This window comes from Mesorhizobium sp. M0184 (genome assembly GCF_040322215.1).
In the GTDB taxonomy this organism is placed as follows: domain Bacteria; phylum Pseudomonadota; class Alphaproteobacteria; order Rhizobiales; family Rhizobiaceae; genus Mesorhizobium.
Genome location: NZ_JAMYSZ010000002.1, coordinates 113,230 through 225,780, shown reverse-complemented (window position 1 = coordinate 225,780; position 112,551 = coordinate 113,230). Strand labels below are relative to the sequence as shown.

Below are 112,551 nucleotides of genomic sequence, written 5' to 3'. Positions count from 1 at the left end.
TTGAAGTAACTGTATTAATTAAAAAATATGACGACGGAGCGGCTTTTCTACGGCAGCGCAGTCGAAGCAAAAGCGCCGCTCGAACGCGGCCTTCGCTGGTTTTATTCGATCCCCAGACCGGGCCGGTGCAAACGGTCTGAGAAAGCTACCAATATGGCGATGGTGGTCATTCGTCACCTCAAGCCGATCCGCTCGGTTTGCAACTCCGCGGATGTCGTGACAAAGCTCCCTTCCCCCGGCTTGCAAGTGCTTAGCTGTCGTCCTTATAAGACTTGGCGGCATTATCGATCTTACGCCAGTCGTTTCCGTCGCGCCGCACAAGCTCCCGCGCCTGGGCTGGCGATACACTTTGCGTTTCGACGAAGTGGTTCACTTCCGTCTCCTCGCTTTCAGGGGACGCGAACGAGGGCTCGTTGGCCGTCTGGCAATTGGGTTTTTGCATCTAGTCTGGGCATGAATGGACCTCTCCTGGAGCAAAATAAACGGTCCGGCGCGGCGAAGCTTTCCCACGCTAGCATTCAGCAGTTTCACCGATCGCCTCATTGGCTGCCCCTAGCGGCTCTGACCATACGTTCTGGTGCTCTTGGACCCAAATGAACTGCACCGCGTTGTTTGCGAGCAGTGCTGTGCTTCGCAATCTGATGGAAAAATCCGACGCCCCTGCTGCACCGCAGCCAGCTCCTGGAGCCGAAGCGCGCTTTCCGTACGATCGCGCGGCGGTTGAGCGGTTTCGACAGGCATTTCCGCGCGCCAGGTGGAGTTACGAGCGCAAAAGCTGGTTCGTGCCGGGAAAGACTGCCGCGCGGCGCATCCTGCGCTGGCAGGCGCAAGAGGCGGATCTACGAGTAGCACATGATGACAGCAAGGGACGGGATGCCTTCGCCTTCGATCCCCTGTCGAGCCGGTATCTGGAAGTCGCGGACGACCTACGAATCCGCACGCCATATTCGCGGACGGTTCTTGAGGAATTGCGAGCCGTTCCATGGGCGAGCTGGGACGACGAACTGCGGGCCTGGAGGGTGCCTTTCCGCTCATACGAGGAGTTGAGGCGCCATTGGCCAAGCATCGAAAGGGCCGCAGGCCGCGCAGAACCGGAGGAGCGGAAACGGCGACGGGAAGCATCCAAAGACTCCGAGGAATATAAAGCCGCTAGATTGCGGTATGCCGAACGCAGGCGACGTCGCTATCCACTGCCCCCTGACGATTTACCCCGGCTTGGCCGTGCCGTGGCGACGGAGCAATACGGCATCGTGGTCTTCACCGAGATTTCGGGTGAACTCGTCGACGCCTCGGAGTTAGCAGCGTTCTATCCGCATTTGATCGAGGCGAACGTCGACCATGTCTGGGGCAGATGGCGTCCGGCGACGTTGGCTGAATTGATTAGAACATGGCCCGCTCGGCGTGCTGCCGAGTTAGCGGAACGGCAACGAGGCTGGTGGCAACCACCGCTGCCCGAACTCAGGATAGCTCGCCAAAAAGCTCGAAGCCTGGCCCGAAGAAGGGCAAGGCTTGGGCCGCTTCCAGCGTCTGTCCGGTTGCTCTAGTGTTGAAATGTCAACCGATCGGAACCTTCCATGTGCAGCAATTGCGAACAACATATGAGCTGGCTGAACATTGCCGGATGATGGCGTCGCTGGCCTTGAAGATCGGGACGCATGAAACCGAACTTGACCTGCCGTAGGCGCGCGACACCCGCATCAATGATCTGGCTCCAATAACCCGCGTGGCAGCTGAAGCCAGCGTCGGCGTTCTTCGAATTTACCGGACGAAGTACCCGAAGGCGAAGGATCCATTTTCGCTCCACGCTCCGCGTTCATGGCCATCGCCGACCGAGAGGAAGTTCGCCGCTCCGCTAAACGGGCCTGGGCGCGCCAAGGTCATCGCTGAATGTAAAGCCATTTCTGCAGAATTTGACGCACACAAGGCCGATCCGAGGCCAACTGGGAGTGCATACCAGCTTGGAATTGTGCGGAACCGTACGAAGTCGATTGCAAGCAACCAACCTGGTTGGCCGGGCATTAATTTAGCAAAGCGTCAATTAGGGAAAGCATCGGGAGGAAGACCATGCTGCACGTTAACATGCCTCGCGAATTTGAAGTTGGCGATGAGGTCTCACTAGCAGGTACTGTCATCACGATTCTCCCCAGCGGCCGCGCCAGGGTGAGCATTCCCTCGTATGACCATCCTTATACGATTGATCCGCCACCCAAAGTCCGGGCCGGAGACCGAGTGGTTCTTGTTGGGGACGTCACCCGCATCGATCGCGGGGCGAACAAACTCACTGTGCGGATTGACTGCGGCGGGGTGATCACGGTCGACAAGTCGGCGATCACTCGGCTGAGAAAGCACCGCCGGACTTCAGCGGGTTGACGCTCCGGCGATACAACGGCCGGTGTCGGCGTAGGGAAGGTGCCAACGCCTTTGAACAGCCCAAGGGTGCGGCGCGGTCCAGCCGGATATGGAGCGGACGAACGGATAAATGGGAGCTCGACAGCTAGGGCACGCGTCCAGCGTAGTGCGTCCCTGGCGTCTTCGGATTACTGGTGAAGCAAGTCGCAACCGCGCCTCACCTGCCGTCCAGCGTTCGGATTCGCGATCGTCGCTCTCGGCAACAGGCGGCGCGCCCGTCCAGGACGTGTCGCACGTGTGCGCTGTGGAAGGAGACGCCCAGCACATTCGGGTGAAGGCAGCGCGGGCATCGCGATCGATCGTAACCTTTCTCTGCAACGAGCGCCTGATCGCCGGTCAGCAGTTTCAATCGCGATGGGCTCCGGCTCGTACCCATTATGGAGATCACATGTTCGTCCCGGGCCCCGATGCCGGCAATAGGTCTGCTTCGGAGCGTCGCGACGGAACTGGGCGACATGGTTGCGGTGGAGTAAGCGCCCTCCCCTGGGTTAACAACCCGGTCGGTGACGGCCGCGACCGCATCGACAACAACCGCAACGGCAATCAAGTCGTCGCTGAAAGGCCGCAAGGTATCTGTCACGATATAGCGTGCCGGCGAAGCTCCGCCCTTGCGACGGGGATTCGTTGTAAGCCGATCAGACGGCAACGCCGGGCCAGATGAGCGAGAACTTACCCTCGGTGTGGGTCTCGACCAGGCTCGACGTTCGTCGAGGGTCGTCGGTAACTGCCGACTATGAGTCAAGGTCGCAGGGCTCGTGGCCCAGCTCGTTGTGATGAAGCGCCTCTGCCATACACCTGATGTCGAACGCCTGACCGCACGCCGGGCAGACGACGAAATACTCCTCCTCCCGAAGTGGCGATGCATCGTGGTCTTGGGGGATGACGATGTCATTGTATTCGTCGGGCATTGGGTCCTCCGGCAACGCCGCCCGCCATGCTGGAACGCCTGCCGACAGGATTTGTTTCAAAGTTACTGCGCCTAAGAAGAAGCCCTGGGCATCGATTGTGGCCCGATGTCCGGTTTCGCTGGCAATAACCCTTGCCGAGGCCCGACGCTCCGATGAACGGTGATCTGATGGGCATCAGCTGCGCAAAATAGCTCCGAAATCGGGCACTGGGGTTGGGCTGTTGAAGCGCCTGTCTTGCCGGCAGCTCATCCAGTCGCTGGCGGCGCTGGCGGGACATCGTCGGCTATTTCTTGCCTCAGCCTTGGTCCTTTGCTGAGCCGGCGACCGAGCGCATCGACGAAATTGTCATAACGCTGCAAACCCTTCGCGCGGGCTTCGGCCTGAGCGGATTCCGGCAAGGCTGGGGTCGAGTTGAGCCAAAACCGGACGAACAATGCTAGCGTCTCAATAGCAATTCCGACGTCACGCTCGACACGCTGCACGCGTCGATCGATCTGGTCGAGGCGGCGAGTTATCGCCGCTTGCTTCCGCTCTTCGGCATCCGGCGACAGAAACGATGCGAGCGCAGCCTCGGCGACCAGTGACAGCGAGACCTCGCGCCGCCCAGCGTAATCGGCCAGTCCGTTCATCACGTCAGGATCAAGATAGGCAGACAGACGTTTTTTCTTCGCGTTCTTCATGGGCTCAAAGCTCCATGCCATCACTGGGGTCAAGAGCGGCCTGACGTGCTGCGCGCCTCATAGCCTGATCGACACCACGACGGCGCATGGCGTCATCGTCGGGCTCGTCCCGGTCAAGATCGAACTCATCGTCGCGCTGTGTTGTTCGCTCCGGTGCGATGTCCTCGTGTTCGGGAAGCTCGGGCTGGCGGCGGATGCCGCCATTGGCCGGATCGTCGTCCTGCTGATCCGTGACGGACCTCGCTTCTTGAGAATTGCCCTCCTGCTTCATGAGAACCGTCGTTCCGGTCCAGTCGTCAGAGCGTTCGGCTTTCAAGCTCTCTCCGGCTTTCGGTGGCGGCAGGACACGCTCGGCAAGCCGCTGATCGGCGAAGTAGCGTGCCTTCTTCGCTCGGATTGGGAACTGGCCCGAGATCATGACGATTGCGTCGGTGGGCGGCAGCTGCATGATCTCGCCCGGCGTCATCAGAGCGCGCGCCGTTTCCTGCCGCGACACCATCAGATGCCCGAGCCAGGGCGACAATCTGTGGCCGGCATAGTTTTTCATGGCGCGCAACTCGGTCGCGGTCCCCAAAGAGTCTGAGACGCGCTTGGCTGTCCGCTCGTCATTGGTGGCGAAGCTTACCCGTACGTGACAATTGTCAAGGATGGAATTGTTCGGTCCGTAGGCCTTCTCGATCTGATTGAGTGATTGTGCGATCAGGAACGACTTGATGCCATAGCCGGCCATGAAGGCCAGCGCGCTTTCGAAGAAATCAAGCCGGCCGAGCGCCGGGAACTCGTCGAGCATCATCAACAGACGCTGTCGATGATCCTTCGCATGGAGATCTTCCGTCAGTCGGCGGCCGATCTGGTTAAGCACGAGGCGGATTAGCGGCTTTGTGCGGCTGATATCCGATGGCGGCACGACCAAATAGAGGGTCGTCGGCCGTTTCTCCTCGACAAGGTCGGCGATCCGCCAGTGGCAACATGACGTCACCTTGGCCACAACCGGATCGCGGTAGAGGCCCAGAAAACTCATGGCCGTCGAGAGCACGCCGGAGCGCTCGTTTTCGGATTTGTTGAGCAGTTCTCGGGCAGCCGACGCGACGACCGGGTGCGGGCCGGCATCGCCCAAATGCCGGGTCAGCATCATGGCGCGCAACGTCGTCTCGATTGGCATCTGTGGATCGGAGAGGAAGTTCGCCACGCCGGCAAGGGTCTTGTCTTTCTCCGCATAGAGCACATGCAGTATGGCGCCGACCAGCAGCGCATGGCTGGTCTTCTCCCAGTGGTTGCGGCGTTCCAATGTGCCTTCCGGGTCGACCAGGACATCTGCCACGTTCTGCACATCTCGAACTTCCCGCTCGCCTCGTCGCACCTCCAGCAGAGGGTTATAGGCCGCGGATGCGGCATTGGTCGGATCGAACAGAAGCACCCGGCCGAAATGTGTGCGCCATCCGGCCGTCAGTTCCCAGTTTTCGCCTTTGATGTCGTGGACAATTGCCGAACCCGGCCAGGTCATCAGCGACGGCACGACCAGGCCAACACCCTTGCCGCTTCGGGTCGGCGCAAAACACAGCACGTGTTCGGGACCGTCATGGCGTAGATAGTCGTGGTCGAGCTTGCCGAGCACCACGCCATCATGACCGATTATGCCTGCGGCTCTGATTTCGTCTCGCGTCGCCCAGCGTGCCGAGCCATAGGTCGCGGAGTCCTTTGCCTCGCGCGCGCGCCATACCGACATCCCGATCGCGGTGGCGATCGCCATCAGGCTGCCGCTTGCCGCAATCGCCGCGCCCTCAACAAAGACCTTCGGCGCGTAGGCGTCATAGAAAAACCACCACCAGAAGAATGCCGGCGGGGGATAAATGGGCTGTCCCGCCAGTTCGAACCAGGACGGACCGAGTTGGCTCTGAAAGCCGAGCCGCCATGCCGTCCATTGTGTCGCTGCCCATGTTGTCACGAGGACGAACCCAAGGGTGGTGAGGACCTGTCCCCACAAAATCTTGGATGCCGGCACTTGTCGTTTCTCCGATCTGAATAACCCGAACAACGAAGAAAGACCGAGTGTCGAGATATGCAAGGGGAAGGAGTTGTCAAAAGCGGCAGGACGTACTGTGAGATAGAAAGACTTACAGAATTCGGTCGGGGACCTTCTTTGGAAAGTATTTCACTTGGGCAGAGAGATCAGAGTCGGGTCGTTGCCATTGCGCCACCATGGAACAATCGTGACTGTTCTCATTCTGGTGGTCGTGAAGGAGACCAACTAAATCGCAGATCTGCACAACTATCCCACTTGCGCCTCGAATGGGAAAGGGGTCCGACACCTGGCACATGGAACGTCCGGCCCAGAGCCGCTCGATCTCTTGTGCCCGATCGCACTGTCTGCCGACGACCTGATCACGTGCAGCCGCGCATAAGATCCGCAAATTGCAAGATGATCGCGGCTGCGGTGGCTATTTGTCGACGAAAGCCGGCTGCAGGACCGTCGCTGGTTCTCAATGGAGACTGCCGCAACCGCGCCAAAGCGCGACGTTATCGGGAACGAATCCGTGCGTTGGGTTTAGCTCCGCTTCGCAGCGCGCGCTGGAGGAGCGCCTACGTCGATTCGGATCCGACGCTCGCAAGCCGGCAATGCTGGAAGACCTAGCTGCCAGCCGCCGGCGCTGGGCCGCCCTGCCCGTGCTCGATGCTCGCAGCGCCGACGAGATCATGGGGGCGCGGCCAGCAAGGACGCTTAGTGCGCAATCGATAGGACCTCCTCGCAACCCCGTTTGGACATGGACTTGGAATAGTTGAAAAACGCTCTCGACAGCCGTTATTTGGACTGGCGCGCGGCAGCGATGGCCTGCAAGAGATTAATGCTGCTCATGTCAGGTTGACTGGATGCGGCAACAGCCAGTGCTGCGGCATCGGCCATTTTCGCGACGTCGTCGCTGCTGATGGTTCCGCGCTTTTCCAGCAGGTTTAAAAGTTCGACAACGAGAATGAAGGCGTTCACGCCATACCGTTCGGCTCTGAGCTCGAATTCGCCCCGCGCCAGTTCCTCCGAGTCTCCCTCGACCCTTTTGTCCATGATTTGATCGCCTCCCGCGGCAAAGCTATCATAAATTAACAACGTGTTCTAACCCGCCTTCATCTGGAAAAACCCGCCGTGCCCATCAGCACGGCGGGTTGATCAAGCGTTGCCCAAGGCCTGGTGCTGGCAGATCTATAGATCGATTGCCGCCCGACAGCCTATCAAACACGCTTCGTCCCCGCGCCGCCTAACTTGGTAACGGCGGGCTTCTCCTCCCCAAATCGTTCAGGTCACTGGATGACTTTGACGATCTTGCGTGTGCCTGGATCAACGACAACGGTCCGATTGTCGACGACGACGTAGCGGTATTTGACGTTCGGGACCTCATGAAGCTCGACTGTGTCGGGCAGGGTTGAGCCGATATTGAGCTCCACTCCAGGAATTTTCACCGAAGCGAGTGGCTGCTTTTTCACATATTCCTTAATCACCGTCTCCTGTTCCGGGTCGATCACCACGTCCTGAGCGGCGGCAGCACCGACACCAGCCAGCAGCAGAAATCCCGCGGCTGCGGTGGAAAGACGCATTCTCATAGCTATCTCCTTGTGAGCTCTCTTGCACTGGACGCGAAACTTTGCGCCAAAGCTCCCCCAAACATGAAGCTTGTGCAGACGTTCCTCACTGAGCCTTCGGTCTAGCCGTGCGTAGGACCAAAGTCTTCGCTGCAGTGCGCAATAGCCCCGCACATGCAGCCACCCGGAACTGTGTCTGTTCGTACTCGGCGTCGCTCAACGGAGGAGCCTATGGAGAACAGTGTCCACCAAGCTCGCTGGCTGCTTGCACCGGTTTTCGCCGTCTCCATCACCTTCTTGGTGATAGGAATGGTTGCCAGCTGATGCTCGCTAGCCAGAAATGACGCTCCAACAGCCCCGAATTTGTATCTGCGCAGAAAAGTCCCTTCCTGCGCTGATAGGATCCGCCCGCCATTCCTCGATAGGCGGACGGATCCTCATTTCCCAGCTGCGTCGGATGTCGAGTGAGGGGGAACGGAAATGGACGAGAACAAAAGCAATCGAGACTTGTTCACTTGTTCGACCGAGGCCGCCTGTCGGTCGATGCGCGTTATGAGGTGGAACATTTCGCGCGGGAAAATGGCGTGTGGCCGAGCCAGGTCAGCAAGCTGATCAAAAAGAACGGCAACGACCGTCTGACCCTCACCAAGGCAGTGAAGAGCTGCGCGATCGGCATTGAAAAACCCGCCGCACTCTACAGCACGACGGGTCGATCGAGCGTTGCGCCGAGCACGGGCGTGGGCGCTGGGGTGGGCTGTGCCCGGTGCGGCCCGATCGTAACAAACGATACGTGCGCGGCTGCTTGGCGTCTACCAACCGCCAGTTGGGGACAATTTTCGTAGCCGGTTGGGGCGGACAATCATTGCAAATGTCCTCCTTTTACATACCGTTCACTCGTTCATCCCGACGGGCGCTAATTTTGATCACCAGTGACGGCCTTTCTGAAGCATGGGGGTTCCAAAAATCCCTTTCAACAGGCCGGTTTATACCCGTCCGATCCAGAGCTTCGCCAACGCGTTTTCGACCAGGTTTGGAGTGACGAGGTCGGCAGACGAACGCCGTGCGTCGCCAGGAAAGGAGCCGCGCTATTGTCGCCGATCTCGAACCTTGGCTGCGCGAGAAGCTCGACCTGATCAGCCACAAGACAAAGCTCGCCGAGACGATCCGCTACACTCTCACGCGCTGGGAAGGCCTCTCGCGCTTCCTCGACGACGGTCGCATCGAGATTGACAGTAACACCGTCGAGCGGGACCGAACAATCGACGCCCGCCTGCAGCAGCTCCATGGCAGCGCTGTGCCTCAAAACATGGGGCGCCGAAGCGTTCGAAACGCAACCGGAAGGTGCCCATTGGTCCAAGCATGGTGTCGTCAGCAGCGTGAGAGTGGCGATATCCGTGTATGACAGCAGAGTTGAAGGCACGGTCAAACACTAAAAGCCGACGCGGTGTGGGCAAATTGGACGTCCATTGCCGCAGCAATTTCGGTCATGATGGGAGCAATTATGGCCGGGGCTATCTTTGCCTCTCCCCCTTCCCCTGGCCTCCAGAACCTGCGAAACTTCGCCATGCGGGCAACATATCACCATGGCGACAAATAAAAACCCCGACCGGAGCCAGACGGCTGTTCTGAGGCCTACCGCTTAACGCACATCCGCGGTTCCGCTGTGCCGCAGATTTCACCTATGCCGCAATCGAGATCGCGACTGCAGGGCGGCGGCATCTGCGGCGGCTCCAGCACGATGAAGGGCGTCATCACCTTTTCGCCGGGCGCAACCAGCTGCGGTGCTGCCGCTCCGGCGGGGCCAAGCGACCGGATATAGCGGTAGAGCGAGCGCACGTCGGTTTCGTCCATCTTGCGGAGATTGTACCAGGGCATTGGCGGCGCTGCGTCGAAAAAGCGGGCAATGCGCACGAACTCATCTTCGCCGTCGTCTGCCACCATGAGCCGCAGGTTGGCCGGATAGCTCGTCCCCCATGGACCCTGGAAACCGATGTTGCTGCCCTTGAGCGCCTTCTCCGGGTCGATCTTCCCGCCGCTTTCCCGATAACCCATGGTGTGACAGTCGTGGCAGCCGCCGGTAATCGAGACGTAGAGGCCGCGTTCGACCGAAGGTTCCTCGGCGCGGGCCGGGATGTGGGCGAGCGAGAAAAGCACGGCACTGCACAGCAAAACGATCGTGCGCATGGCATCCCCCGAAGCAAATGCGGAAGAGAGACTATCAAGCCTAGCATCACCCGGGCAAATGAAAAACCCCGGCCGGGGCCGGGGTTCTGAGTGAAACGTGCCGGCTCGTTATCTCACGCCAGCCGCACTGGATGGCTGGCTGAAGCGGATGGAGGTGGACAGCGGCCAACGTGCAGGGGTTCCCCACCGAGATGACGGCGCGGATGAAGGCTCTGGAGCGGGAGAACCGGGAGCTTCGGCACGCCAATGAGATCCTGCGGAAAGCAGCCGCTTATTTTGCCAAGGGGGAGCTCGACCGCCCGTTCAAAATGATCGCCTTCATTGATGATCATCGTGGCGACTACGGGATCGAGCCAATCTGCAGGGTTCTGCCGATTGCCCCGTCCACCTATCACGCGCGTGCGGCACAAACCACGATCCTTCCCGCCTGTCATTGCGGGCGAAACGGGATTTAGCTCTGAAGCCGGAGATCACAAGAGTGTTTGCAGAGAACTTCGCCGTCTATGGCGTGCGCAAGGTGTGGCGGCAATTGAAGCGCGAAGGCTTCGATGTGGCCCGCTGTACCATTGAACGATTGCGGGAGACCGGGCTGAACGGCGCCATCCGCGGCAGGCCGTTCAGAACCACGATCAGCGACAAGGCCGCGCCGGTGACGTCGTGATCGGGCCGACTGGTGCGGTCAAGGTCATGGTGGCGACGAGCCAGTCGACTTCCGGAATGCCGTCGCGCAGCAGCGACGATCAAATCCTATTGTGACGACATCGGCTATTCCGGAACGCCAGCCAATGACACCGGCTCTGACGACGTCGTCTTCGATCTGGAATCGATTGGGAGCATTGTCGAGATTTTTCCGGCCCTGAAGAGCGGAGATCGGCCAATGTCCGCTCTTACCCATTCCTGCCCGACAGTTTGCGCCCAAGCCATCGCGCTCATTGGCTAATCGCGGCACCGTTCACCGCCCGCACAGAACTCTTACTACTACCAAAAAGAATACGCCGTTAACCAGATTTTCTAACCCGCCAATGCTTAATCGCGAGACTGAATGGGTGAGGTGATCGGTGTCAAACATAAGGGCGTTTCCGCTGTATCGGCGGCGGAAGTTGGTCGAGGGAGTTGCCCGCGTGCTGGAATCCAAGAACGGGGAGGAGGCGAATGCGTTCTGGCGCAGCACCGCCAAGACAATTCTCGTTCAGTTGTCCGAATCAGGAATTGCACCCGGGCGCGCCGAACAGGAAATTGGAACGCTTCTTCATGCGGTCTTACGCGAGATAGCCAGCCGGAGTGCTGCGAAACGCACACACTAGCGTCGACTCACGACGAATGATTGCCGCTTGCAGACTCGACTAGGCTTCGCACATGTTACTGCACTGCTCCCGTCGAATGCCAGGTTTCTCACCCCTCATTGCAATATGCGCAGCCGAACTGGCTCGGCCAAGCCGGTTTCGGCAAAAGGCAGGCAGCTAGCGCGGCTCCCGCCCAAAAAGCCGGTTTCGAATATTTCATTGTTTACTCCAGCTGGCACGTGCCCGGTGGCAGCCAGCTGGAAACCTGGCGGAGCCAACCAATTGAGATCGTGAAACACTCCACTTACGCCAATGGTTACGCTCGCTGCCTATCGCCGCGCTGGCCCTAATCACCGTCCGTCGCGGTCTATAATGGGTCGGCTGGCTGCTCCGCGTCGCAATGCTGAATGCCGGAGGACTGGCGCGGCCATGGACGGGCAAGCGCAGGTTCCCGATGCGATGTTTGGTGAATCCGGTTTGCTGGGCTTGCATTCCATGGTGGCTCTATCGGCTGGAATAAGCTTCTGGCGGGCAGTGTCCGTTCGAATGATGCTTTTGCGTTGCCTTGAGCGCAAGTTTTTGGCCAGCCAGCCAGCGCCTCCTCTTAAGCATGCTGCTGGTCAAGGCCCAGCGGCCTCTAGCTGCTAGTCCCCCCTCAACCAAGCCGCTGGGCCATACCCGCTAGAGCGAAGCGTGCTGTCTCGCACATTAGCAATCCCTTGCTTAAGGCCGTGCACGCTCCAGACTCGTTTCATGAAGCGGGGAATTGGAATTGGTGACGTGGTCGCAATCACCGCGACTGATCAGCGATCCGCCAAATTGGCGGCAAATCCATTGGAAAGCGCGCCAGACCGAAGCTATACCGCGCGGTTAGCCGGTCCCCATCGTCCTGCCACTCGACAGCGCTGGCAATAGAGCACCAGATCCCGGTCACTACAGCCGCCCTACCCTTCGCAAGACGGTCGATGAGGGCCTGGATATCTATCCCTATTCGGCCGCACCTAAGTTCCAGATGTCCCGATGCAGGCGCCATGTCCCGTCGTCGCCCTTTTTCCAGACGACGAGATACTTGCCCGCGACGGTGGAGAGGGCGCCGCCTTTGCTCGGCACACCGAGCGTAAATGCGCCAACTTCGTAGGCGAGATTCCCGCTCCCTTCCACTTCCAGCGCCTTCAGGGTGAGATTCTTCACCCCGGCCTTGATTGCGCCCTGCCAGAATTCTTCCACGCCCTTGCGGTCATCGACGCGTTTGCCGTCGGGTAGCAGCAGGGCGGCATCGTCGGTATACATTTGACCTACCGCTGCTGCGTTTCCGCTGTTGAAGGCGTCCATGAATTTTACCAACGCCGCTTCGATGTCCTCACGAGCCGAGTGGGAGCAATCCGGCTCGACGTAAGGCGGGCCATCCGTGCCGGCCTCGTGACTAAGAGACGGACGAATGGCGGTTCCTGGACTCACCTTTTTGTCTGAAGTCGCTTCCTTGAGCCGGTGGCGGAGTTCTTGCTTGATCGACTTCAGCACCGTTTTAGAATCGATTTTCGGAAAATTTGTCTTGTGGCATCAATTTTCATGGAATAGGATCATTTTTCATAGGATTTGGCCGATTAAACCAAAATTCGATGGAAGGATTCGCTTTTCATGCCTGCGGTGCAACAGCACCAATTTTCAGGTCCTGTTACCGTTTTTCAGGAAATCCGCCTTCCTGAAACGGCGACCCCGGCCGGGTACAGCGCCCTGATCGGAGCCTACAGGCTCGCCGTGCCCTTGCCCCGTAGGTTGTTCGCCACTGGCGAGCATCATCGCATTACCGAACGGGATGGCTGGCGGATCATGACCCCCCGCCATGCCCCAAATCCTACCCTCGAAGGCCACCTGACCTTTGCGCTCAAGTACGAGGGACTGGACCTTGCCGTCCTCAAGCGGCTGTTCCAAGTGACCGGTCCCGCGCCGATCGAGGCGCTGGTCCGTGAAAGCCCGACCGGCAGTTATGCCCGCCGCATCTGGTTTTTATATGAATGGCTGAGGGGCGCGCGTATCGATCTGCCGGCCGCGGAGGCCGGACGATACATTCCGGTTGTCGATCCCGAGCTGCAGTGGCCCGGACCCGACAAGACCGCTTCGCGCTACCGCGTAAGGGACAATCTCCCCGGCACGCGTGAGTTCTGCCCTCTGGTGTTCCGCACCAAGATTCTCGAAAAATTCATCGGCCTTGAACTACCGCGGCGCGCGGAGGCAATCGTAGCGGACGTGCCGCGCGACCTCCTTGCTCGGACCGCCGCCTTTCTTTTGCTCAAAGACTCGCGATCAAGCTATGCGATCGAGGGCGAGCACCCGCCGCAAGATCGCATCCAGCGCTGGGGCCGCGCCATCGGCGAAGCCGGCCGCTGGCCGATCGATCGCGATGAGCTGCTGCGTCTGCAAAGAATTGTACTTGGCGACGCCCGTTTCGTAAGACTTGGCTTCCGAAAAGAAGGAGGTTTCGTCGGCGAGCATGACCGAGACAACGGCACGCCCTTGCCCGATCACATCGGCGCTCGGCCCGAGGACCTGCCGCGGCTAATCGATGGAATGGCAGCGTTCGATCAGGGCCCCGCGCAAAAGCTTGATGCAGTCGTAGCCGCCGCAATCCTCGCCTTCGGCTTTGTCTACATTCACCCGTTCGAGGACGGAAACGGCCGCATTCACCGCTACCTAATCCACCACGTTCTTGCCATGCGCGGCTTCAATCCGCCGGGAGTGGTCTTTCCCGTCTCGGCCGCGATCCTGGACCAGATCAACGAGTACAGGGGCGTGCTCGAGAGCTATTCGCAGCGCCTGCTGCCGTTGGTGGAATGGGAACCGACGCCGCAATTCAACGTCCGGGTGCTGAATGACACCGGTGATTTCTACCGGTTCTTCGATGCAACCCCGCACGCCGAATTCCTCTATGCTTGCGTTCAGCGGACGATCGAACGGGACCTTCCCGAGGAAACCGCATTTCTGCAGCGCTACGATCAGTTCCGGCAGCAGGTGGACGCCTTTATCGACATGCCCGAGCGGTTGACCGATCTGCTCTTCCGTTTTCTTCACCAGAATGATGGACATCTATCGAACCGCGCGCGCGAAAAGGAATTCGCCGCGCTGACCAGTGACGAGGCAGGAAGAATCGAGGCGATCTACGCGCAAACCTTGGGTGCCCATTGAAGGTGTGATCATCAGGATTGATTTTTAGTCCGACGGTTTGCGATTCCCTTGTCCCTGCCTTCATCTCCGACGCTTGACTTGTCGCCGAGACATGCACGATTTTTTCCGCACGGTCTGACCGGCCGCCGATCAGCCGCGGCCAGAACGCGCTTGACAAACCGGAGCCGTCCCGTCCAACCTCACGCATTCACCAGGGGAGTCCCGGCAAGGGGCTGAGATACTGCTGGCATTGGCGGCGCAGTGACCCGTTGAACCTGATCCAGTTCATACTGGCGTAGGGACGGTGCAAGCGCTTTGCGGGAGTTTACGCCCGAGGTCCTGTTTCAGCAGGTCGCTAGAAGCGTCTTTTCATCCTTCCGGCACAGAACTGGGTCTCCAATGCAACGAGCAAAGGAGCCTCAAGATGAATGCCCTCACCCCCGCCGTCTCGACGGGACCGCTGCCTGCCTCACGCAAAATCCACAAATCCGGTACCATCCACCCGCAGCTCAGGGTGCCGATGCGCGAAATCTCCGTCCATCCGACGGCAGGCGAGCCGCCGGTGACCGCTTACGATCCGTCCGGCCCCTATACCGACCCGACTGTCGAAACCAGCATCGAAAACGGCCTTGCACGGCTTCGCCATGAATGGGTCACCGCGCGCGGCGATGTCGAAGCCTATGACGGCCGCCACGTCCGGCCAGAAGACAATGGGTTTGCGGCGGGCGAGCGCCTAACACCGGAATTTCCAGTCCGCAACCGGCCACTCCGGGCCCAGACCGGCAAGGCGGTGACACAGCTTGCCTATGCGCGCGCTGGCATCATCACGCCCGAAATGGAGTTCGTCGCCATCCGCGAGAACCTTGGTCGCGAGATCCTGCACGGCAAGCTTGAGCGCGACGGCGAGGCCTTCGGCGCGGCGATCCCCGACTTCGTCACGCCTGAATTCGTCCGCCACGAGGTGGCGCGCGGACGCGCGATCATTCCCGCCAACATTAATCATCCCGAGAGCGAACCGATGATTATCGGTCGCAATTTCCTGGTCAAGATCAACGCCAATATCGGTAACTCCGCCGTCACATCGTCGATGGCTGAAGAGGTCGAAAAGATGGTGTGGGCGATCCGCTGGGGCGCCGACACGGTGATGGATCTGTCGACCGGCCGCAACATCCACAACATCCGCGAATGGATCGTCCGCAACTCGCCGGTGCCGATCGGCACGGTGCCGCTTTACCAGGCGCTCGAGAAAGTCGGCGGCATTGCCGAGGATCTTACCTGGGAGGTTTACCGCGACACGCTGATCGAACAGGCCGAACAGGGCGTCGACTATTTCACCATCCATGCCGGCGTGCGGCTGCACTACATCCCGCTGACCGTTGACCGGGTCACGGGTATCGTCTCGCGCGGCGGCTCCATCATGGCCAAATGGTGCCTGCACCATCACCGGGAGAGCTTCCTCTACGAGCATTTCGCTGAAATCTGCGACATCTGCCGCGCCTATGATGTGTCCTTTTCGCTCGGCGACGGCCTTCGTCCCGGCTCGATTGCCGATGCCAACGACGCGGCGCAATTCGCCGAGCTGGAAACGCTCGGCGAGCTGACGCAGATCGCCTGGGCGAAAGATTGCCAGGTGATGATCGAGGGGCCCGGCCACGTGCCGATGCACAAGATCAAGGCGAACATGGACAAGCAGCTCGCCGTCTGTGGCGAGGCGCCGTTCTATACGCTTGGACCGCTGACGACCGACATCGCGCCGGGCTACGACCACATCACTTCCGGCATCGGCGCGGCGATGATCGGCTGGTTCGGAACGGCCATGCTCTGCTACGTCACGCCCAAGGAGCATCTCGGCCTTCCCGACCGCGATGACGTCAAGACCGGCGTGATCACCTACAAGATCGCAGCGCACGCGGCCGACCTGGCGAAGGGCCACCCGGCGGCGAAAGTCAGGGATGACGCCCTTTCCCGCGCGCGCTTCGAGTTCCGCTGGGAGGACCAGTTCAACCTGTCGCTCGACCCCGAAACCGCACGGTCCTTCCACGACCAGACCTTGCCCAAGGAGGCGCACAAGCTGGCGCATTTCTGCTCGATGTGCGGACCGAAATTCTGCTCGATGCGCATCTCTCACGACATCCGCGCCGAGGCACAGAAAGAGGGCATGGCGGCGATGGCGGCGAAATACCGCGAGGGCGGCGATCTCTACGTGCCAGCGGACGAGACCGGCGCACCGCTCACGCCTCAGCCAGGTAAGCCATCATGAAGGTGCTGATAAAGGGGGCCGGCGTCGCCGGCCTCACCGCCGCCTTCGAACTCGCCGCCCGCGGCGCGACGGTCACTGTCGCCGAGATCCGGCATGGCCTTGGAGGCAATGCGTCGTGGTTCGCCGGCGGCATGCTGGCGCCATGGTGCGAGCGTGAAAGCGCCGAGCAGCCGGTGCTGGACCTTGGACGTGACGCTGCCGACTGGTGGGATGCGGTGCTGCCGGGTCAGGTGACACGGGGCGGAACACTTGTCGTGGCCCCCCCGCGTGATGCCGGCGAGCTCGACCGCTTCGCCAGCCGCACGTCGGGCCATCGGCGTGTCGATGAAGACGAAATTGCGCTCCTGGAACCCGACCTCGCCGGCCGCTTCCGGCGCGGACTGCTCTTCCCAGATGAGGCTCATCTCGACCCGCGCCAGGCGATGGCAGCACTTCATGACAAGCTCGCAGCCATGGGTGTCAAATTCCACTTCGGCACCGACGCCCGGCATGTTTCCGGTTTCGATCGTCAGATCGACTGCCCGGGGATGGCCGCCGTCGATGACAGGCTTCGCGGCGTTCGCGGCGAAATGCTGATCCTAAACACGCCAGACTTCTCGCTGTCGCGCCCCGTCAGGATGCTGCATCCGCGCTTTCCACTCTATGCAGTGCCGCGCACCGACCACCGTTTCATGATCGGCGCGACGATGATTGAAAGCCAGTCCGCCCGACCAGTCACGGCGCGTTCGATGATGGAGCTTCTGGGTGCCGCCTATGCCCTTCATCCGGCCTTTGGCGAGGCCGAGATCGTTGAAGCCGGTGTCGGCGTCCGTCCAGCCTTTCCCGACAATTTGCCGCGCGTCGAAACGAACGGTGAGATCATCGCGATCAATGGGCTCTATCGTCACGGTTTTCTTCTCGCCCCCGCCATGGCGCGCCAGGCTGCCGACCTGGTTTTCAATCAAGACAGAACCAAGGAGCTTGCTCATGAAACTGATGGTCAACGGCAAAGTGCATGAGGTTGCCGCCACCACGCTGGCCGAGCTGCTTGCCGCGCTTGACTATGAGGGCGATTGGCTCGCGACCGCCGTCAACAACGACCTCGTGCACAAAGCCAGCCGGGCGGAATTCCAATTGAACGACGGCGACCGGATCGAAATCCTCTCGCCCATGCAGGGAGGCTAGCATGTTCGATCTTCTCGGGACGACGCTTCCCTCCCGCCTGCTTCTCGGCACGGCTCAATATCCTTCGCCGGCCATCCTTGCCGATGCAGTCAGGGCATCGGGCACCTCGGTGGTGACCGTCTCGTTGCGCCGTGAAATGGCAGGCGGCAGGGCTGGCGAAAAATTCTGGTCGTTGATCCGCTCGCTTGGTGTCAGAATCCTGCCCAACACTGCTGGCTGCCACTCCGTCAAGGAAGCGGTCACGACCGCACAAATGGCGCGCGAAGTCTTCGGCACGCCCTGGATCAAGCTCGAAGTGATCGGCAATCACGACACGCTGCAGCCGGACGTGTTCGGTCTGCTCGAAGCCGCCCGCATCCTGTGCGAGGACGGTTTTGCGGTGTTCCCGTATACTACCGACGACCTTGTCGTCGCCGAGCGGCTGCTTGCGGCGGGCTGCAAGGTCTTGATGCCCTGGTGCGCACCGATCGGTTCCGCCCTCGGGCCGGTCAACATCATGGCGCTGCGCTCGATGCGCGGACATTTCCCTGATGTCCCGCTGATCGTGGATGCTGGTCTCGGACGGCCATCGCACGCGGCAACAGTCATGGAGTTCGGCTTTGATGCCGTGCTCCTGAACACAGCGGTCGCCAAGGCGGCCGATCCGGTCGGCATGGCGTGTGCGTTCGGCAAGGCGGTCGAGGCCGGTCGAGAAGCTTTCAGCTCAGGGATGCTCGAACCCCGCGACGTCGCGGTGCCATCGACACCAACATTCGGCAGGGCGGTTTTCTCATGAAGCTCGATCCCTTCTACCTGATCGTCGACAGCGCCGCCTGGATCGAACGGCTGGTGCCACTTGGCGTCAAGCTGGTTCAGTTGCGCATCAAGGATAGGGACGAGACCACGCTGCGGACGGAAATCCGCCGCGCGAACGACGTCTGCGCGGTCCATGGTTGCCAACTGATCGTCAACGACTATTGGCGGCTCGCCATTGAGGAAGGCTGCGACTTCGTCCATCTCGGCCAAGAGGATTTGGCCGCGGCCGACCTGCTGGCGATTAAGTACGCCGGATTGAAGCTCGGGCTCAGCACGCACGATCATCTCGAACTGGAAACGGCGATCGCTGCCGAGCCCGACTATATCGCGCTCGGCCCCATCTATCCCACCATCCTGAAGCAGATGAAATGGGCGCCGCAAGGGCTCGAGCGGATGAGCGAGTGGAAGTATCGGGTGGCGCCGATCCCATTGGTCTCCATCGGCGGCCTCAACCCCGACCGGCTCGACGGTGTCTTCGAGGCTGGTGCGGACAGCGCGGCGGTGGTCACCGACATCACGTTGAATGCCGATCCCGAAGCGCGCACGCGAGAATGGATCGAAAAGACAAAGCCATGGCGCTGAGGCGAGAACCGCATGTGCTCGTGGTCGGCGGATCAGACTCCAGCGGTGGGGCTGGAATTGCACGTGATATCGAGACGATCTCTTCCATTGGCGTGCGCACCTGCCTGGCTGTCACAGCGCTGACGGTGCAGACGCACGAAGCCGTGATGGAAATCCATCCTTCGCAGCCCGATCTTGTGGCCGATCAGATGTGCGCCGCGCTGCAGGCCAACAAGGTGGCGGCAATTAAGATCGGCATGCTCGCAACGGCTGAGATCGTCGTTGCCATTGCCGGCGTGCTGCGCGAAAATCCGCAGGTGCCGGCAGTGCTCGATCCGGTGCTGGCCTCGAGCTCCGGCCGGGGGCTTCTGGAAGCAGGTGCCATCGCTGCCATGAGGCGCGATCTGATGCCGCTTTGCTGCCTTGTGACCCCCAATCTCCTCGAGCTGGCGCTCCTTGTTGGTGCGGAACCGCCAGCCGACGAGAGCGACGCGGTGAGACTGGGACGGAAATTGCTGGCAGCCGGCGTGCCGGGCCTGCTGATCAAAGGGGGCCACGCATCAGGACCTCGATCAACCGATATTCTGTTGCGTTCGGATCAAGAACCAATCCGCTTCGACGCACCTCGTCTTGTCGCATCAATGCGCGGGACGGGTTGCATGCTGGCTAGCGCGATTGCGGCGCATCTGGCGAAGGCGAAGCCGCTCGAAGACAGTGTGCGCGAAGGCAAGCGGCTTGTCTTGGCCATGTTTAAGAAGAATGCAGCAGACCGACGAAACTTGTAAGATTTTCCAACTCTCGAAAGACACGCCTGCCTCTCGCGGGTCCGGGCTGGTAATTTCCCTTCGTAATTCACCTCACTCGACAGGAGTAGTTTGACGGCCTCGCCAGGCGGCGACCGCGAGATCAACGATGGCGAGGCGGCCGTCGTGCGCCGTATCTAGTGCGTTGTGTGGCATCCTTTCCCCACATCCGACTGCGATCCTGGAATTCACCTTGGTCGCGAGCTCCTGCTAAACGACGCCCCTCGACGGGAGCGGTCGATCCCGCGTCTCGGCTGCGGCGGCGCTAGGCTGACGCTCCTTATGCCGTCCTGTTGAACCGGACTCGGGATCACGAACTGCTCCATGCGGCACTCGTTGACAAGCCTGCCGTGATATGAACAGGATTATACAGGCTCACTGAACAGGTACCCATATGAAGCGGCGCTCGGTTCAACTGTCTCCCGGCACGGGCAAGCCCGAACAGATCGCCACCGTTCTCGAACATGAAATCCGCTCCGGTGTTCTCGGCTTCGGCGACCGGCTGCAAAGCGAGAACAAGCTCGTCCAGCGTTTCTCCGTCAGCCGCAACACCGTCCGCAAAGGCCTCGAGGAACTGTCCAACCGCGGGCTGATCACGACCAAAGTCGGCATCGGCTCTTTCGTCACCTTCGATGGCAAGCCCGTTGATGACTCCATCGGTTGGTCGCGGGCGCTCGCCAACGCCGGCGCCAACGCCGAGACGCGGACGCTGCGGCTCGAGGTGATCGAGGACCCCGGTCTTGCCGCACTGCTTGGTATAGAAAACCCGTTTTTCATCGCTGTCGACCGGGTGCGCACCAATGCCAGCGACGGCCACGCCATCTCCATCGAGCGCAGCCGCCTGCCATTGTCGCCGGAACTGGAGGACGTGCCGTTGCGCGGCCTGCGCGAAGGCTCGCTGCACCAGACGCTGCGCGGCGCGGGCCTCATTCCCGACCATGGCGAGGAATGGGTCGGCATCGAAATGCTCAACGCCGAGGACTCTGCAATCCTCGGTTGCCCGCAAGGCACGCCGTTCCTTCGCGGTCGCCGGTTGACCCGCGCCGCCGATGACCGGCCGATCGAATATGTGACCAGCCTGCTCAACCCGGCGCATTTTGCGCTGCATATGAGGTTCTGAGTGATGCCGGACGACAACACCGGGAATATGACTGATCGGGCCATGGGGGCGCTTGTCGGCGGGGCACTGGGGGATGCGCTGGGCATGCCGACGCAGCTTTTGTCGCCGGCCCGGATTGCCGAACTCTACGCCCATGTAGAGGGCTTCATTGCTCCTTTGGCCGACCATCCGGTGTCGAAGGGGCTTCCCGCTGGAACGATCACCGACGACACCGAACAGGCGCTTCTGCTTGGCCGTATCCTGGTCGAATCCGGTAACCGCTTCGATCATACGCGGTGGGTCAACGCGCTGCTCGACTGGGAGCGCGACGTCAAAGCGCGCGGCAGCTACGATCTGCTGGGACCATCGACCAAACGCGCCATCGACGCCATCAACAATGGCGTGCCGGCCGAGGAAGCGGGGCGCAGCGGCGACACAAATGGTGCGGCCATGCGCATTGCGCCGGTCGGCATCATGATGCCGCCAGAGCCGCTGGACGCGCTGGTCGCCAAAGTTGCCGAGACCTGCCGGGCCACGCACAACACCTCGATTGCCATTGCGGCCGCAGCCGCCGTTGCGGCGGCCGTCAGCCGCGGCGTCGCCGGCGGCGACTGGCGCGCCGCTTCCGACAGCGCCATCGCCGCGGCGAGGGGCGGAGCAACGCTCGGCCATTGGGTGACCGGCGGTGACATTGCCGCGCGCATTGGGTGGGCGCAGGAGCTTGTGCGCGGCAAGGCGACGAAGGACGCGATCCGGCTGATCACCGATCTGGTCGGCACCGGCGTCGCCAGTCAGGAGTCCATTCCGGCTGCATTCGCGGTGCTGGAAATCGCCGGCGGTGATCCCTGGCAAGCGGCGGTGATTAGTGCCAATCTCGGTGGCGACACCGATACGATCGGCGCCATCGCGACCGGCATGGCCGGCGCCTGCACCGGCTTTTCCCGACTGCCTCAGAACCGCATTGCAGACCTCAAGGGCATCGACATAGCGGCGGTTGGCGCGCTCACCGCCGACCTTGTTGCGGCCCGTATATCCAAGCGCCGTGCCGACAGGACGGGTCCCGGCAAGGATGCGGCGATATGAGTGGGCGTCTCGTCCATGTCGGCAGCGCGGTGGTCGACTATGTCTACCGCATCGACGCCTTGCCGGCGCCGGGTACGGAGAAGACGGCGTCGAGCTACACGCAAGTCGCCGGCGGCGGCTTCAACATGATGGTCGCGGCCAGCCGCACCGGCATGAAGGTGGTGTTCGGCGGCCAGCTCGGCAGCGGACCCAATGGCGACTTCCTGCGCACGGCCTTAGCCAGTGAGGGGATCGAGACACTGACGACGCCATCGCCCGTCATGGACAGCGGCAATTGCGTCGCCATGATCAGCAGCGATGCCGAGCGCACCTTCGTCTCGTGGCCTGGTGCGGAGAGCTTGCTCAGCCTTGACATGATGGCGCCCGTCTCGGTCGCGCCGGGGGATTGGGTGTTCACCTCCGGCTATACGCTTAGCTATCCGGGAAGCCGAGACTCGCTTGTCGACTGGATCGAGGCACTTCCGGCCGACACACCGCTTGTCCTCGACCCGACACCTGTCGTCGTCGACATTCCCCGCCCTATCCTGCCTCGGATACTCGCCCGCACCACCTGGTTGAGCTGCAACAGGATGGAAGCGGCCGCGATTGCCGGTCCGGGCGACGTCGAGACACTCGCGTCACGGCTTCTTAGCGACCACTCCCCGAAGGCCGTCGGCGTCGTTATTCGCGCCGGAGCGAAAGGCTGCCACATACGGCTGGCCGATGGCTCGGCGCAAACGAGTGCCGGCTTCAAGGTCGACGCCATCGACACCAATGGCGCCGGCGACACCCATATCGGCGCTTTCGTCAGTGCGCTGGCGCGCGGCGCGCCGCCTTTTGAAGCAGCGCGCTACGCCAATGCGGCGGCGGCCATTTCCGTCACCCGCCACGGTGGTTCATCAGCGCCGACCGACCACGAGATCCAGACATTCCTAAGCCATGCCGGCGGTCCGCCGATCGGCCTCCATGGCCGGAAGCAAGAGGCCAAACGCCCGACAGCCTGACAAAGCCCGGGAAGCGGGCAAACACAGAGAGGAACGAACATGCGCATGCCCGACTTGACTGCCCTGCTGACGGCGACCGCCGTCTTCACCTCCGCACTCGCATTTGCCGCCAAGGCCGACGAGGTGCACGTACTCAACTGGAAGGGCTACGGCGCCGACGAGCCGTGGGCCATCGAAGCCTTCGAGAAGGCGACCGGCAACAAGGTCGTCAACGATTTTTTCAATTCCGAACAGGAGATGCTGACCAAGCTCAGGACCAATCCCGGCCTTTACGATGTCGTCATGATCAACGCCGCCTTCAACGACCAGGCGATGGCGGAAAAGCTGATCCAGCCGATCGACACGTCCAAGCTGCCGAACTTTCCCGACATCAGCAAGGACAAGGCCGGATCGCCGATGCTCGTCCATGACGGCAAGGTCTATGGCGTGCCGTGGGTCTGGGGGCTGACGGCGCTCGCCATCAATGAAAAATCCTTCGATAAGCCGCCGACGAGCATCGCCGAAATGTGGGATCCCGCTCACAAGGGCCGCGTCACCATCCGTGATGATGCCGTCGAGGCGGTTCAGTTCGGCGCCATTGCCACCGGCCAGAACATCAACGACATCAAGGATATCGAGGCGGTCAAGGCGAAGCTCACCTCGCTGATGCCGCAGATCAAGACGTTCTGGAGCTCGGAGAACGACTGGAACCAGATGGCTGCCTCTAACCAGATCGACATCGGCACCTATTGGAGCGGCTCGGCCGACCGCGCCAAGACTCATTTCAAGCTGCCGGTCTCGCTCGTGATCCCGCAGGAGGGCGCTGTCGCCTGGCTCGACGCCTTCTCCATTCCGGTCGGTTCCAAGAATGTCGCCGGCGCCGAGGCCTTCATCAACTACATGATCGACCCGAAGTTCTATGTCGAATGGGTCACCAAGGTCGGAGCCCCGGTATCCGCCAACACCAAGGCTGTAGAAGCACTTCCCGGGGATGCGTTCAACCGCAAGGTGATGGGTGACCCGGCAGTCGCCAAGCGCATTCAGTTCCAGGCGCCGATCACAGACGCCCAGCGCGAAACCTATCTGTCGCTCTGGCAGCAGCTCAAGGTCGACGTGAAGTAACAGCAGAAGCCGGGATCAGCCGACCATCCATGTCGGCTGATGCTTCCCCATCCTGGGAGGTGGATGTCATGGCAGCACAGGTTGCGGCCGCGTCGCGCAGCGGATTGAGATCGGCCTTGCCACTGCTGGCGCCTGCCTATCTCTGGCTGACGGTTGCGATCTTCCTGCCGCTCTCAGCCATGGTCTTCTTCTCCTTCATGACCGACCTGCCGCTGTCGGGAAAGCCGTGGGCGTTCACGCTCGAAAACTATGCCGCCTTCTTTTCACAAAGCCTTTATCTGACATTGCTTTTGGCCTCGCTGCGCCTCGGCCTCGAGGTGACGCTGTGGTGCATCGTCATCGGTTATCCCGCCGCTTATGTGCTGGCCAAGGTGCTGAAAGGCCGCAGCCGAGAGGCGATTTTCCTTCTCGTCATCCTGCCGTTCTGGTCGAATGGGCTGGTGCGCATCTTCTCCTGGGCGATGGTGCTGCGTGAAGGAGGCATTCTCGACACCACGCTCAACGCCGTGCTGCCGTTCAAGATCAACATCGACCTGATGTATTCTTATCCGGCGGTCATCATCGGGCTGGTGCACTCCTACGTGCCTTACATGGTGCTGACCTGCTACTTGACCCTGCAGGCCATCGATGACTCGCTGATAGAGGCCGGGCGCTCGCTCGGTGCCTCGCGGGTGCAGGTGCTGAATCGGGTCATCATTCCGCTGTCGTTGCCGGGGCTGGTGGCGGGCGCAGCGCTCATCTTCGTCCCGGTTGTTGGTTCGTTCATGGAACCGCGCATCCTCGGCGGCCGTACCGGCACCTTTTACGGCACTGTCATCGAAGACCAGTTCGTCGCCGTGTTCAACTGGCCGCTGGGTGCTGCGCTCTCCTTTATCCTGTTGGCCGTCGTGCTGGTCATCCTGGCGGTTGCCTCGCCGGTGCTGCGGAGGGCTACGTGATGGCGACGACACGTGCTCTCGAATGGCTCGGCCGCCTCTACATCTGGCTATTGCTCGCCTTCCTCTATGTGCCCATCGTCATCATGGCGCTGATGTCTTTCAACGTTTCGCCCTTCTACCAGCTGCCGTTCGAGTGGACGACGGAATGGTATGTCTCGCTGTGGCAGAACGCCCAGCTTATCTCAGCCACCTGGAACAGCGTCGAAATCGCAGTCATCAGCACCATCATCTGCGTCGTGCTTGGCTCGGCCGCGTCACTTGCGCTCTACCGCTATGAGTTTCGTGGCAAGAAATTCCTGCAGGCGCTGCTGTTTCCGCCAATCGCCATTCCGTGGCTGATAACCGGCACGGCGATGTTGATCTTCTTCTTCGGCGTCGGCATTGGGCGCGGCCTGTTCGCCATCCTGCTCGGGCACGTCGCGCTTGCGCTGCCCTACGTCATTGTCGTCGTGTCGGCCCGACTGCAGACCTTCGCGCCCGAGTTGGAAGAGGCGGCGCGCTCGCTCGGCGCCAATCAATGGCAGGTGACGAACCGCGTCACGCTGCCCTGGATCATGCCGGGCGTCATTGCCGGCGGGCTGTTCGCCTTCGCCGTGTCCTTCGACCAGTTCGTCGTATCCTACTTCCTGTCGACGCCCGGCCAGACGACGCTGCCGGTCGAAATCTACGCCGCGATCCGCAAGGGATTCACACCCGAGATCAATGCGGTCTCGACGATCATCATTGTCGTGTCGATGGCACTGATGCTGCTGACGGCGCGCTTCTTCAAATTCGGCGGAGAGAAATAATGGCTGGCGTCCAAGTAGCGAACGTGTCGCGCGCTTTCGGTGCCCATAAGGCGCTGGACGATGTCTCCATCGATTTCGCCGATGGCGGCTTCTATGCCCTGCTCGGGCCGTCAGGCAGCGGCAAGACCACGCTGCTGCGACAAATCGCGGGCTTCGACTTTCCCGATTCCGGCCGCATCACCATAGGTGGTGAGAGCGTCGAGCGGGTGCCGGTCGAAAAACGGCGCATCGGCATGGTGTTCCAGAACTACGCCCTGTTTCCCAACATGAGTGTTGCCGGCAATGTCGCCTTCGGCCTGTCGGTACGCGGCGAGCCCAAGGCAGTGATTGCCAGCGAGGTACAGCGCGCACTCGACCTCGTGCAACTCGGCAGGCTCGGCGGCCGCCGGCCGCACCAGCTGTCCGGCGGCCAGCGCCAACGGGTTGCGCTCGCTCGCGCGGTCGTCATCCGGCCGCGCGTGCTGTTGCTTGACGAGCCACTCGGCGCGCTGGACAAGGCGCTGCGCGTCAACATGCAGATCGAGCTCAAGCGCATCCAGCGCGAGATCGGCATCACCACCATCTTCGTCACCCACGACCAGGAAGAAGCGCTGACGATGAGCGACCGCATCGGCATTCTGCGCGATGGCAAGCTGGTGCAGGAAGGCTCGCCCGAGGAGATCTACGATCGGCCGAAGAGCGAGTTTGCCGCCACTTTCCTGGGCGACGCCAACATCCTTCGCGGCGACAGCACGGGCAACGGCATCCGACTGCCGGACGGCACAGCGATTGCCGCTGGCGCGGGTGCCAAGCTTGCCGCTGGCGCCAAGGCAAGCTGCGCCGTGCGGCCCGAACGCCTCCGCATCTTCATTGATGCCGAGGCTCCGGATGCGGCCAACGCGAATGTCCTGCGAGGGCAAGTGTCCAAACGCATCTTCGCCGGAAATAGCAGCACTTACTTTGTCGAGCGTGCCGGCCAGACGCTCAAGGTGATTGTGCAGAACACCGGCGCTGGCAGGCTGGCGGAAGGTCAGGACGTCGTGCTGAGCTGGTCGCCAGAAAGCACGGTCTTGATCGCGGCGGGTTAGATTGACAATCAGCGTCGATTTTGTCGTCGGCGTGGCCGCGGTGGCCTATCCGGGCAAGGGTGGCGGATTTACCAAGACGCTGCTTCGCGGCCGCACCTCTCGCGTCGTGGTGACCATGGGCATGCCTTCCTTCTTTACCGGCTCTGGTTCCTCGGCCACGGCATTGCCGGCAAGGGGCGCAGCATCTTCGGCGCATTCATGCACGGCTCGACCTCAGCGCGGCAGATCGACGGCGAGGCCGATGGGCCGTCCGAGCCCTCTATGGCGTTACAGGTCTTGGCACCGTCGGCCCCCTTAGCGGAGCATGACGGAAAAGGCTGAAACGCCCCCCTTTTCGCCGCAGCTCAGCCGCTTTCCATCGAAGGGCTTTCAAGGTGGTAGGCGCGTGAGCCCGTTCCTAGTCCGAAATGATTACTTGCGCTGTAGCTAATGTAATTACAATCTTATCAAGCCGGAAGCCGCATCGACCGGCCAAGCGCGAGTACCGTCTCCGCCACTGTCTCAAGACAGCCGACGACATTTTTTGCGGTGCGCTCTAAGGGGGAAATGCAATGAGATTGACGATTATTTGTGCGGCAATTGTGATTGCCGGATCCACCGCCACCGTTGCGCACGAGAAGAAGATGGTGGTCAGAACAGAAGTCACGTCAGCCTGACCCGACTTGTCAGGCACGGTCAAGAAAGGAGGGGAACAGATTTGGATTGCCGTTCAACCGGAACTGTCTCCAGCGCGGTCCCGAAAGACAAATCGGAGCCGCGCCTAGGCTATGAAACGGTTAGTCCCGGGATCATATCAATCTTTTTGCTCACAACCGGCTACGAAGGCGAGCGCCGGCATGATGCGCTGCCCCTCCCCGTGCGATTGTTCCTTCGATCGGCGACAGCAACGAACGAGCTGTGAAGCGGTACTGCCCCAAGCGGATGTTGTATCACCGTCTTGGTCTGTCGGATGACGAGATGAGGCCGGCGCTAGCTAGGAACCTGCGAACTGCGATGCGAACATCCTGCTGCTGTCCAACCAGAAGATGTCCGCCAGTGTCGTAGACGACCAGTTTGGGCCTTGAACGGCCCTCCACTCCGGTAACAACAGGCAACTGCAATATGGAACAGTCGCCTGGCCCTCTGCATAGCCCTTCAGATGCGTCTTTGATTATTGCTTGAGGAACGCGCCCGTGTAGGTCTGGCCGGCAAGCGTAACGGTTCCGGCCAGGGCCCCGTCGGGCCGCATGACAAAACTGACGTCCGCGCCATTCGGTAAGCGCTCAAGCTTCAACGTGCTCCCTACAATTCTTCCAGCGCCGGCGGCCTCTCCCGGATAGTTGTCGCCCAGATTTCCCCACGCATAGGTGACCGTCACCTTTCCATTGGAAGAAATCGTCTGAACAGCAAGTTTGGCGTCATAGATCCCGTCCAATTGTCCGGCCCATAGACCCGAAAAAGCAGCATACTTTGTTGGAACGCCCTTGCCAGGGGGAGTGACCGCCACGGATTGATCTAAGATCGCTGAGCCGGAAGGAACAGCGCCAGGATCCAAGGCAGGTTGTGAAGGAATACTATCAGGTTCTAACGCAGGTTCGAGAGTGGCGGGTTGCGGCGTTTCAGGAGCCGATTGGCACGCGGCTAAAGCAAGCGCCGCGAAGCCAAGCATTGCGTTGCACATGCGGTGTGCCATCTTCTGGTGCCCCGGGCCATCTTTGAGTCTAGCGCGGGCCGACCTTATCACGCGTTTTCACAACCTGTGTCTAGGCAAGGTATGTCGTACGACGGCGGCTCGTCGAAAAGGAGCCTTTGGTGCCGTTCAGATCACAAAGTTGATGGCTGACGTTGACCGCTAGCTGACGATGCTTTGCCAACGTTGGCGATCTGACAGTTGCTGGGCCCATCATTCTTTACCGCGACCTCGGCGGCGAAGCATTGCGGTCGACCGCTTGACGGATCGATACGGTCGGGGTCGGGATGCGCATTTGCGCGTTCACTGCTGGAAGCGCGAATTGGCAGTCTGAAGCTTGCACCGGTTGAGCTATCCCGAGGGATCTCCTGATTCATCCGCCGAGATATTTGTCTCAAATATTCTCCGGCGTGACTATTTCGAAAGGTATGGACCGCTGAAGCGTAGCGAACGGTGCTTGTGGTCCCATGACATCAATCATTGTCTGCACAAGAAGTGCAGAGGTCGCCTCCAGCGGATGACAAAGGGCTGCGGTGATCAACCCTTCAGACAATCCCTTTCGGGTCTCGGGGCCAATGTCACGGCAAACCAACTTGATCCCCGACCGCCTTTCGGAAGGAACCTCCCTCAGTGCGCGAAGTACACCGGTTATTCCGCCGCCGACGATCAGAATTCCCACAAGATCGTCAGTCGCCTTCAGCAACTCGGCCACCATTCGGTAAGCCTCGCTCGATTCCTCGTGGGTGGGGCGACTTTCCTCCACCGTGAGCCTTGGAGCGTGCTGGGGCTCAAAGTCGGCCGGCTGCGGCAACTGGAAAGCCTGGGCCTCGCGAACGAGATCCGTCCCGGCCAGTGGATGGTGGTCGAAGAGGCCGAGGCCACTTTGCGCGCCCTCGGTGAACGCGGCGACATCATCAAGCGCATGCACCGCAGCCTCACTGTGCATGGGCTAGAAAAAGGGACGGCCGACTATGTGCTGGCCGCCGAAAAGATTGATGCGCCCGTGATCGGCCGACTGCTCGAACGCGGCCTTGATGACGAACGGCGCGGCGCGGCCTATGCCATCGTCGATGGCATTGATGGACGCACGCACCACATTCGCTTCCATGACCCTGATGCGGCCGGAGACTCCGACCCGGGCTCGGTCGTGGAGTTGTGCCGCGATGCGAGTGCAAATGGCGGTGGCCGGGTCACGCTCGCGGTCCGCTCCGACCTCTCAATCGAACAGCAGGTCCATGCTTCCGGCGCGACTTGGCTCGATCGCCAACTCGTTGCACGCGAGCCTGCCGAATTCGGTGACGGCGGCTTTGGCAGGGACGTAAGACAGGCACTGCAAGATCGGGTCGACCACCTTGTCAGCCGCGATCTGGCCAGGCGCGAGGGACAGCGCGTCATTCTTGTGCGCAATCTGATCGATACTCTACACGATCATGAGGTGGAATCGCTCGGTGCCCGCCTCGCCGCCGAGACGGGCCTCTCATTCACGAAGGCTGCCAACGGCGATCATGTGGCTGGGATTTACCGGCGGCGTTTCTCACTGGCTTCAGGCCGGCTCGCGATGATCGACAATGGGCTCGAATTCAAGCTCGTGCCCTGGTCGCCGTCGCTCCAAAAGCGATTGGGTAATCAAGTCATCGGGGTCGTGTGCTCGGATACGGGGGGCGTGGATTGGAACCTGGGAAAGAAGCGCGGCATCGGGCTATGAAGGTTACAGGCGTATGCTCTATCCTGATGCTGGGAAGCCAGCACGGTCGCACATTCTATTTGTACCCGCACAGTGAAGCGCCGATTGCCTCGCAAAATAGGGACTTTGCGCATCCTCGATTCAGTCTGGCGCCCGCGATCGCGGCACTGGCGCTGTTTGCCTTCGTCTATCATTGGAACAGCTATCTGTGCCCGCTGACAGTTTTGCAAGGCAATGCAGAGGATTATCCGATCGTCATTAGCCTCAGCCGCCTGCTCAGCTACAACAGAGGCGCCCTCAATACAGGACTGGTCATGGCCGGCGCCACGCTCGCCGTGCTGCCGCCATTGATGCTCTTCGCCTTCCTGCAGCGCTTCTTCGTGGATTCGATCGTCGGCTCGGCGGTCAAGGGATAATGGACCAGCGCGGCGCTCTGTGCTAAGGTGTACACAGATCAACACAGGACACCGCTATGGCCGCTAGCACCACTATGACAATTCGCGTCAGTCCCGATGTAAAGGAAAAGCTCGACCGGATCGCAACCGACACCCGGCGTAGCAAGTCGTTCCTCGCAGGTGAAGCCGTCGCAGCGTATGTCGATCGCGAGCTTGAAATCATTGAAGGTATCAAGCGCGGCCTTGCTGATGTCGAAGCTGGGCGCATCGTGTCTCATGATAAGGCCATGGCAGAAATTTATGCCGCGATTGATGCCGGCATGGGCCGCAAGGTGTGACGCGAGCCGTTCAGTGGTCTCGCGGTGCGCTGGACGACATCAAGGAACAGATCGCCTATATCTCGCAGGATAATCCGCGCGCTGCGCGCCTGGTCGCAGACCGGATTCTGGACGCAGGGGCCGCGCTTGGGGAAATGGCAACCGGGCGACCCGGCCGTGTATCCGGCACCTATGAAAAGCCTGTGAGTCGCCTGCCCTACATCATCGCTTATGCCGTGACCGCCAAGGGCGGCCGGGAAAGCATTTCAATTTTGCGGGTGATCCACGCAGCGCGCGGTTGGCAGGACGAGGAATGGCCGAACTAAGCAAAATCTCGCGACGAAGGGGCTTTAATCGCGAGCGGATTTGCTGCCAACAATTTTGACAGCAAGCTGCCGGTATTGCTCCCGAGTTTAACCGGAGACCTGGGTGGGAGCATATACGTCGAGCACGTTCTGAGTTTCGTCCGTTCGCAACTAGTTATGGCTACTAACGATCTGGCAAAACCACGATTCAGTCCGCAGTGAGCACGACCTTGACACTCTGTGAACGGTCGGCGGCAAGACGGAACGCGTCTGGGGCGGAGGAAAGCGTGCGCTCGGCGGTCACCAGTTTCAGGACGTCCACCTCTCCCGACACGATGAAATCGACTGCGCGACCGAACTCGCTGCCGAAGCGGAAGGCGCCTTTGAGGTCGATCTCCTTGGCCATCACCGCATTGGCCGGCAGCGGAATCTGGCCACCGGGAAGGTTGCCGATCTGGACCACCGTGCCGCCGCGCCGGACACTGGCGATCGCAGCGGCAAGGCCGGCCGTGGTGCCCGAAATCTCGAACGCCACATCAAGCGAACCGCCGGCAGCAAGCCCCTGGAGCTCGGCGTCGCCGCTGGAAAGGTCGATCGTCCTGTCGGCGCCAAGCCGGCGGGCGAAGGCGAGCGGCGCGGCGGCGATATCGACGACGGTCAGTTCACCGCAGCCGGCAAGCCTGGCCGCAAGCATGGTCAAGAGACCGATGGGACCGGCACCGAACAGGATGACGTTGCGGCCCCTGATGTCGTCGCCCGCCCGCGCGACGGCGTGCAGGCTGACCCCTAGCGGCTCGGCAAGTGCGGCCGCCTGGTAGGCCACGTCAGATGGAACCTTGAAACATTGCGCGGGCGTGGCGTCGAACAGACTGGCGAAGCCGCCCTGCATATGCGGCGTCTTCGACGCCGAGCCCATGAAATAGATATTCTCGCAGAGATTGGCGCGGCCTTCCAGGCATCGCGCGCAACGCCCGCACCAGCGCGATGGATTGACCGCGATATGGTCGCCGACGCCAAGGCCGGGCGCGGCGCCGTTGATCTCGATGATTTCGCCTGAGATTTCGTGGCCGAGGACAAGCGGCGAAGTGACGACGAAGTCACCGGTACGGGCATGGCGGAAATAATGCAGGTCGGAGCCGCAGATGCCCCCGGCCCCAAAGCGCACCCGCACCATACATGGTGCCAGCGGTTCAAGCGGACGCTCCACGACGCGCAGGTCCTGCGGGCCGAACAGCGTTGCGGCAATCACCTGGCCGCTCACCGGATCAAGCCCATCTCGGTCGGCAGCCAAAGCGTGATGGCGGGTATGAAGGTGATCAGAAGCAGCGCCACGATAAGCGGCACCAGCCACGGCAGGATCGCCATGGTGGTGCGCTCGACCGAAAGCTTGGCGACGCGCGACAGCACGAACAGCACCATGCCGAGCGGCGGGTGCAAAAGCCCGATCATCAGATTGAGCGTCATGATCAGCCCGAAATGCACCGGGTTGATGCCGTAGACGGCAGCGACCGGCAGCAGGATCGGCACCAGAATCGTGATCGCGGCGATCGTATCGAGGAAGCAGCCGACCACCAGCATCAGGATGTTGACCAGGATCAGGAAGACCCACTTGTTTTCGGTGAGCGCGAAAATGAAGTTCGAAAACAGCTGTGCCGCCTGGCTGACGGTGAGCAGCCAGGCGAAGATCGATGCGGCGGTAACGATGAATAGCACCGACGCGGTCGTTTCGATCGTGTCGAAGCTGGCCTTGGCAAGCAAACGCAGCGTCATCGTGCGGTAGCGCACCAGCCCGAGGAAAAGCGACCAGATCACGGCCGCCATCGCCGCCTCGGTCGGCGTGAACCAGCCCATCGTCATGCCGCCGATCAGGATGACCGGCGTCATCAGCGCCATGACCGCGGAGAAATCGAAATACCAGTCCGCGGCGATCAGCAGCAGCAGCGCGATGCCGACCGCGATGTTGATCGACAGGCCAAGCTGCACAAGCACGTAACAGCCAATCGGAAAGGCAGCCACCACCAGCACCTCGCCCGCCGCTTCGGCGAGCCGCCGAAGCTCGAAAGGCGTGTCGGAACCCCAGCCGCGATTGTAGGCAAAGATGGCAACCGTAATCATCATCAGCACGGTCATGACCACGCCGGGCAGGATGCCGGCCATGAACAGCGCACCGATCGAGACATTGGCCATCATGCCGTAGATGACGAAGGGCAGCGAGGGCGGAAAGATCGGCCCGAGCGTGGCGGAAGCGGCGGTAACCCCGACCGCGGCGTCGATAGGATAGCCGTGGTCCTTCATCGCCTTGATTTCGATGGTGCCGATGCCGGCGGCGTCGGCGAGCGCGGTGCCCGACATGCCGGAAAAGATCACCGATCCGATGATGTTGACCTGCGCCAGGCCGCCCTTCATCCAGCCGACCAGGGCAAGGGCGAAGGAATAGATGCGCCCGGTGACGCCGGCGATGTTCATGAGGTTGCCGGCCAGGATGAAGAAGGGCACGGCGAGCAGCGGAAAGCTCTCCACCCCGGCGATCATGCGCTGGGCTGCGATGATATCGGGCGCCACGCCGTAGATGACAAGGTAAAGGATCGAGGCGGCCGCCATCGAAACAGCGACCGGCACGCCGATGAGCATCAGGACAAGAAAGCCCCCTACCAGAAGCAGCATCGCTCAGACCCCCGCCGTCCCGAACGCACCGGGACGCTCGAGCACCGAATAGCCGCGCCGGTAATTGCCGATAAAGACCTGGATCGAGCGCAGAAGCATCAGCACGAAGCCCGCCAGTACGGCGTAGAAGAACCAGCGCCGCGGCAGGTTGACGGTGACCATGCGCTCATGCGCCACGATCGTGACGTAGCGCCACATCAGCCAGGATCCGTAGGCGAAGAATGCGATGCGGATAATATCGACGGCGAGCGCCAGCCAGCGGCCGACACGCTCCGGCAGATAGTGGTAAAGCACGTCGACGTGGATATGGCGCGAAAGGCGCACGCACATGGCGGCGCCGAGAAAGACAACGACGACGAGCGCGTTGATGGCGATCTCCTCGGTCCACGCAAAGCTGTTGTTCAGCGCATAACGGGTGAAGAACTGCAGGAAGACACAGGCGACCATGCCCCAGAACACCGCAAGCGTGATCCAGTCCTCGATGCCGTGGTCCGACAGGTCGACGTCGACCGGCACCTCCTCGAAGGCGTGCGCGATCTCTTCGACGGTGATCTCGGTGTGGTGTTCCTCGGCCATTGGCGCGGGCTCCCGAAGCTGGTGGGTCGTCAAGGATTGAAAAGGCCGTCCGGCGCAATTTGGAGCCGGGCGGAAGGCCAGGTTAAAGCAGCAAATCCGATTTCCGCTCTGTCTTCTTGATTAAGCACCCGATTTCCGGATGGCCTACTTGATGGCGCGGATCGCTTCCCAATCGGACTTGTTGTAGCCGAACTCCTCGAAGGTGACCTTCTCCAGGACATTCTTCTCGAAATCGGCGCGATCGACATCGGTCACGCTGATGCCGCGGTCCTTAAATACCTGCACCAATTCCTTTTCGCGGGCGACGATCTTTGCCGTGGCGCGGGCGGCAGCCTCCTGCATCACCTCGGTGAAGATCTTCTTGTCCTCGTCGGACAGCGAGGCCCAGCGCGACGCCGATATGATGGTGTTGAGATGATCGACGATGTGGCCAGTGAGCACGATGTTCTTCTGCACCTCGTAGAATTTCTTCGCCTCGATGGTGGTCAGCGGGTTCTCCTGGGCCTCCACCGTGCCGTTCTGCAGGGCGAGATAGACCTCGGCGAAGGCAATCGGCGCCGTGTTGGCGCCGCAAGCACGCGGCATGGCCAGATAGGCCGGCACGTCGGGAACGCGCATCTTCAGGCCCTGCATGTCGGAGCACTTGGCGATCGGCCGGTTCGAGGTGGTCTGCCGCGTCCCGTAATAGGTGGTGGCGGCGATATGATTGCCGGTCTTGTCCTCATAGCCCTTGGTCAGGGCCTTGTAGACGTCGCTTTTGGTGTATTTCAGCAGATGGTCGGCATCGCGGAAAGTGTATGGGAAATAGGTGACGCCGATCGGTGGATATTCGCGCGCCGCGAAGCTCGATCCGGAAATGATGATATCGACGGTGCCGAGCATCAGGCCCTGGTTGATGTCTGCTTCCTTGCCAAGCTGCGAGGCCGGATAGACGTCGATGGCGTAGCGGCCCTGGGTGCGCTTCTTGATCTCGTCGGCAGCCCACACGGATTCGGTGTGGAAGGGCTCCGTCGTCTCGTAGACATGTGCCCATTTCAGGACCGTTTCCGCCGAGGCCGACGCCATGGGTATGGCAATTGCGGCGATCGCACCGAGCAGAACTGCGTATTTTCTCAGCATCTAATTCCTCCCTGGTTGAACTTGACGGCCGGATCTCCCCCCGGCCAACTGCTATCCCGCAACCTCCTTGGCTGCGGCTCTCTCATCGAAATTGCGTGAGAATCTGATTTGCGACTGGCGCAGATGCTGCTGCATGGCGGCCTTGGCCCGCTCGGGGTCGCGCGCGGCAATTGCATCGCGCACGGCACGATGTTCCTTTGCCGCGACCTGCCAGGAATCGCTGGTCTCGAAATAGATCGACAGGCGTTCGAAGTACGGGTTCATGCGCTGGTCGAAAAGCTCGCCGATGAAGCGCACCAGCACCGCGTTCTCGAGAATGCCGGCGACAGCGGTGTGGAATTCCCGGTCGAGCGCAATGGTCATCTTGTTGGGGTGACGCATGGCCTCCATCCGGCGCAGCACGTCATCGAGCCGTTCGATATCTGCAGGCCGGACATGGAGGGCCGCTTCGGCGGCGATCGCGCCTTCGACGAATTCGCGCGCGCGCAACAGCTCGAACGGGCCTTCCTCGACTTCGGGTTCGGAGGCGGCGGCGCTCGGCGGATCGGTGACGTAGATACCCGAGCCGACGCGGATGCGTATGCGGCCTTCGACCTCCAGCGCTATCAGCGCTTCACGGACTGTCGGGCGGGAAATTCCGAGCTGGTCGGCCAGATCCCGCTCGGTCGGCAGGCGGTCGCCGACGGAAAACTCGCCGGCATCGATCAGCTGCCTGAGCTGATCGGCGACCTGTCGGTAAAGCCGGCGTGGTTCAACGGCCTGGATCGGCATGCGCGTTTAGTTCCCTCCCGGGCCAACCCTGGTACATTGGTCTGACCCATTGACCGCAGCCTAAACTGACGACCAAGAGAGTCAAGCTGGATAAAAAAAGACAGAAGAAGAAGAAGGCGCCCTGCCCCATCTATCCGGTGCACCTATGTGGCGGGGCCCGCGCAGCAGAAGGCGGCGCATTGCGAAGCATTGCATGCGTCAGCGCCGTCCTCCGCGAATGACCAGGACGTTTCCGGCGGCGACGAGGACGAGCCCGATGATCGCGTACGCAGTCCAGGCATAGCCTTCCAGCGCCGTGGAGATCAAAAGCGCAAAAACGGGAAATATGACGGTCGCATAGCCGGCGCGGGCGCCGCCAATGCGTCCGAGCAGCGTCAGGTAGGCGGCGAAAGCCATGACCGTCGATATGACGGCGAGGAAGACCAGCGAGCCGATATAAGGGGCGGTCGTCGCGAACACGAACGGCTCACCAAGCAGGAAGGCCAGGAACGCCGACCACAGAGTGCCATAAAGCATGCCCCAGGCGCTCGTTGAAACGAGCGGCAGGTCGCGGCGCTGGTTTGCGACGGAGACGAGATTGCCGGCGCAGAAGCTCAGCGTGCCGCAGAGGCACAGGAGAAGGCCCACCAACGTGCCGCCGGAAAGCCCGTTGGCAGCGATTTCGGGAAAGAACATCAGCGCTATTCCGGCGAAGCCGATGATGCCGCCGGCGAGAATGCGCGGCGCCGGGCGCTCGCCGATGACCAAGGCACCGAGCAGCATGTTGATGACCGAGGCGAGCGAAAAGACGACCGAGAGCAAGCCGCTGACGAGATAGCCGGCGCCATAATAGAAAAACAGGAAGTTCGACGAGAAGATAAGGATGCCAAGCACAGCAAAGCGCAAATGATCGGCGATCGGAAAGCGGAGCCGCCGACCGGAAAAACCCGCCCAGGCAAACATCAGCAGCGTGGCGATGGCGAAGCGCCAGACCAGATTGACCTCGTTCGACACGCCGCTGCCGACCTGAAGTTCGATCGCGAACCACGATGCGCTCCAGGCAATGACCGTCAGCGCGTAAAGCCCGTAGTCGACGGGTTCGAAGGGGCGGTCGCGCGTCGTCATGCGCATTTCCGCGTTAGCCGGCTCCAGGGCGTCGTTTGGTTCTTTGGTTACCGACATGCTGGCCAAGACGCTTCCGCTCACAAGACGTTTACAGACCAACCGCCCGCCTTCGCCGCTTCTGGCCCCAGACGACGAGACCGAGCAACAGCAGAGCCGGAATGGCGAACCAATAGCGCGACGTCCGTTCCGCAGGGACTAGCACCTGGTTGATTTCGTCGCCGGGCTGCAGGCCGAATTTGGCCGCCTGGCTGCCCAGTCGCACGACGCCGACTGTCACGCTATCGCCAAGCGCACTGACGTCCAGGCTCGCAGCCTTCAGGCGTTCGGCCGATGAATTTGCGGGCCCGAGTTGTAGCCGAACCAGCTTCGATATCTCATCGCCGTTGAGGTTCAGTGTCGTCAGGCGCAGGCGAACCGCTCCGCCTTCGGCTGTCTCGTCGACGATACGGCTGAGTTCGGAGGCAGGCACTGCCCGATAAGGTTCGCTCACCTGATCGAGCAACAATCCCGGTCTGAACAAGATGAAACAGGCCACAAGCAACGCAATCGTCTCGTACCAGCGGTTGCGCACGAGCATCCAATTCTGCGTCGCTGCTACAAACGAGACCATGGCCAGCGTCGATGTCACCACCATCGCGACGAAATCGAACGGACCTTCGAGATCGATCATCAGCAGTCCGGTGTTGAAGATGAAGATGAACGGCAGCAGGCCGGTACGGATCTCGTACTTGAAGCCCTGAATGCCGGTCTTCACCGGATCGGCGCCGGAAATTGCCGCAGCAGCATAAGCCGCCAGGCCCACTGGCGGCGTCACGTCCGCCATCAGCCCGAAATAGAAAACGAACATGTGGACGGCGACCAGCGGCACGGCAAGATCGTTCTGCGCCGCCAAATCGACGATGACCGGCGCCATCAAGGTGGCGACGACGACATAGCTTGCAGTGGTCGGCATGCCCATGCCGAGAATGATGCAGATCACCGCGGTGAACAAAAGCATGACGATGAAGCTGCCGCCCGAGATGAATTCGACCAGCTCGGTCATTACCAGCCCGATGCCCGTGAGCAGAACCGTTCCGACGATGATGCCGGCCGTCGCAGTGGCAATGCCGACCGTCGTCATGTTGCGTGCGGCGGCGGACAGGCCACCGACCAGATCGTCGAAACCGTGAAGCCAATGCTGCGCCAGCGCACGGTCCTTGCGGAAAAAGGCGGTGAGCGGCCGCTGCGTGACGATCAGCGCCATAAGGGCGACAGCGCCCCAGAATGCCGACAGGCCGGGCGACAACTCCTCCACCATCAGGCACCAGATCAGCAGGATCACAGGCAGCAGAAAATGCAGGCCGGTGCGCGCCGTCTCGCCGAAGTGGGGAATCCTGACGATCTCGCCCTCCAGATCCTCCAGCGGCAGGTCGGGATAACGCGCCCGGTAGGCGACAAGGCCGATGTAAACGGCGATCAGCGCGGCAGTGATCATCCAGGTCGCGGCCGCGCCGAAAACGATCTTCGTCCAGCCAATGCCGTAATAGACAACCCCTGCGAGGACGATGAAGCCGCATATGCCCATCAGCCCGCGCAGCGCACCCTGAAATGCGGAGTGCGTGCTGCGTGACGGCAGGCCCTTCATCCCCGTCTTCATCGCTTCGATATCGACGATGTAGAACAACGAGCCGTAGGTTAGCAGCGCCGGATAGAAGGCGTGCTTGACCACCTCGGCATAGGAGATGCCGACATATTCCGCGATCAGGAACGCGGCCGCGCCCATCACCGGGGGCATCAACTGACCATTGACGCCGGCCGCGCATTCGATGGCGCCGGCCTTCACCGCAGAATATCCGACGCGACGCATCAGCGGGATGGTGAAGGTTCCGGTGGTCACGACATTGGCGATCGACGACCCGGAAATCATGCCGGTCAGGCCGGAAGCGACGACACCGGCCTTGGCCGGACCGCCGCGGTATTTGCCGAACAGCGAGAAGGCAAGCTGGATGAAAAAGCCGCCGGCGCCGGCGCGCTCCAGCAATGTTCCGAACAGAACGAACATGAAGACGACGTTGGTGGACACACCGAGGGCAACACCGAAGACCCCCTCCGACGTCAGCCACATCTGCGAGGCTGCGCGCGATAACGTCGCGCCCTTGTGGCCGAGCAGGCCAGGTAGGTGAGGCCCGGCGAAGATATAGATCAGCATGATCGCCGCGATGACGGTGATGGCAGGCCCGACGGCGCGACGGGCGGCCTCGAGCAGGATGAGGACGCCGGCGATCGAGACGATCAGGTCAGCCGTAGTAGGAAGGCCCGGCCGATGGGCGATATCGCTGTAAAAGACCAACAGATAGAGGGCGGACGCCGCCCCGGCGATGCCTAGCACCCAGTCGGGCAGCGGCACCCGGCTGCGCGACGAGGTCTTGAAGGCCGGAAACGTCAGCATCGCCAGAAACAGGGCGAAGGCCAGATGGATGGAGCGGGCGATGCCGTCGCTGACGACACCAAAATTGAGCATGAACGGAAGGGGCGAGGCATACCAGAGCTGGAACAGTGACCATGCCAGCGATACGCCGAGGATCAGCTTCGCGGTGCGGCCGGTCGGCTTGCGCCCACCGGTGTCGGCTTCGGCGACGATCTCGCTAAGCTTGTCAATGTCGATAACGGGTTGGTCAGGCCCTGCCGCCCGCTGGCTTTGATCTGTCATCGTTCCCCACAATTATTTGCGATGCGAGGCGCCTGTGGCGCCTCGCATTGAAGGCCTCAGAGCCAGCCCTTCTCCTTGTAATAGCGCTCCGCGCCCGGATGCATTGGCGCCGACAGACCGGTCTTGATCATCTCCTTGGGATTGAGATTGGCGAAAGCCGGATGCAGTTTCTTGAAGTCATCGAAATTTTCGAAGACCGACTTCACCAGTTCGTAGACCACCTCATCGGGCGTGCTGGCATTCGTCACCACTGTCGCGCGGACGCCGAATGTCGTCACGTCGTCCGGATTGTTGGCGTACATGCCGCCCTTGATGGTGGCGACTGAATAGTACGGATGAGCTGCCAACAGCGTGTCCACTGCCGGACCGGTCAGCGGGATGAGTTTGGCGCCACAGGCTGTGGTCGGATCCTGGATCGCGGCGGAAGGATGACCAACGCCGTAGAAGAAACCGTCGATCTTGTTGTCGCACAGCGCGCTGCCCTGCTCGTCCGCCTTCAGCTCCGCGGCAAGCGAGAAATCGCCGAGCGTCCAGCCCATCTGCTTGAGCAACTCTTCCATGGACGAGCGGGTGCCTGACCCGGGATTGCCGACGTTGAAGCGTTTGCCTTTGAAGTCCTCGAATTTGGTGACGCCGGCGTCCGGCCGCGCTAGCACGGTAAACGGCTCGGGATGGACGGAGAACACGGCCCGCAGATCCTTGAACGGCTTGCCGTCGAAATTTCCGGTCCCCTCATAGGCCTGGTACTGGACGTCCGATTGGGTCAGGCCGAAATCGAGGTCGCCGGTCTGGATGGAGTTGACGTTGAAGACCGAACCGCCGGTCGACTCCGTCGAGCATCGGATGCCGGTTTTCTGCCGATCCTTGTTCATCAGTCGGCAAATGGCGCCGCCGACGGCGTAGTAGACGCCGGTGACCCCGCCGGTGCCGACCGTGACGAAGCGCTGCTCGGCTCCGACGGATGGCAGCGCCAGCAGCATGCAGGCGGCCGCGCCGATCAGGGTTTTCATTGAACTGTACATGGTTGCTACCTCTCTGGTGGGTGTCCCGGCCCGTCGCCGATGACGCGTTGGAACTGGTTGGGGCGGTCCGCGTCGTGCGGGTCAGGCCGCTGAAGCGATCGCAGCGTCGATCGCCTCACCGAGCCGTTCGACGATCCGATCGATATCCTGTTTGGAAATGATGAATGGCGGCGCAACAAGCACATGAACGCCCCGCACACCATCAATCGTCCCGGCCATCGGATAAATCATCAGGCCGCGGGCCATTGCTTCGCGCTTGATGCGGGCGTTGAGTTCAAGCCTCTGGTCGAATGGTTCCTTGCTGGCGCGATCAACCACCAGCTCGATTCCCCTAAATAGACCCCGCCCGCGAATGTCGCCGACGTGATGGTGGTTATCGAAGCGTTGGTGCAGGCGTTCGTCCAGCTGCGCGCCCATTGCGCTGACGTTGTCGAGCAGACCGTCACGCCGGATGACCTCCTGCACGGCAAGGCCGGCCGCCGCTGCCATTGGATGGCCCATATAGGTATGTCCATGCTGGAAGAAGCCCGAGCCTTGGGCAAAGGCATCGAATATATGCCGGCCGAGCAGCACCGCGCCAATCGGCTGGTAGCCACCGCCGAGTCCCTTGGCGATGGTCAGCAGGTCGGGAGCGATGCCGTCCTGCTCGCACGCATGCAGCGTGCCGGTACGGCCCATGCCGCACATCACCTCGTCGAGAATGAGCAGCACGCCGTAGCGGTCGCAAATCGCGCGAATGTGCTTGAAGTAATCCGCGACCGGCGGCACCGCGCCGAGCGTGGCACCCACCACCGGCTCGGCGACAAAGGCGATGACCTCGTCCGGGCCTAGTTCAAGGATCTTGTCTTCGAGCTGCTGGGCGGCGCGCGCCGCATAGGCTTCGTCGCTTTCGCCATGCTTTTGATAGCGATAGGCGTAACAGGGGTCGATATGGTGGGTCTCGATCAGCAACGGCCTGAACTGGGCGCGCCGCCATTCGTTGCCGCCGGTGGCGAGAGCGCCGAGCGTATTGCCGTGATAGCTCTGCCGGCGTGCGATGAGATGGCGCCGTTGCGGCTCGCCTTTCTCGACAAAATATTGCCTGGCCATCTTGAGCGCGGCCTCGACCGCCTCCGAGCCGCCGCTGACCAGATAGACGTGGTCCAAGCCGTTCGGCGCGTCCTCGACCAGCCGATCCGCCAAGCGCTCCGCCGCTTCGGTGGTGAAGAAGCTGGTGTGGGCGTAGGCGATGCGGTCAAGCTGGGTGTGCAGTGCAGCGATCACGTCGGGATGGCCGTGGCCGAGAGAGGACACGGCCGCGCCGCCCGACGCGTCGATATAGGACTTGCCCTCAGCATCGAACAGTTCGATGCCTTGGCCGCGAATGGCGACCGGCAGCGTCGAGTGGATGGTTCGATGAAGAATGTGTGTCATCGACGGTCCCTCATGGCATTTTCTTCGGCGGACGTTGGTTCAGATGGGTCTTGAGAGCGGCGCCCTGCTCATCGAAACGTCGCAGCGACTCAACAGCGCCCTCGCCTGCCTGCCCTGCGACAAGAGCACCGAGGATCTCAGCAACCATGAAAGCTGGCGTCATGGTGTGGAAAAAGGACGGGCTGCCGGTCGGCACGACGACTAGGTGATCGGCAAGCAGCGCCAAGGGCGCTACCCCGCTGTCGGTGATCGCAATGACCGGTACGCCGCGGCCGGCAGCGTACTCGACAAGCTCGATGGTGAAGCGCGTGTAGGGCAGGACGCTGGCGGCGATCAGCACGTCGTCCTTGGTCGCATGGGCCAGAGCGTCGCCATCGGTTCCGCCGATGCCGTGCAGCAGCACCGACTTCTCGCCGATCAGCGACAGGATGTAATGCAGATGCCAGGCGACTGCGTGGCTCGAGCGCAGGCCGAGGCAATAGACGCGCCTTGCCGCACTCAGCGCCCTGGCCGTGTCGACCAGACGGTCGATCGACCTGCCTTCGGCGAGATGGGCAAGCTGGCTGGAAATCGAATCCAGAATATCGGCCGCCAGCGCGTGGTCGCCCTTGAGCTTTTGGCTGGCCACCTGAAGGCCCGCCTTGCCGGCGAAACCGATTTCGCCGTCCCGGATCGCGGCGGCGTAGATATCGCGTACCGCCTCGTAGCCATCAAGGCCGAGATGCTGGGCCAGCCGCGTCATCGTCGCCGGCTGCACTCCTGCGTGCCGGGCCTGCTCGCGCATGGACAACAGCGCGACATCATACGGCTTATCAAGGACATAGCGCGCAGCGGACCGAAGCTGCGCCGACATGCCGTCGAAGGCAGTGACGATCTGTCCAGCAAGCTCTCCCTGGTCCATGGATATTGCTAGCTCGCGAGACCAGCGATTGCAACGTCTGTTTCAGTGTGATCAAAGATTGATTCATATGAATCTTGTCACTCACAGAACGTCCCCATGAAGCCGGCCCCTGGTCTCGACCGCATCGCCATAGCCGTCGCCCCGAACGGGGGACGTCGCAGCAAGGCCGACCATCCGGCGATTCCGCTGACACCAGCCGAACTTGCGAGGACGGCCGCGGAATGCGCCGATGCCGGTGCGGCTATGATCCACGTCCATGTCCGCGACAGAAGCGGCAATCATCTGCTCGACGCCGACGCCTACCGCCAGACGATCGCCGCCATCCGCGGTGCTGCCGGCGACCGCTTGATAATTCAGATCACCTCCGAAGCGCTCGGTATCTATTCGCCGGCCCAACAGATGGCCGTCGTACAAGATGTGAAGCCGCAAGCTGTCTCGCTGGCGCTTCGCGAAATCGTTCCTGATGCCGGATCGGAACTCGCCTTCGCGCGCTTCATGGCCTGGCTGCACACCGAGGGGGTTGCGCCGCAGATCATCCTCTATTCACCCGAGGAGGCCGTCAGGCTTTCGGACATGCAGCAGCGCGGACTGATCCCCTGGGCAAGCATACCGGTTCTCTACGTGCTGGGCCGCTACACGCCGGGACAGGCGTCCGTTCCTGCCGATCTCTTGCCATTTCTTGCGGCGAACATGCCGCGCTTCGACCATTGGAGCGTCTGCGCCTTCGGCCGCAACGAAGCGGCGTGCGTGACCGCCGCCGCGTTGCTTGGCGGCCATGTCCGGGTCGGCTTCGAAAACAATCTTTTCCTTCCGGACGGCAGCATAGCCTCGTCCAACGCCGAACTGGTAGCGACCGTCGCACGCATACTCGCCGACTGCGGCGTCAAGATCGCCTCGGCCGCCGAGTTGGCGGCTCAATGGAACGCGCCGTTTCGTTCCATATGACTCCGTTCGTCGTCGTGGCAAACCGAAGCGTGTTTTCGGCGGGCAGGCTCGCGCAAGGCATAGAGAGGCGGCTGCAATGTCATCGCCACGGAAGAACGACGTGTCCCCCGCCCGCGGCGCGGCGATTGCAACAACAGTGTCGGTCGTTGTAACCATTCCGGCCGCTTGATTTTGGAGGAGACGCAGCATGGACCAATTCACTGGCGGGTGCCTGTGTGGCAACGTCCGAATTATCGCGTCGGGGCGCCCATACCGGGTCGGCCTTTGTCACTGTCTTGACTGCCGCAAGCATCATGGCGCCCTTTTTCACGCTTCCGCGATTTTTCCTGAGGATGCGGTGACGATCGACGGCGAAACACGCGACTATGCCGGGCGGTTTTTCTGCCCCCGCTGCGGCTCCTCCATTTTCGGACGCACCGCAGACGAAATCGAAGTAAACCTAGGGTCCCTGGATGCGCCTGACCAACTGATGCCAACCTACGAAAGCTGGATCATCCGACGCGAGTCCTGGTTGCCGCCGTTTCCGCTCACCAGACGATACGAGCGCGATCGTGACGCGACGGGTCGCTTTGAGGAATAGGTCGCAGCCCGCCGCCTCGAAACGATGATCACAGGCTAGTGGTCGCGGCGACAATCAACCCGCCCAAGACGGCAACATTGATGGTGAAGCCGGTACGAAGGGCTTCGCGTTCATCGCCGCTGTAGCGCCAGAAATTGAGCGCCATGAAGGACGCCGCAATGGTGAATACGGCCAAGGCCGCGCCGGGAAAGGGTCCACCAAGGCCCGTTGCTAGGCAAAAGCCGCCTGCAATCTCCAGCACCGATCCGGCCGCGAGAAGAGGCCTGGGAGCAGGAAAGCCCCGCTCGGCCAGGGACGCTGCAACCGCCCGGAACCTGAGGAAATGCTCGGCGCCCGCCCAGATAAAAACGCCGCCAAGCAAAACCAATCCGAGGTGGTGGAAGAACGCGATCATTCCTTGCTGCCGTCCTCGGTGTAAACCGCAAGCTCGTAACCATCCGGGTCAGCGAAATGGAAGCGCCGGCCACCGGGGAAGCCATAGATCGGTCTGACGATCTTGCCTCCCGCCTGCTCGACACGTTTGACCGTTCCCGGCAAATCATCGGCATAGAGAATGACGAGCGGGCCTCCTCCCGACCTCGCTGGGCCAGCGGCGAAGCCACCTGACAAGCGCCCGTCGTTGAACTCGCAATATTGCGGGCCGTAGTCGGTGAAGGTCCAGCCGAATGCCTTTCCGTAGAAGTCGCGTGACCGCTGAATGTCTTTCACGTTGAATTCGACGTAGTCGATCCGTTGGTCGTTGTTGTTGCTCATGACGCAAACCTCTCGTGTGATGTACGACGCCGAAAGATAAGCACGCATCTCGCTTGCCGGATTGAACAAAACGGCCATCGACGTATGCGGCCGCACACGGCGCTACCGATGGCGATGCGCGTGGCATCACCCCTCACCTGCCCTCTTCATTCCGGCCGGAAGAAAACCACCGATTCTTGCAACCGTTCTCGATTGGAAGACGTTGTCGGTCGTGCAGATTGTTGCCTCGAGCGACGGCCGGGCGCAGCCGCTGCGCCGTAGGTTCACCGCCGCTAGTCCGAAGAGGAGCGAGATGAGCGATCCCGTCCCAGCACAGGCAACGGGTTCATTTCAGCAACGTCCAGCGTCGGCGCGGCTTCACGGGAGCTTTGCTTCGGTGTGGGTGCATCGAATGGACCCGGCGGGCTCACCGCCGATCGTGATCATGCCCGACGCGACGATCGATTTGCAATGGATCGGAGGCAGCTGCCGAATTGCCGGCCCTGACAAGGAGCCGCAGACCGAGGTTCTAGCGGCGGACGAGGTCGTGATCGGCTTGCGCTTCCATCCTGCCACGGCGGCGGCATGGCTCGGCGTGCCGCAAATCGAACTGGTCGGCAAGAGGCTGTCGCTCGACGATTTGTGGGGCGCGCGAGCTCGCCGCCTCGCCAGCCGCGTGCGCGCCAGCGACAATCTCGAGGATCTGGCCTGCTCGCTCCAACAGGTCGTCGCCGAGGAGGCGGCCTCCCGCGCGCCAGACGTTCCCATGCAGGCGGCATATCGCTTGATCGAGCGCGGGCCGCCACCCGACGCGCCGCTCGTCCCTTGGTTGATGCGCGCACTCGAGATGAGCGAAAGGACGTTGCGCCGGCGCTTCGACGAGAGCTTCGGCTATGGCCCCAAGACGCTTGACCGTATCCTCCGCTACCAGCGCTTTCTGCGGCTTTGGAGCCAATCGAACAGCGCTACGGCCATCCTGGCAGCCGAGGCGGGCTATTCCGACCAGGCGCATCTTGTCCGCGAGAGCCGACGCCTGACAGGAAGCACCCCGCGACAAATTCATCGTCTGCTGCAGAACGGGTGAAACCTCTCGGCGCGTTCTTCGACATGGCGGCGCGCTGTTGGCCGTTTTGTTCAAGTCTTCATTGTCGCCCGACTTTATTCTGGTGTCTCCGACAACCGAAGGAGACTGCCATGAAACCGCGCATTTCGGTTTTGACTATCGCTGTCGCCAACCTCGAGAGTTCTCTCGCGTTCTACCGCGACGGTCTCGGCTTGCCGACGGAAGGGATCATTGGCCGCGAGTTCGAGCATGGCGCCGTCGCGTTCTTCACGCTGTCCGGCGGGTTGAAGCTCGCGATCTGGGCGCCGGACGACCTCGCCTACGACACCGGCCTGCCCAAGGCGCCGATCAGCTCGACCTCGTTCACAGTCGGACACAATGTTGTGGGCCGCGAAGAAGTCGATCAAGTGATGGATGAGGCCGCTCGCGCCGGAGCCGAGATCATCAAGCCTGCCGGGGACACGTTCTTTGGCGGGTATGCCGGATACTTCCGCGATCCGAACGGACACCTGTGGGAGGTCGTCTGGAACCCCGCCAACATACCGAATGAGGACGCTCTCTGAGGGCAGGTATGGCCCCGTAGGATCGGGCCGTTCCGGTCATTCCCGGTGCTGGCAAATTCTGTCGGGATCGGGGCGGGCGGCCTGCTTTCCCTGGCAAACGAAGCCAGTTCGACGGCAGTCCACCAGCACAATCTTACGGGGGCTGATTATGTAGCTCTATCCAGATTCGCCACGCCTGCATGGCGCATCATGCGGCGGAAGCTCATTGAGATATGCGCCCGCCTTATGTGCCCGATGGACTCCCAGTCGCCGATTTCGGCCGCGGCAAGGACCTCTTCCATTTCGCGGCGGAATGCGGTGAATTCCTCGACAAGGCCCAATTGCGGCATCAGCTTCAGGACGACGCGCGCGACCTGAAAATACAGGCGCTCACTGATCTCGCGCAGCGGCTGGTTGCCGGTCATGGCTGTGAGCTCGTAGAAAAAATCCATGTTGAGGCGCAGGAAAGCGCGCTGGTCGGGATTGAGTATGTCGGAATCGCAGCGCGCGATGAGCGCCCGTATCCGGTCGAGGTCGTCCGCCGTGCGCGGGATCGGCGAAAGCTTGCCGACGAGGAGCGCCAGCTCGAGGCGAAGATGATAGACCTGCTGCAATTCCTCGATGTCGACGTCGGTGACGATCGTGCCGACGCCGTGGACGGATTGAACCAGACCCTCGGATTCAAGGCGCGCCAGGACGCGCCGGACCGGCGTGCGGCTGATCTCGAATTCCTGGGCAAGTTCTTCCTCGGACAGGTGGCTTCCCGGCGCATAATCGAGCAGGCAGATGCGGTCGCGCAATATCCGGTAGATGCGCTCGAACCGCTCCCGCGCGGAGAGCGGGCGCGGCGGCGCGGCGGCCACCGTCGTGGGCGGCTTGGCCTCTGTCTCGATCGTCACCCAGCCTCCAGGACAGCGTGCAGGAATTGCCGTGTCCGCTCGTTCTTGGGAGCACCAAACAGTTCGCGTGGCGGTCCCTGCTCGCAGATCTTGCCTTGATAGAAGAAACAAACGCGGTCAGAAAACTCCTTGGCGAAGCCCATCTGATGGGTGACCATCAGCATGGTGAGATCATGCTCGCGCCCGATTTGCCTTATCACCTGCAGCACTTCGCCGACAAGCTCCGGGTCGAGCGCCGACGTCACCTCGTCGAACAGCATGATCTTGGGCCGCATTGCCAGCGCCCTGGCGATGGCGACGCGCTGCTGCTGGCCGCCGGAAAGCTGTGATGGATAGTGGTCCTTCTTCTGGGCCAGACCGACCAGCTCCAGCAGCTCGGCCGCTCGTGCCTCGGCATCCGCCCGCTTCATGCCGAGCACCGTTATCGGCGCCTCGATGCAGTTCTGCATCGCCGTCATATGCGGAAACAGGTTGAACGACTGGAACACCATGCCGATCTTGGCGCGGATTTTGCGGATGTGGGCGAGATCGGCGGGAACAAGCTTGCCGTTCCTCTCCATATGGGTCAGCGGCTCGCCTTCGACCCAGATGACGCCGTCATTGATCGTCTCCAGCGTCATCAGCATGCGCAGCACCGTCGTCTTGCCCGAACCCGACGGACCGATGACCGAGACTTTTTCGCCGCGCGCTATTTCGAGATTGAGCCCGTCGAGAACGGTTAACGTGCCGTAGCGTTTCGATACATTGTCGAAGCGGACCATCGGTTGTTCCGTCATCGCGTGGTCCTCCGGTTGAGCAGCCCTTCGAGGGAGCGGATGAGCGCCGCCGAAACCAGGCTCATGGCAAGGAAAAATAGGCCGACCAGCGTGATCGGCTCGGTGTAGCGGAACGTTTCGGAGCCGATGATCTTGGCGGTCTGCATCAGTTCCATCACGGCGATTGCGGAAAGCAACGGCGTTTCCTTGAACAAGGCCACCAGATAATTGCCGAGCGCCGGAACGATCGGCGGGATCGCCTGCGGAATGATGATGTCGCGGAACGTCGTCCAGGACGAGAGATTGAGCGCTATCGAGGCTTCCCACTGGCCGCGATGGATGTTGTCGAATCCGGCGCGATAGACCTCGGAGCAATAGGCGGCGTAGTGGATGCCGATGGCCAGCACCCCGGCGGTGAAAGCGTCGAGCACGACACCGAATTTCGGAAAGACGAAATAGAGAAAGAATATCTGGATGAGCAGCGGGGTCGAGCGGATCAGCTCGACCAGCACCGAAATCGTCCAGCTGGTCCATGGCACCGCGATGCGGACAACGGCCAGCACCAGGCCGAGCGAGGCGGCAAGCGCAAAGCCGATCAGCGTCGCTTCGATGGAAATGACGGCGGCGCGGGCGAGCACCGGCAGGATTTCCAGGGCAAATCCCCAATCCCAGATCATGCCGCCTTCCCCCGCGCCAGTCCGAGCGACGCCCGCCTTTCAAGAAGCCGCATGCCGATGGTCACAACCAGCGACATTGCCAGGTACATCAAAAGAACGAGGGTGAAGATCGGAATGGTCTTGAACGTGTTCTGGTTCATTTGCTGCGCCTTGAAGGCGAGATCCGAAAGCGTGATCAGCGAGACCAGCGCCGTCGATTTCAGAAGCTCGATGAACAGATTGCCCCAGGGTGGGATCATCGCGACAAAGGCCTGCGGCAGGATGATCCGACGCAACATCTGCGGGCGACTCATGTTCAATGCCGTACACGCTTCCCACTGCCCGCGGGCGACGGACAGGATCGCGCCGCGCACGCACTCCGATCCATAGGCGCCGACATTCAGGCCGAGCGCGAGCACCGCCACCACGAACGCGTTGATCGTGACGCCGAATTGCGGGAGCACGAAAAACAGCCAGAACAATTGCACCAGTGCCGACGTTCCGCGGAAGATCTCGACATAGACCGTGGCCAGCCATCTGAGCGGCGTCGGGCCGTACATCCTTGCAAGTGCCGCAAGCACGCCCATGACAATTGCGAGCAGGCTGCCGAGGACGGCGATCTCGATTGTCAGGACCGCGCCTTGCAGCAGCCCCGGCATAAACACTTGATATGATTCCTGTGTTGCCAAGGCACCGATCACGACAAGCGCGATGACCAGCATGGCAACGAGCGTACGGATACCCATGCGATTCCCCCAAGGAAAAAGGGCGGCGCTTTCGCGCCGCCAGCAGTTGGGAACCTATTTGCCAGCGCAGAGCTCTGCGGTGGTCTTGTTGGGCAGATAATCCTTGCCGAAGCCGAGTGGCTCGACCAGCGCGATATGCTCCGGCGAACCGAGGAACTTCTTCAGCTCGGCGTTGAAAGCCTCCTGCAGGTCGGTGTCTTCCTTGCGGAAGCCGAAGCCGCCATGACCTTTTACCGATTTGCCGGCGACCTCGCCGAAGGGCTTGGTCGATTCGACGCCGTCGGCTTTCTTGGCCATGTCGGCGATCGAAAGAGCGGTCAGCGCGGCTGCATCGGCGCGGCCCGACTGGACGGCGGCGACCAGGCTTGACTGGTCGGGCAAGGAGACGATCTGCCCACCGGCAACGCCCGCTTCCTTGGCGAAGCCGCCTTCGACGGCGCCGGCCATCACGGCAAGCTTGAGATCCGGATTGTCCTTGATGCTGGAAAAATCCTTGATGCCTTTCGGATTGCCTTTTGCCACCAGCATAGCCTCGCCGATGCCGTAGGACGGCTCGGAGTAGTTGATCTCGGCGCAGCGCTTCGGAGTGATGAACATGCCAGCGGCGATGATGTCGAAGCGGCCGGCCTTGAGACCCGGAATGAGCGAGCCGAATTCGGTCAAAACACCGTCGACCTGCGGTATGCCCATCTTGGCGAGCACCGCCTTGGCGACTTCAGGGGCCTCGCCGGTCAGCTTGCCGTCTGGCGTGGCGTAACCGAACGGCGCCTCGTTGGCGAAACCGACGCGGATGTAGCCGTCCTTCTTGGCCCGTTCGAGGGTGGTTTCCGCGTGAGCGGACAACGACGTCAATGACGTCGCGGCGAGCGCGATGCAGGCAGCCGCCTTCACGACCATACGGCGCGATATCGATGATTTGAGCATGCTTTTCTCCCATTGGACAACTGTGGATGGTTCCCAGGGCGCGGCCTTCTTCGAGGTCGACGCCTGCTAGATCAGACGTATACAACTGCCCTAGACATTTCGCAAGCAGAGATATAGAAACCATGAAAATTCGGCGATAATTCGCAGTTAGCCAGCAAATTGACGTCGAGTTGTGCACAATTTGGCCTAGTTGCCATTTACAAAAGGCAAACGGCGTACCTGGAAGGCAGGATTTCGGTGGCGACCGCGAACGGCTTCGGGACATTCACGCAAGCGGAGTATGGGCAGCGCCTCGCCGGCGTGAAGACACGCATGCAAAAAGCCGGCTTCGATCTCATCGTTTGTCAGGATCCCGCCAACATGTGCTGGCTGACCGGCTATGATGGATGGTCGTTCTACGTTCCGCAGTGCGTGCTCGTCCATCTGGAGGAAGACCGGCCGATCTGGTTCGGCAGGGCACAGGATGCCAAGAGCGCACGCCTGACCACCGGCCTGCCCGAGACAAACATCGTGCCGTTCTCGGAACGGTTGGTGCAACAGCCCGTCGAACACCCCTATGACGAACTCGCCCAACTGATCCGGTCGCGTGGTTGGGGAAAAGCCCGCATCGGCGTCGAGATGGACGCGCATTATTATACGGCGCGCTGCCACGCCCATCTGATCCAAGGGCTGCCCGACGCGCACTTCGCCAACAACCACGATCTCGTCAACTGGGCGCGGCTGGTCAAATCCGAGGCCGAGCTGGTGCTGATCCGCGAGGCGGGTGCGATCTGCACGCATGCCATGAACCGAGCCATCGAGAAAATGCGGCCCGGTGTGCCGCAGAACCATGTCATTGCGGAAATCTATCACGCGCAGATCATGGGCGTGCCCGGAGCGGGCGGCGACTATGCCGCGATCTGTCCGCTGATGCCCGTTGGCGAGGGCACCAGCACGCCGCATCTGACGTGGTCCGACGCGCCGCTGCCGGACAGCGGCCTCGCCATTCTGGAAATCGCCGGCGTGCGCCGCCGCTATCATGCGGCGCTGACCCGGACGGTACATTTCGGCAAGCCGCCGCAAGCCATCCTCGACATGGCCAAGGCGATCGTCGAGGGCGTCGACGCTGGCCTCGAGAAGGCGCGCCCCGGCTACACCGCCGAGGAGGTGGAAGCCGCCTGGCAGGCAGTGTTGAGGAAGAACGGGCTGAAGAAGGAAAGCCGCGTCGGCTATCCGGTCGGGCTCGCCTATCCGCCCGATTGGGGTGAACGCACCGCAAGCCTTCGTCCCGGCGATACTACCGAGATGCAGCCTGGGATGTGCTTCCATTTCATGGCCGGCGTCTGGCTCGACGATTTCGGCATCGCCATCTCGGAATCGTTCGTCGTCACGGAACGCGGCGGCGAACGCCTGTGCGATGTGGCGCGCGAACTCGTCGTCATCGACTGACATGGCGGCCGGGAAAGCGGCTGCCGAAAAGAACCATGCCCGCCACCAAGCCGGCAACAAGCACGAGGACGCCCGATGGACCGCAATCCGTTTTCCGAAGCCGAAATCGCCGGCCGCCTGGCAAAGGTCCGTACTGCACTGGTTGAGCGCGAGCTCGACGCGGCGGTCTTCGCCTCGCCGGAGAACGTCTTCTATCTCACCGGGCTCGATCACTGGGGGTATTTTGCCCCTCACCTGCTGATCGTCCCGCTCCGGGGAAACCCCGTCCTGGTCACCCGCTCGATGGAAAAGGTGACGATCGAGAAGCAGGTGAAGGCAGCGGAATTCCGTGGCCATTCCGACAGCGAAACGGCGGCTGACCTTGCCGCGCGGGTACTTGTGGATCTCGGCCTGTCCGGCAAGCGGATCGGCCTCGAATACTGGACGGCTGGCCTCAGCCATGGGCTTGCCGTTGCGCTCCAGACGCAGGCGGACGCCAAATGGAGCGATGTCTCCGGTCTGGTCGATAAGATGCGGCGGGTGAAGAGCGCCGAGGAACAGGCGCTGATGCGTCGAGCCGCCAAGGTGACGGACGCCGCCGCCGGTGCCGCGATCGCCGCGATCTCGGATGGCGCTTCCGAACAGGAGGTCGCCGCCCAATGTGTTGCGGCAATGATCCGCGCCGGCGGTCATGCGCCGGGCTTCGGGCCGTTCATCCGCCCGGCCGCGCGCCTGGGTGAAGAGCACACGACCTGGGGCGACGGGATCTACCGCAAGGGCGAGCCGGTCTTTGTCGAATTGTCCGGCTGCATCTCGCGCTACCACGCCCCGCTCGGCCGGCTCGTTCGCATCGGCCACATCAGCGACGAAGACGCCGCAATGGCGGAAGTGACCGCCAAGGCGTTCAACGCGGTCGTCGAGGCGTTGCGGCCGGGCGCCAAGGCGCGCGATGTCTACGCCGCCTGGCAGGCTGTCGCCGACGCGGCCGGTCTTTCCCACTATCGCCGCCATCACTGCGGTTATCTTGTCGGCGCCGGCCAGCCGCCATCATGGACCGGCGGCAATTCGGTGACCGGCTTGAGGCACGATTCCGACCTCGAGATCGAGATCGGGATGAGCTTCCACATCCTGTCGTGGCTGATGGGAACCGGTCGCGGCGATGACTTCGTTTCCAACACGGTGCTTTTGACCGATGCGGGCGCTGAAGTGCTCACCCGCACGCCGGCCGGCCCGATCGTTCGATAGGCCCGCACGCATGGCGCGCTACTCGGCACTCTCGATTTTCCGCAACGCGCTGTCCGGCCAGAAGAATTGGCAGCGCGCCTGGCGTGCGGCGGAGCCAAAACCGTCCTATGATGTGATCGTCATCGGCGGCGGTGGACACGGCCTCGCTACCGCCTTCTACCTTGCCGAGAACCACGGCATCCGCAACGTCGCGGTGCTCGAAAAGGGCTATGTCGGCGGCGGCAATGTCGGCCGCAACACTACCGTCATCCGCTCCAACTACCTGCTCGATGGCAACACCCAGTTCTACGAATTCTCGATGAAGCTTTGGGAGGGCATGTCGCGGGCGCTGAATTTCAACGTCATGTTCTCGCAGCGCGGCCAGCTCGTCACGGCGCATTCGGCCGATCAGCTCGACGGCTTCAGCCACCGCGCCAATGTCATGCGGCTGAACGGCATCGATGCCGATATCCTCGACCGGGAAGACGTGCGCCGGCTGGTGCCTTATCTCGACTTTTCCGACACCGCCCGCTTCCCGATCCATGGCGCCATCTTCCAGGGCCGGGCGGGCACGGCGCGCCACGACGCCGTCGCCTGGGGGTATGCGCGCGCTGCCGACGGCCATGGCGTCGACATCATCCAGAACTGCGAAGTGACAGGCTTTGTCCGCGACGGCGACAGTATCGTCGGCGTCGAAACGACGAAAGGCCGCATCGGCGCCGGCAAGGTCGGCCTCGCGGTCGCTGGCCACACGTCCGTGCTCGGTGCCAAGGCCGGCCTTGAACTGCCGATCGAAAGCCACGTCCTGCAAGCCTTTGTCACCGAACCGCTGAAGCCGCTGGTAAATCACGTCGTCGCTTACGGCGCCGACCATTTCTACGTCAGCCAGTCCGACAAGGGCGGGTTGGTCTTCGGCGGCAATCTCGACGGCTACAATTCATACGCCCAGCGCGGCAATCTCGGCGTCGTGCGCGAGGTGGCGGAGGCGGCGATTGCATTGATGCCGTGCATTTCGCGCGTCCGCCTGCTGCGCCACTGGGGCGGCGTCATGGACATGACTCCCGATGCCAGCCCGATCATCTGCCCGACGCCGATCGACGGCCTCTATCTCAATGGCGGCTGGTGCTATGGGGGCTTCAAGGCGACGCCGGCTTCCGGCTGGTGCTTCGCCCACACGATCGCCACCGGCAAGCCGCATCCCTTGATCGCGGCCTACGGGCTCGATCGTTTCCGCACCGGCCACACGCTCGATGAGGCCGGTGTCGGCCCTTCCGCCTGGCTGCAATAGGAGGCGGGACAAAATGCTGCGCATCGAATGCCCCTGCTGCGGCCCGCGCGATCATGACGAGTTCCGCTACGGCGGCGATGCCTCGGTCACGTACGGCGGCGATGCCTCGGTCACGCGTCCGGCCCATGACGATCCCGATCCAGAGGCCTGGTATCGTTACGTCTATATCAGGACAAACCCGGCCGGCCAGCACCGCGAATTCTGGCAGCACGTGACCGGCTGCCGCCAATGGATGGTGGTCGAACGCGACACACGCAACCACGCGATCGCATCCGTCGACTTCGCCAGGAAATCGACTGTCAGGAAACAACCGGCATGAGTTCGAACCGCAAACGCCTGCCAGTGGGTGGCCGTATCCGTCGCGAGGTGCCGGTCAATTTCACCTTCGACGGCCGCAAGCTGATTGGGTATCGCGGCGACACGCTTGCCTCGGCGCTGCTCGCCAACGGCGTTACCCTGGTCGGGCGCAGCTTCAAATATCATCGCCCGCGCGGCATTTTTTCCGCCGGGCCCGAAGAGCCGAATGCACTGGTTACGCTCGGGAGCGCCGGCAGGCGCGAGCCGAACCTGCCGGCGGCGACACTGGAACTCGCCCACGGCATGGTCGTGGAGAGTCAGAACCGCTGGCCATCGCTTGCCTTCGACGTGCAAAGCGTCAACGGGCTGTTGGCACCGTTTCTGTCCGCCGGCTTCTACTACAAGACCTTCATGGGCCCGACGCGCCGCGCCTGGATGTTCTACGAACATTTCATCCGCAAGGCGGCCGGCCTGGGCAGGGCCGGCACCGACCCCGATCCCGACCGCTATGAGGTTCGTCATGCCTTCGCCGATGTCGCCATTGTCGGCGGCGGCCCGGCGGGATTGTCGGCGGCGCGGGCAGCGGCCGCGGCCGGGGCGCGGGTTGCGCTGATCGAGCAGGATTTTCTGCTTGGCGGCCAGCTTTTGGCGGAACCGTCCGACAGCGCAGCGGCCGCATGGCTGAGGCAGGCCGAGGCCGAGTTGGAGGGCTTCGAAACCGTCGCGCTGATGAAGCGGACGACCGCTTTCGGCAGCTATGACGGCAATGTCCTTGGACTGGTCGAACAGCGCGATCCAACCGATCCGCAGCCGAATGGCGAGGCCCGGCAAACGGTCACTATGCTGCGCGCCCGCTCGATTGTTTTCGCCACCGGCGCCATCGAGCGGCCGATGGTGTTCTCGAACAATGACCGGCCCGGCGTCATGCTTGCCTCGGCCGCCCGGACCTACCTCAATCGATTCGCCGTCCTGCCGGGCAAGAAAATCATTGTCGCCACCACCAATGACGGTGCCTGGCGCACCGCCTTCGACTATGCCGCAGCCGGCGCGGAGGTGACGGTTGCCGATCTGCGCGCCGTCCCGCCCGCAGCACTTGCCGCGGAAGCCGCACGGCTCGGCGTGGTGGTGCGGGCCGCAACGCGCATCGTCGACCTGCACGGCGGCCATGCCGTCAGGCAAGTAACGCTCAACGGGCCGGAGGGACAATCCTCGGCCGCCTGTGACCTGGTCTGCATCTCCGGCGGCTGGTCGCCAACTGTGCATCTCACCTCGCACCTGGGGAGCAAGCCCACCTACCGCGACGACATCGACGGCTTCGTGCCGGGTTCGTTTCCGGCCGGCCGGTTCGGCGCCGGCGCGATGATGGGAACTTATGCGACGGCCGATGCCATCGACGACGGTCATCGCGCCGGTAGCGAGGCCGCAGCCTCCTGCGGCAAGTCGGCGCCGGTGCCCGCTCCGTCGAAACTCGATCTCGACAAGACCGCCACGAGTTCACTTCGCGAGATCCCTTCCGTTGGACGTGGAAAGGCCTTCGTCGATTTCCAGATGGACGTGACGACCGGGGATATCGAGCTCGCCCATCGTGAGGGCTATGAATCGGTCGAGCACCTGAAGCGCTACACCACGCTCGGCATGGGCACCGACCAGGGCAAGACCAGCAATTTTGCCGCACTTGCCGCGATGGCCGCCCTGCGCAAGGCAACAATCCCCGAGACCGGCGCCACGACCTTTCGGCCACCCTATACGCCCGTGGCGATCGGGGCGCTTGCCGGGCGCGCCATAGGCCATCATTTCAAGCCGATCCGCCGCACGCCGATGCACGACTGGCACATGGCAAACGGCGCCGAGATGCTCGAGGTCGGGCTCTGGATGCGGCCCTATTTCTACCGGCAGTCGGGGCGTAACGTGAACGAGGCCTACGTCGCCGAAATGCGGACCGTACGTCAGGCGGCGGGCCTGATGGACATCTCCACGCTCGGCAAGATCGATGTCCAGGGCCCGGATGCGGCAATCTTCCTCGACCGCGTCTATGCCAACGGCTTTGCCAAACTGGCGGTAGGCCGCGCCCGCTACGGCGTCATGCTGCGCGACGACGGCATCGTCTTCGACGACGGCACCACGACGCGGCTGGCGGAAAACCGGTTCTTCATGACCACTTCGACCGCCAAGGCCGCCGATGTGCTGTCGCGTCTCGAATTCCTGCTCGACACGGCCTGGCCGGATTTGCGCGTGGCCGTTACCTCGGTCAGCGATGAATGGGCGGCGATGTCGGTTGCCGGGCCTGCCAGCCGCGCGATCCTCAGCGCTGCTTTTCCTAGTCTCGAGGTTTCCGACGCGGCGCTTTCGCATATGGGGCTACTCGAAAGCGAATGGGAGGGCCGTGCGCTCCGCATCCTGCGTCTCAGTTATTCCGGCGAGCGCGCTTACGAAGTCTATATCGGCGCCACTGCCGGTGAACAGCTTTGGAGCCGTCTGCTCGAGGCCGGCAGATCATTCGACCTGAAGCCTTACGGCGTCGAGGCGCTCGGCGCGCTGCGCGTCGAAAAGGGCCATGTCGCCGGACCTGAGATCGATGGGCGCACGACGCTCGACGATCTCGGCCTCGGCCGCATGGCCGGCAAACGCAGCGGCTTCGTCGGCGACGTCCTGCGACGGCGCCCCGCCTTCCAGGCTCCCGACCGGCAGCGCCTGGTCGGGCTGGAATGCATCGAAGAGGGAAAACGCCTGCGCGGCGGCGCCATCCTGTTCCTGCCGGATGAGAAACCCCATGGCCATGGGCGCGGTCGCGTCACCTCCGTCACCTACAGCCCCGAACGCGGCCATTATGTCGGACTGGCGCTGCTTGCCGGCGATGTCGCGGCAGAAGGAAGCGAGCTCGTGGCGGTCTATCCGATGAAGGCCGAAACGGTTCGCGCCCGCGTTGTCTCGCCGGTATTCATCGATCCGCAGGGAGAACGGCTGCATGGCTAGCTTGACCTCTTCTCGGGATTTCAGCCTGTCCGTGGCGGATTGTCCGCTTATCCAGATCGAGGGCTGGGACGCGACACTGAGACAATTCGAAAAGAGCGTCTCGGCGTCGCTCAACACGAAACTTCCCGCTTCGGTCGGAGAGACGGTTCGCCACAAGGGCCTTTTAACCATCCGCGTTGCACCTCGCCGCCTTTGGCTGGCTCTCGACGAAGGCACAGAAGCGCCAGCCCTTGTCGTCGACCCCGATCTCGGCTGTTCCGTGCCCCTCGGGGAAGGTCGTGTTCGTTTGAAAATGGCCGGCCCTGGTATCGCAAGACTTCTGTCCGGCTGCATTGCCGTCGACTGGCACGCGCCGGCCGCCGCTCCGGGCCGCGCCGTGCAAACATCCTTCCATCACGTGCCCGTGCTCTTCCTGCGCACCGGCGAGACCGCGTGCGAACTCATCGTGCCGCGAAGTTTTGCCCGCAGCCTCTCGGATTGGATTGCCGGCGGCTAGCCAATACCGGTTCCTCGGGCAAGGGCCGGCTTTAGCGGCGATCCAAGCCGCCATCACGAAGCCATCTACTCTCTTGCCGGCCAGTCCTGCAGAAGCGTAATCCCAAACTTCGGCGCGGCTACTTTGAGCCGCTCGATATCGGCAGGCGTCGGCGGCCCCACCACCTCTCCCTTGCTGCGTTCATGGCCACCTTCGGCGAGAAACTGCTCGAACACACTTGGCGTGTCTATCAGGATATAGCGAACGAGCTGATTGCCGGGATTCATAAGCTGGTGCGGGATGCCCCGCTTCAAAAACATGCTCTCGCCGGGCGAGAGCGTTCGGACCACACCGCCCACAATTGCGGTCAAGTGCCCTTCGATGACGTAGACCGTCTCGTCGTCATTCGCATGAACATGGATTGGCGTTTTCGTGTGCCCGTCGCTTCTGTTTTCGAAGAGACTCAACAAGCCTCCCGTCTGTTCGCCGGAGACCAGTCGCTTCATGACGATGCCTGCGAGCACGAATTCCTTTGGTTCAACACCTGTCATCGATCCAATCCTGCCAGGCACATTTGGAGCGCCGCGACGTTCGGCAAACGTCGAACCGGCTCACGGGTTCCCGGTCGGTTGAGTCCCTTTTCCCAAACTCCGTTTGGACAAAAAGCCGGCTTCGTTCTCCCCGGACATGCTGTCGGACATCGACATCCGCCAATTCGAGGGCGCCGCAGACGTCCGTTTAACCGACGGCGAAGTTGCAACGGGCTGCCAGGCTCTCGCCGGGCCCAAGCACCGACAGTCCATTCCATTTGTCGATCGAACCACGATTGTGAGCATCGACAGCATGACTGACCGGTTCAAAACAGAAGAAGTCGCTCTCGTCCGATGGCGAATAGACCAGGTAGAAATTCAAGGGCGATGAAGCTTCAATCCGCAGGCTGCAACTGTGCTCCGGCCACGATATGGTAGCGACGCCGTTCCAACCGGCAAACAGATTGTTTATCCATCCACTCGGCAATACGACTGGGGCGCCGAAATCCCAGTCGGGATGGGTTTTGACATCCACAAACCGTTCAGGGAGGTGGTTGGGCAGTTCGAGGCAAACCTGCGAGGCCGGCGCATGAAGCGCGGTTCGTGCCGTTCTCGGGAACCATGGATGGATGCCAAGCCCGAACGGCAATCTGATCGAGGCCCGATTGACGATGCGAAGTTTCAGCTCGAGCCCCTGTCCGGCCAGCGCGTAGCTCACCTCGGCGCGATATCGGTATGGGCCGGGCCCGTTGCTGATGAGCGACAGCTTTGCGTTGTCCTGCGTTACGCTGTCGACGTCCCACTCGCTCGAAAATCCATTGCCATGAATGGGAAATGGCTCGCCTGCAACATTGGCAGGCAGTTCGTGGAATTTGGAGTCGAATGTGAACCCGCCGCCCGAGATGCGATTTGACCATGGCAAAAGCAGGTTGCAGGCAAGGTCGAACGGTTTGCTGCTCCCGCCGTTTGGCCAAGGCCTGAAGAGCGGCACGCGTCCATGGTCCAGTCTCGCAAGACCTGCCCCAAGCGATGGGACGATTTCAGCGGACAGGTCTCCGCTTCTGATCTTGATCGTCCCGACCATCCGCTTCAGACGGTATCGGCCTTGGCAGCGGCGATCGGCTGTTGATGGCGGCCTTTGCGAGCCACTGCAAGAAGGTCGTTCGACGCGATCCCGATGAGCGCCTTCATCTGATCGTGTGCATCGTCGGCCCTCCGCATCCTGATTGCCTCCAGCACGTCGCCATGCGCGCTCAGCGTCTGCTGGTAATTAGCGGTGGCCGATGTGGTCAAGCGGAAGGAGAAGCTGAGGGCGGCCGCAAGCATATTGCCGAGATTGGCGAACACCGGGTTGCGACTGGCACGAAGGATGGCGGTATGAAACCTGACGTCGGCATCGAGACACGCAGCGAGATTGTCCTGCGGAGCAATGCGCATGGCTTCATAGGCCGCTTCGATGACTGCGAGATCGCCTGACGTCGCCATCTTGGCCGCAAGTTGGGCGGCAGCGGGTTCAATGACCAGCCGCGCCTCGATCAATCCGCGGACGAAATCGAGATCGGGCTCGATATCGCGCATCCATTCCAGAACCTGTGCATCCAGCCTGTTCCATTCGCTCGACACGCGCACACGCGTCCCGGCCCGCTTGCGTGCCTCGATCAATCCTTTCGCCGAAAGCGTCAGAAGAGCATCGCGAAGCGCGGTGCGGCTTGCCCCGTAGATAACGCAAAGTTCGGCTTCCGTCGGCAGGACGGAGTGCTGGGCGTAGGAGCCGGCGAGGATGCGCTGTCCGAGATCGCGTGCGATGCGATCCTTGAGCGATGACGTGGTGCCATCTGCGGCAGGAATGTCCTGCTTGCCTTGGCCAGTCGAAGCGATCGCCGCGTCCATCGTCATGTCCTGTTCAAGTGGTACTCGGCAATTACCACAGCAAGTATCAGCAGCGAGCCCTTGGCAAGCAACTGATAGAAGGTTGGCACGGACGTCAGTATCATTCCGTTGTTGAGGACGCCAATGATGGCGACGCCCAGCAGTGCGCCGACGATCGTGCCCTTGCCGCCCTGCAAGGCGCAGCCACCAAGAACGGCCGCTGTGATGGCCTCGAGTTCCAGGCCTTGGGATCCGGATACGGGCTGCCCGGAGCCGGTACGGGCAGCCAACAGAATCCCGGCCAATCCGGCCGCCACTCCACTCATGATGTAGATGCCGACGCGGTAGCGGTTGATGTTGATGCCGGAGAAGCGTGCGACAACGGGATTGCCGCCCAGGGCATAGATGTTGCGGCCAACGATCGAGCGGGCAAGGAAGAGATGGAACACGATCGCGGTCAGCAAGAGAATCCAGATCAGCAGAGGCAGGCCGAGGATTCGTCCGATCCCGATGAAGCGGAAAGTGTCGCTGAAAATCGCGATCGATTGCCCATTGGACATGATGAACGCGATGCCGCGGAAGATCGCCATCGTACCGAGAGTCGCGATGACAGCGTTGACCCGCCCATAGGTGATGATGATGCCGTTCACGAGGCCGGCAAGACCGCCCAGGACCAGGCCGGCAAGAATGCCCGCGGCGGGTGATCCGGTGGCCTGGATGGCCATTGCCGTCGATACTGTGGTCAGACCGACAATTGCGCCGACGGCAATATCGAGCCCTCCGGCGACAATAACCACGGTCTGGCTCATCGCCAGAACGCCCAGGATGGTAATGCCTAGACCGATGTTCAGCAGGTTGCGGCTGGAGAAGAACACGTCGCCTCTCAGGGTGCCGAAAATGAGGACGAGAATGGCGAGAGCAACAAGAAGGCTTATGTTGTGAATGCCGATGCGCTCTGCGATGCGCAAGGAAGCGCGCCTTTTGCCGGTTTGCGTTGTTGCTGTCCTGAGCTCAAGGCTGTTCACTGAATTTGTCCTCCAAGCGATGCTGCAGATTGAGGCATGGCATGTCTGAGGATCGTGGCCTCGTCGATGTCAGGGCGGGAAAGTTCGGCCGTGATCCGGCCTCCAGCCATAACAAGCACCCTGTCGGCCAGCCCGATCAGTTCCGGCATTTCCGAGGAAATCAGGATTATGCCGATGCCGCTGGCGGCGAGCTCGTCGATCAGGCGATAGATTTCCGCCTTGGCGCCGATGTCGATGCCGCGGGTCGGCTCGTCGAGGATGAGAAGCATCGGCTGCCGCGCAAGCCAGCGCGCGAGAACGACCTTCTGTTGGTTGCCACCGGATAATTTCGAAACCTGTTCGTCGAGGTTGGGCGTCTTGATCGACATCTTTGCTGCAAGCGGTGAGACGATCTCCAGTGCCTTGCGCCGGTTGAAGAAGCCGAAGGTCGACGTTCTGTCGGGCACGCAAAGCGAGGCGTTATCAAGAATGCTTCGGAACAACAGCAGCGCCTCGTGCTTGCGGTCTTCCGGGGCAAAGCCGATGCCCGCCACGATCGCTGCATGCGGACTGTTGGGGCCAACGGGCACACCATTCATCGTTATGGTTCCGTCGACGCGCCTATCATAGCCGACAATCGCCTTTGCCAGTTCGGATCGACCCGCACCCATAAGGCCGGCAATGCCGAGCACCTCGCCACGGCGGACCTTGAGGCTCACATCGGTGACGTGGTCGGTGGTCAGGCCCGTCACCTCCAGCAACGGTTGCCCCGATTGCCACGTCTCGCGCGTAAACAGATCGGCGATGTCGCGGCCCACCATGAGCTTGGCTATGGTCTGCTCGCTGGCACCGGCAGCGGGGGAATCATCGACCAGCCGGCCGTCCCGCAAGACGACAATGCGATCCGCAAGGTCGATGACCTCGTTCAGCCTGTGAGAGATGTAGACGATCGAAGTGCCCTCGCCGCGCAGCCGGCGAATTACTGAAAACAGACGGCGCGCTTCGTCGTCGGTCAGTGACGAGGTCGGCTCATCGAATGCGATCAGCCGGCCGCCGGCACGTATGGCGCGCATGATTTCGATCATCTGGCGCTGTGCCGGACCGAGTGTGCTGCAGAGTTGACGCGGCAGCATATCCTGCTGCATGCCGAAGGTCGCAAGCACCTTATCAGTCTGGTCCTCGAGCCTGTGCCAGTCGAGCAGGACGCCTGCCAGCCGCGGCAGTTCGCCGACGAAAATGTTCTCGGCCACGGTCAGGTTCGGAACGATCTCCGGCTCCTGATGGATGACGCGTATTCCGGCTCTGTGGCTGTCGCGCGGTTCGCTGAAAACGATCGGCGTGGAGCCATGCAGCACGGTGCCGGTGTCCGGTGCGAACACGCCCTCGAGAATTCGCATCATTGTCGACTTGCCGGCGCCATTCTCGCCAACCAGGGCAAGCACCTCTCCTAGCCGAAAGGCAATCGAGACATTGTCGAGCGCCTGCACGACGCCGAAGCGCTTCGATATCCTGTCGAGCGAGAAGAAATCCGATTGCATCAAAAGCTCCTCCCGAGGATCGGTTCCGTGTGCCCGCCGACGAACTGCCGGCCCAAAGAGCGTCATGCGCACTGCGGCGCATGACGCATATCTGGTTCAGTGGCAGAGCTTGGCTTTGTAGTCCGACGCAAAATTGTCGGCGGTGATGTATTCCGGGTCAGTGAAGGATTGAACGGGAAGCTTCGTTCCGTCCTTGATGGAGGCCAAGAGAATCTTCACCGCCAGCGCGCCATGATTTTCCGAATTGAGCCACATCGTACCACGGAACGCCGAGGGCTTTCCGGATCCGAAGGCATCGCAGGCGCGGCTCCCGTCGATGCCGATCCCCATGCCCTGGTCTGCGGAATAGCCGGCATTCTCCAGTGCTCGCGCACCACCCAGCACGCCGTCATCGTTGCATGAATAGAATATCCAGTTCGTGACGCTGGGATTGGCCGTCAATGTGGTGGTCATCACATCGATGGCGTTGACCATCGTATTGTCGTAGGGGACGCGAACGATGCTGCCCGGCTTGAAATCGGGCACCGCCTTCAGGAACGCTTCTTCCGCGCCCTTGTTGCGCTGTATGCAGGTATCGGCCTTGCGGTCCTCGATCGAGGCGATGCGCACCTCTTTGCCCGCCCAGCCTTCAGCCTTGTAGAGCTTGGCAAGCTCTTCGCCCACCCGCGCACCGATATTGTAAGCATTCATGCCGACATAGGGGACCTGGGTGCCATCCTGGTAGTAGATATCGTCGTCCACCGCCACCAAGGGAATTTTTGCGGCCTTTGCTTTCTCCGCGATGACCGGTCCCAGCGCCTTGTCGGGGACAACGATGGCGATGCCTTTCACGCCATCGCCGACCATCGTATCGAAGGTCGTGATCGTCAAATTGGCGTCGAACTGAACGTCCTGCGACACGAACGCGGCCCCTGCCGCCTCAGCCGCTTTCTTGGCGCCGCCGACTTCGGCGACAAACCATGGATGGTCTCCCATCTTGTTGATGTAGCCGATCTTGATGTCGTCTGCGCTTGCTGCGCCACTCATCAGTCCGGCAGCCAATACCGCAAATGTCGCCAAAGCCTTTGTTGTGGTTTTCATGAATATCCTCCCTGAGAGCTCTATTGGTTGCTAGTCGTGGTAGAGAACCGAGCGCCCACCATCGATGGTGATCGTCTCGGCATTTATGAACGGCGCTTCGTCCGAAGCGAGGAAAACCGCCGTCATTGCAACCTCGTCCGACCGGCCAATACGCTTGGGCGGATGGAGGTCGTAGGCTCGCCGCTTCTCCTCGGCGGGGTTCGGGAATGTGTTCCAGTAGGCTTCCGCGATCGGCGTCTCGATGTAGCCGGGTGCTATCGCGTTCACCCGGATACCGCGTGCGGCATATTCGATGGCCAGCGAACGGGTCAGGCCCAAAAGTGCATGCTTGGCGACCGGATACGGGAACGTATGGGGAATGATCTGGAAGGCGTGACAGCTCGCTATGTTGACGATGGACCCCGAGCCCTTCGCCAGCATCGTCGGCAAAACCGCCTTGGCGCAGAACCACGCGGCCTGGAGGTCGAGCTTGAGGCAGCGCTCCCATTCCTCATCCGGCATCATCAATGGTTCGTAGAAGACGTTGGCACCGGCATTGTTGACCAGAACGTCGACGCCGCCATAGCTCGTGATCGTGCGGGCGACCATCTCCGCGACCGCGGATGCGTCCGTGACATCCGTCTCGACGAACAATACGTCGGCGCCTCCGGCACGCAGTTCGTCAGCGATCGCTTTGCCGCTTGCCGCATTCAGTTCGGCAATGACGGTCTTTGCCCCATGCATCGCAAAAGCCCGGGCGGTGGCGGCACCTATGCCTTGGCCGGCGCCCGTGACGATTGCGATCTTTCCCTGCAGCCGGCCTGCCATTGCATTCACCAGTCGACCACGGTGCCGTCCGGCATGACGGCATTGCGGGCATGCAGCACTTCCTGCTTGAAGGGGTGACGCGCGATCACGTCCTCATTGACGGTGACGCCAAGGCCCGGCAGTTCGGGCAGGTCCCAGCGGCCTGGTTTACGCCGAATTGGCCAGGTAACGACCTCGTCGTACCAGGCGACGGCACCGGACATCTCCTCCTGAATGACGACGTTTGGCGTCGATATGCCGAAGTGAAGAGCAGCCACACCGGCGATCGGACCGAGCGGGTTGTGCGGCGCAAGGCCGATGCCTGCCGTTTCCGCCATGGCCGCGATCTTCTTTGTCTCCAGCAGACCGCCAGTGTGGCAGATATCAGGCTGGGCAATGTTGAAGGCACGGGCTGCGATCGAGTGCGTGAATTCGCGACGTCCGATCAGCCGCTCGCCGGAAGCGATCGGCACGGCCGATCGCGCCGTGATATGCGCCAGTCCGGCAACATCTTCGGGCGGCACGGGTTCTTCTGCGAACATGATGCGGGCCGGCTCGATTGCTCTGAGGTAATCCATCGCAGCGTTAACCGATGCAGGGCGTCCATGGAAATCGACCATGATGTCGATGTCCGGACCTATGGTCTCGCGAAGTGAGCCAACCATATTGGCAACGGAGTCGACTGCCTTGGCGGGCGATACGTAGTGGGTGTAGGGAATGCAGACGACCTTGACCGCATCGTAGCCTGCTTGCGTCACGATGTGTCCGCGTTCCACGATCGCGTCCGCGGATCCGGTCTCATAGACCGCCTTCATGTCCCCGAGGCCGAGATGCGTATAGGTGCGCAGATAGTCGCGAACCTGGCCACCCAGAAGGCGCCAGACGGGGACGCCCAATGATTTGCCCAGGATGTCCCAGAGCGCGATCTCGATGCCGCTGACGGCAGACATTCCCTCGACGCCGAGACGCCAAAATCCGTGCCGCGTAAGTATCTGATAGCACTGCTCCACGTTGCGCGGATCTTGCCCGATGAGCAGGGCCTCAAGGTCTTGAAGCGCCCCAACGACGGCTCGGGTCTTCCATTCCAGCGTTGCCTCACCCCAGCCAAACAGCCCGGGCTCGTCGGTTTCGACCCGAACGAAGACCCAGTTGCGCATTTCCGCATTGCAGACGCGAGCCTTGATGGCCGTGATTTTCATTGGTCCTCCCAGACCTGCCGTCTTTTTTCATGGCAATATGTATGATTTATTATGGATAATATGGACGAGTCAAGCGCAACGTCGATGTGGACCAGCGCCGCCTAGGAACTGGTCCTCAGGAGGATCCGAGCAATTTTCGATCAATCCTTGTCCGCCGATGGAAGGGCTGTCAGCCGCCGATCCACGAATATCGCGGGAAAGGCGCGGCTAAATCACCGCGCAGACCGTTTTCGTCTCGAGATAGTTCTCCAGGCCCGGTGCGCCGTTCTCATAGCCCCAACCGGATTGCTTGTGGCCGCCCTTCGGCAATTCCGGCGAGAAGTAGGAATGGCAATTGATCCAGACGGTGCCCGACCGGATAAGTGCGGCAAGGCGATGCGCAGCGGAAAGGTCGCGGGTCCAGACGCTTGCGGCGAGGCCGTAGGGCGAGTCGTTCGCATGGCTTAACGCCTCCGCGACGTCATCGAACGGTGTCACGGCAACGACCGGGCCGAAGATTTCCTCGCGCATCATGCGCATGTCCGGGCGAACGCCGGTAACCACGGTCGGCTCGAAGAAGTTGTCGAAGCGCCGGCCGCCGGCGATGATCTCGGCGCCGCTGGAGGCACCATCGCCGACGTAGAAGGCGACGCGCGCAGCCTGGGTTCCGTTGACCAGCGGACCAAGGTCGGTATCCGGGTCAAGCCCGTGTCCGAGACGCAGCTTTCGCGCCTCTTCCGCCAGCCCCTCCACCAGACGGTCGTAGATCGAGCGATGCGCATAGACACGCGAGCCGGCGACGCAGACCTGGCCGGCATTGGCGAAGATCCCCCGAGCCACTCCGGGGATTGCGAGCCCCATGTCTGCATCGGGCATGATGATGGCCGGCGACTTGCCACCCAGCTCGAGCGTCAGCTTCTTCAGATTGCCGCGCGCTGCGGAGACGATCATCTTTCCGACTTCCGTCGAGCCGGTGAAGGCGACCTTATCGACATCGGGATCTGCAGCCAATGCTGCGCCCACGGTTTCACCGAGACCGGTCACGATATTGACGACGCCGTCCGGCAAGCCGGCTTCGATCATCAGTTCGCCGAGCCTGAGCGCGGTGAGCGACGTTTCCTCAGCTGGCTTGAGCACGATCGTACAGCCGGCGGCAAGCGCCGGGGCGAGCTTCATCGAGGCCATAAGCAGCGGCGAATTCCATGGCGTTATGGCTGCCACGACACCGATCGGCTCTCGCACCGTGTAGGCGAAAATCTTGCTGCCCACCGGTTGGTAGCTGATGGAGGTGGGGATGGTCGTGCCGAGGATTTTCGTGGCAAAACCGGCAAAATAGCGGAACTGCTCGGCCGAGGCGGGAATCTCGGCGAAGCGTGAGGTCTTCAGCGACTTTCCTTGGTCAAGCGTCTCGAGTTCTGCAAGCTCATCGGCATGGCGTTCAATCAGGTCGGCGATGCGCCAGAGCAGCTTGCCGCGTGCCGACGGTGTCATGTCGCGCCAGCTCTCGCCTTCGAAAGCAGCACGCGCCGTAGCAACGGCGCGCCCGGCGTCATCGGCTGTGCCTTGCGCCAGCAGCGCGAGCGTGTCGCCATTCGCAGGATCGGTCGCGGGCAAGGTTGCGCCATCGCTGGCGTCGCACCAGCCGCCGCCGATCAGGTGCCGCATTCTGGGTTTGGCCAGGAACGCCTTGACGCCTGCATGCCTGGCTGCACCGTTTCGAATGATGACCGTCATGTCCGTACCCCGCAAGCGAGCGCCTCGACCGCCGCGAGAGCACCGCGGATGATGGAATGATAGCCGGTACAGCGGCAGATATTGCCTTCGAGCGCAGTGCGGATCTGAGACTCGTCGGGAGCCGGATTCTCCAGCAGCAGAGCGGTCAGCGCAACAGTGATGCCGGGTGCGCAGTAGCCGCACTGGAAGGCGTTTTCGGCCGCCAGGGCCTGGCGCAGGACAATAGCTTCGGGAAGGTCGTCGAAACCCTCCGGCGTGATGATGGTGGCCCGGTCGAGTTGCCACGACATGAGCAGACAGCCATTGACCGCGCGATCGTCCATCAGCACGGAACAAGCGCCGCAGCGGCCGATGCCGCAAGCCATCTTGCCGGCAGTCATGCCGAAATGATCGCGCAGCAGGTCGATCAGGCGCAACTCAGCGGGCACAGCCAGCGCCTGGCGGCAGCCGTTGAGGTTAAAGGTAATCGCGATCTCGGCACTCACGCTGCACTCCTCTGCAGGGCGTCGAGTACCCATTCAGGATCGACCGGGATGCGCTCGGGCCAAGCCCCTGTGGCGTCCGCAATCGCGTTGACGATGGCTGGCGTCACGGCGCCAATGCCAAGCTCACCAACTCCGCGCGGACCGAACGGGTCGTCCTCGTCCAGATCCTCCAACGCGAAGGTCGCGAGGCTTTCCGGCGTGTCGGCAATGCCTGGCAGCGTGTAGAAATCGAGGTTGCCGGCAAGATACCGGCCATCCCGCATCGCCGCGTCCTCGGTGAGGGTGAAGCCCAGCCCCTGGACGCCGCCGCCTTCGATCTGGCCAAGATAGGCGGCAGCATCGAGCATCGGTCCGGCCGCGGTGTGCTGATGGAGGTCGAGCACACGTACCTGTCCGGTGATGCGGCTCACGGCAACGCGCGCCAGTGTCGCGCCGAAAGCGAAGATCAGGCGTGCATTGCCTTTCAGGTAGTCCGATTTCGGAAACTCGAAGCTGACGGCAGCAGCTGGCAGCCCGTCCGGAGGCAACGCCTTGGCAAGCTCGGTGAAACTCATGAGCAGTGAGCCGCTGTTGGAATGTCGCTCGACGATGCCGCCGGGCCCCAGCGCCAGCGTCCCGGCTTCACGGCAAAGCAGTTGGCCCGCTGCGGCCAGCAGGTCGCGCGCAAAAGCTGGTGCGGCGACTGCCGCGACCCGCCAGACCACGTGAGTGCCGCGCGAGGCGGTAGAGGAACCGGATTCGGGCGTCGCCGCCGTATCGCCGGTGACCGGCCGGACATCGTCGCGACCGCAGCCGAGCGCTCCGGCTACGGCGGCCTTGACCGAGGTGAGCAGGCCCTGTCCCATCTCGTCCAGGCCGTAGAGAGCTTCGATCATGCCATCCGCAGCCAAGCGCAACGCGCCTCCGGCCGGGTCCGGCGGCAGCGTGCCTAGTCCGTTGCCTTGATAGTTCATCGCCATCCCGACGCCGATCGTCTCACAGCCGTCGAACGACGGACCACGCGGCTTGGCCCAGATCGGGTCAGCAGCGGCGGCTTGCAGCATCTCGGCCAAACGTTCGGACGGCGCGACCTGCTGGCCGAGATGGCCTCGCGTGCCAGGCTCGCGCAAATTGCGGCGCCGTATCTCGATAATGTCGATGCCGGCGGCTTCGGCTAGCCGGTCCAGCTGGCACTCTACCGCGAAGGCCATCTGGTTGGCACCGAAGCCACGAAACGCGCCGCAGACGCCGTTATTGGTGTAGGCGAGCCTGCCCGAGCTGAGGACGTTGGGAACGACATATGGCCCGCAGGCGTGTTCGAGGGCCGTCTCAAGCACGCCCGGACCGAGCGACGCGTAGGCGCCGGCATCCGCGATCACATCCACCTGCTGTGCGAGCAGCCGACCTTCGGGGTCGCAGGCGGTACGCATATGGATGCGCATGGCATTGCGCTTGGTGCCCGCGATGACGGATTCCGCCCGGTCGAGATGCAGCCGCACGGCCCGTCCAGTCTTCAGCGCCAGCAGGGCCAGGGCCGGCTGCACGGTCAGCTCGTCCTTGCCGCCGAAAGCGCCGCCAGTCGGGCTGGTGACCACCCGTATCTGCTCTTGCGGCATACCGAGGATGCGCGAGAGCTGCATGCGGTCGCGGCGGCCATGCTGCCCACCGGCAAAGACGTTCAGGGTACCATCCGTACCGACGAAAGCGTAGCCGCCCTCCGTCTCCATAAAGCCGTGCATCTGGCTCGGCGTTTCGTAGACAGCCTCGACGATATGAGCTGCCTTGGCAAAAGTCGCGGCGGCATCGCCACGCCTGAACTCGAACCTGCACTGCAGATTGCCGGAGGCGTGGACCGGCTCCGCTCCAGCGGCGAGCGCCTGTTCAGGATCGTCCACGGCCGGCAGTGCCTCGTATTCGACGCTGATGAGAGCAAGCGCGCGTTCGGCCGTCTGGGTGTCAACGGCGGCAACAGCGGCAACCGCGTCGCCGACATAGCGGACCTTGTCGAAGCACAGCGCCGGCTGATCCTGCACGACGATGCCGAAAGCATTGCTGCCGGCAATGTCACGGTGCGTGACAACCGCCGCGACGCCGGGCAGCGCCTCGGCCGCGCTCGTATCGATGGAAACGATCCTTGCATGGGGAATGCCGGCGCGCCGAATGCGCCCGACCAGCATAGCGGGCTCGCGATGATCGGTCAGGTATTCGAGCCGGCCGGCGATTTTCGGCGCGCCGTCCGGCCGCTGGTGCCAGCGCGGGCCGGTTTGCGACCGGGACACAAGAACCTCGGCGGGCGGCTTTCCGGACGGCACGGTCCGCCGGCGCGGCGAATGTGCTCCTTGGGACAACTTGCCGCCGAGCCCGAAGACCAGCGCATTCGCCGCGACATGGCGCCGATAGCGGCCGGACCGCCACGCATCGTCGATCGCCGGCGCCTCTTCGAGAATTGCAGCGTGCAGCTCGGCCCAATCGATCTCCTGGAGGCGCCGGCCGATAAGCAGCGCTTCAGCGTGGCCGAGACGGGCCGCTTGCCCGCCGCCGCTGGCCGCGAGCCGCGCGATCGTAACACGATCGTCCGCCGTTTCGATCACCCCGGCGACACCGGCCATGCTTGGGGTGAAGGCGGCGCGCAGGCCGACTTTGCGATGGGTCCAGCGAGCGGCAGTTGGCTGCGGTGGAACGATGATCGTCTCAATGAGGGCCGCTGACGGTGCGTCGGCCAACCATTGCGCGAGCGGCACGACGGCGCGCCCAGCCGGTGAGACGATCTCCAGCTTCGCGTCGATCGCGAGCAGGGCCGGCAGAAGGCAACCCGTGCGCCCCGCGACGTTGCCGCCCAGCGTTGCGAGATTGCGGACGGCGGGTCCCGCGGTGGCGCGGACGGCGGCTGCGAGCAGAGGCAAATTCTCGCCTATCGCCCGGTCACGCTCCAAGGCACCCAGGGTCGTCAGTGCGCCGATGCGAAAGCCGTCATCGGCCGGTTGGATGCCCTTCAGGCAGGCGATTCGGCCGATGTCGATGAGGCGCCGCGGCTTTGGCAGGCCCTTCGCCCAGCCGAGCTGCAGCGCCGTGCCCCCGGCGACCAGTTGCGACGCGCCCTCGCCTGCCCATGACAGCGCCTCGGCAACGGAGGCCGGGCGAAGCACCTGGAGACGCGGCTCGGTCATGTGGCTCCCGCGGCCGTGCCGAAACGGATGCCCCTTTCCTTCAGCCAGCGGCGGTAGGCGATGGAGGACCCGTCGGCGCGGGTCGGGATTTCCATCCGCGGCTCGAGTGGAAGGCGCAGCGGTCGCTGGTTCTCCACGATGATCCGGTCCTGCAGAAAGATGACCTGTTCGAAGTTGAGCAACGCCGTCTGCGTCGAAGCGGAATCGACCAGATACATGACCGGCTGGGCGCGGCAGAGGTCTTCCTCGATGGGCTGGATGAACAGCGCGATCGCGTCGAGCCGGTCCGGCGCCACGGGGCACACGCGATAGAGCATCACCACGAATGGACTCGGCACGCGATAGGTCAGATGCACAAACGCGCCCGAGCTTTCCGTGGCGGCGATGCGCGGCTGGAAGAACGTGCAGTTGGTCGCCCAGACCTCATCCACATCGCGACGTATCTCGCTCAGATAGGCCGGCACCTCCGTGTGCGGCTCCGAGCCGAGAATGTCGGTATGCACGAAGGGGAAGTGCGCCATGTCGAGGAAGTTCTCCACGACACGCAAACCCGAAGCCCGCATCGTCACCCAGCCGCAGGGCACGTAGCGCCGGTCGGCTTCCAGCGCCTCGGCGATCTCGAAGATCCCCTTCCCGGGCTCGCCCAGCGTCGTCCAGACGCAGCCATAGCGCTGCCGGACGGGCAGCGCGGGACCGCGGCCGCCGTCGTCCAGGACCTCCCGGACGGTGATTGCGCCCGCGGCGTCACGGACCAGTTCGATGTCCTGTCCAAGCAGCCGCGTGCGGCTTGGCGCGCCGCCTGGATCGGCCGCCGTCTCCACCGCGTACCAGTCGTCCAGTGCCGCCTTGTCCGTCGTCTTCATGACCGGGGCTCGCCTTATTGGGTCCACTGCAGGCTGCCGCCGGAATTCGCGGCGAGGAAGGCGGCGCGCTGGGCGAACAGGCCAGGCGCGACGCGATGGATTTCGGCGATGATCTCGCGCAGGTCGCCGGTGCGCAGCACGCCGTGCTCGACGAGGATCTCGCCATCGACCATCGTCAGGGATACGTCGCCGCCACGCACGGCGTGGACGAGATTGTGGTGGAGGTTGAAATAGGGTCCGTCGCGGAAGACCGGCGTCATGCGCGGCGTATCGGTTCGGACCGCGATGATGTCGGCGCGCTTGCCGACCTCGATCGAGCCGATCTCATGATCGAGGCCGATCGCCTCGGCACCAAGGATCGTCGCCATGCGCAGCACCTGCCAACTGTCCATTGCGGCGGCGTCGAGGTCCTTGAGCTTACCCAGCAGCGAAGCCACCTTCATCTCTTCGAACATGTCGAAATTGTTGTTCTCCTTCTCGCCGTCGGTGCCGATCCCGATAGGCACGCCGGCCTTCAGCATCTCGGCCACCAGCGCGATGCCGCTTGCCAGCTTCATGTTGGAAACAGGATTGTGGGCCACCGAAACGCGGCGCTTGGAAATAAGCTCGATCTCTTCTCGATCGAGCCAGACGGCGTGGGCGATCATGGCGCGCGGCGTTTCGAAGAAGCCAAGGTCGTCCAGCGCGAACATCGGGCGTTTGCCGTAACGCCGCTCAAATTCCGCGATCTCGATCTCAGCCTCGCTGCAATGGGTGTGGAAGCCGGTCTCGTATTTCCTTGCGAGGTCGATCGCCCGGCGCTGGCCGGCCTCGTCCGCATAAAACAGATGCTCCAGCCCGACCCACACATTGATGCGGCCGCCCGCCTTGCGATGCCAGCCCTCGATCATCGCCTCGTTCATGTCGAGCGTGTCGAAATAGTTGTAGTCGGGATGCTCGCCGACGTAAGGCACGGCGACCAGGCGGTTGCCGATCGCCTCGGCCGCCCTGGCGCTGCCTTCCATGAACCGCCACATGTCGACGACGGTGGTCGTGCCGCCGAGCACGGATTCCGCGTAGCAGAGCCACGATGCCGCCTCGGCCTCGTGCGGCTGCAGCACGCGATGCATCGGATTGATATGGAGCGTCAGCCAGTCCCAGACCGGCAGGTGCTCCGCCGTGCCGCGCAGAAAACCGGAATGCGCATGCACATTGACCAGCCCAGGCAAAAGCACCGCATTGTCGAGCTTCTTCACGGCCACGGCCGGATACGCAGCGCGCAATGCTGCGAGTGCGCTGACCGCGGCGATACGACCATCCTCGACCAGCACGGCGCCATCAGGCAACACGTGGTTATCTTCATCCATGGTGAGCAGCGTGTCGGCAGCGAGGATGAGGCCTTGGGTCATCGCGGGTACTCCGTGTGCGGTCCGTCGGTCATGACATCCTCAAGCTGCCGCGAGCAGGAAATCGGCGGCGCGCTCGCCGATCATAGTGGCGGGCGCGTGGGTGTTGCAGGTCGGGATCGTCGGGATCACCGAGCCATCGGCGATATGCAGCCCATCAAGGCCGTGCACGGCGAGGCGGCTGTCGACGACAGCCATCGCGTCCTCGCCCATCTTGGCGGTTCCGCAGACGTGGAAGAAGGTCGAGCACGCATCGCGGATGAAGGCAATGGTCTCGGTGCGGGTCAGCCGGCGGTCGGGTGCGGCAAAGTTGCGGAAGACACCGGCGTTCGCCTTTGCAGCCGCCATCTCCATCACCATCTCGACCGCAGTGACCATGGCGTCGAGATCTTCCGGTTCCGCCAGAAAGTTCGGTTGGATTTCGAGCGGCCCGCCGGGCTTGCCGTCGAGTAGCTTCAGCTGCCCGACACTCTTCGAGCGCATCAGGCCCGCACCGAAGGAAAAGACATCGCCGGATACATCGTAGCGCGCGCGTATCGCAGGTTCGGCGCTGTTGCCCTGGACCGGAAAGGCGTGCAGGTCGGGCTGCGGCAGGTCCGGCCGCGACTTCCAGTTCACCATCGAGCCGCCGCCATTGCCCATTATTGGGCCGATCGGGCGCTTCGCGCGGAAAACGCAGGCCTGCGCCAGCGGATGATCCTGAAGATTCCGGCCGACGCCCGGCAGGGCGCAAACGAGCGCAATGCCAAGGCGCTTCAGTTCGAGCGGATCGCCGATGCCTGACAACATCAGCATGCGCGGCGTGTCGATGGCACCGGCCGCGAGCACGATGCTCTCGCGCGCGCGTGTTTCGCGGATTTCGCCACCGACTAGGTGCTGGACCGCGACGCATCGGCTGCCTTCGACCGTCAGGCCGATGGCCGCGGAACCGGTCAGCACCGTCAGCATCGGATGATCGAGTATAGGCACGAGATAGCCCGTCGCCGAACTCCAGCGCTTGCCGTCGCAGATGTTGAAATTCGCGGCGGTCGCCCCCTCGTTGCTGGGGCCGTTGGGATCGTCGATTACGGGGATGCCGATCTCGGCCGCGCCATCGATCAGCGCCTGCGCGACCGGGTGCAGTGCCGCCGGCCGCTCGACACGGAGCGGACCACCCGCACCCCGAAACTCGCTTGCACCATCGCGCCAGTCCTCGCAGCGCCGGAAATAGGGCAGCACGTCGGCGAAGCTCCAGCCCTTGGCGCCGCCAGCCTCCCAGGCATCGTAATCATGTGGGTGGCCGCGATACCACATCATCGCGTTGATGGCGCTTGAGCCGCCCAGCAGGCGGCCACGCGGGATGCCGATGGTACGGCCGTTCACGCGCGGTGTCGGAGCATAGTCATAGCCCCAGTCATAGGTGCCGCGGCCAAGCGGCACCCATTGGCCGGGGTCGTCGGCCTCCACGATCCCAAGACTCGTCGGGCCGGCCTCGATCAGGAGGACGTCGGCACCGGCATCGACCAGCCGCCGCGTCACCGCACAGCCACCGGAACCCGAGCCGACCACGACGTAGTCGTAGCTGGGTTTCAGCGCGCGTCGGGGGACGACAGGTCCGAGGGTGCCCATGATCTCGTCAGTTGTGCTCGCTCGGGCCCATGATGACGATGCCTTCGCTCGCCTCGACGTGGCGGACGAAGATATACTTGTCCTCGCGGCCGTCGCTGTGTTTGCGCTTGATGTCCGGCTGAACCGTTCCCGAGACCTTGGCGACCACCACATAGGGAGCGTCCAAGGCGAGCCCCCTCGCGCAATGCGCGTCGAACTCCTCCACGGTGCGCGCCGTATGGGCGTTCTCGACGCCGGCGCCGCGCGCGATCGCGGCAAGGTCGACGCGGCCCAGCGCCGTATGCGTCGGCGGGCCGCCGATCGACTGGTAGCACTCATTGTCCCAGACCACGATGAAGAGGTTCTTCGGTTGTTCGTTGCCGAGCGTGGCCAGGATGCCCAGATTGAAGAGCAGGCCGCCATCCGTATCGAGCGAAACGACGCGGCGGTGCGGCAGGCCGGCGGCGAGCCCGAAGGCCTGCGGCGTGACGCAGCCGAGTTGCTGCTGGAACAGGCTCGCTTCGCGCATATGCGGCGCGGCGTTGTACCACTCGTCAACGCTGCCGCCGAGCGAAAGGATCACCAGCTCATTCTTCAGCCGCGCGGCAAGCGCCTTCATGCAGTCGAAGCGTTTCATCGCACCACCTCGCCGCCGAGCGCCACGGCCGAATGGTAGTAGGACGCATAGGACCAGGAATAGGCGTCGACGATGGCGCGCTCGATCTTCGCCTCCTCTGTGACGATCCGGTACGGCACGCGCAGCGCGTTCAGCACCGGCTCCATGGTGATGCCGTGCGGGATTGCCCACCAATTGTTCTCGCCGAGCTCGCCGCGGTAGCTCATCAGCATCACGACCGGGATGCCTGCCCCGAGGCCCATCCGGGCCAGCGGCTCGACCGAAGCGCGCAAGCCGGAGTTTTCCATGACCAGCGCCGCGCGCTTGCCCGACAGGAAGACCCCGCCGCAGATCGCCGCGCCCTCACCCTCGTTGGTGACGCGGATCGTGCGGATATCCGGATCGGCATCAAGGGCCGGGTAGAGCTCCTTGAACAGCGAATCGGGCAGGTAGCAGACGATGCTCACTCCCGCCCGCTTAAGCCCCCGAATGACCGCGTCGACCGCACTCTGCTTCATGACATCCCCTTCGGCCGGGAAGTCTCGCAAAGCTCAGTTGTTCGAGATAGGCACAAATTACTCTCTATATCGATGCGCAAAATGCAACAACTAACCATGCAACGCCTCGACCATGCGGGCCAGCAGCGCCGCGAATGCGGAGGCCGCATCCGACATTTCGCGTTCCAGCCGGGCGAGCAGCATCAGCCGGTGCGGGTTCATGCGCGAATCGCGCAACGGCACGAAAACGAGCGATCCGTCAGCCACTTCCGGTTCGATGCCGAGCTTGGTGCGAAGCACCACGCCGAGGTTGAGGCGCACCATCTCGGTCATCAGTCCGATCGAGTTGGTCCGCGACCGTCGCGTGATGTCGATCATGGAGCGCCCGATCGCATCGTCGATCGAAATGCCCAAAGCAAGGCTGTTGTCCGAGACGATGACCTGTTCGCCGGCAAGATCGAACAGCTTCACTTCCTTGCGGCCGGCAAGGCGGCTGTCCGGATGAGCGACGACGCCCAGCGGCAGAGGCGTGCTCGCGATCTTGCGCACGTTGCGCGGCACGCGCACGTCGAAAGCAAGCGCCAGATCGCATTCGCCGTCGGCAACCGCATCGCAGGCGCGCTGCGACCCGGCGACATGCACATCGACCGATATCTGCGGATGGCGCTTCCAGAATTCCTTCAGCGCGTTCGGCACCAGCCCGCGCGCCGCGCTCTCCACGATTGCCACGGACAACGAGCCGCGGTTGAGGCCACTGAGATCATTGATCTCGGACGAGGCGCGGGCCAACTCGGTGATGCTCTGACGCGCGTGGTAGAGCAGAAGCTCGCCTGCGCTGGTCAGTTTCAGTCGCTGACGCACACGCTCGAAGAGCGGCGTGCCCAGTTCGTCCTCCAGACCCTTGATGACGCGGCTGATGGAGGATGGCGCCACGTTGAGCGCCTGCGCGGTCTGGCGAACCGAGCCCAGCCGCGCGACCATTTGGAAATAATGGATGCGCGGTGAGACCAGGCCAAGTCGGAAGGGATCCACTCAGGCGGCCTCGAAGGCGGGGACGATCTCCATTTCCGGCACCAGCACGAGACCTTTGTCGGTGATACGGATTTCGGGGATGACCGAGAGCGGGATGAGGTTGAAGCCCATATAGGGAATGCAGCAGCCGGCCGCCTCCCATTCCCGCTTGAGGATCTTCACCTCCTCTGCGACCTCGGTGACGCGCTTGTCGGACAGCAGACCGGCGATCGGCAGTTCGACCATGGCAGTCACTTTGCCGTCGACGACGACACAGACGCCGCCTTGCGTTTCCTCGATCGCCCGCAGCGCCACCTGCATGTCGGCCTCGTTGAGGCCGGCGATGATGATGTTGTGGCTGTCGTGGCCGACGGACGATGCGACGGCGCCGCGCTTCAGCGTGAAATTGCTGAGCAGCCCGTAGGCGACGTTGCCGTCCGACTTGCCATGTCGCTCGACCACGGTGACGAAGCACAGGCCGTGGCGGTCGAAATGGTTCTGCCAGTCGTTGGCCGGATCGAGCGTGATCTTCTGATGGCCGAGCGTGATCCCCGGCAGTTCGGTGCGGATGGTATGCGCCACCACCTTGGCGGTTGGCAGGTCCGGCGTCAGCTTGATCTGCTTCGGCAGCTTCACTGTGTGGTAGGCCGTGTCCGGATAGCGGTAGCGGGTCGAGAGGGCCTGGTCGAGCAGCGGCGTGATCTTGCCGTCATCGACGACGAGTTCGCCGCCATACCACGTGCTGACGGGATCGAAGCCGTCGTCGAGCAGCACCAGGTCGGCACGGCGGCCGCCACCGAGGCCGCCGATTTCGCCTTCCATGCCGAAGCGCGTCGCGCCATGCAGTGAGCCCATAGACCAGGCCTGCTCCGGCGTCATGCCGGCCTTCATCGCCTCGCGCGTCACCCAGTCAAGGCCGAAGAGCATCAGGTCGTCAGCATCGCGGTCGTCGGTGCAGACCGCGATGCGCTTGTGCGAGGCTCCGAGTTCCGTGATCGTCTTGATCGCTGCGGGCAGGCTGTGCCACGGCGTCGTCGGCGGGCCGCCGCGCAGGAACAGCCAGATGCCGGCTTCGAGCATGTCGTCGGCGATCTCGCGGTCGATCGCCTCATGGGTGTCGGTGACGCCGGACGCCGCATAGGCCGACACGAATTCGCGTCCATAGACGTGTCCCGATACCGGGCGGCCGCGTTTCAGCGCCGCAGCGAGGATGGCATGGCTGCGTTCATCGCCCATAGCCACTGGCACGAAATCCATCTTCTCGCCGAGCGCCACGGCTTCCGGCCATTTGTCGAACAATGCGCCGATCTTCTCGGCTGTCAGGTCGCCGCCGGCCGTTTCCAGCAACGACGATGTCGCCGGGACGGTGCTCGGTACCGTCAGGAAAATGGACAACGGCGCCAGGCGCGCGTCCTCCAGCATCGCCTCGACGCCAGCAACGTCCATGACGTTGCCGATCTCGTGGCTGTCGCAGAAGAGGGTCGTGGTGCCATTGAGCAGCGCCGCCTCGGCATAGGCGCAGGCCGTCACCATCGAGGATTCGATGTGGATGTGCGGATCGACCAGGCCGGGCGCGACGATGCCGCCCCCGGCGTCATATATCCGGGCGCTGCCGCCCTTATAGGTGCCGGCCGGCTTCACGGCGGCGATCCGTCCTCCCGATAGCCAGATCTCGCGGCCTGGAAGAATGCGCTCCGAATAGGTCGACAACACGCGTGCGCCGGCAATGACCAGATCTGGATCGGCTCGCCCGGAAGCGACACCGGCCAGTCGCCGGGTCATGGACGAGAGCGGCTGGACGGAAAAGCGCGTGAGAGAGGTCATTCTGTTGCTAGCCTCATTCTCGTTGAATTTTGGGCGTCAATGGTAATCGGGGATGCCCGGCATGGTCATGAAGCCGGGAAGCGCGCGGAAGCGACGCGCCCAGCGGCGCAGCGCCGGATACTCGTCATGGTCGACGCCGAAATCGCGGCTCAGCGCAAAAGCCGGAAAAAGCGCGATGTCGGCGATGGTCGGGCGGTGCGCAGCGAACCATTCTTTTTTCTCGAAACCCCGCGCGGTCATATGGTCGTCCATGGCGCGGAGCGCTTGCGCGGCACCGGCACGCAGCGCAGCCTCGTCGCCGGCGGCGCCGAACATGGCATGGCGGCGCGCGGCACCGGCAACGCCGAGATCGCCGGCCGCGAAGAAAAGCCACTGCATCACCTTGGCGAAATCCGCACCATCCGCCGGCAGCCATGCACCCGTTGAATCGTGGCTGCGCGCCAGATGGGCGATGATGGACTCGGCGCCGAACATCGTCACCTCGTCGTCGCGGAGGATGGGCAGGCTGCCCGCCGGGTTCATGGCCAGGAATGGCGGTGTCTTCTGCTCCACCCCCGGAAATGCATCGACTGCGACGGTCTGCCATTCCAGGCCAAGCATGGAAAGCGCCAGCCGCACCTTGTAGCAGCTTTCGTCCAGCTCGTAGTTGTAGAGCGTGATCCTCGCCATCATGCGGCCCGCGTCGTCGAGGTCGCGCCGGTACGCCCGGTCTCGAGATGATGACGCAGCTCGCTCGTCCAAGCGAAGAAATGCTCCTGCCCCTTGCCGGCATACTTGGCTGCCGGTCCGTCAATCACGACGTGCAGGGCCGATCGTTTGTCGGTCAGTTCCTGCAGGCCAAGAAGCAGCGTGTCTTCGCCGACCTTCAGGCTGAACAGCGCCCCGCTCAGCGCCTTCAGATCAGCGAGCCCGGATCCGCGGGAGAAGGGCCTGGGCGGCATGGCCCTCACGACATCGATCACCATTGCGGCGGGACTGTCGAGATACAGGCTGCGGACCGGCACCACCTCCTCTGGCAAGGCAGGCAGTTCGGGCAATGCTGCTGCCGGATCCAGCGTCGTCCAGATCGTGCCAGCCGCCTCGGCCGATCTGTGGGCAGACACGGTAATGGACGCCGGCACCCTGAGATCGGGGTGGGCCGGAATGTATCGGCACTGGCCGGCCGCATCGTACTGCCAGCCGTGATAAAGACAGGCGATATGGTCGCCGCGGACAAAACCGAAGCTCAGCTTCATGCCGCGATGCGGGCAGCGATCCTCCCAGACATGCGCTGCGCCGCTGTTGTCGCGCCACACCACCAGTTCGTTTCCGCCAAGGCGGATCCCGGCCGAACTGCCCGGCTCGATCGATCCCGACAGCGCCACTGGGTGCCATCCAGCCTGTATCGTCATCCTGCGTCTTCCTCTCTGGAATATCCCCGAATTTCGGCTCGTTCGCAGTCCATCACCAGACAGTCGATTGGTCCCAGGCTACATGCCATCTCGAAGGCATCGATGAGATCGGGCTGGCCCGAAACCTGGACGACAAAAAAATCGTCCGCGGCTTCGTGCACCAGCAGATCGAGATTGAGCCGAGCGGCACGCCTGTCGGCGAACTCGCTAAAGCTCGACGACACCAGTTGGCCGACGAAGCGCAGGCGCGTTGTTTGAGGCGGAGGCGCAAGGTTCTGCGCTTCCAGTAAGTGCTTCATGCCTATATTTCTCCCGGCCTGCACATTTTTTAAGCAGTTTTAGAATGTGTCTAGTTAGGCATCATTTTTGGGCTTGTGCAAGCCCCGTTTCCCTGACATCTGTTGCGTATCAGGTGATCGGACAGTTGGAAAAAGCCGCGATTATCGAACAACTCGGCAGCCGTCCGTCGCCGAAGAAAACCAGGTACGGCTTTGGGGTTGCCGATCCGGGCGAGTGAGCGTCGATGTCGTTGTCAAGTTTCATTCAGCTCATGCCGAAGGTCGAGTTGCACTTGCACCTCGAGGGCGCCGTATCCGCGGAGACATTCGCAGAGTTGGCGGTGCAGAACGCGGTGCCGCTGCCGGACGGCAAACCGACATCGGAGCTCTACAGCTACGGCAACCTGCTGGATTTCCTGAAGATTTACGATCTGGTTTGCGCCTCGATCAGGACTGCGGACGATTTCTCTCGCATCACCTTCGAGGCACTGGAGCGCTGCGCGAAGGCCGGTGCGCGCTACGTCGAACTGTTCTTCAGCCCGCATGCGCATCTGGCTCATGGCGTGGCCTATTCGACGATGCTCGAAGGCATCCTCGATGGCTTTCACTGCGCGAAGGAGCGCTATGGGCTTATAGCAAAGCTGATACCGGCGCATGCGAAGCCGCTCGGCGCGGCAGGTGGCGAGCGCTTCCTGGACATGGTTCTGGCCGAGCGCCCGGCTGAGGTGATCGGCATCGGCTTCGATTACGACGAACGCCCGAACCCACCGCCGATGTTTGCGCGCATCGTCGAGCGAGCGCGGGCTGCCGGGCTCAATGTCACCAACCATGCGGGCGAGGATGGCCCGGCGGACTATGTCCGCGACACCATCGACATTCTCGGCCTGAGACGGGTCGACCACGGCTACCATGTCGTCGACGACCCGGCGCTGATGGAGCAGTGCAGGGAGATGGGCATCGTCTTCACCTGCTGTCCGAGCACGACGCTGGCCACCACCGTCTGGCGTGACCTTTCCGCGCCCGACGACGCGATCCGCCGCATGATCGAGGCCGGGCTTACCGTGACGATCCACTCCGACGATCCGCCCATGTTCGCCACGACACTCGACCGCGAATACGCGCTGATCGCCGAAAATCTTGCGCTCGGGCCGCCGGCACTGAAGCGGATCGCGCTGGCTGGCCTGTCCGCAGCATGGCTCGACGACGACATCAAGCAGGCATGGCTGGCCGACTGGTCGGCAGAAATCGACCGCCTCATGGAAACCGAACTGTCTCTCCCGAACTGAACACGACACGGAACAAAGGACCGAAGCATGATCGACCTGCGCAATCTCTCCCGCCGAGGCTTCCTCAACATGGGCGCCGCAGCCGGCGCCTCGCTGCTCCTGCCGAAATCCGGCCTTATCACGCCCGCCCATGCACAGACGCCGCTCGCCGCCGTCGCCGAGGAAAACGCTGTCATCGCCTTCGGCCACACCGGTCCGGTGACCGATGAAGGCTGGACCTGGAGCCACGACGAGGGCATGAAGGCCGTGCAGGAAGCGTTCCCGAAGCTGAAGACGCTGTTCGTCGAAAGCATCCCCTATTCGGCCGACGCGACCCGCACCTTCCGCCAGTTCGTCTCGGAAGGTGCCAACATGGTGTTTGCCACCTCCAACTATGGCGACTTCCTCTACGACGTGGCCAAGCGTTCGCCGGACGTCGCCTTCTATGAATGCGATGGCCGCAACCCGCTCGAAAATCTCTCGACCTATTACCTCGCCCATTGGTACCCGACCTACGTCACCGGTGTCGCCGCGGGCCTGATGAGCAAGAGTGGCAAGCTCGGCTACGTCGCCTCCTTCCCTGTTCCGTCGGTCTTTTCCGGCACCAACGCCTTCCTGATGGGCGCCCGTTCGGTCAATCCCAACGCCACGGTGCAGACCATCGTCATCAACTCGTGGTTCGATCCGCAGGCTGCCACCCAGGCCGGCACCGCACTCATCGACAACGGCGCCGACCTTCTGTTCGGCATCATGGACGAAGCAGGCTATCTGCAGGTGGCCGAGCAGCGCGGCGCGAAGGCCGTCATGTGGAATACCGACATCCGCCGCTACGGACCGAAGGCCTACGTCTCCTCGATCGCCATCGACTTCAAGAAATTCTATGTCGACCAGGTGCGCCTGCGCCTCGAAGGCAAGTGGACGCCCTCGCAGACCATCCTGCCGATGGGCGGCGGTATCGACCGCGATGCCTGGGGCGAGACGGTGCCCCCCGAGGTCGCAAAGCAGGCCGATGCCGTGCGCGACAAGATTCTCGGCGGCTGGAGCCCGTTCGAGGGCGAGATCAAGGACATCAAGGGCAACGTCAAGGTGGCTGCCGGCCATCGCATGACCGAAGAGGAACTCTACAACTGGGATTGGTCGATCGAAGGCGTCAGCGGCCTCCAAGCGTGATCCCGAACGATTGCAGAGTTTTCGGATAGACTATGCGGCAGAAGGCAAAGAGCTAAGCGGGATGAATGATTTTGTTCCAGTTCATCATGCTTCGAGCGAGCACCGCTACGGCGGCATGGAGGTGCCGTCCACCTCCCCGGGGCGTTACGCGCCTGGCTCCGGCGCGCCGCCGCTCGTGCTGCTCAAGGGCATCAGCAAATATTTCCCCGGCGTCGTTGCCAACCAGGATGTCGACCTGGACGTGATGCCGGGGGAGATCCACGCCTTGCTCGGCGAGAATGGCGCCGGCAAGTCGACCTTGATGAACATCCTCACCGGCATCTATCAGCCGGATGCCGGTGAGATCGTCGTCGACGGCTATGCCAAACGTTTCGCATCTCCAGTCGATGCGATCTCCGCCGGTATTGGTATGGTCCACCAGCATTTCAAGCTGGTGACCGCCTTCACGGTCGCCGAGAATATTCATCTCGGCTGGTCCGAAACGCCCAAGCGCATTGGCTCGTCGGTGCTCGAGGCGCGGACTGCCGCACTGGCCGAGAAGCTGAACCTCGCGGTACGGCCATCCGCGCGCGTCGCCGATCTTTCGACCGGCGAGCAGCAGCGCGTGGAAATCCTACGCGTGCTCGCGCGCAACGCTCGCGTTCTGATCCTCGACGAGCCGACTGCAGTGCTTACTCCTGCGGAAGCGCGCGAGCTCTTCAAGGCGCTCAAGCAGTTCGTGTCCCGGGGCAATGCGGTGATCTTCATCAGCCACAAGCTCGACGAGGTCCTGGAAATATCAGACCGCATCACCGTGCTGCGCGGCGGCCGCAAGGTGGCCACCGAAAAGACTGCGGACTGCGGCGAGAAGATGCTGGCGCGCCTGATGGTTGGCCGTGAGATCGTGCTTAGCAATCTGCGTGCCAGGCAGCCAGGCGCGGCCGGCATCTCCGCCGAGCCGGTGCTCAGCCTCAAATCCGTCGTCGCGCGTGACGACGTGGGCGGCATCCTTCTCGACGAGGTTTCGCTCGACATCCATCCCGGCGAGATTCTCGGCATCGCCGGTGTGGCCGGCAACGGCCAGAAGGAGCTGACCCAGGTCGTCACCGGCTTACGGCCGATCCACTCCGGCCAGATACTGCTCGGCGGAGAGGACGTTACGGCCGCCGGCGCGGTCGATTACGCGAAGTTCGGCGTCGGCCACATTCCCGAAGACCGGCTGCACAGCGGCCTGGCGCCGGCGCTTTCAATCACCGACAACGCCATAATCCGCGAATATGCGTCGGCGCCTGTTTCAAAGGGCTTCGCGTTCCGACCGCGCCTTGCGGCAGCTCTCGCGCGCACGATCGCCGAAGCGGCATCCGTTGCGGTGCCCGATTTCGGCATGCCCATGCGCAACCTATCCGGCGGCAACCAGCAGCGCCTCGTCGCACGCCGCGAGATGCGCATCGCAAGCAAGGTTCTGATCGCCGCCTATCCGAGCCGTGGCCTCGATGTCGGTGCGATCAACACGATGATGCACTACCTCGTCGAATTGCGCGATGCCGGCGTCGGTGTGCTCTTCATTTCCGAGGAGCTGGAAGAGCTGTTCAACCTGTCGGATCGCATCGCCGTGATGTTCCATGGCAGGATCATGGGCGCGGTGGAGACTGCCTCCACCGACATCGAGGAAATCGGCCTGATGATGGGCGGGCAGATGCGGTCCAGTGCTGGCGCCCAGGCCGCTGCCGGGAAGCACTGACCTTGGCGATCAAGCTTCAGCGCCTTCCATCCGCGCAGCCCTCCGTTGCCTTTGCGGCACGTGCCCTGGCGATCGTGCTGGCGTTGGGGGTCGCCGGCCTGGTTCTGGCCGCTCGCGGCAATGCTCCCGTCGAACTCGCCTGGGAGGTGCTCAGCTCGACTTTTGGCTCGAGCTTCGGGCTGGAAGACGTCGGACTTCTGGTCACTCCCCTGATCCTGACCGGCCTGTCGGTCTGGGTAGCGCTGAGAATCGGCGCCTGGAACATCGGCGCGGAGGGCCAATTCTATGCCGGTGCCTTCAGCGCCACGGCGGTCGCGCTGTTCATTCCCGGCCCGACCTGGCTGATCCTGCCTGTTATGTTCACCGCTGGCGCGCTCGGCGGGCTGCTCTGGATACTGGTGCCGACGCTGGCGCGCGCCTACGCCGATGTCAGCGAACTCATCACCACCCTGCTTCTGAATTTCGTGGCGACGCTGATGGTTTATTACGTCGCCACCGGCCCATGGCTCGACCCGAGCGGCCATGCGCTCGCGACCACCGCACGTCTGCCGCATGACGTGCCTGAATTCTGGGGTATCGTGCACTACGGTTTCCCGCTGGCGATCCTGCTCACCTTTGTCATCGCAGGACTGCTCAACTACACGCGCTGGGGCTACGAGGTAAGGATCGCTGGGTCGAATCCAAGCGCGGCGCTTTATGCGGGCATGCCGTTCCGCCGCCGCCTGATCGTCGTCCTGCTAATGTCGGGAGCGATCGCCGGCATCGCCGGTATGCTGGAAGTAGCTGGCACGGTGCATCGCCTGCAGGGCGGCATCTCCAACAATTTCGGCTATCTCGGCATCATGGTCGCGGTGCTGGCGCGCGGTTCCTCACTTGGCGTGCTCGCAGGCGCGGCTTTGATGGGCGTCATCCTGAATTCGGGCATCATCCTGCAGACGCAAGGCATCACCGTCTCGGCCGTGCTCGCCATCACCGGACTGATCCTGTTCTTCACCGCGATCGGCAACGAACTCGCTCACTACCGCATCACGCGGACCGAACCGGCCGCGAGCTGAGGAAACACCCATGGACATGATCGCCGGATTGATCCAGACCTCCATTCTCGCCGGCGGCGTGCTGGCGCTGGCGGCGCTGGGCGAGACGCTCTCCGAGCGCGCCGGCGTCGTCAATCTCGGCGTCGAAGGGCTTATGGCGCTCGGTGCAATCACTGGCATCGCGGTCGTCGTCGCCACGCCGCACCCTATGCTCGGCTTCGTCCTTGCGCTTGCCGTCGGTTTCCTCGTTGGCTGCGTCTTCGCTCTTGGCACCGTCGTCGTCAAAGCGAACCAGGTGTTGTGCGGCCTGGCGCTGACGCTGATGGGCACCGGCATGGCCGCAACGATCGGTCGTGCCTATTCCGGCATGCCGGCGCCGGCGACCTTCGCGCCGATCGCTATTCCCTATCTTAGCGACATCCCGCTGCTCGGTCGCGCGATCTTCACGCAGAACATCCTTGTCTACCTGATCTACATCGTTCTGCCGGTTGTGCTGCACTACATCATGTTCCGCACGCGCCACGGGCTGAACATGCGCGCGGTGGGCGAAAACCCCGCGGCAGCCGACGCCGCCGGCATTTCGGTGCAAAGCATCCGCTTCTGGTATGTCGCCGCGGGCTCGGCGCTGGCGGCCGGCGCCGGCGCTTACCTCACGCTTGCCTTCGTTCCCTCCTGGTCGGAAGGCGTCGTGGCCGGCCGCGGCTGGATTGCCGTCTCTCTCGTCATCTTCGCAGGCTACCGGCCCCTCAACGCCGTGCTGGCCGCTCTGCTGTTCGGTCTCATCACCTCTCTCGGCTTCGTCGGCCAAGCACGCAACTGGCCGATCGCGGCGCCGATCCTGTCGATGCTGCCCTATCTCGGCACCATCGCCCTGATCATCGTGCCGGTGCTTGCCTGGCAGCGCATGCGCCGGGTAATGGCCGCGCCGGCTGCTCTCGGCGAACCCTATTTCCGCGACATGCGTTGAGACCATCATGCCCCGCCTGCTTGTCAAGAACATCGATCTGCTCGCCACCTTCGATGGTACGCGCCGCGAGATTTCCGACGGCGCCTTGTTGATCGACGACAACGTCATCGAAGCGGTCGGCACCACCGCGGAACTCAGTGCCTCCAGTGCCGACGAGGTGCTCGACCTATCGGGCCATGTCGTCATGCCGGGCATGGTGAACACGCATCATCATATCTACCAGAACCTCACCCGTGTGATGGCTCAGAACGACGAGCTGCTTGTCTGGCTGAAGACGCTCTATCCGATCTGGGCCGAGCTCGACGACGATGCGATAGGCGTCTCGGCGCGCGTAGCGATGGCCGAGCTCATCCATTCGGGCTGCACGACCAGCTCCGATCACCTCTACATCTTGCCCAACAACTGCACGCTCGACGCGACGATCGGTGCGGCCCGCGATATCGGTCTGCGTTTCCACGCTGCGCGTGGAGCCATGTCGCGCGGCGAAAGCCAGGGCGGCTTGCCGCCGGATCGCTGCGTCGAAAAGGAAGAGGATATCCTGAAGGATGCCGAACGGCTGATCGGCGGCTATCACGACGCGTCGCGGCATTCGATGAGCCGAATCATCCTGGCTCCTTGCTCGCCGTTCTCGGTGACTCCGGAGTTGATGCGCGATGCGGCATCGCTGGCGCGCAGCCACAAGGGCGTGAACCTGCATTCGCACCTTGCCGAAGAGCTTTTCGAGGAGAAGTACTGCCTCGAAATCTATGGCAAGCGGCCGGTCGAGTTCGCCGAATCCGTCGGCTGGCTCGGTGACGACGTCTGGTTCGCCCACTCGATTTTCATGACCGGCGACGAGATCGACCGCTTCGCCGAAACCGGCACCGGGGTCGCCCATTGCCCGTCGGCTAACATGCGCTGCGGCCAGGGCATCGCGAAGATCCGCGAGATGCTCGACAAGGGCGTGAAGGTCGGCCTTGGCGTCGACGGCTCGGCCTCGAACGACACGTCGAACCTGTTCATGGAAGCGCGGCTGGCGCTGATGCTTCAGCGTGTCGCGCCGCACCACTACCTCTCCGAAAAGCCCGGCGGCCGCGGCGGTTTCGGCGGCACGCCGACGGCGCTGTCCGCGCGCGAGGCCCTCGAAATGGCGACGCGCGGCGGCGCTGCCCTGCTCGGTCGCAATGACATCGGCCATCTCGCGCCCGGCATGTGCGCCGACTTCATCGCGGTCAAACGCAGCCAACTCGGCCTTTCCGGGACCGAGCGCGACCCGCTCGCCGCGCTGGTGCTTTGCGGACCCTTCAAGGTCGACTATTCCTACATCAACGGCCGGCAGATTATCGCGAGAGGCGACTTCGCCTCTTTCGATGTCGAGGCGGCGATGGCCGACCACCGGGCTGTGATGGACCGCATCTATCGGCAGTGAGATAGCACAGGAAGGACGCAATAATGACCATTAAGCGAGCTGCGGAGCAGGCGGCCCTCGATCAATGGTATTGCATTGACGCGCTGAACGAGATTCCGGTCGGCACGATGGCGAACCGGCTTCTGAGCATCGATCTGTTGGTAGCCCGCGATACGGCAGGCGCGGTCAATGTGTCGCGTGCCGGCGACGGCAGCCAAGTCCCGGCCAAGGAACGCTACGGCTATCTATGGATCACGCTCGGGATGCCGGCCGGCGATGTGCTGTCGATCCCGGAGGCCTATGAGGACGACCGCCGGCCTGTCGTTTGCGGAGCGATCGCGGTAAAGGCGTCCGGCCTGCGCATCGTCGAGAATTTCCTCGACATGGCGCATTTCCCCTTCGTCCATACCGACATATTGGGCGCCGAGCCGCACACGGAAGTGCGGCATTACACAACAGAAATCCGCCGCGACGTGGATGAGGTGTGGGCGACCAACTGCGAATTCTTCCAGCCGCAGGCAGCACTCTCGGCGACCGGCGGCATCATGACCCAATACATGTACCGGGTCGCCAATCCTTTCGCGGTGATGCTCTACAAGACCTGCCCCAACGCGGCTACCCGGTGGGACGTGATCTGCCTGTTCGTGCAGCCCCTCGATCCGGACCGCTGCCGCGCGCACCCCGTCATGTTCCTGATCGACGACGTATCGACCACGACCGAACTGGTGCAGTTCCAGCAGCTCATCTTCCTGCAGGACCGCATCATCCTGGAGAACCAGCGGCCACTTCTTTTGCCGCTCGAGCCGCGCGCGGAAATCCCGACGCGGGCCGACGGCTCGTCGATCGCCTATCGCCGCTGGCTGAAGGAGAAGGGCATCACCTACGGCACGACGGCGCAAGCCGCATGAGCGGCAGCCCTTCCGATATTGTCATCGGCATCGACGGACGGGCAATCGCGCTCTGGCGCTTCGCGACGGCAGTGCGTAGCTGTTCTTCGGCGGAGGACAGGTGAGCGACCTGAGCGGCAAGACGCTTCTGGCCAGCGGCTTTCACGCTCCGGAGCGCGGGCTCGTGGAAGAGTTGCGCCATGCCCTGATCGCAATCGATCAATCAGGCATCATCGCCTCGGTGCTGCATCCGCATGGTGCCGGCTATGACGAGGCGCTGGAGGCCGCGCGCCGGACCGGTTCGCTGGCGACCTTGCCGACGCAGAGTTATCTGCTGCCCGGCTTCGTCGATCTTCACGTGCACGCGCCGCAATATCCGCAGCTCGGCCGGGCTCTGGACGTGCCGCTCGAGGCCTGGCTCCACAAACACACGTTTCCCCTGGAGGCGCGCTACGCCGATCTCGCCTTCGCGCGGCGCAGCTACGGCCTGCTGGTCGACGACCTGATCGCTAACGGCACGACCACAGCGCTCTACTTCGCAACCATCCACCAGGACGCGACAAGGCTGCTCGTCGACATTTGCCTCGAACGCGGGCAACGTGCGCTGGTCGGCAAAGTGGCGATGGACAATCCCGACGAGTGCCCGGCCTATTATCGCGATACCTCGGCGGACGCGGCCATCGATGGCACGCGCGCTCTGATCGACTACGTGCATCGGCATCCAGACAATGCCACGGGACGGGTAAAGCCGGTCATTACGCCGCGCTTCATCCCCTCCTGTACCGACGCCGCCCTCGAAGGGCTCGGCACGCTTGCGCAGGAATACGGCTGCCATGTGCAGACGCATTGCTCGGAGAGCGACTGGGCGAATGGCTACGTGCTGCAGCGCCACGGGATCAGCGACACGTCTAGCCTTGATCGCTTTGGCCTGCTGCGCGCCGGCAGCGTGCTCGCGCACGCCAATTTCATTACGCTTGCCGACATGGAGACGATCCGCGTGCGCAAGGCGGCCGTGGCGCACTGCGCCCTCTCCAACGCCTACTTCGCAGGCGCCGTGTTCCCGTTGAGGGCGGCCCTCCAGAAGGGTGTCAAGGTCGGCCTCGGCACCGACATTTCCGGGGGACCGAGCGCCTCGATGTTCGATGCGATGCGCGCGACGGTCATGTCGTCGCGCATGCTGGAAACCGGCACCGACCCGGCGCTAGCGGCCGAGGCGCGCGGCACGGCCGGAACAGCACGCGTCGACTTTCGCGAGTCCTTCCACCTGGCGACGGCAGGCGGTGGCGCGGCACTCGGCTTGCCTGTGGGGCGATTCTCGCCTGGCTACCATTTCGATGCGATCCTGGTCGACACCGCCGCGCCCAGAGGCACAATTCACCTGTGGGACGAATTCGACGACGGCGACGGCATCCTTCAGAAGATCGTCTACTCCGCTTCCAGGGCCAACATCGCGTCGGTCTGGGTCGGCGGGAGAGCTGTTCTCGCCTAAGCGGACGGAAGGCTGTGCCGAGAACCAGGAATCTTCCCGTGTTATTCTTTACGGTCGGGGCACGTCATGGATTTTGATCAGTATTCGCCGACGTCGATGACAGCCTGGGCAAAGGCTTGCGGGGCTTCTTGAGGCAAGTTGTGGCCGATACCGCCGGTGATGATCCGGTGCGTGTATCTGCCCGAGAATTTCTTGGCGTAGGAACTGCTGTCGGGATGGGGTGCGCCATTGGCATCACCCTCAAGGGTAATGGTCGGCACTGTGATCACGGGAGCTTCGGCCAGCCGGTTTTCCAGAACGTCATATTCCGGCTCGCCCTGTGCCAGGCCGAGCCTCCAGCGGTAATTGTGAATGACGATGCTGACGTGATCCGGGTTGTCCAGTGCTGCGGCGCTGCGCTGGAAGATGTTATCGTCGAAATTCCACTGCGGCGAAGCGAGTTGCCAGATGAGTTTGGCGAAATCGCGCGTGTATTTCTCGTAGCCGGCGCGGCCGCGATCCGTGGCGAAGTAATACTGATACCACCATTGAAGCTCCGCCTCCGGTGACAGCGGCACCATGCCGACCCGCTGATTTCCGATGAGATAGCCGCTCACCGAGACGATCGCCTTGCAACGCTCAGGCCAGAGCGCGGCAACGACATTGGCCGTTCGGGCGCCCCAGTCGCAGCCGGCGATCGTGGCCTTTTCGATCCCCAGCGCATCCATCAGGGCGATCGTATCCGCGGCGAGCGCCGACTGCTGGCCATTGCGCATCGTCTCGTCCGACAAGAATCGTGTGGTGCCGTAGCCGCGCAGGTAGGGCACAATCACGCGGTACCCCTTTGCAGCAAGCAGGGGAGCGACATCGGCGTAGGTGTGAATGTCATAAGGCCAGCCATGAAGCAGGATCACCGGGGCACCTTCGGCAGGCCCCAGCTCCGCATATTCGACGCTCAGATTTCCGGCATTGACCTGCCCGAGCGAGCCGAATGATTTCTGCGTGGCTTGCGTCGCGGACGCCCTCGCCTCGACCATCCAAGTGGCTGCCGGCGCGCTCAAGCCGAGTTCGGTGGCGGCGAACGTCATTGCTGTCGCACCGACAATGCGCCGGCGGCGATGATCGACCGTGTCGGGAGCCTTACTCGCATTCATGATGAAGCCTCTATGATGACCAACAAGCGGGAACAACTAGACCGGCCGCCGCATCGGCCGACAGGAAATATTGCGCTTATTTCGACGGTGACTGCGGCGAATCCAGTATTGCAACCACTCGGCCAGGGGGCAGTGCGGCGAGCTCTGACTGAACGTCGGTAAGGTCCAGCGTTTCCTCGATTTCCCTTCGGAGAAATTCGAGACGTAGGCCATCCCCGCGCTTGGAAGCGGCAGGATGTAGCATCCGCAGGAACGGCAGCATGAGAATGACTCCTGATCTTCTGTTGGGGAGAGAGGATATGTTGCGTCTGATCTTATGCTCGGAGCCACCCCGGCTTCAGACGAGGCCCTCACGATCCATTGCGATGCGCACGGCCGGCCGGGCAGCCATTCGGACGCGAAGGGCTTGCAAAGGCGCGGGAACAGGGACGTGGAAGCGGGCCGCCCAAAGCAGCATCACGAAAAGATAAAAATCCGCGACGCTGGGTTTGTCGCCGAACAGATAGTCGGTCTCGAGCCCGTCAGCGAAGAACTCGAGTTGGCTCGTAATCGTCGCGCTCGCCTTGGCCTTTTCGGCATCGCTGCTTTGGTGCCACATCGGCTTGAAGCTTCGATGTATTTCAGTTGAGACGTAGGTCAGCGCTTCGAGAAGGCGGGTACGGCCCAACGGCCCCGCCACTCCCAGTGGCGGGTATTGCGACGCAATCCAGTCGAGGACGGCGATATTTTCCGTCAGCGTTTCGCCGCTATCCAGCACGAGGGCTGGAACGTAGCCCTTGCGCGTGACGGTAGTGAAATCATCCCCGGCGCCTGTTCGTTTGGTCTTGAGGTTCACACTTTCGCGCTCGAAGGAAACACCGGCCTCTTCCAGAGCGATGTGGTCCGCCAGGCTGCAGGCGAGAGGGCTGTAGTAGAGTTTCACCGCTTTTCCCTTTTCTGAACCCGATTGAATCCCACAATTGGTCGTCGCCGAGCGGAAAACCTGCCCCGCGCCACGCGAGACAACCGCTCCAGAAACTCGCACTTGGCGGAGACGACGACTACGACACCGACAGCCAGGCGTGCCTATGCCGAGGTATGGTCGGGCTGAAGTTCGGGATCGCCGTGCGCAATGCCGGGGCGTATGCCAGCTCAGTGGCCAACGTTTATCTGGAGGAATCCAGAACCTTCCATGATGGCATCGCCAGCCCGGCCAGTCCTTCGCTCAGGAAATCCTAAACGAAAGTATTGGACGCACGTGCCGTTTGCACGATGGCTCACACGCGGCCACGGCCGGCATATTTCACGCGACGTGAGCAGACTGGAAGGGCGAAAGCCGTGGCCTGCTTTTGCTCGATTGCCACCAACGCGATGACGCAGCTTCCAACAATAGGAGTCGCCATCATGGCCGACCTTTCCGAAACCCCCACAGCCGAGCACACATTGCGCGTCGAAGCGCCCGCCGCGATCGAGGTCGACGTCTCCTCGCTGACGCCGGGAACGTCGCTGATCGTCGACTGGCACGGCAAGCCGGTGGTCGTGCGCAACCGCGCCGAAAAAGAGAGGAAGGACGGCGAGGCAGTCAGTCTCGCCGAGCTCAAGGATCCAATTGCCCGCAACGCCAACCTGCCGGCCGATGCGCCGGCAACCGACGCCAATCGAACTATGCCGGGCAAGGAAGCCTGGGTGGTGATGGTCCAGGTCTGCACCCATCTCGGCTGCATCCCGCATGGTCAGGAAGGCGATTTCGACGGCTGGTTCTGCCCCTGCCATGGTTCGCAATACGACACCGCGGGCCGCATCCGGAAGGGGCCGGCACCGAGAACATGGCGGTACCGGTGTTCCAATTCGTTTCCGACACCAAGATCCGTATCGGCTGAGGCGAGCGCATTTCGATGAGCGGCGACAAACACTCGACCTATACGCCCAAAACCAGAATCGAACGTTGGTTCGATGCCCGCCTGCCGCTGCCGCGGCTGGTGCACGACAGCTTCATTGTCTATCCGGTGCCGCGCAACCTGAACTATGCCTATACGTTCGGCGGCATTCTCACGATCATGCTGGTTTCACAGATCCTGACCGGCATCGTGCTGGCGATGCATTACGCTCCTGATACGGGGCTGGCCTTCAATTCAGTCGAGCAGATCATGCGCGACGTGAATTCGGGCTGGCTGCTGCGCTATCTCCATTCCAACGGCGCGTCGTTCTTCTTCATTGCCGTCTACCTCCACATCTGCCGCGGGCTCTACTATGGTTCGTACAAGGCGCCGCGTGAGCTGCTGTGGGTGCTCGGTTGCACCAACCTCCTGCTGATGATGGCGACGGCCTTCATGGGCTACGTGCTGCCTTGGGGACAGATGTCGTTCTGGGGCGCTACTGTCATCACCAGCTTCTTCACCGCCGTCCCACTGATCGGCGACTGGCTCCAGCAGCTTTTGCTCGGCGGGTTCGCGGTCGACAATCCGACGCTGAACCGCTTCTTTGCGCTGCATTACCTGCTGCCATTTGTGCTTGCGGGCGTGGTGACCTTGCATATCTGGGCGCTTCACGTCGTCGGCCAGAACAATCCGACCGGCATCGAGGTCAAATCGAAAACTGATGTCGTGGACTTCACGCCCTATGCCACCGTCAAAGATGCCTTCGGCATCCTCGTGTTCCTGTTCTTCTTCGCCTATTTCGTTTTCTACCTGCCGAACTACCTCGGCCATCCCGACAATAGCAGCATCGCCAATCCGCTGAAGACGCCGGCCCACATCGTCCCGGAATGGTACTTCCTGCCGTTTTACGCGATCCTGCGGGCCATCACCTTCAATATCGGGCCCATCGATTCCAAGCTCGGCGGCGTGCTCGCGATGTTCGGCTCGATCGCGGTGCTGTTCCTGGTGCCGTGGCTCGACACCTCGAAGGTGCGCTCGGCGGTCTATCGGCCCTGGTACAGGGTGCTCTTCTGGCTGTTCGTTGCCAATGCCCTCTTTCTCGGCTGGCTCGGCTCCCGGCCGGCGGAAGGCGCATACGTCGTCATGTCCCAACTGGCGACGCTTTACTATTTTGCGTTCTTCATCATCGCCATGCCGGTGCTCGGGCTGATCGAAAAGCCGCGACGGCTGCCGAATTCGATCACCGAAGCAGTTCTCGAAAAAGACAAGGCCAGCGGCAGAGGCCCGATCGCCGGGCCGGAGACCAAACATTGAACTTGGCATCGCGGGGATCGTTCATGAGCTGGTGGAACTCTCCTCTGGTCTACCTCGTGTTGCTCGGCCTCGCCGGGATCGTCGTTTGGTCCCTCATCCCCAGACGCTTCGCCAATGCGAAGCTGGTCGTCCAACTCGGCTTTTTCCTCGCGATGTCGGCCATGGTTCTCGATCTGCGCGTCGTGCCATACGAGACCGCAGGGGACAACGAGACAACCGGAGGAGCGATCCTCATCGGCTCGGTCAAGCTGCTCTGGTGGGTTCACCTTGCCTGGGCGCTAATCGGATTTGTCCGTATCTACCTCGTCTTCGAGCGAAAGCCGCGCGAGGCACGTCTCCTGCAGGACGTCGTGGTCGGTGTCGTCTACGCTGGAATGTTCCTGTCGATCCTGGCGTTTGTCTTTGCAGTGCCGGTCGGAACGCTCATTGCCACGTCGGGCGTCTTTGCCGTCATCCTGGGACTGGCGCTCCAGAATACGCTTGGTGACGTATTTTCGGCGATCGCGCTTAACCTCGGCCGCCCTTACGTGCTTGGAAACTGGATCATTCTGGGCGACGGAACCGAAGGCCGCGTTGTCGAGACCAATTGGCGGTCGACCCAACTTCTGACCCCGACACACAATGTCGTGGCGCTGCCAAACAGCCTTCTCGCCAAGATCGGGGTAACAAATCTAAGCGGTCCGGACGAGAGCCATGGACTTGCCGTAACCGTCAAGGTGGCGCCAACGAAGACGCCGGCGATCATCGTAGAGCTCATGCGCACTGTCTTGCTGAGCTGCAATTCAATCCTCCAGGAGCCTTCGCCTTCGGTCACCATCAGAAGCCTGGATGCCGCTGCTATCGAGATCGAGTTGTTTTTTCGCGTCGCAAGTATCGACCAGCGAAGTGCCGCTCGGAACGAAATCTTCGATCTCATTTATCGCCATTCAAAGTCGACCGGCATGCTGCTGGCGGAGCCATTTTCGGGCTCGATTGCCATGACCAACCGGCCGGGCCACGAGATGGCGGCCTCCCAAGGCTTCACCCCGATCGAACTCATCAATTCCATACCGGTATTCTCGGCGCTAACGGATACCGAGCAGGAGTCGCTCGCCAAAGCGGCCTCGGTTCGCACCTACCATAAGGGCGAAATCATCGCACGACAGGGAGAGATGCTGCCGTCGCTCATGATCGTACGGACGGGAGTCATCGTCCGGCAAATTGGCGAGGGCGATGATCAACTGCAGGAGATCGGCCGGCTTGCACCTGGCGATTTCTTCGGCGAGACCGGCTTGCTCGCGGGCATTGGCGAGATGTCAAGTTTGCGGGCAATGACCCCCATCACGGTTTACGAGATAGACCAGAAAAACTTTGCGCCGCTGCTGCACGACAGGCCCGAAATGGCCGAAGATCTTGCCGCGATCCTGTCGATGAGGGTGTCGGCTCTTAATGAAAGCGGCATCGCCGGACAGCACCACGCGGGCTCCAAATTCGCGCTCCTCAAAGCCATTCAGACAGTCTTTCGCGCCGCTCCGTTCAAGCGCGTTCGAACACCTGGCTGATAAGGCATGCAGAAGGACAGAGATCCATGACCATCCGCCAAAGCGATATCACAGGCATCGATACACCCATCCAGCCGGCTCCGTGATTTTGCGGACGGACTGAAGATAAGGCGCGTATTGCCGTCCTCGAATCGCCTGATGATCGGGCCCTTCATCCTGTTCGACCATTTCGGCCCCGCTATGTTCGACGCAGGTCACGGTTTCGATATGGGACCGCATCCGCATATCGGCGTTGCGGCCGTGACCTACCTGATCGATGGCGAGATCGTCCATCGCGACAATTTGGGTAAAGTGCAGACCATCCGTCCTGGCGAGGCCAACTGGATGACGGCCGGGTCGGGCATCGTCCATTCCGAGCGCACGCCACCGGACGTTCTCCGACATGGTCTATGCCGAAATTGTGCTCACGAGCGGTGCGCGCTACCAGGTGAAACCCGAACACCGTGAGCGTGCGATCTACATCCTCGCCGGTGAGGTTGGAATTGTCGGCCAGCTCGGTACGTTTCATGAGGCCGAATTAGTAGCTCTGGCGCCCGGCGCTGAGATTGTGCTCCAGGCGCCTGCCTTCCATGCGGCGAGACTGATGCTGATAGGAGGTGAGCCCCTGGCCGAGCCACGTCATATCTTTTGGAACTTCGTCTCCTCTTCAGCCGAACGGATCGAGCAGGCAAAGGCGGATTGGCGCGAACGCCGCTTCCCCGGCGTGCCGGGAGAGCACGAGCTCATGCCTCTGCCAGATGGCAGCGTGTGAGGGATAAGGCAGCGGATGGTGACCTCAGCGCCGCGACAGCTTTACGCCGGGTGGCGCAGGCAGACCACTACGACATCAAGTAGAGATCGTTCATCGTTTCCTCATCGAGCAAACCGTCGAACCAGACGTCGAAGATTGTCTCGAGCAGGAACTCGTCGTTGCTTGCTTCGGAAAACAGCGTGAGGGACGCGTGCAACTTCTTCGCATCAACCTCACCGAAGACAGCGCGAGCGCTCAGGCCGGAGAGCCGCTGCAGGGTGCCAACGCATTCCCGATAACGGCCTCCAAGGATCGGAAATGAGAGATAGGCGCTGGCTTCGTCGAGCGATGTGATTGCATATGGCTCAGGCGCAGTACCGCTTCGCCTGGTGGCCAACCTTGGGAAGATGAACTCCATATAGGGAGTGCACATCATCCCTCGACGTAGAATGGCCAGCGCGTCGTCGTAGACCGGATCCTGTGCGCTGACGAACCTCTGCAAATCATACTCGTCAGGCATTTGGATATATCCTTGGGAAACCCTCAACATTGGTGCCCTGACTAGCCGTCGACGACATCAGCATAGTCCGGGTGCTTGGCGAAAAAGCGGCTCATGAAGGGACATTTCGCTTTACGGCCGGTTTTGCGGAGCAGTTCGAAGGTCCCTTGGGCCAATCGCGACGCGATCCCTTGTCCGGAAAATTCCGACGGGACTTCGGTGTGTATCAGCGCGACCATCCCGCCCTCGAGCCGATAATAGGCCGCCGCAAACATATCGCCGGCGATCGGCAGCTCGAAACGGCGCTGTTGGACGTTTTCAACGACTTGTGCATCCATCTCCATCTCTCGATTGTATGTCACGTCTGTCACCGGAGGGAGATTGGTCGGCCGCTATCGCATCGCCGGCAATCGCAGGGTGACGGTCGTGCCTGCCCCAAGTGTGCTCTGAATAGCGATGCTTCCGCCTGACTGCTCGACAAAGCGCTTCACCATCGGCAAACCGACGCCGCCGAGGCCTTCGCTTTTGGTGGTGAAGAACGGATCGAAGGCGCAGACCATCGTCTCGCTGGTCATCCCGAGACCGTTGTCCGCGACACGGATATCTACCTGACCGGCGGTAGAGCTTTCAGAGGCCAAGCCGGCATCGATCGAGATGAAACCGCCGTCAGGCATTGCATCGCGCGCGTTGAACAGAAGATTCAGAACCGCATTTTGCAATCCAAAGCGGTCGCATCTCACCAAAGGCAGGTCGGACCCAACCCGAAGCTCAAGACCGAAATTGGCATCCAAGGCGCTCCGCACGAGGGTTTCGATCTCAGCCAGGCAAGCACCTACGTTTGTGCATTCGATTTCCGCGTGGCTCTCTCGGGCCAGGCTGATGGTTTGCCGGACAAGGTCCCCAGCCCGTTCCAAAGCCGTTTTGGCGCCGGCAATTACAGGCCCAAGCGCCGGAGCCGCTTGGATGCTCGGATCGCGGGCCAGGTGGTTCAACGCCGACGACGCGACCTGAATGAGATTGCCCAGGTCATGGACGATGCCGGCCGTCGACATTTGCACGGACATACTACTTCCAGAACCATCGGACGGGCTGTCGAAGACATCTCCTTTTATGTCCTGACGAAACATTTCATGCCCCCGCTTGGCTCAGTCGACACTCATTTGCTTCAATACGCTATAATTTACGGCATTTATTGTCCATTATATCTACGAAGACTCCGATACATACTTTTGTATATCCAAACGATAGACCAAGCTCTATTGATAGCCGATCCCGCTGATGTAGTTGGCAAGCAGCCGTTCCTGCAGTTCCTCTTGTTTGAAAAGCGCCTTCATCGCATCACGGATATCGAGGACGCCTAGCGGTTTCGAGTCAGCCCCGAGCACCGGCACATTCTGCAGGCCTTGCGCGGCCATGGTCTGCCAGACTGAATGAAGATCATCATCGGGACCACAGGACACGATGGACCGGCTCATCAATGCCGCAATCGGCGCCTCTGTTGGCCCTGAATTCGCCAGATGGCGGACAAGGTCGGACTTGCTCAGCACGCCTGCCGCCTCCCCACTGCCGTGGCACACCACGACCAGGCCTATTGCGGGCCTGGAAAGTGAGAGTGCCGCACTGCGGAGTGGAGCGTCGACATCAATCACCATGAGACGGGCCGATATTACTGGATGCAGACTGTCAATTCGCATGACGCCCTCCTGAGAGCGCCTCTCGGTCGCGGCCGGGAGGCTGGGATCGGTTACAGTGTTGGTCGCCGAGCTCGGCGCCTTCGCCTGGCCGGTCAGAATGGCGCGCAAACAAGCGCCATTCTGACCCGTTCCAAAGATTAGCTCAGTGCTGCTTTGCTCAGGCCAAACTTCGCATCCCCCGAGCCCGGGACGGGTTTGAAGCCGATGTTCAGACGGTTCCAAGAATTGACCGCCATGACAACGAAGGTCAGATCGGAAATTTCCTTCTCGGAAAGCTGCGACCTGACCCGATCGTAGATCTCGTCGGGGACACCCTGCTCGGGCAGCTTGGTCAAGACTTCCGTCCATGCCAAGGCTGCGCGCTCGCGAGGAACGAACAAGGTCGAATCCCGCCAGGCTGCCAGGTGGTAAAGGCGCAGTTCGCGCTCGCCATGGATCTTCGCCTGTTTGACGTGCATATCGAGGCAGAAGGTGCACCCGTTCAGCTGCGCGGCTCGGACTGCAACAAGGTCGCGGATCGGTTCTTCGATCGACCCCTCTCGCGTCGCACCAAGAAATTCAATAAATTTCTTCAGAAGTTCCGGCGACTGCTCCGCATAACTCGCGCGTTGGGCGACGGCTTTTCCTTTCGGAGCGACCGGTGACGCTGCAATATTCATTACTTATCTCCTTGAGGTGTTTGCGATCCATTGCAGCGTAAGGATGACCGGTGAGACGAACTGTTGCTATCGTGCCGATGATATGTATTGCCACTCGATTGGGTTGGGGCGCCTAAACCGAAGTATAGGAGGTGGAAATTGGCACCTGACCGCTGCCCCCGGCAATTCGCTTTGGCGCAGGCATGCGACGGGCGCACAGCGTTTGGGTCACTTGAAGGGCGAGGCTGAACCGACCGGTGTCGATAGAACCTGGATCGAAACTGCGTTCACTCTTCGAAGGGAGCGTTCATCACAAGATCAACTGCCGAAGTCGCCTTGTAGCCTGAAACAAAGCGCTCGCCGAAGTCCCGGGCAAAGTTGTCGTAGGTGGTTTCCGGCCTGACCTCGGCGATATGGCAAAAGCATCGCGTCATCCGTCGCTTCATTTGGAGGCGTGGAAACTCACCGATGATCTTTGCAATCTCGGCTGACGAAATGAGGCTGTATTGCAAGCCGACGACATCGAGACAGATGCCGGCTGTGCAAAGCGCCACCTCAGCCTCCTTGTAGAGGCCGATTGACGGCGTCGAGTTGAGGGCGACGCTGTCCCAGATCAATTGGGCGCGCCGCTCGTCGAAGCCGCCCTCCCGAACGAAGGTGCGGGCAAGATCGGCGCCTTCCACTTCGAAACGGCGCGGCCCGGCGAAGTCCTCATTGAGCGTGACGTCATGCAACAGGGTTGCAACCGCAACAACCTCCGCGTCGTGCTGGATATTCTGAATCTGTCCGATCCGGGCCGCGAAAAGCCAGGATCGGACCACGTGGTTGAACAGGTAGGGTTCACATCGAGCGCGGGCATGTTCGATCGCTCGGCCAACAAGCGGAGTATCGGGGACCAAAATCCCCGCAAGTGTGCGGATGGCGATCGAATTCATGTCACTGACCGTCCCTTCGCCTACGCCCCGATGGTCCCGGGGGCTACGATTTCATTTCGCGTTCGTCGTCAGTTCCGTCTCGCTGGTGTCGACGACGAAAATAGCAAGCAGACGAGCGCCTTCCGTCTTGCTGGCGTTTTCGCTGACGGCATGACGGTCGCCAGGGAATTCCGAGAAACTCTCGCCGGCGCGATAAGTCTTCACCGGCCCGTCGTTGACCTGGCTTCGGATCGCCCCCTCCAGGACCGTGGCATAGATGAACGCGGATTTGGGATGGGTATGGGCCGGCGACGTACCCCCAGGCGCGTACTCGACGAGCACGGCTTTCATGCTCTTGCCGGGCACGTTTGGAAGAGCCTGGTCGTAGACAAGCTTTACGCTGGCGGCGTCATTGGCCATTGCTGCGGTGACGGAAGCGGAGGTGAGCGCGGCGCAGAGAAGTGTTTTGATCATGTCTGGTCTCCTTGTGGTGCGAATGGCGGGCCTATCCGATGATTACTTACTTCGGTGGTGTGTATCGGCTGAGCCAATCATCGAAACGCACGGCGCCGATGCGCGCGTTCTCGCCGGGCACCAGCGTTCGATCGTCGATTGCCACTTGGCCGTAGTAGAGCGCGCCGGGGTCCGGGACGACTTTGCGCGGGTCGTTGGTGGCCTTCAGGAAGCGCTCGACAAGTTCGCTCATGCGAACACGCTCCGGGCCGGCAATTTCGATCATGCCGTTCAACGGCGCGGCAAGCGCGACGTCCGCCATCGCATCGGCAACATTATCAGCCGCCATGGGTTGGAAGTAGGCCGGCGACATATGAATGGTATCCCCGACGGCGCCCGTGTTTGCGATGGCGGCGGTGAATTCGAAGAATTGAGTGGCGTGAACGATGGTGTAGGGAATCCCGGACTCCCTGATCAGCTTTTCCTGAAGCAACTTGCCGCGGAAATAGCCCATGCCCTGCAGCCGGTCGGTACCGACGACCGACAGCGCCACGTGATGACGGACGCCGGCGGCCGTTTCGGCGGCAAAAAGATTACGCCCGGATGCCTCGAAGAACTCCAGGGCAGCCTTTTCCTCGAACGACGGCGAGTTCGCGAGGTCGACGACGACCTGCGCACCGGCAAGCGCGGCCGCCAGACCCTCTCCCGTAACGGTATTGACGCCCGAATTCGGCGACGCCGCAAGCACGTCGTGTCCTTTGTTTCGCAGTCTCTCCACGGTCTTTGAACCGATCAGCCCGGTTCCGCCGATGACGACGATCTTCATGTCTGGTCTCCTGGTGTTGCGTGTCTATTTTTCGTTGCTCGATCGGATGCTGGGCGTTTCCGGCCTGCTACTGACTGACCGATGCAGCAGCATCCTCGATGAGTGACGTGACCTCGTCGGGATGCGAAACCATGAGCGCATGGGACGCACCCTCGATGACGACGGTCTTTACCGCATGCGCACGCTTGGCCATGAAGCTCATGACGGCTGCCGGGATGTTCCGGTCATCCGAGCCGTAGATCATGTAGGACGGCAGCGTCTTCCATGAGGCGACGCCCGAGGCTTCAGCCAGAGCCGCCTGCGCAACAGGGCGTTGAGTGGCAGCCATCAGCAAAGTCTGCTCTTGCGGAACGTCGGCGGCGAACTGGGCGCGGAACTTGGCCGGCTCGATGAAGAGGTCTTGTCCGCCGTCCGGCAACGCGACTGGAGCAAGCGCGCTCCCCAAGGTGCTGCCGGGAAACATGCTGGACAACGTAAGGCTCGATTCGCCGGTATCCGGCGCGAAACCTGCCACGTAGACCAATGCCTTCACATTGGGATTGCCATTGGCGGCCTCGGTGATGACAGGCCCGCCGTAGGAATGCCCCACCAGCACGACCGGCCCGGAAACCGACCGGACGATGGCTGAGACTGCTTTCGCATCGCTGGCAACGCCGCGGAGCGGATTAGCTGCGGCTATCGCTACATAACCGTCTTTGCTGAGCTTGGTGATGACTGCATCCCAGCTCGACGATTCCGCGAAGGCGCCGTGCACCAGTACGATCGTCGGCTTGGGCTGAGAATTCGCGGCCTGCGCCATCCCGCCGCCCGACGCGGCAAGCGCTGCGGTGAGGGCCAGGACTCGAGTTATGTTTCGCATTTGCTTTCTCCCGTGTGGCCTGTGGTGACCAATGCTCAGGAGAATGCGCCGACGCGGCCCGCCAACCTATTGTGCGGAAGGGTCTGTCATACAATGCCAAGGTGCAGGGTAGGTCACCAGGGAGATCAGGTGCCCTGCAGCATGATTGAGGTATCTATGCGGGGTGTGCATTGGCGGCGGTCGCCGGAACAGACACTGAGGGCGCGCGGCCAGAGAGTTGTGTTTGCAAGACGCCGCTGCCGCCGTGGCGAGAGCCTGGCGCGGTCGATCCGTTGAGCGCTGGTGAGCCGGCCGGATCGAACACGGCGGCAAAGCCTCCTCTCGTCAACGACATAGTTCCTGGCCTTCGCCCCGCATCGCCAAATGCCTTGGTATGGGTCAAACAGCCGGACCGGCGTTATTCGCCAGTCTATTGGCGCGACATCGCAGTCGTGGCTCAGAGCACTGCCATCCCGCCGTCGACCCGCAGATTGATGCCCGTGACGAAACTGCTCGCGTCCGAGGCAAGGAACAGGGCGGCTTTTGCCAGCTCTTCCGGCTGCCCCATCCGGCCCAGGGGTATTGCCTCCGCCATCGCCTTTTCAAACAGCCCGCGCTGCTCAAACGGTACGCCTAGCTTATCGAGAATAGCCGTATCCACCGGACCTGGGCTGAGCACGTTGACCCGGATGCCGCGAGACTTCAGTTCGATCGCCCAACCGCGCGCAAAGGCATTTATGGCCGCCTTCGAGCCCGCGTAAACAGCATGACCGTCCAGAACCTTCTCGCTGGCCAGCGAGCCTGTGAGGATGATTGCGCCGCCATTCCGCATGACCGGAGTCAGCTTCTGGACGCCGAAGAAGACGCCTCGCGTATTGACGGCAAATTGCGCATCATATTCTGCCTCGGAGACGTCGGCCGAGTGCGTGATGGTGTTTATGCCGGCGTTCGCCATATAGATGTCGAGCGCCCCGAACCTCTGGCGGATCTGTTGCGCTACCTCGTCATGGTGCGACACGTCGGCCACATTTCCCTGAATGCCCAGCGCGCCTGCCCCGATCTGTGCGACCGCTTCCTCGACCGCCTGCCGCCGGCGGCCGGTAATGACGACTTGCGCGCCCTCGGCCGCAAAGATTTTTGCAGCCGATAGTCCGATCCCGCTGTTTCCGCCGGTGACCACCGCGATCTTGCCCGAGAGTGCGCCCATTTCGTTCCTGCCTTCGAAAAATAGTGCCGGTGCTGCTGCGATAGTCGCAACTGCTGGCCAAGAAAATTTCACGCCGAATTGAGACCGCCAAAATGAGCGGCAATCGCAAACGGCTACCGATTGATAAACTCCGGGCGCTTAGCCAGTTTGACGTCTTGCAGAGCGCTTTGGCCTTCAAGGCAGAACAAGCGCGCGGCGGCGACCCCCGACAGCGCGACGTAGTGTCGAACGCCGGCGATCGCCTCCGCGCTGCACAGGCGCAGTTGCCCGAGCGGCAGCCGTGGCGCAGCATATGTTTCGCGCCTCTGCCAGCGCTCCAGCTCGATGGCGCAGTGGTTCGGTTCCACAATCCGGGACATGAGCCGACAGAACCAGCATTCAGGCCACCGCTCGGCTATGCGAGCGCACAAGGTTTGACCTGGCGCGCCACCCGAAATGCGGTTCAGGGCGCGCGAAATATTGCCAAAGGTGGTCATCGGCGGCTCCAAGGAATTGCGGACAACATGCGGTCGTGACTGAGGGCGTGCTATCCTTTGATGAAGGCGAGCAGATCAGCATTGACCTGATCTTGGTGCGTGGCCGTGATCCCGTGGGGCGCGCCGGGGTAATAGATATCCTTTGCGCCTTTGATCAATCGGGCCGACTTGACTGCCGAGTCCTTGACGGGGACGATCTGATCGTCTTCGCCATGCAGGACGAGGGTTGGTACGTCGAACTTCTTGAGGTCCTCGGTAAAATCGGTCTCGGAGAACGCCTTGACGCTTTCGTACGCGTTCACGAGACCCGCCTGCATGCTCCAGAGCCAGAACTGATCCAGAGTCCCCTGGGAAACCTTGGCGCCCGGCCTGTTCGCGCCATAAAACAACGGTGCGAGGTCCCGGTAGTACTGCGAACGATCCTTGACGAGGCCAGCCCTTATGCCGTCGAATACCTCGATTGGCAGACCTTCCGGATTGGCCGGCGTTTTCACCATGATCGGCGGAACAGCGGCGATAAGAACAGCCTTGGCCACCCGCTTCGTCCCGTGCCGTCCGATATAGCGAGCAACCTCGCCTCCTCCGGTGGAATGGCCGACCAGCGTGGCGTCCCGGAGATCCAGCGCCTCGATCACGGCTGCAAGATCGTCCGCATAGCCGTTCATGTCGTTGCCGGACGTGGCCTGGCTCGATCGGCCATGGCCGCGCCGGTCATGCGCAACGACGCGAAAGCCGTTATGGGCAAGAAAGAGCATCTGGCCGTCCCAGGCGTCGGAATTCAGCGGCCAGCCGTGCGAGAACGTGACGACAGGACCCTTGCCCCAATCCTTGTAGTAGATTTCGGTGCCATCCTTGGTCGTGATGGTGCTCATCGTCTTGGTTCCTTTGATTGAGGGGGAAGAGGGAAGGTTTTGTTTTCGGCTCGTTGCCGAAGCAGCGCGGGGCAGTCCGGCGGCAACCGTAGAGATCAGGCCTGCCAACAAGACATCGCGGCGAGATCCGCCGACGGAGAAAAGTCCGTCTTTGTTCATCATGTCCATCCATGTGCTTTGAACATCCTGCTCACCATCACGACCGTCGAGTCGGCCTGTGCGGTCGCGTTCGGGGAGGAGCGAGCGAGGAGCGGTAGAAACGCGACGGTCGTGATGGCTTGCGAGGAACAGGATGCACCGATCCGGGCCGCGAACCTACTCTACGGAAGCATCTGTCATACGATGCCAAAGTGCAGGGCAGGCACGCCGAAGATAGGGCCGGGCTAAGGCAAGCTCTTATAGACACACGTCAATTTAGGCTTGGGTAGCGGCGCGGGGACCGACGCGGCATGGCCGGCGTCAGTTGCTGATGCATGAAATGTTGCGAGTTTGTCGGTCAGACTGGCGCCGCCAAAGAGCGCCGCTAAGTGGTAACCGATGTTTGGCGCGGGCCTTGCCGCGAAACACCCAACAGGACCACCGATGTACATCAGGATCACCCGCAGCAGCACGAGCGTACCAGAGGCAGGAAGGCCTGGGCGCGCTGAGAAAGCACCTGAAATGGCCGGGCGCGCCGGGCGATCCTATTGGATGGGGCATGGATCGGCTTGTGCCAAATTCTAGACCTCGCGCATCGGCGCGGGCAGCGTTTCCCACGCCCGGATCAGCTCACCGATGGAAGCGGCTTCCATCTTGCGCATGACATTGCCGCGGTGAAGCTTGACCGTCACTTCACTGATGCCGAGGTCGAAGGCGATCTGCTTGTTGAGGCGTCCGCGCGCCACTTCACGCAGGACCTCGCGCTCGCGCGGCGTCAGCGTCTCGACGCGCTCGATATTGCGCTTGACGATCACGGCATCCGCCCGCCGCTTGGCATCCACCGCAATGCCGGCGATCACAGCGTCAAGCAGCGTCTGATCCCGCACCGGTTTGGTGAGAAAGTCCACGGCGCCGGCCTTCATCGCCTGGACAGTCATCGGGATGTCGCCATGCCCGGTCAGGAAGATGATGGGTTTGGGGTTGCCGTTTTTCGCAAGATGGTGCTGCAGATCGAGACCGCTCGTCCCCGGCATGCGCACGTCGAGGATTAAGCAGCCGGGGCTCTCCAACACGTCGGCGTCAAGCAATTCACGGGTTGAGGTAAAGCACACCGGCAGGAAACCCGCCGACAGGATCAATTCAGACAGCGCCTCCCGAACAGAGGCATCATCATCGACAATAATGACCAGCGGCTGCTCGGCTTCAGCCCTTCGCTGCTGTGATGATGGCGCCGATCTCGGTAAGGGCAATTGGTCAACTCTCATGTTTAGCCTCCGTTTCTGGGTTGCGTAAAGCGTCGCCGATCGCCGCAAGCAGTGCCTGGCCATCGAACGGCTTGCGGAAAAGCCCGCCAATGCCCTTGGCGCGGTGCTGATCCACTATCTCGTGGCGGCCGGTGATCAGGAACACAGGCAGGTCCGGACGCGCCTTCTTGACCAAGTCGCGAAGTTCAAAGCCGTCCATGCCGGGCATCCCGATGTCGGTGATAAGCATGTCCAATCCAGACAGGCCGCTGACCAGCAACGCCCCCGCCGACGAGAAGCTGCGGGCCACATAGCCGGCGGACTCCAGAAGGTCCTCCAGCGACTCGAGCAGTCTTGGGTCATCGTCGACAATCGCCACGACAGGCCTCCGCTTGCTCACCCTCAGCTCCCCCCTGCCCTGCGCGAGTGCGTGATCGGTATTCCCAATCGCTCGGCGATGCGCACTAGGTCGGCGAGCGACGCCGCGACCATCTTCTGCATGACGTTCCTTCTATGAATTTCCAGCGTAACTTCGCTGATCCCCAGTTCAGCGGCGGCCTGCTTGTTGAGCAAGCCGCTGACCACCAGCGGCAGCACCTCACGTTCGCGCGGCGTCAGCTCGAGATAACGTTGCTTCAACACGCCCAGCTCGGCGCGCTCCGATCGCTGTACCCGATCCTGGGCAATCGCCGCATGGATTGCGGCCATGAGGTCTGCATCGCTGAAGGGCTTAGTCAGGAAATCCACGGCGCCGTGCTTGATCGCACGCACCGAGGACGGGATATCGCCATGTCCCGTCAGGAAAACGATCGGCGGATGATCGCCCTCGGCAATCTGCCGCTGCAGATCGAGGCCGTTAATATCCGGCAACTCGATATCGAGGATGAGGCAGGCAGAGACGTCCGGCTTGTCAGCGCGGATATAATCGCCCGCCGATCCGAACGCTACGGCACGCATGCCATGTGCGGCCAGCAGCTCACTGAGCGCCTCCCGGATGCGTTCATCGTCATCTACGATGAAGACAATTTGGCCGTCCGTCGTCATGACGCCGCTTTCGCTTCAATCGGCAACGTGAAGATAAACGTCGCTCCACGTGGTTCGTTCTTCTCGACCCATAAACGCCCGCTGTGCGACTCGATGATCGAACGGCAGATCGCCAGTCCCATGCCCATCCCTTGCTCTTTCGTGGTAAAGAACGGTTCGAATATCCGGTCGGGAAACTCGACGCCCCGGCCGCGATCTCTGACTTCGGTCTGGACAACATCCCCGATATGGCGCACGCGGATGCTGATAACTCCGTCATCCGCACCAGAGTCCATCGCCTCCATGCCGTTGCGGATGAGATTGACCAGAACCTGCTGGATTTGGACGCGATCGAACGCGACTAGCGGAATGTCGCTTCCGACATCAACGCTGATGCGAACGCCCCGCCGCATCGCTTCCTCGGTCACGAGGTCGCGTGCCTCTGCGATGACACTGCTGAGCGTCGCATTGGTCCTCGTCTCGGTGGATTGCTTGAACAGCGCGCGAATGCGGCCGACGACGTCCGCCGCCGAATTGGCGTCCCGTATAATGCGCTCGGCCGTAATCTTCGCGCGTTCGACGTTCGGCGGGACGGCGCCCAGCCAACGGTGGCATGCATGGGAATTGGCGACGATCGCGGCCAGCGGCTGATTCACCTCGTGCGCGATCGAAGCGGAAAGCTCGGCGAGACTTGCAGCCTGAGTGGCTTGCGCGAGTTTGTCGGAGGCTTGTCGCAGCGCTTCCCGCGCGCGCACCTCTTCGTCGATGTCGAGGGAAACTCCGTACCATTGCACAACCGCCCCGTCTTCATCACGCCGCGGCTCGACCCTGCACTCCGCCCAGCGATAGCCATCTGTTTCGCGCCAGCGAAACCGCATCGCGGAACCGCCGCCTGTTTCGAAACAGCTCAGCAACGTGCGCAGCACCTCGGGAGCATCTTCGGGATGAACCAGTTCTTGCAGCAATTCCTCGATGCGCGGCTCTCCGAGTGTTTCGAAATTGGCGATGACGGCGCGGAAATGGTCCTGGTACCGCTTGTTGAAGTAGACCGGCCCGCCGGTCGGCACCGCGCTCCAAATGCGGACCGGCACAGCGTCGATCATCTGCTGAAGCTGCAATTCGCTCCGCCGCAGCGCCTCTTCGGCTTGCATCTGATCGTCTATGTCGTGACAGAGGCCGTACCACTGCACGATCAGGCCAGCGTGATCGCGCATCGGCTCTGCCCGGCTCGACATCCAGTGATAGACGCCATCGGCGCGGCGCAGGCGATACCTCATGGAGAAGCGCTCGCCGGTAGCAAGGCAGTGACTGAGCGTATCGCCGAATGCTGCTGCGTCGTCCGGATGGACGGTGGCCGCTATCATCGCCGCCAGCCGGCCGATGCCCTGTTTGTCCAAATCCGTTACGTCAAGGCCGAGAAAGTCGACCATTCGCTTGTTGAAAAAGGTCGGCTCGCCGTCCGGCGTCAGGCGCCAAACGTGGCTCGGAACCATGTCGACAAGCTGCGAGAGCTCCCGCTCCCGGTCGCGCAATGCCTCCTGCGCGCGCACCTCATCGTCGATGTCGATGCTGGCCGTGTACCATTGGACGATCGCTCCACTCTGGTTCCGCAGCGGCTCGGCGCGGCCCTCCCTCCAGCGGTACACGCCGTCCGCGCGACGCAGGCGATACCTTATGGGATAGGGTTCGCCGGTGGCGAGCGAGCGGCTGAGCCATTCTCTCATCCTGGGTCCATCGTCGGGATGGACGGCTGCCGCGACTACGGTCGCCAGGCGGCTCGTGCCCGGCTTGTCCCAGCCCGCGATGTCGTTGAGGCCGATATAGTCTGTCGTGCGCTTGCTGAAGAAGGTTGGTTCGCCGTTGGGCGCCATACGGGCGATGTGAGCGGGGATCATTTCGACCAGCAACGAGAGTTCTCGCTCCCGCTCCCGCAAGGTCTCCACACTTTGGCGCAAAGTGAGCACCGCCGCCTGATGCTGCCTGGAAATGGCGGCCACGACGAGCGCCGAAAATGCAGAGATGGCCAGAAAAAGCTGCAGCATGATCTGGTTGTGCTTCTGGGACTCGGGATCGCCGGCAAATTGGCTGGCGCCGGATATCGTGAATACCGCCGTGATCAGAGCAAGAACGGTCAATGCTACGGCGGCGCCTCGGAACTCAAAGCGCACCGCGGCCCAAAGAAGAGGCGGCATGATGATGTAGGCGAAGGGCAGATAGCCGCTCAAGGAAAGGGCGGCGATACCAAGAAAGATCAGCCCCAGGACGCAAGCTTCCATCCACCGCGCCGCCGAGAGCTGCGCCTTGCCGCGCCAGTTCTGGAACACGACCAGCGCCAGTGGCGCTACGATCAGGACTCCCGTCGCGTCTCCGATCCACCACAGCGGCCAAGCCGTCGCAAAGGTTTGCGATTGTATGCCAAACCACGCAAGCGCCGCACTTCCCACCGTCGCGCTTGCAACTGGCGCAACTCCAGCGGCCAGTGCGACGAATGCGAGAACGTCCCGCAACGTTTCCAGCCGAACTGCGCGCTTGCAGGTCTGGTTCACAAGCCATGCGCCGGCCACCGCTTCAAGAGCGTTGCCGGCAAAGATCAGGAAGGCCGCGGGCAGCGGAGTGTGGAACCACAAGAAGTTGCTGAACAGTTCTGCCACACAGGCCCCCAGCACCCACCACGGCCAGCTATACCTGGAGGCGAAGACAAGCGTAGCGATGAAAAGCCCGCTCGGAGGCCAAATGGAAATCCCTGTTCCAGGTATGATTGCGAGCGACTGGGCGAAGCCGCAGCCCAGGACATAGGCCGTAATAAAAAGCCCCAGATGCAAGAATTGGGGACGGTGCGACCAGGCGCGCGACAACCCGCCTCTTTCAAGATCGCTGATCAGGTTGCTGCGAATCAGGCCCGGTTCATTCGTCGCGAAAGGTCGGCCACTTCCCGGTCCGGATCGGTCCAAGTCATGCGTTAACGCGTGCGTTGCGCTGGAATCGGTCTCGCCAAGTGAGTTGGGCGCTATCGTCATCGGGTGCCCCTGACGGACAAACAAACTCTGGAGATTGTCGGTGCTTCGTGTAGCACTTGCTCTTGATAGCTGGACTGGGCTGACGGACTCACGTCGCCACCCTAATCCCGCCACGCCCCAACCGCACCTCATGGAAATCCATGCATTGCACGGGGCGGCGGCGCCCCTTCACCGAGAGCCGAAAAAACCAAGCGCTTACTGAGCGCCGCCAGTTATTGCGCAGCTTTCGCTTCAACCGGGAGGGTGAAGATGAATGTCGCCCCACGCGGCACGCTATTCTCCGCCCAAAGGCGTCCGCCGTGAGACTCGATGATCGAACGGGAGATCGCGAGCCCCATGCCCATTCCGTTCCCTTTCGTTGTAAAGAACGGCTCGAATATCTTGTTGGGACGTTCGATACCCGGGCCTCGGTCGCGGACCTCGGTCTGGATCGTGTCCTCTATC

General features: G+C 62.2%; 112 protein-coding genes, 3 pseudogenes, 1 riboswitch and 1 other annotated feature (1 of these 117 only partly in view). Of the genes and pseudogenes, 48 read left to right on the top strand and 67 right to left on the bottom strand.

All coding sequences use genetic code 11. The features are described 5' to 3' along the window. Positions 1-250: 250 nt before the first annotated feature. On the bottom strand, positions 251-373 hold the full coding sequence (locus tag NKJ23_RS04155; protein ID WP_352678387.1) for a hypothetical protein: 123 nt from the start codon (positions 371-373) through the stop codon (positions 251-253). Positions 374-641: 268 nt separating this feature from the next. On the opposite strand from NKJ23_RS04155, the gene NKJ23_RS04150 reads away from it, so the two are divergent. Next, a complete protein-coding gene (locus NKJ23_RS04150; RefSeq protein ID WP_352678719.1) occupies positions 642-1,544 on the top strand; it encodes a hypothetical protein in 903 nt (300 codons plus the stop codon). A 520-nt stretch (positions 1,545-2,064) separates the two neighbouring features. Further along, the gene (locus NKJ23_RS04145) at positions 2,065-2,370 is read left to right on the top strand and encodes a hypothetical protein (protein ID WP_352635113.1); all 306 of its coding nucleotides are present in this window, start codon (positions 2,065-2,067) and stop codon (positions 2,368-2,370) included. 770 nt (positions 2,371-3,140) lie between these two features. Here NKJ23_RS04145 and NKJ23_RS04140 read toward each other — a convergent pair. From NKJ23_RS04140 to NKJ23_RS04130, 3 genes are all read right to left on the bottom strand, one after another. After that, positions 3,141-3,317 (bottom strand): hypothetical protein, encoded by a 177-nt coding sequence (locus NKJ23_RS04140; protein WP_352635435.1) that lies wholly within the window; start codon positions 3,315-3,317, stop codon positions 3,141-3,143. Between the two features lie 245 nt (positions 3,318-3,562). Further along, positions 3,563-3,997, bottom strand: a complete 435-nt coding sequence (locus tag NKJ23_RS04135) for a CopG family transcriptional regulator (RefSeq protein ID WP_352572211.1) — start codon at positions 3,995-3,997, stop codon at positions 3,563-3,565. Positions 3,998-4,001: 4 nt separating this feature from the next. After that, complete coding sequence (locus NKJ23_RS04130; protein WP_352678384.1) at positions 4,002-5,999, bottom strand: conjugal transfer protein TraG; 1,998 nt, start codon at positions 5,997-5,999, stop codon at positions 4,002-4,004. 488 nt (positions 6,000-6,487) lie between these two features. Between NKJ23_RS04130 and NKJ23_RS04125 the strand changes: the two genes are divergently transcribed. Then, positions 6,488-6,778, top strand: a complete 291-nt coding sequence (locus NKJ23_RS04125) for a type II toxin-antitoxin system VapB family antitoxin (protein ID WP_502902174.1) — start codon at positions 6,488-6,490, stop codon at positions 6,776-6,778. A 19-nt stretch (positions 6,779-6,797) separates the two neighbouring features. On the opposite strand, the gene NKJ23_RS04120 is transcribed toward NKJ23_RS04125, so the two are convergent. Together NKJ23_RS04120 and NKJ23_RS04115 are read right to left on the bottom strand one after the other, a co-directional pair. Continuing rightward, positions 6,798-7,055: a hypothetical protein gene (locus NKJ23_RS04120; protein ID WP_352452180.1), complete on the bottom strand. Its 258-nt coding sequence runs from the start codon at positions 7,053-7,055 to the stop codon at positions 6,798-6,800. A gap of 233 nt (positions 7,056-7,288) precedes the next feature. Further along, complete coding sequence (locus tag NKJ23_RS04115; protein WP_023679192.1) at positions 7,289-7,588, bottom strand: DUF1236 domain-containing protein; 300 nt, start codon at positions 7,586-7,588, stop codon at positions 7,289-7,291. Positions 7,589-8,082: 494 nt separating this feature from the next. On the opposite strand from NKJ23_RS04115, the gene NKJ23_RS04110 reads away from it, so the two are divergent. Continuing rightward, positions 8,083-8,409 (top strand): hypothetical protein, encoded by a 327-nt coding sequence (locus NKJ23_RS04110; protein ID WP_352635126.1) that lies wholly within the window; start codon positions 8,083-8,085, stop codon positions 8,407-8,409. A 199-nt stretch (positions 8,410-8,608) separates the two neighbouring features. Further along, a pseudogene (locus NKJ23_RS04105) lies at positions 8,609-8,816 on the top strand (IS66 family transposase); the annotation flags it as partial. A gap of 383 nt (positions 8,817-9,199) precedes the next feature. Here NKJ23_RS04105 and NKJ23_RS04100 read toward each other — a convergent pair. Then, positions 9,200-9,751: a hypothetical protein gene (locus NKJ23_RS04100; RefSeq protein WP_352678382.1), complete on the bottom strand. Its 552-nt coding sequence runs from the start codon at positions 9,749-9,751 to the stop codon at positions 9,200-9,202. Positions 9,752-9,866: 115 nt separating this feature from the next. Here NKJ23_RS04100 and NKJ23_RS04095 point away from each other — a divergent pair. Both NKJ23_RS04095 and NKJ23_RS04090 read left to right on the top strand, forming a co-directional pair. Beyond that, positions 9,867-10,400, top strand: a pseudogene (locus NKJ23_RS04095) (IS3 family transposase); the annotation flags it as partial. Continuing rightward, positions 10,020-10,134: a sequence feature (AL1L pseudoknot), on the top strand. Its footprint overlaps the pseudogene before it by 115 nt. Positions 10,401-10,809: 409 nt before the next feature. Next, positions 10,810-11,055, top strand: a complete 246-nt coding sequence (locus tag NKJ23_RS04090; protein ID WP_084641544.1) for a DUF6074 family protein — start codon at positions 10,810-10,812, stop codon at positions 11,053-11,055. A 966-nt stretch (positions 11,056-12,021) separates the two neighbouring features. Here NKJ23_RS04090 and NKJ23_RS04085 read toward each other — a convergent pair. Beyond that, complete coding sequence (locus NKJ23_RS04085; RefSeq protein ID WP_352678380.1) at positions 12,022-12,555, bottom strand: YybH family protein; 534 nt, start codon at positions 12,553-12,555, stop codon at positions 12,022-12,024. Positions 12,556-12,672: 117 nt separating this feature from the next. Here NKJ23_RS04085 and NKJ23_RS04080 point away from each other — a divergent pair, with 117 nt between their 5' ends. The 14 genes from NKJ23_RS04080 (at position 12,673) to NKJ23_RS04015 (ending at position 26,838) form a co-directional block, all read left to right on the top strand. Then, positions 12,673-14,217, top strand: a complete 1,545-nt coding sequence (locus NKJ23_RS04080) for a Fic family protein (protein WP_352678377.1) — start codon at positions 12,673-12,675, stop codon at positions 14,215-14,217. 182 nt (positions 14,218-14,399) lie between these two features. Next, positions 14,400-14,516, top strand: a riboswitch (TPP riboswitch). A gap of 104 nt (positions 14,517-14,620) precedes the next feature. Next, positions 14,621-16,456 carry a phosphomethylpyrimidine synthase ThiC gene (gene thiC, locus NKJ23_RS04075; protein WP_023679203.1) on the top strand — a complete coding sequence of 612 codons (1,836 nt, stop codon included), beginning with the start codon at positions 14,621-14,623 and terminating at the stop codon, positions 16,454-16,456. Next, positions 16,453-17,454 (top strand): glycine oxidase ThiO, encoded by a 1,002-nt coding sequence (thiO, locus tag NKJ23_RS04070; protein WP_352678374.1) that lies wholly within the window; start codon positions 16,453-16,455, stop codon positions 17,452-17,454. The genes thiC and thiO overlap by 4 nt, the downstream gene beginning before the upstream one ends. After that, a complete protein-coding gene (gene thiS / locus NKJ23_RS04065; RefSeq protein WP_023679205.1) occupies positions 17,423-17,620 on the top strand; it encodes a sulfur carrier protein ThiS in 198 nt (65 codons plus the stop codon). The genes thiO and thiS overlap by 32 nt, the downstream gene beginning before the upstream one ends. Position 17,621: 1 nt before the next feature. Then, positions 17,622-18,395 carry a thiazole synthase gene (locus tag NKJ23_RS04060; RefSeq protein WP_023679206.1) on the top strand — a complete coding sequence of 258 codons (774 nt, stop codon included), beginning with the start codon at positions 17,622-17,624 and terminating at the stop codon, positions 18,393-18,395. Beyond that, positions 18,392-18,997, top strand: a complete 606-nt coding sequence (locus NKJ23_RS04055; RefSeq protein ID WP_023679207.1) for a thiamine phosphate synthase — start codon at positions 18,392-18,394, stop codon at positions 18,995-18,997. The genes NKJ23_RS04060 and NKJ23_RS04055 overlap by 4 nt, the downstream gene beginning before the upstream one ends. Beyond that, positions 18,988-19,761, top strand: a complete 774-nt coding sequence (locus NKJ23_RS04050; RefSeq protein WP_023679208.1) for a hydroxymethylpyrimidine/phosphomethylpyrimidine kinase — start codon at positions 18,988-18,990, stop codon at positions 19,759-19,761. Before NKJ23_RS04055 ends, NKJ23_RS04050 begins: the two co-directional genes overlap by 10 nt. Before the next feature lie 412 nt (positions 19,762-20,173). Then, entirely contained in the window at positions 20,174-20,899 is a 726-nt protein-coding gene (locus NKJ23_RS04045; RefSeq protein ID WP_023679209.1) for a GntR family transcriptional regulator, read from the top strand. Between the two features lie 27 nt (positions 20,900-20,926). Beyond that, on the top strand, positions 20,927-21,961 hold the full coding sequence (locus tag NKJ23_RS04040) for an ADP-ribosylglycohydrolase family protein (RefSeq protein WP_352678371.1): 1,035 nt from the start codon (positions 20,927-20,929) through the stop codon (positions 21,959-21,961). Then, the gene (locus tag NKJ23_RS04035; protein WP_352635145.1) at positions 21,958-22,944 is read left to right on the top strand and encodes a PfkB family carbohydrate kinase; all 987 of its coding nucleotides are present in this window, start codon (positions 21,958-21,960) and stop codon (positions 22,942-22,944) included. Before NKJ23_RS04040 ends, NKJ23_RS04035 begins: the two co-directional genes overlap by 4 nt. A 39-nt stretch (positions 22,945-22,983) precedes the next feature. Further along, positions 22,984-24,045, top strand: a complete 1,062-nt coding sequence (locus NKJ23_RS04030; RefSeq protein ID WP_352635147.1) for an ABC transporter substrate-binding protein — start codon at positions 22,984-22,986, stop codon at positions 24,043-24,045. Between the two features lie 68 nt (positions 24,046-24,113). Further along, complete coding sequence (locus NKJ23_RS04025) at positions 24,114-24,983, top strand: ABC transporter permease (protein WP_352571236.1); 870 nt, start codon at positions 24,114-24,116, stop codon at positions 24,981-24,983. Next, positions 24,983-25,771: an ABC transporter permease gene (locus NKJ23_RS04020; protein WP_352457202.1), complete on the top strand. Its 789-nt coding sequence runs from the start codon at positions 24,983-24,985 to the stop codon at positions 25,769-25,771. The genes NKJ23_RS04025 and NKJ23_RS04020 overlap by 1 nt, the downstream gene beginning before the upstream one ends. Beyond that, on the top strand, positions 25,771-26,838 hold the full coding sequence (locus NKJ23_RS04015) for an ABC transporter ATP-binding protein (RefSeq protein WP_352635149.1): 1,068 nt from the start codon (positions 25,771-25,773) through the stop codon (positions 26,836-26,838). Before NKJ23_RS04020 ends, NKJ23_RS04015 begins: the two co-directional genes overlap by 1 nt. Positions 26,839-27,988: 1,150 nt before the next feature. Here NKJ23_RS04015 and NKJ23_RS04010 read toward each other — a convergent pair. After that, positions 27,989-28,510, bottom strand: a complete 522-nt coding sequence (locus tag NKJ23_RS04010) for a hypothetical protein (RefSeq protein ID WP_352678368.1) — start codon at positions 28,508-28,510, stop codon at positions 27,989-27,991. A gap of 391 nt (positions 28,511-28,901) precedes the next feature. Continuing rightward, positions 28,902-29,222 carry a type 1 periplasmic-binding domain-containing protein gene (locus NKJ23_RS04005; RefSeq protein ID WP_352678364.1) on the bottom strand — a complete coding sequence of 107 codons (321 nt, stop codon included), beginning with the start codon at positions 29,220-29,222 and terminating at the stop codon, positions 28,902-28,904. A gap of 63 nt (positions 29,223-29,285) precedes the next feature. Here NKJ23_RS04005 and NKJ23_RS04000 point away from each other — a divergent pair, with 63 nt between their 5' ends. The 4 genes from NKJ23_RS04000 to NKJ23_RS03985 are packed head-to-tail and all read left to right on the top strand — an operon-like array spanning position 29,286 to position 31,229. Continuing rightward, entirely contained in the window at positions 29,286-30,212 is a 927-nt protein-coding gene (locus tag NKJ23_RS04000; RefSeq protein WP_502902486.1) for a DUF3363 domain-containing protein, read from the top strand. Next, on the top strand, positions 30,209-30,607 hold the full coding sequence (locus NKJ23_RS03995) for an ABC transporter permease family protein (protein WP_352678361.1): 399 nt from the start codon (positions 30,209-30,211) through the stop codon (positions 30,605-30,607). The genes NKJ23_RS04000 and NKJ23_RS03995 overlap by 4 nt, the downstream gene beginning before the upstream one ends. Positions 30,608-30,663: 56 nt before the next feature. Further along, on the top strand, positions 30,664-30,924 hold the full coding sequence (locus NKJ23_RS03990) for a CopG family ribbon-helix-helix protein (RefSeq protein WP_031211112.1): 261 nt from the start codon (positions 30,664-30,666) through the stop codon (positions 30,922-30,924). After that, positions 30,921-31,229, top strand: coding sequence for a type II toxin-antitoxin system RelE/ParE family toxin (locus NKJ23_RS03985; protein WP_352678358.1), 309 nt, complete (start codon positions 30,921-30,923; stop codon positions 31,227-31,229). The genes NKJ23_RS03990 and NKJ23_RS03985 overlap by 4 nt, the downstream gene beginning before the upstream one ends. Positions 31,230-31,416: 187 nt before the next feature. Here NKJ23_RS03985 and NKJ23_RS03980 read toward each other — a convergent pair whose 3' ends face one another. The 10 genes from NKJ23_RS03980 to NKJ23_RS03935 all read right to left on the bottom strand — a co-directional run bounded on the left by NKJ23_RS03980 (position 31,417) and on the right by NKJ23_RS03935 (position 43,467). Then, entirely contained in the window at positions 31,417-32,469 is a 1,053-nt protein-coding gene (locus NKJ23_RS03980) for an L-idonate 5-dehydrogenase (RefSeq protein ID WP_352678356.1), read from the bottom strand. Continuing rightward, on the bottom strand, positions 32,466-33,872 hold the full coding sequence (locus NKJ23_RS03975; RefSeq protein WP_023674276.1) for a TRAP transporter large permease: 1,407 nt from the start codon (positions 33,870-33,872) through the stop codon (positions 32,466-32,468). Before NKJ23_RS03975 ends, NKJ23_RS03980 begins: the two co-directional genes overlap by 4 nt. Positions 33,873-33,875: 3 nt before the next feature. Beyond that, on the bottom strand, positions 33,876-34,448 hold the full coding sequence (locus NKJ23_RS03970) for a TRAP transporter small permease (RefSeq protein WP_352678353.1): 573 nt from the start codon (positions 34,446-34,448) through the stop codon (positions 33,876-33,878). 144 nt (positions 34,449-34,592) lie between these two features. Further along, a complete protein-coding gene (locus NKJ23_RS03965) occupies positions 34,593-35,567 on the bottom strand; it encodes a sialic acid TRAP transporter substrate-binding protein SiaP (protein ID WP_502893778.1) in 975 nt (324 codons plus the stop codon). A 51-nt stretch (positions 35,568-35,618) separates the two neighbouring features. Beyond that, on the bottom strand, positions 35,619-36,338 hold the full coding sequence (locus NKJ23_RS03960) for a FadR/GntR family transcriptional regulator (protein WP_352678350.1): 720 nt from the start codon (positions 36,336-36,338) through the stop codon (positions 35,619-35,621). A gap of 198 nt (positions 36,339-36,536) precedes the next feature. Continuing rightward, a complete protein-coding gene (locus NKJ23_RS03955) occupies positions 36,537-37,442 on the bottom strand; it encodes a DMT family transporter (protein WP_352678348.1) in 906 nt (301 codons plus the stop codon). Positions 37,443-37,530: 88 nt separating this feature from the next. After that, positions 37,531-40,131, bottom strand: coding sequence for a TRAP transporter permease (locus NKJ23_RS03950; protein ID WP_352678345.1), 2,601 nt, complete (start codon positions 40,129-40,131; stop codon positions 37,531-37,533). Between the two features lie 56 nt (positions 40,132-40,187). Further along, entirely contained in the window at positions 40,188-41,141 is a 954-nt protein-coding gene (locus tag NKJ23_RS03945) for a TAXI family TRAP transporter solute-binding subunit (protein WP_352678717.1), read from the bottom strand. A 93-nt stretch (positions 41,142-41,234) separates the two neighbouring features. After that, positions 41,235-42,566 carry an aspartate aminotransferase family protein gene (locus tag NKJ23_RS03940; RefSeq protein ID WP_352678342.1) on the bottom strand — a complete coding sequence of 444 codons (1,332 nt, stop codon included), beginning with the start codon at positions 42,564-42,566 and terminating at the stop codon, positions 41,235-41,237. A 10-nt stretch (positions 42,567-42,576) separates the two neighbouring features. Next, positions 42,577-43,467, bottom strand: coding sequence for a MurR/RpiR family transcriptional regulator (locus tag NKJ23_RS03935; protein WP_352678340.1), 891 nt, complete (start codon positions 43,465-43,467; stop codon positions 42,577-42,579). Positions 43,468-43,563: 96 nt separating this feature from the next. On the opposite strand from NKJ23_RS03935, the gene NKJ23_RS03930 reads away from it, so the two are divergent. Next, positions 43,564-44,412, top strand: a complete 849-nt coding sequence (locus NKJ23_RS03930; protein WP_352678338.1) for a beta-keto acid cleavage family enzyme — start codon at positions 43,564-43,566, stop codon at positions 44,410-44,412. Positions 44,413-44,599: 187 nt separating this feature from the next. Further along, entirely contained in the window at positions 44,600-44,992 is a 393-nt protein-coding gene (locus tag NKJ23_RS03925; RefSeq protein ID WP_352678336.1) for a GFA family protein, read from the top strand. 28 nt (positions 44,993-45,020) lie between these two features. Here NKJ23_RS03925 and NKJ23_RS03920 read toward each other — a convergent pair whose 3' ends face one another. Beyond that, positions 45,021-45,386, bottom strand: coding sequence for a DoxX family protein (locus NKJ23_RS03920; RefSeq protein WP_352678334.1), 366 nt, complete (start codon positions 45,384-45,386; stop codon positions 45,021-45,023). Beyond that, the gene (locus NKJ23_RS03915) at positions 45,383-45,745 is read right to left on the bottom strand and encodes a VOC family protein (protein ID WP_031211108.1); all 363 of its coding nucleotides are present in this window, start codon (positions 45,743-45,745) and stop codon (positions 45,383-45,385) included. Before NKJ23_RS03915 ends, NKJ23_RS03920 begins: the two co-directional genes overlap by 4 nt. 61 nt (positions 45,746-45,806) lie before the next feature. Here NKJ23_RS03915 and NKJ23_RS03910 point away from each other — a divergent pair, with 61 nt between their 5' ends. Then, complete coding sequence (locus tag NKJ23_RS03910; protein WP_352678333.1) at positions 45,807-46,808, top strand: AraC family transcriptional regulator; 1,002 nt, start codon at positions 45,807-45,809, stop codon at positions 46,806-46,808. Positions 46,809-46,918: 110 nt separating this feature from the next. After that, the gene (locus NKJ23_RS03905) at positions 46,919-47,350 is read left to right on the top strand and encodes a VOC family protein (protein ID WP_352678331.1); all 432 of its coding nucleotides are present in this window, start codon (positions 46,919-46,921) and stop codon (positions 47,348-47,350) included. Positions 47,351-47,496: 146 nt separating this feature from the next. Here NKJ23_RS03905 and NKJ23_RS03900 read toward each other — a convergent pair whose 3' ends face one another. From NKJ23_RS03900 to ehuB, 5 genes are read right to left on the bottom strand one after another with little or no spacing between them, the layout of a single operon-like run. Continuing rightward, entirely contained in the window at positions 47,497-48,228 is a 732-nt protein-coding gene (locus NKJ23_RS03900; protein ID WP_352678329.1) for a GntR family transcriptional regulator, read from the bottom strand. Then, positions 48,225-49,004: an ectoine/hydroxyectoine ABC transporter ATP-binding protein EhuA gene (gene ehuA / locus NKJ23_RS03895; RefSeq protein WP_352678326.1), complete on the bottom strand. Its 780-nt coding sequence runs from the start codon at positions 49,002-49,004 to the stop codon at positions 48,225-48,227. Before ehuA ends, NKJ23_RS03900 begins: the two co-directional genes overlap by 4 nt. Beyond that, positions 49,001-49,660, bottom strand: coding sequence for an ectoine/hydroxyectoine ABC transporter permease subunit EhuD (gene ehuD / locus NKJ23_RS03890; RefSeq protein ID WP_023674259.1), 660 nt, complete (start codon positions 49,658-49,660; stop codon positions 49,001-49,003). Before ehuD ends, ehuA begins: the two co-directional genes overlap by 4 nt. Next, positions 49,657-50,385 (bottom strand): ectoine/hydroxyectoine ABC transporter permease subunit EhuC, encoded by a 729-nt coding sequence (ehuC, locus tag NKJ23_RS03885; protein ID WP_023674258.1) that lies wholly within the window; start codon positions 50,383-50,385, stop codon positions 49,657-49,659. Before ehuC ends, ehuD begins: the two co-directional genes overlap by 4 nt. Before the next feature lie 54 nt (positions 50,386-50,439). Further along, positions 50,440-51,309, bottom strand: coding sequence for an ectoine/hydroxyectoine ABC transporter substrate-binding protein EhuB (ehuB, locus tag NKJ23_RS03880; protein ID WP_023717021.1), 870 nt, complete (start codon positions 51,307-51,309; stop codon positions 50,440-50,442). Positions 51,310-51,546: 237 nt separating this feature from the next. On the opposite strand from ehuB, the gene NKJ23_RS03875 reads away from it, so the two are divergent. From NKJ23_RS03875 to NKJ23_RS03850, 6 genes are all read left to right on the top strand, one after another. Continuing rightward, positions 51,547-52,737: a M24 family metallopeptidase gene (locus NKJ23_RS03875; protein WP_352678324.1), complete on the top strand. Its 1,191-nt coding sequence runs from the start codon at positions 51,547-51,549 to the stop codon at positions 52,735-52,737. A 75-nt stretch (positions 52,738-52,812) separates the two neighbouring features. Then, the gene (locus tag NKJ23_RS03870; protein WP_352678323.1) at positions 52,813-53,961 is read left to right on the top strand and encodes a M24 family metallopeptidase; all 1,149 of its coding nucleotides are present in this window, start codon (positions 52,813-52,815) and stop codon (positions 53,959-53,961) included. A gap of 10 nt (positions 53,962-53,971) precedes the next feature. Further along, positions 53,972-55,228, top strand: coding sequence for a sarcosine oxidase subunit beta family protein (locus NKJ23_RS03865; protein WP_352678320.1), 1,257 nt, complete (start codon positions 53,972-53,974; stop codon positions 55,226-55,228). A gap of 13 nt (positions 55,229-55,241) precedes the next feature. Then, positions 55,242-55,547, top strand: a complete 306-nt coding sequence (locus tag NKJ23_RS03860; protein ID WP_352678319.1) for a sarcosine oxidase subunit delta — start codon at positions 55,242-55,244, stop codon at positions 55,545-55,547. Beyond that, positions 55,544-58,498, top strand: coding sequence for a sarcosine oxidase subunit alpha family protein (locus tag NKJ23_RS03855; RefSeq protein WP_352571195.1), 2,955 nt, complete (start codon positions 55,544-55,546; stop codon positions 58,496-58,498). Before NKJ23_RS03860 ends, NKJ23_RS03855 begins: the two co-directional genes overlap by 4 nt. Continuing rightward, positions 58,491-58,994, top strand: a complete 504-nt coding sequence (locus NKJ23_RS03850) for a sarcosine oxidase subunit gamma family protein (RefSeq protein WP_352571193.1) — start codon at positions 58,491-58,493, stop codon at positions 58,992-58,994. The genes NKJ23_RS03855 and NKJ23_RS03850 overlap by 8 nt, the downstream gene beginning before the upstream one ends. A gap of 65 nt (positions 58,995-59,059) precedes the next feature. Here the strand turns inward: NKJ23_RS03850 and NKJ23_RS03845 are convergent, their stop codons facing one another. The 21 genes from NKJ23_RS03845 to NKJ23_RS03745 form a co-directional block, all read right to left on the bottom strand. Then, on the bottom strand, positions 59,060-59,524 hold the full coding sequence (locus NKJ23_RS03845; RefSeq protein WP_352571191.1) for a cupin domain-containing protein: 465 nt from the start codon (positions 59,522-59,524) through the stop codon (positions 59,060-59,062). A gap of 187 nt (positions 59,525-59,711) precedes the next feature. Beyond that, the gene (locus NKJ23_RS03840) at positions 59,712-60,587 is read right to left on the bottom strand and encodes an aldose 1-epimerase (RefSeq protein ID WP_352678314.1); all 876 of its coding nucleotides are present in this window, start codon (positions 60,585-60,587) and stop codon (positions 59,712-59,714) included. 5 nt (positions 60,588-60,592) lie between these two features. Then, the gene (locus NKJ23_RS03835) at positions 60,593-61,393 is read right to left on the bottom strand and encodes a FadR/GntR family transcriptional regulator (protein ID WP_352678312.1); all 801 of its coding nucleotides are present in this window, start codon (positions 61,391-61,393) and stop codon (positions 60,593-60,595) included. A gap of 2 nt (positions 61,394-61,395) precedes the next feature. Next, positions 61,396-62,340 carry an ABC transporter permease gene (locus tag NKJ23_RS03830; protein WP_352678309.1) on the bottom strand — a complete coding sequence of 315 codons (945 nt, stop codon included), beginning with the start codon at positions 62,338-62,340 and terminating at the stop codon, positions 61,396-61,398. Positions 62,341-62,393: 53 nt separating this feature from the next. Beyond that, positions 62,394-63,914, bottom strand: coding sequence for a sugar ABC transporter ATP-binding protein (locus NKJ23_RS03825; RefSeq protein ID WP_352678307.1), 1,521 nt, complete (start codon positions 63,912-63,914; stop codon positions 62,394-62,396). 96 nt (positions 63,915-64,010) lie between these two features. After that, positions 64,011-64,994 (bottom strand): substrate-binding domain-containing protein, encoded by a 984-nt coding sequence (locus tag NKJ23_RS03820; protein ID WP_352678305.1) that lies wholly within the window; start codon positions 64,992-64,994, stop codon positions 64,011-64,013. A gap of 30 nt (positions 64,995-65,024) precedes the next feature. Further along, positions 65,025-65,801 carry an SDR family oxidoreductase gene (locus NKJ23_RS03815; RefSeq protein ID WP_352678304.1) on the bottom strand — a complete coding sequence of 259 codons (777 nt, stop codon included), beginning with the start codon at positions 65,799-65,801 and terminating at the stop codon, positions 65,025-65,027. A gap of 5 nt (positions 65,802-65,806) precedes the next feature. Then, positions 65,807-66,979: a galactonate dehydratase gene (dgoD, locus tag NKJ23_RS03810; RefSeq protein ID WP_352678301.1), complete on the bottom strand. Its 1,173-nt coding sequence runs from the start codon at positions 66,977-66,979 to the stop codon at positions 65,807-65,809. 207 nt (positions 66,980-67,186) lie between these two features. Beyond that, positions 67,187-68,692, bottom strand: a complete 1,506-nt coding sequence (locus NKJ23_RS03805; RefSeq protein WP_352678299.1) for an aldehyde dehydrogenase family protein — start codon at positions 68,690-68,692, stop codon at positions 67,187-67,189. After that, the gene (locus tag NKJ23_RS03800) at positions 68,689-69,177 is read right to left on the bottom strand and encodes a (2Fe-2S)-binding protein (protein WP_352635250.1); all 489 of its coding nucleotides are present in this window, start codon (positions 69,175-69,177) and stop codon (positions 68,689-68,691) included. Before NKJ23_RS03800 ends, NKJ23_RS03805 begins: the two co-directional genes overlap by 4 nt. Further along, positions 69,174-72,323 carry a molybdopterin cofactor-binding domain-containing protein gene (locus NKJ23_RS03795; protein ID WP_352678296.1) on the bottom strand — a complete coding sequence of 1,050 codons (3,150 nt, stop codon included), beginning with the start codon at positions 72,321-72,323 and terminating at the stop codon, positions 69,174-69,176. Before NKJ23_RS03795 ends, NKJ23_RS03800 begins: the two co-directional genes overlap by 4 nt. Then, positions 72,320-73,186, bottom strand: coding sequence for an aromatic ring-hydroxylating dioxygenase subunit alpha (locus NKJ23_RS03790; RefSeq protein ID WP_352571171.1), 867 nt, complete (start codon positions 73,184-73,186; stop codon positions 72,320-72,322). The genes NKJ23_RS03795 and NKJ23_RS03790 overlap by 4 nt, the downstream gene beginning before the upstream one ends. Positions 73,187-73,200: 14 nt before the next feature. After that, a complete protein-coding gene (locus tag NKJ23_RS03785) occupies positions 73,201-74,574 on the bottom strand; it encodes an amidohydrolase family protein (RefSeq protein WP_352678293.1) in 1,374 nt (457 codons plus the stop codon). A gap of 39 nt (positions 74,575-74,613) precedes the next feature. Continuing rightward, the gene (locus tag NKJ23_RS03780) at positions 74,614-76,179 is read right to left on the bottom strand and encodes a GMC family oxidoreductase (protein ID WP_352678291.1); all 1,566 of its coding nucleotides are present in this window, start codon (positions 76,177-76,179) and stop codon (positions 74,614-74,616) included. A 7-nt stretch (positions 76,180-76,186) separates the two neighbouring features. Continuing rightward, the gene (locus NKJ23_RS03775) at positions 76,187-76,795 is read right to left on the bottom strand and encodes a thiamine pyrophosphate-dependent enzyme (RefSeq protein ID WP_352571166.1); all 609 of its coding nucleotides are present in this window, start codon (positions 76,793-76,795) and stop codon (positions 76,187-76,189) included. Then, positions 76,792-77,292, bottom strand: a complete 501-nt coding sequence (locus NKJ23_RS03770; protein ID WP_023674235.1) for a thiamine pyrophosphate-binding protein — start codon at positions 77,290-77,292, stop codon at positions 76,792-76,794. Before NKJ23_RS03770 ends, NKJ23_RS03775 begins: the two co-directional genes overlap by 4 nt. Positions 77,293-77,382: 90 nt before the next feature. Further along, entirely contained in the window at positions 77,383-78,303 is a 921-nt protein-coding gene (locus NKJ23_RS03765) for a LysR family transcriptional regulator (RefSeq protein ID WP_352571164.1), read from the bottom strand. After that, on the bottom strand, positions 78,304-80,106 hold the full coding sequence (locus NKJ23_RS03760) for an adenine deaminase (protein ID WP_352678288.1): 1,803 nt from the start codon (positions 80,104-80,106) through the stop codon (positions 78,304-78,306). It abuts the gene before it with no gap. A gap of 36 nt (positions 80,107-80,142) precedes the next feature. Next, on the bottom strand, positions 80,143-80,778 hold the full coding sequence (locus NKJ23_RS03755; protein ID WP_352678286.1) for a glutathione S-transferase family protein: 636 nt from the start codon (positions 80,776-80,778) through the stop codon (positions 80,143-80,145). Then, positions 80,775-81,497, bottom strand: a complete 723-nt coding sequence (locus NKJ23_RS03750; protein WP_352678284.1) for a Rieske 2Fe-2S domain-containing protein — start codon at positions 81,495-81,497, stop codon at positions 80,775-80,777. Before NKJ23_RS03750 ends, NKJ23_RS03755 begins: the two co-directional genes overlap by 4 nt. Then, positions 81,494-81,796: a hypothetical protein gene (locus tag NKJ23_RS03745; protein WP_352449820.1), complete on the bottom strand. Its 303-nt coding sequence runs from the start codon at positions 81,794-81,796 to the stop codon at positions 81,494-81,496. The genes NKJ23_RS03750 and NKJ23_RS03745 overlap by 4 nt, the downstream gene beginning before the upstream one ends. 224 nt (positions 81,797-82,020) lie before the next feature. Here NKJ23_RS03745 and add point away from each other — a divergent pair, with 224 nt between their 5' ends. From add to guaD, 8 genes are all read left to right on the top strand, one after another. Continuing rightward, on the top strand, positions 82,021-83,061 hold the full coding sequence (gene add, locus NKJ23_RS03740; RefSeq protein ID WP_352678283.1) for an adenosine deaminase: 1,041 nt from the start codon (positions 82,021-82,023) through the stop codon (positions 83,059-83,061). Between the two features lie 27 nt (positions 83,062-83,088). Further along, entirely contained in the window at positions 83,089-84,210 is a 1,122-nt protein-coding gene (locus tag NKJ23_RS03735) for a BMP family ABC transporter substrate-binding protein (RefSeq protein WP_352678281.1), read from the top strand. Positions 84,211-84,325: 115 nt separating this feature from the next. Continuing rightward, positions 84,326-85,930, top strand: a complete 1,605-nt coding sequence (locus tag NKJ23_RS03730; protein ID WP_352678715.1) for an ABC transporter ATP-binding protein — start codon at positions 84,326-84,328, stop codon at positions 85,928-85,930. A 2-nt stretch (positions 85,931-85,932) separates the two neighbouring features. Then, on the top strand, positions 85,933-86,985 hold the full coding sequence (locus NKJ23_RS03725; RefSeq protein WP_502899051.1) for an ABC transporter permease: 1,053 nt from the start codon (positions 85,933-85,935) through the stop codon (positions 86,983-86,985). Between the two features lie 10 nt (positions 86,986-86,995). Further along, a complete protein-coding gene (locus NKJ23_RS03720; protein WP_023674225.1) occupies positions 86,996-87,931 on the top strand; it encodes an ABC transporter permease in 936 nt (311 codons plus the stop codon). Between the two features lie 7 nt (positions 87,932-87,938). Continuing rightward, entirely contained in the window at positions 87,939-89,339 is a 1,401-nt protein-coding gene (locus NKJ23_RS03715) for an 8-oxoguanine deaminase (RefSeq protein WP_352678279.1), read from the top strand. 23 nt (positions 89,340-89,362) lie between these two features. After that, positions 89,363-90,226: an aromatic ring-hydroxylating dioxygenase subunit alpha gene (locus NKJ23_RS03710; RefSeq protein WP_352678277.1), complete on the top strand. Its 864-nt coding sequence runs from the start codon at positions 89,363-89,365 to the stop codon at positions 90,224-90,226. A 100-nt stretch (positions 90,227-90,326) separates the two neighbouring features. Then, positions 90,327-91,694 (top strand): guanine deaminase, encoded by a 1,368-nt coding sequence (gene guaD, locus NKJ23_RS03705; RefSeq protein WP_352678275.1) that lies wholly within the window; start codon positions 90,327-90,329, stop codon positions 91,692-91,694. Between the two features lie 77 nt (positions 91,695-91,771). Here the strand turns inward: guaD and NKJ23_RS03700 are convergent, their stop codons facing one another. Both NKJ23_RS03700 and NKJ23_RS03695 read right to left on the bottom strand, forming a co-directional pair. After that, positions 91,772-92,827 (bottom strand): alpha/beta fold hydrolase, encoded by a 1,056-nt coding sequence (locus tag NKJ23_RS03700; RefSeq protein WP_352678272.1) that lies wholly within the window; start codon positions 92,825-92,827, stop codon positions 91,772-91,774. A gap of 337 nt (positions 92,828-93,164) precedes the next feature. Next, complete coding sequence (locus NKJ23_RS03695) at positions 93,165-93,749, bottom strand: glutathione binding-like protein (RefSeq protein WP_352678269.1); 585 nt, start codon at positions 93,747-93,749, stop codon at positions 93,165-93,167. Positions 93,750-94,210: 461 nt separating this feature from the next. Here NKJ23_RS03695 and petA point away from each other — a divergent pair. From petA to NKJ23_RS03670, 5 genes and pseudogenes are all read left to right on the top strand, one after another. Continuing rightward, positions 94,211-94,686: pseudogene (gene petA / locus NKJ23_RS03690) on the top strand (ubiquinol-cytochrome c reductase iron-sulfur subunit). 15 nt (positions 94,687-94,701) lie between these two features. Further along, complete coding sequence (locus NKJ23_RS03685; protein WP_352678266.1) at positions 94,702-95,997, top strand: cytochrome b; 1,296 nt, start codon at positions 94,702-94,704, stop codon at positions 95,995-95,997. A gap of 23 nt (positions 95,998-96,020) precedes the next feature. Continuing rightward, positions 96,021-97,538: a mechanosensitive ion channel family protein gene (locus tag NKJ23_RS03680; protein WP_502902493.1), complete on the top strand. Its 1,518-nt coding sequence runs from the start codon at positions 96,021-96,023 to the stop codon at positions 97,536-97,538. A 138-nt stretch (positions 97,539-97,676) separates the two neighbouring features. Then, positions 97,677-97,985, top strand: a complete 309-nt coding sequence (locus NKJ23_RS03675; protein WP_352678261.1) for a pirin family protein — start codon at positions 97,677-97,679, stop codon at positions 97,983-97,985. After that, the gene (locus tag NKJ23_RS03670) at positions 97,921-98,289 is read left to right on the top strand and encodes a pirin-like C-terminal cupin domain-containing protein (protein ID WP_352678258.1); all 369 of its coding nucleotides are present in this window, start codon (positions 97,921-97,923) and stop codon (positions 98,287-98,289) included. Before NKJ23_RS03675 ends, NKJ23_RS03670 begins: the two co-directional genes overlap by 65 nt. Before the next feature lie 67 nt (positions 98,290-98,356). On the opposite strand, the gene NKJ23_RS03665 is transcribed toward NKJ23_RS03670, so the two are convergent. From NKJ23_RS03665 to NKJ23_RS03585, 17 genes are all read right to left on the bottom strand, one after another. Then, the gene (locus NKJ23_RS03665) at positions 98,357-98,788 is read right to left on the bottom strand and encodes a DUF1810 domain-containing protein (protein ID WP_352678255.1); all 432 of its coding nucleotides are present in this window, start codon (positions 98,786-98,788) and stop codon (positions 98,357-98,359) included. Positions 98,789-98,829: 41 nt separating this feature from the next. After that, a complete protein-coding gene (locus NKJ23_RS03660) occupies positions 98,830-99,111 on the bottom strand; it encodes a GNAT family N-acetyltransferase (protein WP_352678252.1) in 282 nt (93 codons plus the stop codon). Between the two features lie 48 nt (positions 99,112-99,159). Beyond that, entirely contained in the window at positions 99,160-99,894 is a 735-nt protein-coding gene (locus NKJ23_RS03655) for a sensor histidine kinase (protein WP_352678249.1), read from the bottom strand. Between the two features lie 129 nt (positions 99,895-100,023). Then, entirely contained in the window at positions 100,024-100,461 is a 438-nt protein-coding gene (locus NKJ23_RS03650; RefSeq protein WP_352483844.1) for a CBS domain-containing protein, read from the bottom strand. Positions 100,462-100,598: 137 nt separating this feature from the next. Then, positions 100,599-101,120 (bottom strand): carboxymuconolactone decarboxylase family protein, encoded by a 522-nt coding sequence (locus NKJ23_RS03645; protein WP_023674208.1) that lies wholly within the window; start codon positions 101,118-101,120, stop codon positions 100,599-100,601. Positions 101,121-101,386: 266 nt separating this feature from the next. After that, positions 101,387-101,833, bottom strand: a complete 447-nt coding sequence (locus tag NKJ23_RS03640; RefSeq protein ID WP_352644454.1) for a hypothetical protein — start codon at positions 101,831-101,833, stop codon at positions 101,387-101,389. Between the two features lie 252 nt (positions 101,834-102,085). Beyond that, positions 102,086-102,487: a cupin domain-containing protein gene (locus NKJ23_RS03635; RefSeq protein ID WP_352449836.1), complete on the bottom strand. Its 402-nt coding sequence runs from the start codon at positions 102,485-102,487 to the stop codon at positions 102,086-102,088. Positions 102,488-102,533: 46 nt separating this feature from the next. Then, on the bottom strand, positions 102,534-103,292 hold the full coding sequence (locus NKJ23_RS03630; protein ID WP_023674205.1) for an SDR family oxidoreductase: 759 nt from the start codon (positions 103,290-103,292) through the stop codon (positions 102,534-102,536). A 67-nt stretch (positions 103,293-103,359) separates the two neighbouring features. Next, on the bottom strand, positions 103,360-104,151 hold the full coding sequence (locus NKJ23_RS03625; protein WP_352592496.1) for an alpha/beta fold hydrolase: 792 nt from the start codon (positions 104,149-104,151) through the stop codon (positions 103,360-103,362). Between the two features lie 436 nt (positions 104,152-104,587). After that, on the bottom strand, positions 104,588-105,337 hold the full coding sequence (locus NKJ23_RS03620; protein WP_352678246.1) for a glucose 1-dehydrogenase: 750 nt from the start codon (positions 105,335-105,337) through the stop codon (positions 104,588-104,590). Positions 105,338-105,450: 113 nt separating this feature from the next. Next, positions 105,451-105,813: a hypothetical protein gene (locus NKJ23_RS03615; RefSeq protein ID WP_352592493.1), complete on the bottom strand. Its 363-nt coding sequence runs from the start codon at positions 105,811-105,813 to the stop codon at positions 105,451-105,453. A 50-nt stretch (positions 105,814-105,863) separates the two neighbouring features. Beyond that, positions 105,864-106,844 carry an alpha/beta fold hydrolase gene (locus NKJ23_RS03610; protein WP_502894826.1) on the bottom strand — a complete coding sequence of 327 codons (981 nt, stop codon included), beginning with the start codon at positions 106,842-106,844 and terminating at the stop codon, positions 105,864-105,866. 560 nt (positions 106,845-107,404) lie between these two features. Then, positions 107,405-108,088, bottom strand: a complete 684-nt coding sequence (locus NKJ23_RS03605) for a response regulator transcription factor (RefSeq protein ID WP_352678711.1) — start codon at positions 108,086-108,088, stop codon at positions 107,405-107,407. Beyond that, a complete protein-coding gene (locus NKJ23_RS03600) occupies positions 108,078-108,467 on the bottom strand; it encodes a response regulator (RefSeq protein WP_023716983.1) in 390 nt (129 codons plus the stop codon). Before NKJ23_RS03600 ends, NKJ23_RS03605 begins: the two co-directional genes overlap by 11 nt. A 2-nt stretch (positions 108,468-108,469) precedes the next feature. Then, a complete protein-coding gene (locus tag NKJ23_RS03595; RefSeq protein ID WP_352455787.1) occupies positions 108,470-109,111 on the bottom strand; it encodes a response regulator transcription factor in 642 nt (213 codons plus the stop codon). Continuing rightward, entirely contained in the window at positions 109,108-111,945 is a 2,838-nt protein-coding gene (locus NKJ23_RS03590; protein WP_352678709.1) for a sensor histidine kinase, read from the bottom strand. The genes NKJ23_RS03595 and NKJ23_RS03590 overlap by 4 nt, the downstream gene beginning before the upstream one ends. A gap of 374 nt (positions 111,946-112,319) precedes the next feature. Then, positions 112,320-112,551 carry the end of a PAS domain-containing protein gene (locus NKJ23_RS03585; protein WP_352678242.1) on the bottom strand. 2,897 nt of this gene lie beyond the right edge of the window, so the window shows 232 of its 3,129 coding nt (coding positions 2,898-3,129); its start codon lies beyond the right edge, outside the window; the stop codon is at positions 112,320-112,322.

Excerpts from the sequence above, each read along its gene's own strand:
- ehuC (WP_023674258.1), bottom strand. The coding sequence starts at position 50,385 with ATGGGTATCCGTACGCTCGTTGCCATGCTGGTCATCGCGCTTGTCGTG.
- NKJ23_RS03620 (WP_352678246.1), bottom strand. The coding sequence starts at position 105,337 with ATGGGCGCACTCTCGGGCAAGATCGCGGTGGTCACCGGCGGAAACAGC.
- NKJ23_RS03930 (WP_352678338.1), top strand. The coding sequence starts at position 43,564 with ATGAAGCCGGCCCCTGGTCTCGACCGCATCGCCATAGCCGTCGCCCCG.
- NKJ23_RS03970 (WP_352678353.1), bottom strand. The coding sequence starts at position 34,448 with ATGGCCGAGGAACACCACACCGAGATCACCGTCGAAGAGATCGCGCAC.
- NKJ23_RS03770 (WP_023674235.1), bottom strand. The coding sequence starts at position 77,292 with ATGAAGCAGAGTGCGGTCGACGCGGTCATTCGGGGGCTTAAGCGGGCG.
- NKJ23_RS03815 (WP_352678304.1), bottom strand. The coding sequence starts at position 65,801 with ATGGCAGGCCGGCTGCAGGGAAAGATCGCAATCGTCACGGGCGCCGGC.
- NKJ23_RS03920 (WP_352678334.1), bottom strand. The coding sequence starts at position 45,386 with ATGATCGCGTTCTTCCACCACCTCGGATTGGTTTTGCTTGGCGGCGTT.
- ehuD (WP_023674259.1), bottom strand. The coding sequence starts at position 49,660 with ATGATCTGGGATTGGGGATTTGCCCTGGAAATCCTGCCGGTGCTCGCC.
- NKJ23_RS03665 (WP_352678255.1), bottom strand. The coding sequence starts at position 98,788 with ATGCCTGACGAGTATGATTTGCAGAGGTTCGTCAGCGCACAGGATCCG.
- NKJ23_RS04020 (WP_352457202.1), top strand. The coding sequence starts at position 24,983 with ATGGCGACGACACGTGCTCTCGAATGGCTCGGCCGCCTCTACATCTGG.
- NKJ23_RS03950 (WP_352678345.1), bottom strand. The coding sequence starts at position 40,131 with ATGACAGATCAAAGCCAGCGGGCGGCAGGGCCTGACCAACCCGTTATC.
- NKJ23_RS04005 (WP_352678364.1), bottom strand. The coding sequence starts at position 29,222 with ATGGTGGCCGAGTTGCTGAAGGCGACTGACGATCTTGTGGGAATTCTG.
- NKJ23_RS03720 (WP_023674225.1), top strand. The coding sequence starts at position 86,996 with ATGGACATGATCGCCGGATTGATCCAGACCTCCATTCTCGCCGGCGGC.
- NKJ23_RS03615 (WP_352592493.1), bottom strand. The coding sequence starts at position 105,813 with ATGACCACCTTTGGCAATATTTCGCGCGCCCTGAACCGCATTTCGGGT.
- thiC (WP_023679203.1), top strand. The coding sequence starts at position 14,621 with ATGAATGCCCTCACCCCCGCCGTCTCGACGGGACCGCTGCCTGCCTCA.
- NKJ23_RS03735 (WP_352678281.1), top strand. The coding sequence starts at position 83,089 with ATGATCGACCTGCGCAATCTCTCCCGCCGAGGCTTCCTCAACATGGGC.
- NKJ23_RS03905 (WP_352678331.1), top strand. The coding sequence starts at position 46,919 with ATGAAACCGCGCATTTCGGTTTTGACTATCGCTGTCGCCAACCTCGAG.
- NKJ23_RS03960 (WP_352678350.1), bottom strand. The coding sequence starts at position 36,338 with ATGCCGATCCAGGCCGTTGAACCACGCCGGCTTTACCGACAGGTCGCC.
- thiS (WP_023679205.1), top strand. The coding sequence starts at position 17,423 with ATGAAACTGATGGTCAACGGCAAAGTGCATGAGGTTGCCGCCACCACG.
- NKJ23_RS03940 (WP_352678342.1), bottom strand. The coding sequence starts at position 42,566 with ATGACACACATTCTTCATCGAACCATCCACTCGACGCTGCCGGTCGCC.
- NKJ23_RS04150 (WP_352678719.1), top strand. The coding sequence starts at position 642 with ATGGAAAAATCCGACGCCCCTGCTGCACCGCAGCCAGCTCCTGGAGCC.
- NKJ23_RS03750 (WP_352678284.1), bottom strand. The coding sequence starts at position 81,497 with ATGACGATACAGGCTGGATGGCACCCAGTGGCGCTGTCGGGATCGATC.
- NKJ23_RS03605 (WP_352678711.1), bottom strand. The coding sequence starts at position 108,088 with ATGAGAGTTGACCAATTGCCCTTACCGAGATCGGCGCCATCATCACAG.
- NKJ23_RS03955 (WP_352678348.1), bottom strand. The coding sequence starts at position 37,442 with ATGACGACGCGCGACCGCCCCTTCGAACCCGTCGACTACGGGCTTTAC.
- NKJ23_RS03820 (WP_352678305.1), bottom strand. The coding sequence starts at position 64,994 with ATGAAAACCACAACAAAGGCTTTGGCGACATTTGCGGTATTGGCTGCC.
- NKJ23_RS03760 (WP_352678288.1), bottom strand. The coding sequence starts at position 80,106 with ATGACCTCTCTCACGCGCTTTTCCGTCCAGCCGCTCTCGTCCATGACC.
- NKJ23_RS03635 (WP_352449836.1), bottom strand. The coding sequence starts at position 102,487 with ATGATCAAAACACTTCTCTGCGCCGCGCTCACCTCCGCTTCCGTCACC.
- NKJ23_RS04140 (WP_352635435.1), bottom strand. The coding sequence starts at position 3,317 with ATGCCCGACGAATACAATGACATCGTCATCCCCCAAGACCACGATGCA.
- NKJ23_RS03670 (WP_352678258.1), top strand. The coding sequence starts at position 97,921 with ATGGTCTATGCCGAAATTGTGCTCACGAGCGGTGCGCGCTACCAGGTG.
- NKJ23_RS03715 (WP_352678279.1), top strand. The coding sequence starts at position 87,939 with ATGCCCCGCCTGCTTGTCAAGAACATCGATCTGCTCGCCACCTTCGAT.
- NKJ23_RS03645 (WP_023674208.1), bottom strand. The coding sequence starts at position 101,120 with ATGAATATTGCAGCGTCACCGGTCGCTCCGAAAGGAAAAGCCGTCGCC.
- NKJ23_RS04045 (WP_023679209.1), top strand. The coding sequence starts at position 20,174 with ATGAAGCGGCGCTCGGTTCAACTGTCTCCCGGCACGGGCAAGCCCGAA.
- NKJ23_RS03775 (WP_352571166.1), bottom strand. The coding sequence starts at position 76,795 with ATGAAACGCTTCGACTGCATGAAGGCGCTTGCCGCGCGGCTGAAGAAT.
- NKJ23_RS03975 (WP_023674276.1), bottom strand. The coding sequence starts at position 33,872 with ATGCTGCTTCTGGTAGGGGGCTTTCTTGTCCTGATGCTCATCGGCGTG.
- NKJ23_RS04060 (WP_023679206.1), top strand. The coding sequence starts at position 17,622 with ATGTTCGATCTTCTCGGGACGACGCTTCCCTCCCGCCTGCTTCTCGGC.
- NKJ23_RS03850 (WP_352571193.1), top strand. The coding sequence starts at position 58,491 with ATGGCTAGCTTGACCTCTTCTCGGGATTTCAGCCTGTCCGTGGCGGAT.
- NKJ23_RS03595 (WP_352455787.1), bottom strand. The coding sequence starts at position 109,111 with ATGACGACGGACGGCCAAATTGTCTTCATCGTAGATGACGATGAACGC.
- NKJ23_RS03625 (WP_352592496.1), bottom strand. The coding sequence starts at position 104,151 with ATGCGAAACATAACTCGAGTCCTGGCCCTCACCGCAGCGCTTGCCGCG.
- NKJ23_RS03925 (WP_352678336.1), top strand. The coding sequence starts at position 44,600 with ATGGACCAATTCACTGGCGGGTGCCTGTGTGGCAACGTCCGAATTATC.
- NKJ23_RS04030 (WP_352635147.1), top strand. The coding sequence starts at position 22,984 with ATGCGCATGCCCGACTTGACTGCCCTGCTGACGGCGACCGCCGTCTTC.
- NKJ23_RS04040 (WP_352678371.1), top strand. The coding sequence starts at position 20,927 with ATGACTGATCGGGCCATGGGGGCGCTTGTCGGCGGGGCACTGGGGGAT.
- add (WP_352678283.1), top strand. The coding sequence starts at position 82,021 with ATGTCGTTGTCAAGTTTCATTCAGCTCATGCCGAAGGTCGAGTTGCAC.
- NKJ23_RS04145 (WP_352635113.1), top strand. The coding sequence starts at position 2,065 with ATGCTGCACGTTAACATGCCTCGCGAATTTGAAGTTGGCGATGAGGTC.
- NKJ23_RS04035 (WP_352635145.1), top strand. The coding sequence starts at position 21,958 with ATGAGTGGGCGTCTCGTCCATGTCGGCAGCGCGGTGGTCGACTATGTC.
- NKJ23_RS03610 (WP_502894826.1), bottom strand. The coding sequence starts at position 106,844 with ATGAACAAAGACGGACTTTTCTCCGTCGGCGGATCTCGCCGCGATGTC.
- NKJ23_RS03745 (WP_352449820.1), bottom strand. The coding sequence starts at position 81,796 with ATGAAGCACTTACTGGAAGCGCAGAACCTTGCGCCTCCGCCTCAAACA.
- NKJ23_RS03630 (WP_023674205.1), bottom strand. The coding sequence starts at position 103,292 with ATGAAGATCGTCGTCATCGGCGGAACCGGGCTGATCGGTTCAAAGACC.
- NKJ23_RS03685 (WP_352678266.1), top strand. The coding sequence starts at position 94,702 with ATGAGCGGCGACAAACACTCGACCTATACGCCCAAAACCAGAATCGAA.
- NKJ23_RS03860 (WP_352678319.1), top strand. The coding sequence starts at position 55,242 with ATGCTGCGCATCGAATGCCCCTGCTGCGGCCCGCGCGATCATGACGAG.
- NKJ23_RS04025 (WP_352571236.1), top strand. The coding sequence starts at position 24,114 with ATGGCAGCACAGGTTGCGGCCGCGTCGCGCAGCGGATTGAGATCGGCC.
- thiO (WP_352678374.1), top strand. The coding sequence starts at position 16,453 with ATGAAGGTGCTGATAAAGGGGGCCGGCGTCGCCGGCCTCACCGCCGCC.
- NKJ23_RS03780 (WP_352678291.1), bottom strand. The coding sequence starts at position 76,179 with ATGGGCACCCTCGGACCTGTCGTCCCCCGACGCGCGCTGAAACCCAGC.
- NKJ23_RS03680 (WP_502902493.1), top strand. The coding sequence starts at position 96,021 with ATGAGCTGGTGGAACTCTCCTCTGGTCTACCTCGTGTTGCTCGGCCTC.
- NKJ23_RS04080 (WP_352678377.1), top strand. The coding sequence starts at position 12,673 with ATGCCTGCGGTGCAACAGCACCAATTTTCAGGTCCTGTTACCGTTTTT.
- NKJ23_RS03700 (WP_352678272.1), bottom strand. The coding sequence starts at position 92,827 with ATGAATGCGAGTAAGGCTCCCGACACGGTCGATCATCGCCGCCGGCGC.
- NKJ23_RS03935 (WP_352678340.1), bottom strand. The coding sequence starts at position 43,467 with ATGGACCAGGGAGAGCTTGCTGGACAGATCGTCACTGCCTTCGACGGC.
- NKJ23_RS03805 (WP_352678299.1), bottom strand. The coding sequence starts at position 68,692 with ATGACGGTCATCATTCGAAACGGTGCAGCCAGGCATGCAGGCGTCAAG.
- NKJ23_RS03675 (WP_352678261.1), top strand. The coding sequence starts at position 97,677 with ATGATCGGGCCCTTCATCCTGTTCGACCATTTCGGCCCCGCTATGTTC.
- NKJ23_RS03835 (WP_352678312.1), bottom strand. The coding sequence starts at position 61,393 with ATGGACGCGGCGATCGCTTCGACTGGCCAAGGCAAGCAGGACATTCCT.
- NKJ23_RS03915 (WP_031211108.1), bottom strand. The coding sequence starts at position 45,745 with ATGAGCAACAACAACGACCAACGGATCGACTACGTCGAATTCAACGTG.
- NKJ23_RS03990 (WP_031211112.1), top strand. The coding sequence starts at position 30,664 with ATGGCCGCTAGCACCACTATGACAATTCGCGTCAGTCCCGATGTAAAG.
- NKJ23_RS03825 (WP_352678307.1), bottom strand. The coding sequence starts at position 63,914 with ATGCAATCGGATTTCTTCTCGCTCGACAGGATATCGAAGCGCTTCGGC.
- NKJ23_RS03870 (WP_352678323.1), top strand. The coding sequence starts at position 52,813 with ATGGACCGCAATCCGTTTTCCGAAGCCGAAATCGCCGGCCGCCTGGCA.
- NKJ23_RS03945 (WP_352678717.1), bottom strand. The coding sequence starts at position 41,141 with ATGAAAACCCTGATCGGCGCGGCCGCCTGCATGCTGCTGGCGCTGCCA.
- NKJ23_RS03655 (WP_352678249.1), bottom strand. The coding sequence starts at position 99,894 with ATGTTTCGTCAGGACATAAAAGGAGATGTCTTCGACAGCCCGTCCGAT.
- NKJ23_RS03965 (WP_502893778.1), bottom strand. The coding sequence starts at position 35,567 with ATGCTGAGAAAATACGCAGTTCTGCTCGGTGCGATCGCCGCAATTGCC.
- ehuA (WP_352678326.1), bottom strand. The coding sequence starts at position 49,004 with ATGACGGAACAACCGATGGTCCGCTTCGACAATGTATCGAAACGCTAC.
- dgoD (WP_352678301.1), bottom strand. The coding sequence starts at position 66,979 with ATGAAAATCACGGCCATCAAGGCTCGCGTCTGCAATGCGGAAATGCGC.
- NKJ23_RS03790 (WP_352571171.1), bottom strand. The coding sequence starts at position 73,186 with ATGAAGACGACGGACAAGGCGGCACTGGACGACTGGTACGCGGTGGAG.
- NKJ23_RS03795 (WP_352678296.1), bottom strand. The coding sequence starts at position 72,323 with ATGACCGAGCCGCGTCTCCAGGTGCTTCGCCCGGCCTCCGTTGCCGAG.
- NKJ23_RS03865 (WP_352678320.1), top strand. The coding sequence starts at position 53,972 with ATGGCGCGCTACTCGGCACTCTCGATTTTCCGCAACGCGCTGTCCGGC.
- NKJ23_RS04120 (WP_352452180.1), bottom strand. The coding sequence starts at position 7,055 with ATGGACAAAAGGGTCGAGGGAGACTCGGAGGAACTGGCGCGGGGCGAA.
- NKJ23_RS03650 (WP_352483844.1), bottom strand. The coding sequence starts at position 100,461 with ATGCGAATTGACAGTCTGCATCCAGTAATATCGGCCCGTCTCATGGTG.
- NKJ23_RS03785 (WP_352678293.1), bottom strand. The coding sequence starts at position 74,574 with ATGACCCAAGGCCTCATCCTCGCTGCCGACACGCTGCTCACCATGGAT.
- NKJ23_RS03855 (WP_352571195.1), top strand. The coding sequence starts at position 55,544 with ATGAGTTCGAACCGCAAACGCCTGCCAGTGGGTGGCCGTATCCGTCGC.
- NKJ23_RS04100 (WP_352678382.1), bottom strand. The coding sequence starts at position 9,751 with ATGCGCACGATCGTTTTGCTGTGCAGTGCCGTGCTTTTCTCGCTCGCC.
- NKJ23_RS03710 (WP_352678277.1), top strand. The coding sequence starts at position 89,363 with ATGACCATTAAGCGAGCTGCGGAGCAGGCGGCCCTCGATCAATGGTAT.
- NKJ23_RS04050 (WP_023679208.1), top strand. The coding sequence starts at position 18,988 with ATGGCGCTGAGGCGAGAACCGCATGTGCTCGTGGTCGGCGGATCAGAC.
- NKJ23_RS03995 (WP_352678361.1), top strand. The coding sequence starts at position 30,209 with ATGAAGGTTACAGGCGTATGCTCTATCCTGATGCTGGGAAGCCAGCAC.
- NKJ23_RS04010 (WP_352678368.1), bottom strand. The coding sequence starts at position 28,510 with ATGGCACACCGCATGTGCAACGCAATGCTTGGCTTCGCGGCGCTTGCT.
- NKJ23_RS04115 (WP_023679192.1), bottom strand. The coding sequence starts at position 7,588 with ATGAGAATGCGTCTTTCCACCGCAGCCGCGGGATTTCTGCTGCTGGCT.
- NKJ23_RS03840 (WP_352678314.1), bottom strand. The coding sequence starts at position 60,587 with ATGGTCGGGACGATCAAGATCAGAAGCGGAGACCTGTCCGCTGAAATC.
- NKJ23_RS03755 (WP_352678286.1), bottom strand. The coding sequence starts at position 80,778 with ATGATGGCGAGGATCACGCTCTACAACTACGAGCTGGACGAAAGCTGC.
- ehuB (WP_023717021.1), bottom strand. The coding sequence starts at position 51,309 with ATGCTCAAATCATCGATATCGCGCCGTATGGTCGTGAAGGCGGCTGCC.
- NKJ23_RS03845 (WP_352571191.1), bottom strand. The coding sequence starts at position 59,524 with ATGACAGGTGTTGAACCAAAGGAATTCGTGCTCGCAGGCATCGTCATG.
- NKJ23_RS03660 (WP_352678252.1), bottom strand. The coding sequence starts at position 99,111 with ATGGAGATGGATGCACAAGTCGTTGAAAACGTCCAACAGCGCCGTTTC.
- NKJ23_RS04135 (WP_352572211.1), bottom strand. The coding sequence starts at position 3,997 with ATGAAGAACGCGAAGAAAAAACGTCTGTCTGCCTATCTTGATCCTGAC.
- NKJ23_RS04055 (WP_023679207.1), top strand. The coding sequence starts at position 18,392 with ATGAAGCTCGATCCCTTCTACCTGATCGTCGACAGCGCCGCCTGGATC.
- NKJ23_RS04015 (WP_352635149.1), top strand. The coding sequence starts at position 25,771 with ATGGCTGGCGTCCAAGTAGCGAACGTGTCGCGCGCTTTCGGTGCCCAT.
- NKJ23_RS03730 (WP_352678715.1), top strand. The coding sequence starts at position 84,326 with ATGGAGGTGCCGTCCACCTCCCCGGGGCGTTACGCGCCTGGCTCCGGC.